Source organism: Streptomyces sp. AC1-42W, assembly GCF_003248355.1.
Taxonomy (GTDB): Bacteria; Actinomycetota; Actinomycetes; order Streptomycetales; family Streptomycetaceae; genus Streptomyces.
In genome coordinates, this window is the sequence record NZ_QKWY01000002.1 from 3,140,048 (window position 1) to 3,255,089 (window position 115,042).

101 protein-coding genes and 3 pseudogenes (2 of these 104 cut by a window edge) are annotated in these 115,042 nt (G+C 72.6%); 66 read left to right on the forward strand and 38 right to left on the reverse strand.

Translation table 11 applies throughout. The features are described 5' to 3' along the window. Positions 1-1,272: the 5' portion of an IS1182 family transposase gene (locus DNK56_RS31845; RefSeq protein WP_111335593.1), read on the reverse strand. 384 nt of this gene lie to the left of the window's left edge; 1,272 of the gene's 1,656 nt are visible here — the first part of the coding sequence; the start codon lies at positions 1,270-1,272; its stop codon lies off the left edge, out of view. Positions 1,273-1,380: 108 nt separating this feature from the next. On the opposite strand from DNK56_RS31845, the pseudogene DNK56_RS31850 reads away from it, so the two are divergent. Together DNK56_RS31850 and DNK56_RS31855 are read left to right on the forward strand one after the other, a co-directional pair. After that, positions 1,381-2,334: pseudogene (locus tag DNK56_RS31850) on the forward strand (TIM-barrel domain-containing protein); the annotation flags it as partial. Positions 2,335-2,445: 111 nt separating this feature from the next. Then, positions 2,446-3,015 carry a TetR/AcrR family transcriptional regulator gene (locus DNK56_RS31855; protein ID WP_111339219.1) on the forward strand — a complete coding sequence of 190 codons (570 nt, stop codon included), beginning with the start codon at positions 2,446-2,448 and terminating at the stop codon, positions 3,013-3,015. A gap of 133 nt (positions 3,016-3,148) precedes the next feature. On the opposite strand, the gene DNK56_RS31860 is transcribed toward DNK56_RS31855, so the two are convergent. The 3 genes from DNK56_RS31860 to xylB all read right to left on the reverse strand — a co-directional run bounded on the left by DNK56_RS31860 (position 3,149) and on the right by xylB (position 6,857). After that, the gene (locus tag DNK56_RS31860) at positions 3,149-3,982 is read right to left on the reverse strand and encodes a hypothetical protein (RefSeq protein ID WP_111339220.1); all 834 of its coding nucleotides are present in this window, start codon (positions 3,980-3,982) and stop codon (positions 3,149-3,151) included. After that, on the reverse strand, positions 3,982-5,247 hold the full coding sequence (locus DNK56_RS31865; protein ID WP_158558453.1) for a VWA domain-containing protein: 1,266 nt from the start codon (positions 5,245-5,247) through the stop codon (positions 3,982-3,984). The genes DNK56_RS31860 and DNK56_RS31865 overlap by 1 nt, the downstream gene beginning before the upstream one ends. Positions 5,248-5,366: 119 nt before the next feature. Next, entirely contained in the window at positions 5,367-6,857 is a 1,491-nt protein-coding gene (gene xylB, locus DNK56_RS31870) for a xylulokinase (protein WP_111339222.1), read from the reverse strand. Between the two features lie 229 nt (positions 6,858-7,086). Between xylB and xylA the strand changes: the two genes are divergently transcribed. Beyond that, positions 7,087-8,256 carry a xylose isomerase gene (gene xylA / locus DNK56_RS31875; protein ID WP_111339223.1) on the forward strand — a complete coding sequence of 390 codons (1,170 nt, stop codon included), beginning with the start codon at positions 7,087-7,089 and terminating at the stop codon, positions 8,254-8,256. A 67-nt stretch (positions 8,257-8,323) separates the two neighbouring features. Here the strand turns inward: xylA and DNK56_RS31880 are convergent, their stop codons facing one another. The 4 genes from DNK56_RS31880 to DNK56_RS31895 form a co-directional block, all read right to left on the reverse strand. Further along, on the reverse strand, positions 8,324-9,562 hold the full coding sequence (locus DNK56_RS31880; RefSeq protein WP_111339224.1) for an ROK family protein: 1,239 nt from the start codon (positions 9,560-9,562) through the stop codon (positions 8,324-8,326). A gap of 90 nt (positions 9,563-9,652) precedes the next feature. After that, a complete protein-coding gene (locus tag DNK56_RS31885; RefSeq protein WP_111339225.1) occupies positions 9,653-10,303 on the reverse strand; it encodes a DUF305 domain-containing protein in 651 nt (216 codons plus the stop codon). Further along, positions 10,300-10,950 carry a DUF3105 domain-containing protein gene (locus DNK56_RS31890; protein ID WP_111339226.1) on the reverse strand — a complete coding sequence of 217 codons (651 nt, stop codon included), beginning with the start codon at positions 10,948-10,950 and terminating at the stop codon, positions 10,300-10,302. The genes DNK56_RS31885 and DNK56_RS31890 overlap by 4 nt, the downstream gene beginning before the upstream one ends. A gap of 97 nt (positions 10,951-11,047) precedes the next feature. Then, complete coding sequence (locus tag DNK56_RS31895) at positions 11,048-11,464, reverse strand: hypothetical protein (protein WP_111339227.1); 417 nt, start codon at positions 11,462-11,464, stop codon at positions 11,048-11,050. 126 nt (positions 11,465-11,590) lie between these two features. On the opposite strand from DNK56_RS31895, the pseudogene DNK56_RS31900 reads away from it, so the two are divergent. From DNK56_RS31900 to DNK56_RS31940, 9 genes and pseudogenes are all read left to right on the forward strand, one after another. After that, positions 11,591-12,416 (forward strand): annotated as a pseudogene (locus DNK56_RS31900) (phospholipid scramblase-related protein). Positions 12,417-12,527: 111 nt separating this feature from the next. Further along, entirely contained in the window at positions 12,528-14,204 is a 1,677-nt protein-coding gene (locus DNK56_RS31905; RefSeq protein ID WP_111339228.1) for an FUSC family protein, read from the forward strand. Continuing rightward, the gene (locus tag DNK56_RS31910; RefSeq protein WP_111339229.1) at positions 14,201-14,707 is read left to right on the forward strand and encodes a MarR family winged helix-turn-helix transcriptional regulator; all 507 of its coding nucleotides are present in this window, start codon (positions 14,201-14,203) and stop codon (positions 14,705-14,707) included. Before DNK56_RS31905 ends, DNK56_RS31910 begins: the two co-directional genes overlap by 4 nt. Positions 14,708-15,050: 343 nt before the next feature. Continuing rightward, a complete protein-coding gene (locus DNK56_RS31915) occupies positions 15,051-16,673 on the forward strand; it encodes a sensor histidine kinase (protein WP_111339230.1) in 1,623 nt (540 codons plus the stop codon). Then, positions 16,670-17,077: a roadblock/LC7 domain-containing protein gene (locus DNK56_RS31920; RefSeq protein WP_111339231.1), complete on the forward strand. Its 408-nt coding sequence runs from the start codon at positions 16,670-16,672 to the stop codon at positions 17,075-17,077. The genes DNK56_RS31915 and DNK56_RS31920 overlap by 4 nt, the downstream gene beginning before the upstream one ends. After that, positions 17,074-17,445 (forward strand): DUF742 domain-containing protein, encoded by a 372-nt coding sequence (locus tag DNK56_RS31925; RefSeq protein WP_111339232.1) that lies wholly within the window; start codon positions 17,074-17,076, stop codon positions 17,443-17,445. The genes DNK56_RS31920 and DNK56_RS31925 overlap by 4 nt, the downstream gene beginning before the upstream one ends. Continuing rightward, entirely contained in the window at positions 17,426-18,040 is a 615-nt protein-coding gene (locus DNK56_RS31930; RefSeq protein ID WP_111339233.1) for a GTP-binding protein, read from the forward strand. The genes DNK56_RS31925 and DNK56_RS31930 overlap by 20 nt, the downstream gene beginning before the upstream one ends. A gap of 90 nt (positions 18,041-18,130) precedes the next feature. Continuing rightward, positions 18,131-19,711, forward strand: a complete 1,581-nt coding sequence (locus DNK56_RS31935; protein ID WP_111339234.1) for a cytochrome P450 — start codon at positions 18,131-18,133, stop codon at positions 19,709-19,711. Positions 19,712-19,806: 95 nt separating this feature from the next. Then, positions 19,807-21,147, forward strand: coding sequence for a 6-phospho-beta-glucosidase (locus tag DNK56_RS31940; protein ID WP_111339235.1), 1,341 nt, complete (start codon positions 19,807-19,809; stop codon positions 21,145-21,147). A gap of 8 nt (positions 21,148-21,155) precedes the next feature. Here the strand turns inward: DNK56_RS31940 and DNK56_RS31945 are convergent, their stop codons facing one another. From DNK56_RS31945 to DNK56_RS31965, 5 genes are read right to left on the reverse strand one after another with little or no spacing between them, the layout of a single operon-like run. After that, positions 21,156-23,282, reverse strand: a complete 2,127-nt coding sequence (locus tag DNK56_RS31945; protein WP_241990152.1) for a hypothetical protein — start codon at positions 23,280-23,282, stop codon at positions 21,156-21,158. Next, positions 23,279-24,448: a VWA domain-containing protein gene (locus DNK56_RS31950; RefSeq protein ID WP_111339236.1), complete on the reverse strand. Its 1,170-nt coding sequence runs from the start codon at positions 24,446-24,448 to the stop codon at positions 23,279-23,281. The genes DNK56_RS31945 and DNK56_RS31950 overlap by 4 nt, the downstream gene beginning before the upstream one ends. Next, on the reverse strand, positions 24,445-26,787 hold the full coding sequence (locus DNK56_RS31955; RefSeq protein WP_111339237.1) for a DUF5682 family protein: 2,343 nt from the start codon (positions 26,785-26,787) through the stop codon (positions 24,445-24,447). Before DNK56_RS31955 ends, DNK56_RS31950 begins: the two co-directional genes overlap by 4 nt. Further along, positions 26,787-27,911: an ATP-binding protein gene (locus DNK56_RS31960; protein ID WP_111339238.1), complete on the reverse strand. Its 1,125-nt coding sequence runs from the start codon at positions 27,909-27,911 to the stop codon at positions 26,787-26,789. The genes DNK56_RS31955 and DNK56_RS31960 overlap by 1 nt, the downstream gene beginning before the upstream one ends. Continuing rightward, the gene (locus DNK56_RS31965; RefSeq protein WP_111339239.1) at positions 27,908-31,288 is read right to left on the reverse strand and encodes a DUF4132 domain-containing protein; all 3,381 of its coding nucleotides are present in this window, start codon (positions 31,286-31,288) and stop codon (positions 27,908-27,910) included. Before DNK56_RS31965 ends, DNK56_RS31960 begins: the two co-directional genes overlap by 4 nt. A 300-nt stretch (positions 31,289-31,588) precedes the next feature. On the opposite strand from DNK56_RS31965, the gene DNK56_RS31970 reads away from it, so the two are divergent. Beyond that, positions 31,589-32,803, forward strand: a complete 1,215-nt coding sequence (locus DNK56_RS31970) for an IS110 family transposase (protein ID WP_111339642.1) — start codon at positions 31,589-31,591, stop codon at positions 32,801-32,803. Between the two features lie 41 nt (positions 32,804-32,844). Here the strand turns inward: DNK56_RS31970 and DNK56_RS31975 are convergent, their stop codons facing one another. Continuing rightward, positions 32,845-33,285: a hypothetical protein gene (locus DNK56_RS31975; RefSeq protein WP_111339240.1), complete on the reverse strand. Its 441-nt coding sequence runs from the start codon at positions 33,283-33,285 to the stop codon at positions 32,845-32,847. Next, a complete protein-coding gene (locus tag DNK56_RS31980) occupies positions 33,279-33,737 on the reverse strand; it encodes an ATP-binding protein (protein WP_111339241.1) in 459 nt (152 codons plus the stop codon). The genes DNK56_RS31975 and DNK56_RS31980 overlap by 7 nt, the downstream gene beginning before the upstream one ends. A 205-nt stretch (positions 33,738-33,942) precedes the next feature. Between DNK56_RS31980 and DNK56_RS31985 the strand changes: the two genes are divergently transcribed. Genes DNK56_RS31985 through DNK56_RS31995 form a run of 3 tightly spaced genes read left to right on the forward strand, consistent with a single transcriptional unit; the run spans position 33,943 to position 35,511 of the window. Then, positions 33,943-34,803: a helix-turn-helix domain-containing protein gene (locus tag DNK56_RS31985; RefSeq protein ID WP_111339242.1), complete on the forward strand. Its 861-nt coding sequence runs from the start codon at positions 33,943-33,945 to the stop codon at positions 34,801-34,803. Next, complete coding sequence (locus DNK56_RS31990; protein WP_111339243.1) at positions 34,803-35,039, forward strand: DUF397 domain-containing protein; 237 nt, start codon at positions 34,803-34,805, stop codon at positions 35,037-35,039. The genes DNK56_RS31985 and DNK56_RS31990 overlap by 1 nt, the downstream gene beginning before the upstream one ends. 16 nt (positions 35,040-35,055) lie before the next feature. Beyond that, complete coding sequence (locus DNK56_RS31995) at positions 35,056-35,511, forward strand: YchJ family protein (RefSeq protein WP_111339244.1); 456 nt, start codon at positions 35,056-35,058, stop codon at positions 35,509-35,511. Here the strand turns inward: DNK56_RS31995 and DNK56_RS32000 are convergent. The 6 genes from DNK56_RS32000 to DNK56_RS32025 all read right to left on the reverse strand — a co-directional run bounded on the left by DNK56_RS32000 (position 35,484) and on the right by DNK56_RS32025 (position 42,033). Next, entirely contained in the window at positions 35,484-37,574 is a 2,091-nt protein-coding gene (locus DNK56_RS32000; RefSeq protein ID WP_111339245.1) for an MDR family MFS transporter, read from the reverse strand. The genes DNK56_RS31995 and DNK56_RS32000 overlap by 28 nt on opposite strands. 55 nt (positions 37,575-37,629) lie before the next feature. Then, entirely contained in the window at positions 37,630-38,457 is an 828-nt protein-coding gene (locus tag DNK56_RS32005; RefSeq protein WP_111339246.1) for a hypothetical protein, read from the reverse strand. A gap of 83 nt (positions 38,458-38,540) precedes the next feature. Further along, the gene (locus DNK56_RS32010) at positions 38,541-39,755 is read right to left on the reverse strand and encodes an acyl-CoA dehydrogenase family protein (RefSeq protein ID WP_111339247.1); all 1,215 of its coding nucleotides are present in this window, start codon (positions 39,753-39,755) and stop codon (positions 38,541-38,543) included. Between the two features lie 4 nt (positions 39,756-39,759). Then, the gene (locus tag DNK56_RS32015) at positions 39,760-40,233 is read right to left on the reverse strand and encodes an SCP2 sterol-binding domain-containing protein (RefSeq protein ID WP_111339248.1); all 474 of its coding nucleotides are present in this window, start codon (positions 40,231-40,233) and stop codon (positions 39,760-39,762) included. A 104-nt stretch (positions 40,234-40,337) separates the two neighbouring features. Further along, positions 40,338-40,601, reverse strand: coding sequence for a hypothetical protein (locus DNK56_RS32020; protein ID WP_111339249.1), 264 nt, complete (start codon positions 40,599-40,601; stop codon positions 40,338-40,340). A 217-nt stretch (positions 40,602-40,818) separates the two neighbouring features. Next, on the reverse strand, positions 40,819-42,033 hold the full coding sequence (locus tag DNK56_RS32025; protein ID WP_111339250.1) for a PucR family transcriptional regulator: 1,215 nt from the start codon (positions 42,031-42,033) through the stop codon (positions 40,819-40,821). A 765-nt stretch (positions 42,034-42,798) separates the two neighbouring features. Here DNK56_RS32025 and DNK56_RS36330 point away from each other — a divergent pair. From DNK56_RS36330 to DNK56_RS32045, 3 genes are all read left to right on the forward strand, one after another. Continuing rightward, positions 42,799-43,416 carry a hypothetical protein gene (locus DNK56_RS36330; protein WP_241990153.1) on the forward strand — a complete coding sequence of 206 codons (618 nt, stop codon included), beginning with the start codon at positions 42,799-42,801 and terminating at the stop codon, positions 43,414-43,416. 112 nt (positions 43,417-43,528) lie between these two features. Next, positions 43,529-44,086, forward strand: a complete 558-nt coding sequence (locus DNK56_RS35135; RefSeq protein WP_158558452.1) for a hypothetical protein — start codon at positions 43,529-43,531, stop codon at positions 44,084-44,086. Positions 44,087-44,161: 75 nt separating this feature from the next. Continuing rightward, positions 44,162-45,676: a DUF6801 domain-containing protein gene (locus DNK56_RS32045; RefSeq protein WP_111339252.1), complete on the forward strand. Its 1,515-nt coding sequence runs from the start codon at positions 44,162-44,164 to the stop codon at positions 45,674-45,676. Between the two features lie 84 nt (positions 45,677-45,760). On the opposite strand, the gene DNK56_RS32050 is transcribed toward DNK56_RS32045, so the two are convergent. Next, the gene (locus DNK56_RS32050) at positions 45,761-46,699 is read right to left on the reverse strand and encodes a hypothetical protein (protein WP_199563559.1); all 939 of its coding nucleotides are present in this window, start codon (positions 46,697-46,699) and stop codon (positions 45,761-45,763) included. Between the two features lie 809 nt (positions 46,700-47,508). Between DNK56_RS32050 and DNK56_RS32055 the strand changes: the two genes are divergently transcribed. From DNK56_RS32055 to DNK56_RS32120, 14 genes are all read left to right on the forward strand, one after another. Beyond that, positions 47,509-48,504, forward strand: coding sequence for an ABC transporter ATP-binding protein (locus DNK56_RS32055; RefSeq protein ID WP_111339254.1), 996 nt, complete (start codon positions 47,509-47,511; stop codon positions 48,502-48,504). Then, positions 48,501-49,355: an MlaE family ABC transporter permease gene (locus DNK56_RS32060; RefSeq protein WP_111339255.1), complete on the forward strand. Its 855-nt coding sequence runs from the start codon at positions 48,501-48,503 to the stop codon at positions 49,353-49,355. Before DNK56_RS32055 ends, DNK56_RS32060 begins: the two co-directional genes overlap by 4 nt. A gap of 3 nt (positions 49,356-49,358) precedes the next feature. Then, the gene (locus DNK56_RS32065) at positions 49,359-50,162 is read left to right on the forward strand and encodes an MlaE family ABC transporter permease (RefSeq protein WP_111339256.1); all 804 of its coding nucleotides are present in this window, start codon (positions 49,359-49,361) and stop codon (positions 50,160-50,162) included. After that, positions 50,162-51,463, forward strand: coding sequence for an MCE family protein (locus tag DNK56_RS32070; protein WP_111339257.1), 1,302 nt, complete (start codon positions 50,162-50,164; stop codon positions 51,461-51,463). The genes DNK56_RS32065 and DNK56_RS32070 overlap by 1 nt, the downstream gene beginning before the upstream one ends. Further along, positions 51,460-52,491 carry an MCE family protein gene (locus DNK56_RS32075; protein ID WP_111339258.1) on the forward strand — a complete coding sequence of 344 codons (1,032 nt, stop codon included), beginning with the start codon at positions 51,460-51,462 and terminating at the stop codon, positions 52,489-52,491. Before DNK56_RS32070 ends, DNK56_RS32075 begins: the two co-directional genes overlap by 4 nt. After that, a complete protein-coding gene (locus DNK56_RS32080; RefSeq protein WP_111339259.1) occupies positions 52,488-53,507 on the forward strand; it encodes an MCE family protein in 1,020 nt (339 codons plus the stop codon). Before DNK56_RS32075 ends, DNK56_RS32080 begins: the two co-directional genes overlap by 4 nt. Before the next feature lies 1 nt (position 53,508). Continuing rightward, entirely contained in the window at positions 53,509-54,675 is a 1,167-nt protein-coding gene (locus DNK56_RS32085) for an MCE family protein (protein ID WP_111339260.1), read from the forward strand. Continuing rightward, entirely contained in the window at positions 54,672-55,844 is a 1,173-nt protein-coding gene (locus DNK56_RS32090; RefSeq protein ID WP_111339261.1) for an MCE family protein, read from the forward strand. The genes DNK56_RS32085 and DNK56_RS32090 overlap by 4 nt, the downstream gene beginning before the upstream one ends. Next, positions 55,844-57,106 carry an MCE family protein gene (locus DNK56_RS32095; RefSeq protein ID WP_111339262.1) on the forward strand — a complete coding sequence of 421 codons (1,263 nt, stop codon included), beginning with the start codon at positions 55,844-55,846 and terminating at the stop codon, positions 57,104-57,106. Before DNK56_RS32090 ends, DNK56_RS32095 begins: the two co-directional genes overlap by 1 nt. Beyond that, entirely contained in the window at positions 57,103-57,624 is a 522-nt protein-coding gene (locus DNK56_RS32100; protein ID WP_111339263.1) for a hypothetical protein, read from the forward strand. The genes DNK56_RS32095 and DNK56_RS32100 overlap by 4 nt, the downstream gene beginning before the upstream one ends. Then, positions 57,621-58,229 (forward strand): hypothetical protein, encoded by a 609-nt coding sequence (locus tag DNK56_RS32105; RefSeq protein ID WP_111339264.1) that lies wholly within the window; start codon positions 57,621-57,623, stop codon positions 58,227-58,229. The genes DNK56_RS32100 and DNK56_RS32105 overlap by 4 nt, the downstream gene beginning before the upstream one ends. Positions 58,230-58,304: 75 nt before the next feature. Continuing rightward, on the forward strand, positions 58,305-58,835 hold the full coding sequence (locus DNK56_RS32110) for a nuclear transport factor 2 family protein (protein ID WP_241990154.1): 531 nt from the start codon (positions 58,305-58,307) through the stop codon (positions 58,833-58,835). Positions 58,836-58,871: 36 nt separating this feature from the next. Continuing rightward, positions 58,872-59,636: a nuclear transport factor 2 family protein gene (locus DNK56_RS32115; RefSeq protein ID WP_111339266.1), complete on the forward strand. Its 765-nt coding sequence runs from the start codon at positions 58,872-58,874 to the stop codon at positions 59,634-59,636. A 34-nt stretch (positions 59,637-59,670) separates the two neighbouring features. Then, positions 59,671-60,885: a lytic transglycosylase domain-containing protein gene (locus DNK56_RS32120; RefSeq protein ID WP_111339267.1), complete on the forward strand. Its 1,215-nt coding sequence runs from the start codon at positions 59,671-59,673 to the stop codon at positions 60,883-60,885. Between the two features lie 31 nt (positions 60,886-60,916). Here DNK56_RS32120 and DNK56_RS32125 read toward each other — a convergent pair whose 3' ends face one another. Continuing rightward, positions 60,917-61,981, reverse strand: a complete 1,065-nt coding sequence (locus tag DNK56_RS32125) for an ATP-dependent DNA ligase (protein WP_111339268.1) — start codon at positions 61,979-61,981, stop codon at positions 60,917-60,919. A gap of 97 nt (positions 61,982-62,078) precedes the next feature. Between DNK56_RS32125 and ligD the strand changes: the two genes are divergently transcribed. The 5 genes from ligD to DNK56_RS32150 all read left to right on the forward strand — a co-directional run bounded on the left by ligD (position 62,079) and on the right by DNK56_RS32150 (position 67,309). After that, complete coding sequence (ligD, locus tag DNK56_RS32130) at positions 62,079-63,089, forward strand: non-homologous end-joining DNA ligase (RefSeq protein WP_111339269.1); 1,011 nt, start codon at positions 62,079-62,081, stop codon at positions 63,087-63,089. Then, positions 63,086-64,165, forward strand: coding sequence for an ABC transporter permease (locus DNK56_RS32135; RefSeq protein ID WP_111339270.1), 1,080 nt, complete (start codon positions 63,086-63,088; stop codon positions 64,163-64,165). The genes ligD and DNK56_RS32135 overlap by 4 nt, the downstream gene beginning before the upstream one ends. A gap of 165 nt (positions 64,166-64,330) precedes the next feature. Continuing rightward, positions 64,331-65,284, forward strand: coding sequence for a multicopper oxidase domain-containing protein (locus DNK56_RS32140; RefSeq protein ID WP_111339271.1), 954 nt, complete (start codon positions 64,331-64,333; stop codon positions 65,282-65,284). A 91-nt stretch (positions 65,285-65,375) separates the two neighbouring features. Beyond that, positions 65,376-65,630 (forward strand): WhiB family transcriptional regulator, encoded by a 255-nt coding sequence (locus DNK56_RS32145; RefSeq protein WP_111339272.1) that lies wholly within the window; start codon positions 65,376-65,378, stop codon positions 65,628-65,630. Between the two features lie 53 nt (positions 65,631-65,683). Next, positions 65,684-67,309: a GMC family oxidoreductase gene (locus DNK56_RS32150; RefSeq protein ID WP_111339273.1), complete on the forward strand. Its 1,626-nt coding sequence runs from the start codon at positions 65,684-65,686 to the stop codon at positions 67,307-67,309. 11 nt (positions 67,310-67,320) lie between these two features. Here the strand turns inward: DNK56_RS32150 and DNK56_RS32155 are convergent, their stop codons facing one another. From DNK56_RS32155 to DNK56_RS32175, 5 genes are all read right to left on the reverse strand, one after another. Then, entirely contained in the window at positions 67,321-68,235 is a 915-nt protein-coding gene (locus tag DNK56_RS32155) for a chitosanase (protein WP_111339274.1), read from the reverse strand. A gap of 83 nt (positions 68,236-68,318) precedes the next feature. Further along, positions 68,319-69,293, reverse strand: coding sequence for an acyl-ACP desaturase (locus DNK56_RS32160; RefSeq protein ID WP_111339275.1), 975 nt, complete (start codon positions 69,291-69,293; stop codon positions 68,319-68,321). A 161-nt stretch (positions 69,294-69,454) separates the two neighbouring features. Beyond that, positions 69,455-71,086 (reverse strand): ABC-F family ATP-binding cassette domain-containing protein, encoded by a 1,632-nt coding sequence (locus DNK56_RS32165; RefSeq protein WP_111339276.1) that lies wholly within the window; start codon positions 71,084-71,086, stop codon positions 69,455-69,457. Positions 71,087-71,428: 342 nt separating this feature from the next. Next, a complete protein-coding gene (locus tag DNK56_RS32170) occupies positions 71,429-71,842 on the reverse strand; it encodes an SsgA family sporulation/cell division regulator (RefSeq protein ID WP_111339277.1) in 414 nt (137 codons plus the stop codon). A 177-nt stretch (positions 71,843-72,019) separates the two neighbouring features. After that, positions 72,020-72,313 carry a YciI family protein gene (locus DNK56_RS32175; protein ID WP_111339278.1) on the reverse strand — a complete coding sequence of 98 codons (294 nt, stop codon included), beginning with the start codon at positions 72,311-72,313 and terminating at the stop codon, positions 72,020-72,022. Between the two features lie 273 nt (positions 72,314-72,586). On the opposite strand from DNK56_RS32175, the gene DNK56_RS32180 reads away from it, so the two are divergent. Continuing rightward, positions 72,587-73,249 (forward strand): endonuclease V, encoded by a 663-nt coding sequence (locus DNK56_RS32180; RefSeq protein ID WP_111339279.1) that lies wholly within the window; start codon positions 72,587-72,589, stop codon positions 73,247-73,249. 22 nt (positions 73,250-73,271) lie between these two features. On the opposite strand, the gene DNK56_RS32185 is transcribed toward DNK56_RS32180, so the two are convergent. Further along, a complete protein-coding gene (locus DNK56_RS32185; RefSeq protein WP_111339280.1) occupies positions 73,272-74,462 on the reverse strand; it encodes a saccharopine dehydrogenase family protein in 1,191 nt (396 codons plus the stop codon). 212 nt (positions 74,463-74,674) lie between these two features. On the opposite strand from DNK56_RS32185, the gene DNK56_RS32190 reads away from it, so the two are divergent. From DNK56_RS32190 to DNK56_RS32205, 4 genes are read left to right on the forward strand one after another with little or no spacing between them, the layout of a single operon-like run. Then, positions 74,675-75,826 carry a CaiB/BaiF CoA transferase family protein gene (locus DNK56_RS32190; RefSeq protein WP_111339281.1) on the forward strand — a complete coding sequence of 384 codons (1,152 nt, stop codon included), beginning with the start codon at positions 74,675-74,677 and terminating at the stop codon, positions 75,824-75,826. After that, on the forward strand, positions 75,826-76,968 hold the full coding sequence (locus tag DNK56_RS32195) for an acyl-CoA dehydrogenase family protein (RefSeq protein ID WP_111339282.1): 1,143 nt from the start codon (positions 75,826-75,828) through the stop codon (positions 76,966-76,968). The genes DNK56_RS32190 and DNK56_RS32195 overlap by 1 nt, the downstream gene beginning before the upstream one ends. A 39-nt stretch (positions 76,969-77,007) precedes the next feature. Continuing rightward, entirely contained in the window at positions 77,008-78,222 is a 1,215-nt protein-coding gene (locus DNK56_RS32200; protein ID WP_111339283.1) for an acetyl-CoA C-acetyltransferase, read from the forward strand. Positions 78,223-78,253: 31 nt separating this feature from the next. Beyond that, complete coding sequence (locus tag DNK56_RS32205; protein ID WP_111339284.1) at positions 78,254-80,425, forward strand: 3-hydroxyacyl-CoA dehydrogenase NAD-binding domain-containing protein; 2,172 nt, start codon at positions 78,254-78,256, stop codon at positions 80,423-80,425. 73 nt (positions 80,426-80,498) lie between these two features. On the opposite strand, the gene DNK56_RS32210 is transcribed toward DNK56_RS32205, so the two are convergent. Continuing rightward, a complete protein-coding gene (locus tag DNK56_RS32210; protein WP_111339285.1) occupies positions 80,499-81,230 on the reverse strand; it encodes a MerR family transcriptional regulator in 732 nt (243 codons plus the stop codon). A gap of 145 nt (positions 81,231-81,375) precedes the next feature. On the opposite strand from DNK56_RS32210, the gene DNK56_RS32215 reads away from it, so the two are divergent. Both DNK56_RS32215 and DNK56_RS32220 read left to right on the forward strand, forming a co-directional pair. Further along, positions 81,376-81,852 carry a macro domain-containing protein gene (locus tag DNK56_RS32215; protein ID WP_111339286.1) on the forward strand — a complete coding sequence of 159 codons (477 nt, stop codon included), beginning with the start codon at positions 81,376-81,378 and terminating at the stop codon, positions 81,850-81,852. A gap of 95 nt (positions 81,853-81,947) precedes the next feature. After that, positions 81,948-82,580 (forward strand): TetR/AcrR family transcriptional regulator, encoded by a 633-nt coding sequence (locus DNK56_RS32220; protein WP_111339287.1) that lies wholly within the window; start codon positions 81,948-81,950, stop codon positions 82,578-82,580. A 12-nt stretch (positions 82,581-82,592) separates the two neighbouring features. Here DNK56_RS32220 and DNK56_RS32225 read toward each other — a convergent pair whose 3' ends face one another. Together DNK56_RS32225 and DNK56_RS32230 are read right to left on the reverse strand one after the other, a co-directional pair. After that, entirely contained in the window at positions 82,593-83,471 is an 879-nt protein-coding gene (locus tag DNK56_RS32225) for an oxygenase MpaB family protein (RefSeq protein ID WP_111339288.1), read from the reverse strand. Between the two features lie 167 nt (positions 83,472-83,638). Beyond that, positions 83,639-84,679 carry a LacI family DNA-binding transcriptional regulator gene (locus DNK56_RS32230; protein WP_111339289.1) on the reverse strand — a complete coding sequence of 347 codons (1,041 nt, stop codon included), beginning with the start codon at positions 84,677-84,679 and terminating at the stop codon, positions 83,639-83,641. Positions 84,680-84,843: 164 nt separating this feature from the next. Here DNK56_RS32230 and DNK56_RS32235 point away from each other — a divergent pair. Then, a pseudogene (locus DNK56_RS32235) lies at positions 84,844-85,890 on the forward strand (M14 family metallopeptidase); the annotation flags it as partial. A 112-nt stretch (positions 85,891-86,002) separates the two neighbouring features. Beyond that, positions 86,003-87,742, forward strand: a complete 1,740-nt coding sequence (locus DNK56_RS32240) for a BCCT family transporter (RefSeq protein WP_199563558.1) — start codon at positions 86,003-86,005, stop codon at positions 87,740-87,742. A 40-nt stretch (positions 87,743-87,782) separates the two neighbouring features. Here the strand turns inward: DNK56_RS32240 and DNK56_RS32245 are convergent, their stop codons facing one another. Next, positions 87,783-88,706, reverse strand: coding sequence for an FAD-dependent oxidoreductase (locus DNK56_RS32245; protein ID WP_111339712.1), 924 nt, complete (start codon positions 88,704-88,706; stop codon positions 87,783-87,785). Between the two features lie 98 nt (positions 88,707-88,804). On the opposite strand from DNK56_RS32245, the gene DNK56_RS32250 reads away from it, so the two are divergent. The 3 genes from DNK56_RS32250 to DNK56_RS32260 all read left to right on the forward strand — a co-directional run bounded on the left by DNK56_RS32250 (position 88,805) and on the right by DNK56_RS32260 (position 92,496). Next, positions 88,805-90,442, forward strand: a complete 1,638-nt coding sequence (locus DNK56_RS32250) for an ABC-F family ATP-binding cassette domain-containing protein (protein ID WP_111339291.1) — start codon at positions 88,805-88,807, stop codon at positions 90,440-90,442. A gap of 111 nt (positions 90,443-90,553) precedes the next feature. After that, positions 90,554-91,225 carry a GntR family transcriptional regulator gene (locus DNK56_RS32255; RefSeq protein ID WP_111339292.1) on the forward strand — a complete coding sequence of 224 codons (672 nt, stop codon included), beginning with the start codon at positions 90,554-90,556 and terminating at the stop codon, positions 91,223-91,225. Between the two features lie 62 nt (positions 91,226-91,287). Next, positions 91,288-92,496 carry an amidohydrolase family protein gene (locus DNK56_RS32260; RefSeq protein WP_111339293.1) on the forward strand — a complete coding sequence of 403 codons (1,209 nt, stop codon included), beginning with the start codon at positions 91,288-91,290 and terminating at the stop codon, positions 92,494-92,496. A 24-nt stretch (positions 92,497-92,520) separates the two neighbouring features. Here the strand turns inward: DNK56_RS32260 and DNK56_RS32265 are convergent, their stop codons facing one another. Further along, positions 92,521-94,944 carry a Tex family protein gene (locus tag DNK56_RS32265; RefSeq protein WP_111339294.1) on the reverse strand — a complete coding sequence of 808 codons (2,424 nt, stop codon included), beginning with the start codon at positions 94,942-94,944 and terminating at the stop codon, positions 92,521-92,523. A gap of 156 nt (positions 94,945-95,100) precedes the next feature. After that, positions 95,101-95,958, reverse strand: coding sequence for an SCO6745 family protein (locus tag DNK56_RS32270; protein WP_111339295.1), 858 nt, complete (start codon positions 95,956-95,958; stop codon positions 95,101-95,103). A 135-nt stretch (positions 95,959-96,093) separates the two neighbouring features. Here DNK56_RS32270 and DNK56_RS32275 point away from each other — a divergent pair, with 135 nt between their 5' ends. Beyond that, entirely contained in the window at positions 96,094-97,059 is a 966-nt protein-coding gene (locus DNK56_RS32275; protein WP_111339296.1) for a GlxA family transcriptional regulator, read from the forward strand. Between the two features lie 23 nt (positions 97,060-97,082). Beyond that, entirely contained in the window at positions 97,083-97,718 is a 636-nt protein-coding gene (locus tag DNK56_RS32280; protein ID WP_111339297.1) for a DJ-1/PfpI family protein, read from the forward strand. Here the strand turns inward: DNK56_RS32280 and DNK56_RS32285 are convergent. Next, positions 97,705-98,493 (reverse strand): enoyl-CoA hydratase/isomerase family protein, encoded by a 789-nt coding sequence (locus DNK56_RS32285; protein ID WP_111339298.1) that lies wholly within the window; start codon positions 98,491-98,493, stop codon positions 97,705-97,707. The genes DNK56_RS32280 and DNK56_RS32285 overlap by 14 nt on opposite strands. A gap of 79 nt (positions 98,494-98,572) precedes the next feature. On the opposite strand from DNK56_RS32285, the gene DNK56_RS32290 reads away from it, so the two are divergent. Together DNK56_RS32290 and DNK56_RS32295 are read left to right on the forward strand one after the other, a co-directional pair. Then, positions 98,573-99,175, forward strand: a complete 603-nt coding sequence (locus DNK56_RS32290; RefSeq protein WP_111339299.1) for an HdeD family acid-resistance protein — start codon at positions 98,573-98,575, stop codon at positions 99,173-99,175. A gap of 133 nt (positions 99,176-99,308) precedes the next feature. After that, a complete protein-coding gene (locus DNK56_RS32295) occupies positions 99,309-99,761 on the forward strand; it encodes an ATP-binding protein (RefSeq protein ID WP_111339300.1) in 453 nt (150 codons plus the stop codon). A 58-nt stretch (positions 99,762-99,819) separates the two neighbouring features. On the opposite strand, the gene idi is transcribed toward DNK56_RS32295, so the two are convergent. Both idi and DNK56_RS32305 read right to left on the reverse strand, forming a co-directional pair. Continuing rightward, positions 99,820-100,413, reverse strand: a complete 594-nt coding sequence (gene idi, locus DNK56_RS32300; RefSeq protein WP_111339301.1) for an isopentenyl-diphosphate Delta-isomerase — start codon at positions 100,411-100,413, stop codon at positions 99,820-99,822. 231 nt (positions 100,414-100,644) lie between these two features. Further along, positions 100,645-101,586: a cation diffusion facilitator family transporter gene (locus DNK56_RS32305; RefSeq protein WP_111339302.1), complete on the reverse strand. Its 942-nt coding sequence runs from the start codon at positions 101,584-101,586 to the stop codon at positions 100,645-100,647. A gap of 391 nt (positions 101,587-101,977) precedes the next feature. On the opposite strand from DNK56_RS32305, the gene DNK56_RS32310 reads away from it, so the two are divergent. The 12 genes from DNK56_RS32310 to shc all read left to right on the forward strand — a co-directional run. Further along, positions 101,978-103,804 (forward strand): DUF5941 domain-containing protein, encoded by a 1,827-nt coding sequence (locus tag DNK56_RS32310; RefSeq protein ID WP_111339303.1) that lies wholly within the window; start codon positions 101,978-101,980, stop codon positions 103,802-103,804. Further along, positions 103,801-104,538, forward strand: coding sequence for a phosphocholine cytidylyltransferase family protein (locus DNK56_RS32315; RefSeq protein ID WP_111339304.1), 738 nt, complete (start codon positions 103,801-103,803; stop codon positions 104,536-104,538). Before DNK56_RS32310 ends, DNK56_RS32315 begins: the two co-directional genes overlap by 4 nt. Next, positions 104,526-105,587, forward strand: coding sequence for an iron-containing alcohol dehydrogenase family protein (locus tag DNK56_RS32320; protein WP_111339305.1), 1,062 nt, complete (start codon positions 104,526-104,528; stop codon positions 105,585-105,587). Before DNK56_RS32315 ends, DNK56_RS32320 begins: the two co-directional genes overlap by 13 nt. Then, positions 105,565-106,344: a CDP-alcohol phosphatidyltransferase family protein gene (locus DNK56_RS32325; protein ID WP_111339713.1), complete on the forward strand. Its 780-nt coding sequence runs from the start codon at positions 105,565-105,567 to the stop codon at positions 106,342-106,344. The genes DNK56_RS32320 and DNK56_RS32325 overlap by 23 nt, the downstream gene beginning before the upstream one ends. A gap of 8 nt (positions 106,345-106,352) precedes the next feature. Then, complete coding sequence (locus tag DNK56_RS32330) at positions 106,353-107,225, forward strand: glycosyltransferase family 2 protein (RefSeq protein ID WP_199563679.1); 873 nt, start codon at positions 106,353-106,355, stop codon at positions 107,223-107,225. Between the two features lie 106 nt (positions 107,226-107,331). Then, on the forward strand, positions 107,332-108,261 hold the full coding sequence (locus tag DNK56_RS32335) for an ABC transporter permease (RefSeq protein WP_111339307.1): 930 nt from the start codon (positions 107,332-107,334) through the stop codon (positions 108,259-108,261). After that, positions 108,254-109,039, forward strand: coding sequence for an ABC transporter ATP-binding protein (locus tag DNK56_RS32340; protein ID WP_111339308.1), 786 nt, complete (start codon positions 108,254-108,256; stop codon positions 109,037-109,039). The genes DNK56_RS32335 and DNK56_RS32340 overlap by 8 nt, the downstream gene beginning before the upstream one ends. Before the next feature lie 438 nt (positions 109,040-109,477). Then, on the forward strand, positions 109,478-110,398 hold the full coding sequence (hpnC, locus tag DNK56_RS32345) for a squalene synthase HpnC (RefSeq protein WP_111339309.1): 921 nt from the start codon (positions 109,478-109,480) through the stop codon (positions 110,396-110,398). A 29-nt stretch (positions 110,399-110,427) separates the two neighbouring features. Beyond that, on the forward strand, positions 110,428-111,348 hold the full coding sequence (gene hpnD / locus DNK56_RS32350) for a presqualene diphosphate synthase HpnD (protein ID WP_199563557.1): 921 nt from the start codon (positions 110,428-110,430) through the stop codon (positions 111,346-111,348). Between the two features lie 134 nt (positions 111,349-111,482). Then, the gene (gene hpnE, locus DNK56_RS32355) at positions 111,483-112,871 is read left to right on the forward strand and encodes a hydroxysqualene dehydroxylase HpnE (RefSeq protein WP_111339310.1); all 1,389 of its coding nucleotides are present in this window, start codon (positions 111,483-111,485) and stop codon (positions 112,869-112,871) included. Beyond that, complete coding sequence (locus tag DNK56_RS32360) at positions 112,868-113,968, forward strand: polyprenyl synthetase family protein (RefSeq protein ID WP_199563556.1); 1,101 nt, start codon at positions 112,868-112,870, stop codon at positions 113,966-113,968. The genes hpnE and DNK56_RS32360 overlap by 4 nt, the downstream gene beginning before the upstream one ends. Positions 113,969-114,075: 107 nt before the next feature. Further along, on the forward strand, positions 114,076-115,042 hold the beginning of the coding sequence (gene shc, locus DNK56_RS32365; protein ID WP_111339312.1) for a squalene--hopene cyclase. The gene runs 1,037 nt beyond the window's last position; only the first 967 of its 2,004 coding nucleotides appear in the window; the start codon lies at positions 114,076-114,078; its stop codon lies off the right edge, out of view.

Consider the following 115,042-nt stretch of genomic DNA (forward strand, 5'->3'; position numbering starts at 1 on the left):
CGAGACGGGTGTGCCGCTGCTCTTGCGCTGATCGGACCAGCTGGCACTGACCTTGCCCTGGGGGCAGACGGCCGTCTTGGCGTTCCAGTCGATGGTGAACGCGCTCTGTGTGAAGTGCTCGCCGTCATGGTTCTCGTGGCAGGTGTCCAGGCCGACCGGCCCCACCAGCTCGATCCCGTACTGGTCCCGGGCGGTGACGATGTGCGCGGCGGTGACATAGCCGGCGTCCACGTCGTGTTCGTCGGGAAGCAACTCCCGTTGTCCCAGGCCCTGGTGGACGGCCTCGGTGATCTCGGTGTCGGCGACGGTGGCGTCCGTGGTGCAGACATGGGTGATCAGGTGCGGGGCGTCGGGTTCGCAGGTCTCGCTCAGGTGGGTCTTGTAGCCGCACCAGCCCGATCCCCGCTTCACGCCGTAGCGGGCGTCGGGGTCGTAGGGCGAGGAGAGCCGACGTCTGGCCGGCGGGAGGTCCTTGCCCTCCCGCCAGTGCACCCCCTCGCTGTCGCGGTGGTACTGCTCGACCCAGGCCCGGCGCAGGACCTGGACGGCCGGGATCTGCCGCAGCCAGGAGGGGGCCCCGGGGGCATGGACGGCCTCAAGGACGGTGAAGCCGTCCCGGCCGACCTGCTCGGCCCACTGCGCGCGGACGTTCTCGCCCTTGGGGAACCGGTAGGAGTCGACCCGGGCGCCGTAGCGCTTGACCCAGTCGGCGGTGACCAACCCGCTCAGCCAGTCCGGGGCAGCCACGGCCAGCGCCTCCAGCGCGGCGCGCAGGGTCTCGCCGACGAACTCCATCCGGTTCAGTGTCCGCACCGCCGCCAGCACATGGGTGGAGTCGGTGCGCTGACGGCCCCCCGACCGCAGCAGCCCAAGCGCGGAGATCCGCTCCAGGACCAGGTCCAGGGCTTTCTCCTCCAGGCCGTGCTCGATCAGTCGGACGCGGAAGTCGCTCAGGACAGAGAAGTCGAACCCGGGGTCGTCCAGTTCCAGGCCGAGGAGGAACTTCCAGTCCATACGGGCCCGCACCTGGTCAGCGGCCTGCCGGTCGGTGAGCCCTTCTGCGTACTGCAGGACCGAGACCAGCGCCAGCGCGCCGGGCGAGACCGCCGGACGCCCCCGCTTCGCGAACGCCTCCGCGAAGGACCCGTCCTCGAACAGCGAGCCGAGAGCCTCGCGCACCCGCACCGCAAGCGTGCCCTTCGGGAACGCCGCCCGCACCACCCGAGCGGTCAGCTCCGGCACCCCACGGTCATCCCGGGACTCCAACGACACCCAGCCCACCCCTCGCTCCAACGAACAGAACGATCATGCCAACCACAACGAGTCGACGACGCCAGTTTCTGCATTCCCCAACGGAGTCGTTCACGAGGGAGTGAGCTTCAAAACCGCACGGTCTTCGAACTCCTGGAGAAGGAACGCGGCCACGGCGAGGCCGTCCTGTTCGCCCGCTCCGCCACGGCCGGCGGCCAGCAGTTCCCCGTCCACTGGGGCGGCGACTGCTTCGCCTCCTTCACCGCCATGGCCGAATCGCTGCGCGGCGGCCTGTCCCTGAGCCTGTCCGGCTTCGGGTTCTGGAGCCATGACATCGGCGGCTTCGAGGGCACCCCCGACCCGGCCGTCTTCAAGCGCTGGCTCGCCTTCGGACTGCTCTCCTCGCACAGCAGGCTGCACGGCAACGTGTCCTACCGGGTGCCGTGGGAGTTCGGCGAGGAAGCGGTGGACGTCGCCCGCACGTTCACCCTCCTCAAGCACCGCCTCATGCCCTACCTGTACGGGGCCGCCGTCGAGGCCCACCGCACCGGCGTCCCGGTCATGCGCCCCATGCTCCTCGAATTCCCCGGCGACCCGGCCACCCGCACCCTGGACCGGCAGTACATGCTCGGCCCGGACCTGCTGGTCGCCCCGGTCTTCAGCGAGGACGGCGAGGTCGAGTACTACGTCCCCGAAGGCAGCTGGACCCACCTGCTGACCGGCGAGACCGTCACCGGCCCCGCCTGGCGCCACGAGACCCACGGCTTCGACAGCCTCCCGGTCCTGGTCCGCCCCGGCGCGGTCCTGCCCTGGGGCGCCGACGACCAGCGCCCCGACGCCGACTGGCTCGACGGGCTCACGCTGCGCGTCTTCGGCGACGGCGCCGGCGCGGCCGGCGCTACCGTCACCGTGCCCGACCTGACGGGCGCCACCGCCGCCACCTTCCGGGTGACCCGCGACGGGGACACCCTGACCGTCGCCTCCGAGCGCATCGACCGCCCGTACCGCGTGGTCGCCGAGGCGACGGGCGCCACGGGCGAGGGCACGGGAACGGTGTCGGTGCCGCTGGGCCGACCCGCGTAGACCGGCGGGGCGGCGGGGAGGGGGTCCCCGGCCGCCCCGCTCCTCCCCGCAGGGTTTGGCCCGACCTCCCGGACGGGCGCATGATGGCCGTCACCGGACGAGGAGGCGACCATGGTGCGCGCGGGCCTGACCGCGGAACGTCTGACCAGGGCGGGCGCCGAACTGGCCGACGAGGTCGGCTTCGAACGGGTGACCGTCTCGGCGCTCGCCCGGCGGTTCGACGTCACGGTGGCGAGCCTCTACTCGCACCTGAAGAACTCCCGGGACCTGCGGACCAGGATCGCCCTGCTCGCCCTGGAGGAACTGGCCGACCGGTGCGCCGCCGCCCTCGCGGGCCGGGCCGGCAAGGACGCCCTGCGCGCCTTCGCCGACGTGTACCGGGACTACGCCCGCGAGCACCCCGGCCGCTACGCCGCGGCCCAGATCGAACTCGACCCGGAGGCGGCGGCCGCGAGCGCCGGCGGCCGGCACGCCCTCATGACCCGCGCCATCCTGCGCGGCTACCACCTGAGGGAACCGGACGAGACCCACGCCGTGCGGCTCCTGGGCAGCGTCTTCCACGGCTTCGTCAGCCTGGAGGCGCGGGGCGGGTTCAGTCACAGCGCCCCCGACTCGCAGGAGTCCTGGACCCGCTCCCTGGACGCCCTGGACGCCCTCCTGCGGAACTGGCCCGCCCCCTGACCCCGCGCGGTTCGCGGAGCGCCCCCGCAACGCGCCGGGGCCGGGCGGGTGCGGACCCGCCCGGCCCCGGCGCATCCGGTGCTCGCCGTGCCGGCCGTGCTCGTGGTGCCTGCCGTGCCGGCCGTGCTCGGCGTCAGACGCCCGGCGGCACGTGGGACGGGCGGCCCCGGCCACGGGTCAGCGAGTAGCCGAAGACGCCCGCCAGCGCGGCGAGCACCCCGCCGCCCGCCGTCCACAGCCAGCGGCTGGTCCACCAGCCCGACGACCAGCCGTCCTCCGGCTCCGCGGCCATCGCGGCCGGCCGGGGAGAGGCGTCCGTACCGTCGTCCGACGCCTGCCCGGCCGCGGAGACGCCGGGCACCAGCGGCTTAGACAGGCTGCCGTCCACATCGACGGAGCCGCCCTGGTCCTTGGAGTCGACCTCCACCTCGGTGCGCACCGGCAGACCCAGGTCCGCCTGGGGGAGCCCGACGACCGTGAGACGGACGTAGTAGCTGCCCGGCAGCGGGTCATTGGCCCACGGCTCCGCCAGGGCCCGGACGGTCCGCAGCACACAGGTCAGCTCGACCGTCGCGGCCTCGGCGGCGGCGGTGCCGGTCTGCTTGCCGTACATGCACGCCTGGCGGCGGCGCAGTCCGTCGTACACGTCGACCTGCCAGGTCTGCGCCCCGTGCCGGGTGGCGCTCTCGGGCAGGGTGACCTTCGCCTTCACCGTGGCGCGCTGCCCGGCGTCGGCCGGGAAGACCCAGTACAGGTAGTCGCCGGTGGAGGCGTCGGCGGTGGCGGTCTCGTCCTGCCGGATCGCCGTGGCGGTACGGAAGGTGGTGCCCGCCTCGGTGGGGCCGGACTCCTCGCCGGACGGGCTCGGGCTCGCCGTCGCGTCGTCGGCGGAGGCGGCCGACGCCCCGGTGAGCAGGGCCAGGCCGGTCAGCAGCGCGCCCGCGAGCACGCGTCTCGTACGGGACATCAGTTGGTCCTCCAGACAGCGATGCGCCAGCGCGAGATCCAGCCGAAGAGGAGACCCACGATCAGGCCGGTCAGGGTGAGCAGGCCCAGCAGCCACCAGCCGTGGCCCAGCCCGAAGGCGGCCACGTCCGAGGCCGTGTCGGGGCCGTCCACCAGGTCGACGGTCAGCTCGATCGGCATGCCGGGGGAGGTCTTCACCGAGGCGGGCGCCGAGAAGGAGTTGCTGACCTGGAGGCAGACGGTCTCGGGGGTCTGCTCGTCGTCGTCCAGTTCGGCCTTGGGGTAGCGCAGCCCGGAGGAGATGGCGTCGGTGCGCCCGGTCCCGGACTCGGAGCCCCGGACGATCTCCCGGCCGTGCACGGTCACCGCGCGCAGCAGCATCCCGTAGTCGTTGTTGACGGCGCGGTCGGCGAAGACGCTGACCGAGGCGCGCAGTTCCTGGCCGGGCAGCACCTCGACCTTGTACCAGCGGTGCTCGGCGAACTTCTCGCGGTCGGTGTAGAGGCCGGGCTTCAGCTTGGGCGCGTCCGTGCAGCTGTCGGCGCCCTTGGTGGCGACCGGGGTGACGACGGGCTCCGCCGCGCGGTCCACCAGCTGCTTGACGCGGCTGGAGAGTTCGTCGGTGTGCTGGACGGCCGTGTAGGTGCCGCCGGTGGCCTCGGCGATGCAGGTCAGCTGCTGGCGGATCTTCGCGTTGGGCACCAGGCCGAGGGTGTCGATGACCAGGTGGATGCCGCGTGCCGCGATGTCGCGGGCGACCTCGCAGGGGTCGAGCGGGCCGCAGGTGTCCTCGCCGTCGCTGATGAGGACGATCCGGCGGGTGGAGTCGCCGCCCTCCAGGTCGTCGGCGGCGCCGAGCAGCGCGGGGCCGATCGGGGTCCAGCCGGTCGGGGCGAGCGTCGCGACGGCGGTCTTCGCCTCGGTGCGGTCCAGCGGGCCGACCGGGTAGAGCTGCCGGGTGTCCTTGCAGCCCACCTTGCGGTCGTCGCCCGGATAGTCGGCGCCGAGGGTGCGGATGCCGAGCTGCACCTGCTCCGGCACCGCGTCCAGCACCTCGTTGAACGCCTGCTTCGCCGCGCTCATCCGGGACTTGCCGTCGATGTCGCGGGTCCGCATGGAGCCGCTGACGTCCAGGACCAGCTCGACCTTGGGCGAGGCATTCGTGGGGGTTTCGTCGGCCGCGGCGGGCAGCGCCGTGCCGAGCCCGGCGGTCAGGGTGGCGAGCAGAATGCCCACCCCGACCGTCAGCCTTCTTCTTATGATCATCGCCGGATAGTAGTGAACATCAGTTCGCTAACCAAAACGGCTGGTTGGCGCCCCGGCCCGGAACGGCCGGCGGCCGCCGTACGCGCTCCCGCCCGCGCACGGCGGCCCATGACGGCCGGTCAGCCGGTACGGTCCCCGCCGAGCAGCGGCCCGGCCGCCCGCTCCAGCACGGAGCCGATCCGGTCCCACGCCGTCAGATCCCGCTCCACGGCCTCCAGCAGGAGATCCGCGCCGGTGTCCCAGCCCGCCGCGACCGCCACCGCGTCCGCGCCGGTGGCCGCCGACGCCGCGAGCGCCGCGGCCCCGAGCGCCACCAGCTCCCCGGCACCCGGCACGATCACCGGCTGCCCGGAGAGCCGCCGTACGGTCTCCACCCAGACGCGGCCCTGTGCGCCGCCGCCGATCAGCCGCAGCGGCCGGCCCGCCACCTCCGGATCGGCCGGGTCGAGCCCGCAGGCCCGCAGCAGCTCGTCGAGCGCCCGCAGCACGGTCACCACCGCGCCCTCGTAGGCGGCCCCGAGCAGTTGCCGCGGGGTGGTGTCGTGCCGCAGCCCGGTGAGGAGACCGGCGGCGGTGGGCAGGTCCGGGGTGCGCTCGCCGTCCAGGTAGGGCAGCAGCACCGCCTCGCCGCCCGGCTCCGCGTCGTCGCGGTCCAGGCCGAGCAGGGCGGCGACCTTGTCCACGGCGAGCGTGCAGTTCAGGGTGCAGGCCAGCGGCAGATACGTACCGTCCGCCGCCGCGAACCCGGAGAGCGCGGCGGAGGCCGGGCGGGTCCGGGACGCGGCGAAGACCGTGCCCGAGGTGCCCAGGCTCAGCACCGGGTGGTCCAGCAGCCCGGCCCCGCCCAGGCCGAGCCCCACGGCGGCGCTCATGTTGTCCCCGGTGCCCGCCGCGACCGCGATCCCGGCGGGCAGCCCGAGCGCATCGGCGGCCCGCTCCGTCAGCTCGCCGACGCGGGCCGCGCCGCTCGGCGCCACCTCGGGCAGCAGCGCCGCGTCCAGCCCGATCAGCTCCAGCAGCCCGGGGTCGTAGGCGCCGGTCGCGGTGGAGTACCAGCAGGTGCCGGAGGCGTCGCCCGGGTCGGTGACGGCCCGGCCGGAGAGCCGCTCGGTCAGGAAGTCGTGGGGCAGGCGCACGGCGGCGGTCGCCCGCGCGGTCTCCGGCTCGTTCTCCCGCAGCCACTGCCACTTCGACGCGGTCATCGCGGCCACCGGGACGGACCCGGTGCGCGCCGTCCAGGCGTCGGCGCCGCCGAGCGCGGCGGTCAGGGCGGCGGCCTGCGGGGCGGACCGGGTGTCGTTCCACAGCAGGGCCGGGCGCAGCGGGCGGCCCCGCGCGTCCAGGACGACCAGGCCGTGCTGCTGGCCCGCGACCGCGATGCCCACCACATCGGCCGGGGCGGCACCGGACTCCTTCAGCCCGGCGGCGACCGCGTCGCACAGGGCCCGCCACCAGACCTCGGGGTCGCTCTCGCGCGCCCCGCCCTCGCCGGTGACCACGTGCGGGGCGCGGCCGACGGCGAGCAGCCGGCCGGTGGCGGTGTCGACGAACGCCGCCTTGGTGGACTGGGTGGAGCTGTCCACGCCGATGACGACGGTATGCGGCGGCATGGCTGACCTCATTCACTGGCGTATTTGATCGTGTGGAAAACAAATTACGTGATCGAACCGCTCCGGAACAGGGGAGGTTCCTCCTTCGTGCCCGGTGTGCGGGATGGTTCCGGGTCTCGGGGCTTTACGTCGCACGGGCTGTCCGTGCATGATTAGTCATGACAGTGAACAAATTGAGGTTCGGCCGCCCGACCGGCTGCGGACCCCTGGCCCCGAAGGCGGCACCACCATGACGGAACGCTTCGCACCGACCCCCGAGGACAAGTTCACCTTCGGTCTGTGGACCGTGGGCTGGCAGGGCCGCGACCCCTTCGGCGACGCCACGCGCACCGCGATCGACCCGGTCGACTCCGTCAAGCGCCTCGCCGAGCTCGGCGCGTACGGCGTGACCTTCCACGACGACGACCTGATCCCGTTCGGCTCCTCGGACACCGAGCGCGAGGCCGTCGTCAAGCGCTTCCGCCAGGCGCTCGACACGGCCGGACTGGACGTCCCCATGGCCACGACCAACCTCTTCACGCACCCCGTCTTCAAGGACGGCGCGTTCACCGCCAACGACCGGGACGTCCGCCGCTACGCCCTGCGCAAGACCATGCGCAACATCGACCTCGCCGTCGAGCTGGGCGCCACCACCTATGTCGCCTGGGGCGGCCGGGAAGGCTCCGAGTCCGGCGCCGCCAAGGACGTCCGGGTCGCGCTCGACCGCATGAAGGAGGCGTTCGACCTGCTGGGCGACTACGTCACCGAGCAGGGCTACGACCTGAAGTTCGCCATCGAGCCCAAGCCCAACGAGCCGCGCGGCGACATCCTCCTGCCCACCATCGGCCACGCCCTCGCCTTCATCGAGCGCCTGGAGCGCCCCGAGCTGGTCGGCGTCAACCCGGAGGTCGGGCACGAGCAGATGGCCGGCCTCAACTTCCCGCACGGCATCGCGCAGGCCCTGTGGGCGGGCAAGCTCTTCCACATCGACCTCAACGGCCAGTCCGGCATCAAGTACGACCAGGACCTGCGCTTCGGCGCCGGCGACCTGCGCCAGGCGTTCTGGCTGGTCGACCTGCTGGAGAGCTCCGACTACACCGGCCCGCGCCACTTCGACTTCAAGCCGCCGCGCACCGAGGACTACGACGGCGTCTGGGCCTCCGCCGCCGGCTGCATGCGCAACTACCTCATCCTCAAGGAGCGCGCCGCCGCCTTCCGCGCCGACCCGGCCGTCCGGGACGCCCTGCGCGCCGCCCGCCTCGACGAGCTGGCGCAGCGCACCGCCGAGGACGGCGTGGCCGGCCTGCTCGCCGACCGCTCCGCCTTCGAGGAGTTCGACGTGGACGCGGCCGCCGCGCGCGGCATGGCGTTCGAGGTCCTGGACCAGCTCGCGATGGACCACCTGCTCGGCGTCCGCTGACCCGGCGGCGCACCGGGGCAGGGGGCGGACGCACGACGCGTCCGCCCCCTCCCGTGTTCCCCAGCTCTCAGGCCATCGCCGGACGCGCGTACGCCACCGGGTCGGCCAGCACGTCCGTCATCACCAGCGCCGCCGCGCCCCGCGCCGCGTCCCCCGCCACCGACGACGCGCGCAGCCGGCCCCCGCCGGGCGACCAGAGCCCGGACACCACCCGGCCCAGCTCCTCACCGGCGGGCGGCGACAGCCACGGCATCAGGTTCCGGTAGATCCCGCCGAGCACCACCGCGTCCGGGTCCAGCAGATTGACCGCCCCCGACAGCACCCGGCCCAGCATCCGGCCGGCCTCCGAAACCGCCGCGACGGCCCGCTCGTCGCCCGCCCGGACCCGCTTCTCCAGCTCCGTGACCGCCAGACCGCCGGCCCCGTCGATCCCGGCCGCCCGCAGCAGCGCCGCCTGTCCCGCGTACTGCTCCAGGCAGCCGCGCGAACCGCACCGGCACCGGGGCCCCCGGGCGTCCACCACGACGTGCCCGATCTCACCCGCGAAGCCGTGCGCCCCGCGCAGCAGCTCGCCGTCGATGACGACCGCGCCGCCGACACCGATCTCGCCCGTCAGGTACAGGAAGGTGCGGATGCGCTCCAGGCCGCCGAACCACAGCTCGGCCAGGGCCGCCAGATTCGCCTCGTTCTCCGAGCGGACCGGCAGCGCCGGGTGGCCCGGATGCTCGGCGGTCAGCGCGGCGGCGAACAGCTCCTCGGCCGGCACCTGGTTCCAGCCCAGGTTCGGCGCCTGGCGGACCGCGCCCCCGGAGACCAGGCCCGGCAGTGCCAGGGCCACACCGACCGGGTACAGCTCCTGCTCCCGAGCCGAGTCCAGGGTGCGCGCGGCGATCCGGGCCGCCCGCGCCAGCACCTCGGCGGGCGGGGTGCCCCGGTTGTCCAGGTGTTCGGTGAGCCGGACCCGGCCGGTGCCGGCCAGGTCCACGACGCACACCGAGACGTAGTCGATGTTGACCTCGACCCCGAGCCCGGCCGGTCCGGTGCGGGCCGTCTTCAGCGCGGTGCCGGGACGGCCGGCCTGACCGCTGAACGTCTTGCCGGACTCGGTCAGGAAGCCGCTCTCCAGCAGCTGCTCGACCAGCGAGGACACGGCGGCACGGGTCAGCCCCACGCGTGCGGCGACCCCGGCCCGGGTCGCCTCCCCCTCGCCCTCGTCGCGGACGGCCCGCAGCACGAGGCTCAGATTGCTGCGCCGGACGGTGTCCTTGTCGGCCTTGGGCCCCAGCGGTGTGAGGTTGCTCTTCATATCGGTCCCGAGCCTATGCGATTCCGTACGTCAGTACGGTCCTGATCCGGGCAGACCGGGCCCCGCCGTGCGACGGGGCCCGGTCCCGTCTCAGGAGGCGGACGCCCCCCGCTCCTTGAGCATGTCCGCCATGAGGGCGATCTCCGACTGCTGGCCCCGGACCATGCCGTCGGCCAGGTTCCGGATCTCCTCGGTCCCCGCCGACGAGGCCGCCGCGGCGGCCATGTCGGCACCGGCCTTGTGGTGGGCGGTCATCAGCCGGAGGAAGAGCACCTCCGCCTTTCTGCCCTCGGCCTTGCGCAGGGCGTCCAGCTGGGCGTCGGTCGCCATGCCGGGCATCAGCGCCCCGTCACCGCCGGGGGTGAAGGTGTGCCCCATCCACGCCATCGGCGCTCCGGGGGAACTCTTGGCCCGCCCCCACATCTCCAGCCACCCGAGCAGCATGCCGCGCTGGTTGGCCTGGGTGTTGATGATGTCGAACGCGAGCCGGCGCACCGCCTCGTCCGAGGTGCGGTCCCGGACGATGAACGACATCTCGACCGCCTGCTGGTGGTGGACCGCCATGTCGCGCGCGAACCCCACATCGGCCGAGGACTCCGCCGGTGCGGACGCCGCGGCGGACGCGGCGGGCGCCGACGTCGAGGGCCGGGCGAGCGTCAGCGCGATCAGCACCAGCGCCAGCAGCAGTACGGCACCGCCGGCCAGCAGCAGGGGCCGCGAGGTGCGGGGGGCGGACGTCACTTGGCGATCCCTCCCGTGCAGGCGGCGCCCGGCTCGGGGGTCTGCGCGCCCTGCACGTACTTGGTGAAGAACTGCGCCACCCGCGGGTCGTCGGCGCTCTTGACGGTGAGCTGCTTGCCCCAGGCGCTGAGCATCAGCGGCGCCGCCTGGTCCTCGATCGGGCTCATCAGGGAGTAGGGCGTGGACGCGACCCGCTCGTTCAGCTTCTTCACATCGGCGGGCTTCGCCTTGCCGGTGTACGTCACCCAGACCGCGCCGTGCTCCAGCGAGTGGACGGCGTTCTCCTTCGGTATCGCCTCGGTGTACACATCACCGTTGCAGTTCATCCACACCGGGTTGTGGTCGCCGCCGACCGGCGGGTTCATCGGGTAGTCGACGGTCTTCTCGACATGGTTCTGGGTGAGCTCGTCCCAGGTCTTCTCGCCGTCCACGTCCGACGTCATCACGGCGGCCTCCTCCTTGTCCTGCTCGTCGGCGGCGTTCATCAGATAGCCGCCGCCGGCGACGAGGCCGGCGACCGCCAGGACGCTGACCGCGATGGTGAGGATGCGGGCGCGGCGCTCCCGGGTGCGCTCCTGGCGGCGGGCCTCCTCCAGCTTGGCGCGGCGGGCGGCGGCGTTGTTCTTCTTGTTCTCGGCGGAAGCCATGACAGGGTCCTTCGGTTCAGCGGATCGGTGGGGGCACTGCGTACGGCACGAGGGGAGCCGCCGCCCCGGAAACGGGTACGGGAGATCCCCGGCCGTCCTAGATCCGCTGAACCTGAAGGCGTAGGGGGTCCACCTCGCCGACCGCGTCGTTCGAGGGGCCCCGGATGGACCGGCCGCCGGTCAGCGGCTGGGCCGGAAGCGTCGCCACGGCGGCCGAGGGCACCCCTGCCGGGGCCGGCTGGCCGGGCAGCAGGACGGGCGCCGTGTGCTCCGAGGTGCCGCGGCAGGAGTCGCCCACGCCCCGGCCGCCGGGGGAGTCGGCCACCACGGCGCGCACCCCGGAGAAGTCCGCCGGCGCGGCGGCCGACCAGACCCTGGGCTCGGGGCCCGGGTGATGCCGGCCGGACTGCGGGGAGCAGCAGGCGGCGAGGGCCACCAGGATGAACAGCCAGGCGAGCGCGGCCGGCGCACCGGTGCCGCGCAGCCCCTTCGCTCCCGCGCTCAGCCTGCTCATGCCGCACATCGTACGTGGCGCGTTGAACTTTCAAGCAGTGCGGGAGGGGACGGGTGCGGGGCCGGTGAACCTGTGGATCGACGGACGGGAGGTGCGATTTCGGCCATGGCGAGATAGTGCGCCCCGGTGACCACGCACTCGAACGTATCTGCGGGCTGATATTCCGATCCGCACGGCGCCCCCCCAGCTGCTGCGCTACTGGGACGGCTCCCGGTGGACCGACCGCACGCACCCGGCCGAGGGCGGCGGGGTCCCCGCGCAGCCGCAGGCCCCCGCGCAGGGGCAGGTGCCGCAGCAGCCGGCCGCCGTCCCGCCGCAGAGCGCCCCGCACCCGCAGGGCGGCGCCCCCGGCGGCGCGCTCTTCGAACAGCAGGTCCTGGTCGTGAACCAGAAGGCCAAGCTGATCGAGCTGACGAACGAGTACAGCGTCTTCGACCAGCACGGCGCCACCATCGGGTCGGTCGTACAGGTCGGCCAGGGCGCCATGCGCAAGGTGCTGCGCTTCCTCACCAGCGTCGACCAGTACCTCACCCACCGCCTCGAGATCCGCGACGCCCACGGGCAGCCGCAGCTGCTGCTGACCCGGCCGGCGAAGTTCATCAAGTCCCGGGTCGTCGTGCAGCGCCCCGACGGGCAGCCGGTCGGCGAGATCGTCCAGCAGAACGCCATCGGCAAGATCAACTTCGCCATCATGGCCGGCGGGCAGCGGATCGGCGCCATCAAGGCCGAGAACTGGCGCGCCTGGAACTTCGCGATCGTGGACCACAACGACGCCGAGGTCGCCCGGATCGCCAAGACCTGGGAAGGGCTCGCCAAGACGCTGTTCACGACGGCGGACAACTACGTCCTCCAGATCCACTACCGGCTCCCCGAGCCGCTGCTGAGCCTGGTGGTGGCGGCCGCCCTGACCGTGGACACCGCGCTCAAGCAGGACGCCCGCGGCCTCGGCTGACCCGCTCCGGTCCCGCACCGGCACCAGCGCGGGACCGGCCCGGGCGGCCCGTCACGGGCGGCCCGTTCCGGGCAAATGTTTTACAGGTGTAATACCTGTTAACGTATATGGGTGAGTGAGACAACCGCCAGGTCCCGCAGGCCCGCCGTCCGCAAGCTGCCGCTGACCGGCCCGCTGCGCCTGGCCCGGCCCTCCGACATGTGGTTCAAGCCCGCCACCAGCGTGGTCGTGGCCACCGCGATACCCAACCTGGCGCTGCTCGCCGTCGACCGGCTCGACCTGGTGATGTACACGATGGCGGGCTCGCTCTGCGCGCTCTACGGCCACCACCTCCCCTACGCGCGCCGCGCCCGGACCGTCGCCGGTGTCGTCCTCGGCATGACCGCCGGGCTCGCCGCCGCCCTCGTCGTCGCCTCGCTCACCACGTCGACCGCCCTGCTCATCGCCGTCGGCGCGCTCCTGGCCGCCGGGCAGAAACTGCTCTGCGACGCGACCCGGACCGGCCCGCCCGGACCGGTGATCCTCACCTTCGTCAGCTCCGCCGCCCTCTTCTCCCCCCAGACGCTCGCCCGGGTCCCCGGCCACCTCGCCCTCACCCTCGGCGCCGGAGCGGTCGCCTGGCTCGTCGCCGTCGTCGCCCCCGCCCTCGTCCGCCGCGACGGCCCCGAACGCCGCGCCACCGCCCGCGCCCTGGACGCCGCCGCCGCGCACGCCGCCGCCCCCGGCCACGCCACCCGGCGCGCCGCCGTCACCGCCGTCCACGCCGCCTGGCAGACCCTCGTCGCGGCCGGCCGCCCCACCCCGGCCCGCCGCGCCCTGGAACGCCTGGTCGTCCACGCCGAGACCACCGCCCTGACCGCCGCGCCCGACCCCACCGACGCCGGCCGGCTGCGCGCCTTGGCCCGGCAGACCCGCGCCCGCGGCCCCGTGCCCACTCCGCCGGCCACCACCGGCACCACCGCCGAACTCCTCGGCCTCGACACCGAACGCGCCGCCCGCACCGGCCTCCCGCGCACCCTGACACGCGCCCTCGCCCCCGGCTCCCCGCTGCTCCCGGTCGCCGCCCGCACCCTCGTCGGCTGCGCCCTGGCCGGATACGTCTGCTCCGCCGCGGGCGTCGGCCGCCCCTACTGGGCGATCGTCACGGCCGCCTCGCTCTACCAGGCCAACGTCACGCTCTCCTGGAACCGCACGCTCCAGCGCACCCTCGGCAACCTCATCGGCGTGCTCGTCTTCGCGGCCGTCCTGCCGGCCGCCCGGACCGCCCCGCTCGCCCTCATCGGCTTCTGCCTCCTCTTCGGGTTCGCCGCCGAGGCGCTGATCACCCGCAACTACTGGCTCGGCTCCGTCGCCGTGACCCCGATGGCGCTGCTCGTCCTGGAGTACGCGGGCACCCACCCGGCCGGCGAACTGATCGGCGACCGGGTCCTGGACACCGTCATCGGCGCCGCGGTCGGCTTCCTCGCCGCCGTCCTGGTCACCAACCGCCGCGCCACCGGCCGCGTCGAGCGCGCCCTCGCCGCCGCCGAGCACGCCCGCGACCATGCCGCGCGGACCCTCGCCGCACCCGAACCCGCCCCCGCCGCGCTGGACGCCGCCCGCCGCCGGCTCACCGGCTCCCTGGTCGAACTGCGCGAGGCCGACGACACCGCGGCCGGGGAGTGGTGGCAGCCGGACCTGCCCCGGGAGGCGGTGCTCGCGGCCGAGCGGGACGGACACCGTACGCTCGCCGCGACAGCGAAACGGCAGGGGCTGCTCGTCCCCGCCCAGGAGAACGGAGCGGTGTGACCGACGACATCGTGGCCTCGGTGGTCCGGCAGTGGCGCGCCGTCAACCCGGAGCTGGACACCGGACCCATGGAGCTGATCGGCCGCATCAACCGGTGCTCCGCCCTCCTCCAGCAGGCCGAGGACGCCCCGCTGCGGGCGGCCGGGCTGAACCGCGCCGAGTTCGACCTGCTCGGGGCCGTACGCCGTACCGACCGTGAACTGACCCCCGGCGAACTGGCCAGGGAGACCTTCTCCTCCGGGGCCGCCGTCACCAAGCGGCTCAAGGTCCTCCAGGAACGCGGACTGCTCGCCCGGCGCGGCGACGAACGCGACCGCAGGGTGACGTACGTGGGCCTCACCGACGAGGGGCGCGCCCTGGTCGACGGGCTGCTGCCCCAGCAGCTCGCGTACGAGCGCGCGGTGCTCTCCGGCCTCGACGCCGAGTCCCGCGACCGGCTGAGCGCTCGGCTCAGCGAGCTGCTGGTGCAGCTGGAGGGACGCATCGGCGGCGCCCGCCGCTGACCCCGGCCGGGCGCCCGTCGTGGACGCCCGGCCCCTGCATCACCCGTAAGAGCCCCTTCGATCACATGTGCCCTTTGGTCGCGTCGCGGGGCGATTCTTCCGTGTTCTTCCGGGCCGTCACTCCCCGCACACGCGTGAAGGCGGTGCGTGTAAAAACTCGTGAGTGTATTACCGCTGGAGCGCTCGCGCAGGGGGTTGGAGGAATGTGCGAAAGCACTGATTCGATCTGACTAAGCTCACGCGCTGTGCAACCGAGTTGAGATGAATTCGCGTGCTTGTTCCCTTCATGCACACAAGCGCCGAATCTCCGGAATACAGCCCGAATCAACCGCCAGAGGTTCAGATGGCCCGTGTTGAATCACCGCCGGCCGGACGGGAAGCCCCCGTCGCCCGCGCCCTGTTGCTACCCGTCGTCGTGATGGCGGGAGCGACCACCGCCGCCGCGGCGCTGGTCGCCGAGCCCGCGCGGATACCAGTCGTCTGGTGCGGAGTCTTCGCCACCGTCGTCGTCGCCGCGCTCGCCGTGGAGATCGCCCGCCGGGGCCGCACGATCCGCCGCCGCAACGCCGAGTACCAGCGGCGTCTCACCGCCCTGGAACGGCGCATCGCCGACCACGACGAGGAGACCGTACGCATCAGCAAGGAGCTGCTGCCGGCCGCCATCCACCGTTTGCGCGTGGGCAACTCGCCCGACGAGGTGCTGCGCGACGTGGTCGACGCCGACCCGGTCTACCGCCACCTCTCCGACCCGCAGCGCTCCCTCGTCTACACGGTGCTCGACATCATCGACAACGAGGAGGCGACCCGCGACTCGGCGCAGCGCGCCTTCGTCAACGTCGCCCGCCGCGTCCAGGCGATCGTCAACCGGCAGGCCAGTGAGCTGCGGGAGATGGAGGAGTTTCACGGGCGCAACCCCGACGTCTTCGACGACCTGCTCCGCATCGACCACGGCACCGCGCTGATCGGCCGGCTCGCCGACTCCATCGCCGTGCTCGGCGGCGCCCGTCCCAGCCGCCAGTGGCCCAAGCCCGTACCGCTGTTCAGCGTGCTGCGCGGCGCCATGTCGCGCATCCTGGAGTACCCGCGCATCGATCTGCACTCGATCGCCAAGGTCGCCATCATCGGCACCGCGGTCGAACCGCTCATCCACGCCTGCGCCGAACTCCTCGACAACGCCACCCGCTACTCGCCGCCGCAGACCCGGGTGCACGTCACCGCGGTCGAGGTGCAGACCGGCATCGCCATCGAGATCGAGGACGGCGGCGTCAGCCTCAGCGAGGAGGCCCGGGCCCGCGCCGAGAACATGCTCGCCAGGGCCCAGGCCGGCTCCAGCATGAACGACCTCGGCGAGGCCCCGCGCCTCGGCATGGCCGTCGTCGGACGCCTCGCCCGGATGTACGACCTCCAGGTCTCGCTGCGCCAGTCCGCGTACGGCGGTGTCCGCGCGGTGCTCATCGTGCCCCGCGCCATGGTCACCACCGGCCCGGCGCCCGGCATCGCCCACGGCATCGGCGCCACCTCGCGGCCCACCAGCGACATCGACCTCTCCGACCTGCAGCACGTCGTGCCGCCGCGCGGCAAGCGGCGCAAGCCCAAGCCCGCGGTCGCCGCCCGCCCCGCCACCGGCCCGGTCGTCTCCGGCACCGGGCCGGCCGCCCCGGCCGCCGCCCTGGAGGACGACGTGCCCGTCGTCACCGAATGGACCGCGGGCGGCCTCCCGCAGCGCCGCAGCCGGGGCCGCGCCCCGCTGGGTTCGCACAACCTCCCCGCCCAGGCCGCCGACCCCATGGCCGGCCGCACCAACGGCCACGGCTACGGACACGGCCCCGCCCAGGGGGGCAACAGCACGGAACCGCCTCCCGGCATCTGGCTGGAGGCGTTCACCAAGGCCGCCAACGGCGTGCCCCAGGAGCCCGGGGCGGACGACGCCCCCGACGACGCGTGGGACAAGGGAGATCAGCAGTGATCCAGCAGCGCGGCAACATGGACTGGATGCTCAAGGAGCTCGCCGACGACGTCCCGGACATCCACCAGATCGTCGTCCTCTCGGCGGACGGCCTGCGCATCGCCCAGCACGGCGGCGACCCCGACGTCGCGGACCGGCTCGCGGCGGCGTGCGCCGGACTGCAGAGCCTGGCGGCGGCCGTCGCCACCGAGATCCCGTACAGCGACGGCCGGATGCGGCTCGTCGTCATCGAGGTCACCGGCGGCTTCTTCTACCTGATGGCCGCGGGCACCGGCGCCTACCTCGCGGTGCTCGCCGGGGAGACAGTGGACGCCGGACACGTAGGCGCGCGGATGCGCGACATGGTCGCCCGCATCGGCGGCCATCTCACGAGCCCACCCCGCCACGACGGGCAGGCCGGATGAAGTCTCCCCGAAGAGAACGCCGGAAGGCGGACCCGGCGCTGAGCGATCCGGAACGGCTCTACGTCATCACCGGCGATCCCGACGACGGGGAGCGGGCCGCGCTCGACCTGGTCACGATGATCGTCTCGAAGTCCGAGCCGTCCCCGACCGTCCAGCCCGAGCAGGCCGTGATCCTGCGGCTCTGCCAGGCCCCGTTATCCGTCGCGGAACTCTCCGCCTACCTCAGCCTCCCGTTCAGCGTGGTGACCTCGCTCCTCACCGAACTCCTCGCCACCGGACTGATCGAATCGCGCGCGCCGATCGTGCGCGCGACCCTCCCGGACCGGTCCCTCCTCGAAGCGGTGATGCATGGACTTCAGAAACTCTGACACGATCACGGGCCCCCGCAGCGAGGACGTCCTGCCCACCACGGCCACCGCCGCGGTGAAGGTCGTGATCGTCGGGGGGTTCGGGGCCGGCAAGACGACCATGGTCGGTTCGGTCAGCGAGATCCGGCCGCTGACCACCGAAGAGACCATGACCCAGGCCGGGATCGGCGTCGACGACAACTACGGGGTGGAGAGCAAGACCGCCACCACCGTCGCCATGGACTTCGGCCGGATCAGCATCAGCGACGAGCTGATCCTTTACCTCTTCGGCACCCCCGGCCAGGAGCGGTTCTGGTTCCTCTGGAACGGCCTGTTCGAGGGCGCCCTCGGCGCCGTCGTCCTCATCGACACCCGGCGGCTCGAAGTCAGCTTCGACGTCATCGGACGCCTGGAGGAGCGCGGCGTGCCGTTCGTCGTCGCCATCAACACCTTCCCCGACGCCCCGAAGCACCCCGTCGAAGCGCTGCGCAGTGCCCTGGACCTCCCGGACGAGGTCCCGATAATCGACTGCGACGCCCGGCTGCGCGTCTCCAGCCGCGATGTGCTGATGACCCTGATGCGCTACCTGCACAGTCTGGCCCTCCCACGCGCCTGACCCGCCCGCGCACCCTCCCGAACCCGACCCGCGCGTTCCCCCACCGCGCCCTTGACCGTCCGGCCCCGCGGCCGGACTCCTGGAGCGATCGTGACAAGCCCCTTCCCCTACGAGCACGGCCAGGACACCGCGCCGGTCCCGCCCCCCGAATGCCCGGCCCACGGCCTGGGCGTCGGCCCCGGCGGACTGCGCCGGATGTACGGCCCCGAGGCCGAACAGGACCCGCACGGCCTGTACGAGAAGCTGCGCGCCGAACACGGCACGGTGGCCCCCGTCCTGCTGCACGGCGACGTGCCCGCCTGGCTGGTCCTCGGCCACAGCGAGAACCTGCACATGACCCGTACGCCCTCGCAGTTCTCCCGTGACTCCCGCCACTGGTGGGCGCTGCAGGACGGCACCATCGCCCCCGACCACCCGCTGGCCCCGCAGGTCGCCTGGCAGCCGATCTGCGCCTTCGCGGACGGCGCCACCCACGAGCGCCAGCGCGGCGCCCTCACCGACTCCATCGCCCGCATCGACACCCGCGGCGTCCGGCGCCACATCAACCGCTACAGCAACCGGCTCGTCAACGGCTTCTGCCGGGAGGGCCGCACCGACCTCGTCGCCGAGTTCGCCGAACGGCTGCCCATGATGGTCATGTGCGCCATCCTCGGCATGCCGGAGGAGTCCAACGACCGGATGGTGCAGGCCGCCCGGGACATGATCAAGGGCACCGTCACCGCCGTCCAGAGCAACGCCTACATGGTGGACGTGCTGAGCCGCCTCGTGGAGCGGCGCCGCCGCGAGCCCGCCGACGACTTCGCCACCTGGCTCGTCGAACACCCCGCCGCCATGAACGACAAGGAAGTGGCCGAGCATCTGCGGCTCATGCTCATCGTCTCCTACGAGACGACCACCAACCTGATCGCCAACGTGCTGCGCATGGTCCTCACCGACCCCCGCTTCCGCTCCCGGCTCAGCGGCGGCCACATGACCGTGCCCGAGGCGGTCGAACAGACCCTGTGGGACGAGCCGCCATTCGCCGCGATCCTGGGCCGCTGGGCGGTCGGCGACACGGAGCTGGGCGGCCAGCACATCAAGGCGGGCGACGCGCTGATCGTCGGCATCACGGCGGCCAACACCGACCCGGTGGTACGCCCCGACCTCAAGGCCGACATGGCGGGCAACCGCGCCCACCTCGCGTTCAGCGGCGGCCCCCACGAGTGCCCCGGCCAGGACATCGGGCGCGCCATCGCCGACGTCGGCGTCGAGGCGCTGCTGATGCGCCTGCCCGACCTCGAACTCGCGGTCGAGGAGAGCGAACTGCGCTGGGTCGGCAACCTGGTCAGCCGTCACCTGGCCGAACTCCCCGCCGAATTCGCGCCCCGCGCCCCGCAGGACGACCGCCGGCCGCCGTCCATGGGCAAGCCCACCGCCGCCCGCCGGGACTGGGAGGTCCAGTCCGCCGTACGGCACGCCGCCCCGACCCCGGTCCGGGCCCACCTGCCCTCCGACCAGGCCCACGCCCCCGCCCGCTCCGGCCCGTCCGGCGCGACCGCCACCGCCGACGGCTCGGCGGACGTGACCGGCGCGGCGGGCGAGAACGCCGCCGGCCTGGTCCCGCGCCAGCGCAAGCCCGGCGCGCCCGCCCGGCTCTGGAGCGTCGTCTCCCGCTGGTGGAACGGCGACTGAGACCCGGCCGCACCTTCGGGGCGGCCCGGTGGACGGAGGCTCCGGCCCCTCGTCACCGGGCCGCCCCGCGCCCGTCCCACGTACCATGCGGAAGCGTGAAGCTGACAATTCTGGGCGGCGGCGGATTCCGGGTCCCTCTGGTGTACGGGGCGCTGCTCGCCGACCACGCCGAGGGCCGCGTGTCGGCCGTCACCCTCTACGACACGGACACCGACCGGCTCACCGCCGTCGCACGGGTCCTCGCCGAACAGGCCGTGGGCATCCCGGACGCGCCGGCCGTCCGCGCCACCACCGACCTGGACGAGGCCCTGCGCGGCGCCGACTTCGTCTTCTCCGCGATCCGCGTCGGCGGCCTCGCGGGCCGGGCCGCCGACGAACGGGTCGCCCTGGACGAGGGCGTACTCGGACAGGAGACGGTCGGCGCCGGCGGCATCGCGTACGGGCTGCGCACCGTGCCCGTCGCCGTCGACCTGGCGCGGCGCATCGCCCGGCTCGCCCCGGACGCCTGGGTCATCAACTTCACCAACCCGGCCGGACTGGTCACCGAGGCGATGTCCCGGCACCTCGGCGACCGCGTCATCGGCATCTGCGACTCACCGGTCGGCCTCGGCCGCCGCATCGCCCGCGTCCTGGGCGCCGACCCGGACCTGGCCCGGGTCGACTACATCGGCCTCAACCACCTCGGCTGGGTACGCGGGCTGTACGTCGCGGGCCGGGACGAACTCCCGCGCCTGCTCGCCGACCCCGGACTGCTGGGCTCCTTCGAGGAGGGCCGGCTGTTCGGCCCCGACTGGCTGCGCTCCCTGGGCTCGATCCCCAACGAATACCTGCACTACTACTACTTCAACCGCGAGGCCGTCCGCGCCTACCAGGAGGCCGCCCAGACCCGGGGCGCCTTCCTGCGCGAGCAGCAGGAGGGCTTCTACGGCCGGATGAAGGACCCCGCGACCCCCGCCCTGGCCACCTGGGACCGCACCCGCGCCGAACGCGAGGCCACCTACATGTCGGAGAACCGGGACGTGGCCGGCGCCGGCGCGCGCGAGAAGAGCGATCTGGACACCGGCGGCTACGAACAGGTCGCGCTCGCCCTGATGCGCGCGATCGCCCGCGACGAGCAGGCCACCCTGATCCTCAACGTCCGCAACCGCGCCACCCTGGCCGTGCTGGACGCGGACGCCGTGATCGAGGCGCCCTGCCTGGTGGACGCCAACGGCGCCCGGCCCCTCGCCGCGGACCCGCTGCCCTACCACGCGGTGGGCCTGGTCACCTCGGTGAAGGCCGTCGAACGCGCGGTGCTCGACGCGGCGGCGAGCGCGTCGCGCGCGGACGCCGTCCGGGCCTTCGCCCTGCACCCGCTGGTCGACTCGGTCACCGTCGCCCGCCGCCTGGTGGACGGCTACACGAAGGCGCATCCCGGACTGGCGTACCTGGCGTAGCGCCCGGGTCAGGGGAGCCGGGCCGGGTGTACGGGGTGGTGCCCGTCCGGTCCCGCCCCCGCTCCCGACCCTTCGGCGGCGAGGAGTTCGCCGGTCACCAGCAGATGCAGCTGCGCCTCCAGCCAGGCGGCGACCCGCGCCGACCCGTCCGCCGCGGCCGACCTGCCCGGTCCGTCCGCGCCGGCCGCGTCGGCCGCCGGGGCGAGCACCGTACGGAGCAGGGCCGCCGCCCGCCCGAGCCCCGTCCGGCGCAGCGCGGTGGCGGCGTCGCCTATCCGGGCCAGGACCGGCCCGGACGGACTGCGCAGGCCCCCGTGGGCCAGCGCGGCCAGCGCCGCCACCGCCTCCTCCAGCGCGGCCGTCAGCGGGTCCGCCGCCCGCCGCGCCACCGGGGCCAGGGCAGCCGCCCCGTCACCGGGCGCGAGATCGGGCACCGTCACCCCGCCCGGCGTCAGCACGGCGATCGGGTCGATCCGTATCCCGCCGCCCTCCCGGACCACCGCACCGCTCACATGCGTGGCCCCCTGCCGCAGCGCGTCGGCCAGCGCGTCCAGCGCGCCGGGGCACCCCGGCCGGTACTCCGAGGCCAGCAGCGCGCGGTTCCCCGCCGCGTCCCGCACCACCGCCTCCAGGCGCTGCTCGCCGGCGTCGTACCCGATGTCCTCGATCCGGCACAGGGCGACCACGCGGACCGCCCCGGCCGCCACCCGGGGCCGGATCAGCCGGGGCGGCCGGCCGTCCCAGGAGGCGATGAGCGCGGCCAGGTCCCCGACCAGCAGCGGGGGCGGCAGCCGGGTCCAGGAGCTGCCGACCGGGGTGACCCCCGTGGCGCCGAGCCGGCCCCGGGCGATCGTCAGGGTGCGCCCCGCGGTGCGCCGGACACTCTCGCTGACGAGGGTGCCGGTCGCGAGCGCGCCCAGTGTGGTGGACAGCAGCCGGCGCCGCGCGAGCGCGTGGCCGGTGAGGCGCTGGGGCCACTCCCTGCGGAGCACCAGGACGGTGCCGGCGTGGGGATGCGCGAAGTACACCTCGGCGACCGGGGTCTCGGCGGGGCCGGTGATCCGGCAGCCGAGCGCGGTGAGCCGGACCTGGCGCAGCGGCGTCTCCGCGGCCTCGTCCGTGCCCAGGACGCCGGGCACGGCGGCGGCCAGCCGCCGGGCGTGCACCTCGGTGAGCAGGGCCGCGACCAGCTCCGGGCGGTGGGCGGCGCCCCGGTCGGCGTAGGCGGTGAGCTGCCCGGCCAGCTCCGCCAGGGCCGCGCCGGGCCAGTGGTACGCGTCGCGCGCGAGCGCCCGGCCCGCCCGGTCCACGGCCCCGGCGAGCACGGGCCCCGCCTGGGCGACACCGTCGAGCAGCAACTCCTCGACGAGGGCGCCCGCGACGTCCAGGCTGCCCGCGCCGCCGGACGGTGCCCGCGGGGGCGCCGGGGACTCGGCGGGCGGGGGAGCCTGCGTCGTCGTACGGCCGGGCGCACCGGCCTCGGCGACCCGCTCGCCCCCCACCCGGACGGTGGCCGAGCGCTCCGCCGGCTCCGCCGCCTCCGCGTCGGCGGCGCGGAACGCCCAGACGGCGAGTGCGACGACCTCGGCGCGCAGCGCGGTGGTGGCGTCCGTGGTGGCGTAGCCGATCTCGCCGGGCACCGGGAACCGCACCGTGCACGCGGGCAGTTCCACCCAGGGCTCGGGGCGCCCGGCGGTGGGCCGGTGCACCACGGCCTCGTAGCCCCGCCGCAGGGTGCGCCGGGCGGCGGCGACCGGGCGGGCACCGAGCGCCCCGGTGAGCGTGTCGTCGTCGATCGTGCCCGGCGACCACTCGACGGGTGGCCGGGGCGCCGGGGACGGCGCGTCGGCGGCCAGGCGCCGGTAGGCGAGGACGAGCGCGATCAGATGGCGGCACACCCCGGTCGCGGCGCAGTCGCACCGGCCGTCGTCCAGACCGGTGCCGGCGGGCAGCACGGCGGCCGTGCCGTCGGGGAAGACCGCCCGCACCGAGGCGTCGTCGCCGGTCGTCAGCTCCGGAACCGTGCCCGCGTCCAGGTCCTTCGCGGCGCGCTTGACGAGCCCCCGGTTGGCGAGCGCGGCCAGCGCCTCGGGGGTGAGGGCCAGCAGGTCTGCCCTGGGGGCCGGCGCGGTCATCGGCCCAGCCTCTCCGCGACGAATTCCGCCAGCCGGCCGGGCGTCATCGCCCCGACGCGTGCACCGGCCTCGGCGAGCCGGCCGGCCAGCTCCCGGTCGTAGTCCGGGTTCGCGTCCTCGTCCAGGGCGGCCAGGCCGAGCACGGTGGTGCCCTGCTCCACGAGCCCGCGCACGGTGCGGCGCAGCCGGTGGGCGTCGCCGCCCTCGTAGAAGTCGGTGATCAGCGCGACGATCGCGCGGCGCGGGTTCTCCACCAGATCGGCCGCGTAGGCGACGGCCCGTGCGATGTCCGTACCGCCGCCGAGCTGTACCTTCATCAGCAGTTCCACCGGGTCCGTCACATCGGCCGTCAGGTCGACCACGTCGCTGTCGAACGCGACGAGATGCGTCTTCAGGCCGGGGAGGCCCCAGAGGCAGGCGGCCGTGACGGCGGAGTGGATCACGGAACCGGCCATCGAGCCGGACTGGTCGACCAGCAGGATGAGCTGCCACCGCGTCACCTGCCGCCGGGTGCGCGAGTGGAAGTGGGGCCGCTCGATGAGCAGGCGCCGCTCGTCCGGCCGGTAGTGCGCCAGATTGGCCCGTACGGTCCGCCGGAAGTCGAAGTTCCGGGCGAGCGCGGTACGGCTGGGGCGGCGTGAGCGGGTGCCGTGGAAGGCATGCCGGACCCCGGGGCGGAGCCGGGCGAGGAGCTGCGCGACGACGGACTCGACGATGCGCCGGGCCGCGTGCAGCACCTGCGGGTTCATCAGATGCTTGGTCCGCAGCACGGCGCGCAGCAGCGTGGCGCTCGGTTCGACCCGCTCCAGCACCTCCGGATCGGTGACGATCTCCTCGATGCCGTACCGCTCGACGGCGTCCCGCTCCAGCCGTTCGACGGTCTCCCGGGGAAACAGCCGGTGGATGTCGTCGAGCCAGTCCACGGCGGTCACCGGGGAGGGGCCGGAGCCGCTCGTACGCGGGGCGGCCGAACCGGAGCGGCGCACGCCCCGCCGGGCGAGGTCGGGATCGCGGCCGTACAGCCAGTCGAGCGCGGCGTCCTGCCCGGTCCGGCCGGGCCCGAGCGGGCCCGTGTGCCGTTCGGCGGGCGAGCCGAGCACGAGACGCCACCGTTCCAGGCCGGCGTCCTGCGGGGAGCCGGGGTCGGGGGTGAGGGGCCCGGTCATGAGGGGGTTCCTCCGAGTCCGTAGCGGGTGAGCAGGCCGGTCACGCGGTTCTCCAGGGCTCCGGCGCGGGCGATCAGCAAGGGGTCGGCGGTGGTCCGCAGCAGGGCGCGCGACGAGCCCCGCAGCCCGCGCCGGGCCAGCAGCCGCGCGGCGATCCGCTCCCGCTCCCGTGGCGGGAAGAACGCGAACGCCTGCCGCAACGCGGGCAGCCCGGCCAGGAACGCCTCCTCGGACAACTCGCACAGCACCTCGTCCAGCACCCCGACGAGCGACGCGCCCCCACGGCCCGGACCGTCCGCGTCGCCGCCGCTCGTCAACTCGTCGCGGGCCACCGCGAACAGGCCGGCGAGCCAGTCGCCCAGGGCGTCCGCACCCGACAGGGCCACCGCCCGCACCGCCTTCTCCGGGGCGTCCGCCTCCGCCGGCCCCTCCGCGAGCACCTGGTGCAGGCCGAACGCGGCGCCCCGGACATCGAGGGGCGCCGCCGCGTCCCGACCGATGCGGCGGGCGACCGCGGCCACCACGTCCCGGCCGGTGGCGAGCAGGTCCGGGGCGTGCAGCACCGCGTCCCGGACCGCGACCACGGCGCGCAGCCGGGGCAGGTCCACACCGCCCGCGCCCCGCACGCCCTCCAGGAGCCACAGCAGCCGGTCCGTGGACCCGCTGATCACCGCGGCCAGCAGGGGACCCCGGGCGACCCCGTAGATCCGGTCGTGGCGCCACAGGCCCAGCGCGGTGGCCAGGACGCTGCCGAGCGGGCCCGCGTGGACCAGCACGCGCACCCGGGCGCCCAGGTCGGCCAGCAGCCGCGCGGACAGGCCGCTCACCCCGCAGAGCACCGCGTCGAACAGCACGGCGGCCAGCGCCCCCGCCTCCTCCTCGCGCCGGACCCGCTCGGCGAGCGACGCGGCCGCCGCCTCCTCCAGGGTCGCGCCGTGGGCGCCCGCCTCCACCAGAGCCGCGTCGCGCCCGGCCGCGGAGCGGGGCTCCCAGCGCTCGGTGAACACCGGATCGACGCCGTGGACCGGGCCCGCCGTCCGCTCGTGGCCGGGAACGCCGAGGACCCGCAGCCCGTGGAGCGCCCGGCTGCGCTCCAGGTCCCGGGCGTCCGTGAGGTCCAGCTCCACGGTGCGCGGCGCGCCGGACAGGCCGAGCCGCTCCAGCCGGGCCGCCACGTCGTGGACGAGCGGCGGGGCCGGGGTGTCGGGATGCAGCCGGCCGACGCGCCCGCCGCCGCAGGCCGCGAGGATCTCGACGACCACGGGGTGGGTGCCCTCGCGGAGCGCGCCCCGGACCGTCCACGGCAGCGGGCCGTCCAGATCGTCGGTGATCAGGGCGCCCGCCAGACCGTCCAGCACGTCGATCCGCGCCGTCCGGGGGTGGCCGCGCAGCGCCGTCAGCCCCTCCGTCAGACTGCGGGCCGCGACGAGGTCCGCCGTCGAGACCGGCACCTTGCGCGCCCGCAGCCGCTCGACCACCGCCCGCAGCAGCCGGTCCGCCGCCTCCTGCGGGCCCCGCTCCCACACGTCCTGGTAGAAGCCGGGGGACGGCATCCCCGACTCGTACCCGGTGAACGCGTCCAGCCGGCGGAACGAGTACGGGACGAGGAAACTCCCCGCGTCCGCCCCGGCCGGCGGCCGCGGTACCAGCGGCCAGCCGTCCGCACCGCACTCCGCGTCGCCCTCCCCGGCCGGGCCGCCCGCGGCCGCGAGCCTGCGCAGCGCGGGCTGATGGAAGCCGCCGGTCACCACCAGGACGGGCCTGCCGCCCGCCGAGGCCACCGCCGCCCGCACCCAGGACGCCATGTACGCCTCGCGCGCCCGGTCCCCGGCGTCCGCCTCCGCGTCGCCGCGCACCAGCGCGAAGTAGGCGTCGAGCCGTTCCGCGACGTCCTCGTCCGGCCCGACCTCGAACAGCCGGTCCCACAGCGCGTCCGGCGAATCCACCGCGAACCGCCGGCACAGCCGCTCCGCGGCCTCGGCGTACCGGACCTCCGCGTCGGCGTACCGGTTACCGCGCTCCGCGAACGCCGGATGCCAGGCGGGCAGATCGATGAAGCGGACCTCCGCCCCCGCCGCCCGGCCCGCCCGCAGCGCCACCCACTCCGGGGAGTAGTCGCACAGCGGGGCCCAGGACGTGGCCGCGCGCCGCCCGTCGCGGTAGTGGCTGAACACCGCGACGGGCAGCTCGTGGCCGAGGAGCAGTTCGTCCAGCCGGGCGTTCATCTCCGCCGGCCCCTCGACCAGGACATGGGCGGGGCGCAGCCGCTCCACCGTGCGCTCGACGAGCCGGGCGCAGGCGGGGGAGTGGTGGCGCACGCCCAGGAACACGGCGGTCATCAGCCGTCCAGCAGATGGCGTGCGTCGTACAGGGCCTGCCACTGCGGGGTGCGCCGGCGCCCCGCCTGCTGCTCCAGATAGCGCCGCAGCCGGGCCAGGTCGTCCGGGCTGTCCTTGGCCGCCGTGCCCGCGAGGCAGGCGACGACATCGGCCGCGTTGCCCGGCTCGCCGCGCAGATACCAGCCGCGCACCCCCACCGCGTGGGCCACCGACACCGCCTCCGCCGTGCTCATCACCGCCGTGGGCCGGTCACCGCCCCCGCCGCGCCCGTCCTGCGCCCCGGCGCCCGCCCGCAGTTCGCGGAACGTGGCGACCAGGACCTCCAGCACGTCCCGGTCGGGCGGCGGCTCCACACCGGAGTTCGCCAGCAGCCGGGCCACCTCGGCCTCCACGAGCTCCAGTTCGGTGTCGAGGTCGGGGATCGGGAACACCGTCTCGAAGTTGAACCGGCGCTTGAGCGCCGCGCTCATCTCGTTGACGCCCCGGTCGCGGGTGTTGGCCGTCGCGATGACGTTGAACCCCTGCCGGGCGAAGACCATGCCGTCCGGGCCGGGCAGTTCGGGGATCGCCACGACCCGCTCCGAGAGCAGCGACAGCAGTGAGTCCTGCACCTCCAGCGGACAGCGGGTGATCTCCTCGAAGCGGACGAGGCGCCCCTCCGCCATGCCGCGCAGCATCGGCGCGGGCACCAGGGAGCGGGGCGAGGGCCCCTCGGCGACCAGCAGCGCGTAGTTCCAGCCGTACTTGATCTGGTCCTCGGTGGTGGCGGCCCCGCCCTGCACGGTGAGCGTCGAATCCCCGCTGACGGCGGCCGCGATCAGCTCGGACAGCAGCGACTTGGCCGTGCCCGGCTCGCCCACGAGCATCAGTCCCCGGCTGGTCGCCAGCGTCACCAGCGCCCGGTCCACGAGCGAGGGATTGCCGACGAACTTCCGGCCGATCCCCGCCTCCGGGTCCCCGACGACGAAGCGTCGCGCGGCGCGCAGGCTCAGCTCCCAGCCCGGTGGCCGGGGATCGCGGTCCGCCTCCCGCAGCGCGGCCAGCTCGGCCGCGTACCGCACCTCGGCCGGCGGCCGTTGCACCCGCACCGCCGCTTGCGTGGCGGCCTCCTCGCGCACCGTCATGACGCGACGCCCTCGGTGAGCGCGGTCAGGTCCGCCAGGAGCTCGGACGTCGTCACCGCGTCCAGCTCGCCGAACCGCACGTCGTGGGGGCGGCCGTGCCAGTAGTCGGACGGGTCCTCGGCCAGCCAGACGGTCTCCAGGACCTGCTCCGGGAACATGTCGACCATCCCGACGGCGATGCCCTCGTCCAGGGCGATCACCAGATGGCGGTGGTCCGCCAGCCGCTTGGAGATCCACCGCTCCACGCCGTTGTCCAGCGGCGTCCCGCGCCGCCAGCCGAACCGCTCCAGACCGAGGAGCCGGCCCGTGGGGACCTTGATGCCCTCGAAGCGGGTCAGCCGGTGGCCGGCCGCCTCCTCGTCGGCCAGCGCGAACACCGGGCGCCCGAGCTGCGGGAACGGCTGCAGGATCTCGTAGTCCGCGAACACCTCCGACCAGTCGGTCACCGCCCCGCCCAGGTCCAGCGGGTGGGCCAGCCGCACGGACGCCCCCTCCGGCAGCGCGAAGGTGTCGTCCTCGACGTCCGCGAACGTCCGGTCCTCCGCCACCCGGAACGCCGTGGCCGTTCCGTCCGCCTCGCTCAGCCACACCAGCCGGCGCACCAGATGCCACATCAGCGGATGGCCGACGAACAGCTCGGCGAACTCCTGCGCCGTCCAGGACCGGCCCGCCACCATGGCGGCCTCCAGCCGGCGCACCTGGTCCGACGCGATCGTCCGGACGTCCTTCTTCAGCGCCATGAACCGCTTGCGCTCGGCCGGCGCCAGTTCGGCGTCGTCCCGGGCGCCCGGCTTCGGGAGGTCCTTGCGGCGCTTGCCGTCACCGTCCAGGACGTAGGGCCGCAACTGCTCGTCGAAGCCCACCGTGAACGTACGGCCGCCGTAGTCGATGACGGTGGAACCGTCCGCGTCCAGGCCCAGATCGGGCACCAGCCGGTCCGAGAGCTGTTCGCCCGTCAGCCCCAGGCCTGCCGCCACCTCGGCGATCTTCTCCGCGGCCCGCACCTTGAGCGCCTTGAACTTCACCCGCTGGGAGATCCCGTGCAGATGGAGCAGCGCGGTGTCGCTGCCGATCGCCGCCAGGACGCTCAGCCCCTCCACCGCGCGGTGATGGGCGCTCTCACCGGGCCAGGCCCGGATCACCGGCGTCAGCCGGCGCACCGTGTCGTCGTCGCCCAGCACGCCCAGCGCGTACAGCGTCCAGGACTCCTTGGCGGGCAGGAGCGCGCCGCGCCACTGCTCGAACAGCGCCCAGGCGAACGCGGCGGCCGAGGCCGGGTCCACCGTGCGCAGCACATCGGCGAGCCCCGGATACGGCTCGCCCGGCTTGGACAGGGCCAGCATCGTCACGACATGGCGGACCGACTCGTCCGGCAGGGCTCCGCCCGACGCGACCTCGATCTGCGGCAGCAGCACCGGGTCCGCCCAGTCCGGCAGGGCCGGCATCGTGGCGGGCAGGGCCCGCTCCAGCGGATCGGCGGCCAGCAGCGCGCCCACCGCCTCCGCCGCCCGCTCCCCGTACCCCTCGGCGGCCGTGCGGACCACCGTGTCGCCGTGCGAGGCGGCGATCAGACGCAGCGCCTGCTCGGCGGCGCGCCGGGCGGCACCGGCCTTGCCGACGGCGTCGGGCACCAGCAGCGGCGCCGCCCGGACGCCGTGCCGCTCGAACCAGGAGCGGGCCACCACGGCGGCGGACTTGAGCCGCACCGACCAGTCGGCCATATGACGGGCGATCCGCGCGTCGACGAACGGCAGCAGCAGCGGGGCCAGCCCGCCGGGCTGACGCGGCACCGCGCGCAGCAGCAGGGGCAGGGCGCCCAGGCCGAAGCGGGCGGCCACCGGCTTGAGCGTGTCGAGGCCGTCCCACAGGTCGGTCGGGTCCCAGTCGGCGAGCAGCGGTGCGACGAGCTCCTCGGGTCCGTGGACGTAGATCCACGCGGAGCGCAGACTGGGCTCGCCCAGCCCGTAGCGGGCCGAGATCAGCACCCGCTCCCAGTTGACCACCGACTCCCGCCGGGTGTACCAGCTTCCGGTGGCCGCCCAGTCCTCCCGCTCGCCGGCCCGCCACAACACGGCGGGTTCGTCCGCGGCCGTCAGGCCGGTGACCGCCGCGGGCTTGGCCTTGCTCCGGGGCCGGGTCCACGGCGGGCTGGTCAGCACGGCCGGCAGGGCGTCGGCGGGGGCGTCCGCGATGCGGTCCGCCGGGTGCAGCAGGGGTTCGACGATCTCCGCCAGGCCGGCGTCCAGCGTCGGCAGCACCTCCGCCACCAGGTCGCGGTGGGCGCCGATGTGCACGGGGAGCAGCCCGGCCGACGCGGTCGCCGCAAGGTCCGCCCGGTCGCGGGCGTCGGCGGCGAGCAGCCGCAGCGCGCGGACCGGATAGCGGCGCATCGCCTCCAGCAGCGCCGGGCGGCAGCTCTTGTCGTCCGAGTGGTCGAGCAGGGCGGTGAACGCCTCGTCCGTGGGGAACTCGACGAGCGCGTCGGCGATATCCCTCATCCAGGTCCCGTAGAAGCGCCCGCCGCGCAACTCCGCGACCAGCATGGGGGCCAGCGCCGAGCCGATGCCCTCGGCGGCGGTGGCGATCACGCCGGCGGTCCGGTCGAAGCCCCTGGTGTGGGTGAAGTGGGCGGCCTGTTCCGGTGAGTTCAGCGAGCAGAGGACGAGGGAGAGCAGACCGGCGTCGGTCGTGCCGGCGATCTTCGGGTCCGTGCACAGCTCGGCGACCCAGCCGGACTCGCTCGGCGCCAGAAAGGCCGTGATCGCGTTGCGCGAGGAGTCGGTGCGGCAGGCGGCGAGCGCCTCGACGGTGGCCCGGTAGGTCTCGTCGTCGGCGGCGGCGATCAGGGCTCGCACGCGGTCGGCGGCCGCCCGGCAGGACTGGCCGGTCGGGGTCCTGTACGCCTCGGTCCGCGCCTCCAGCCACGGGTCGTGGCGGGCGCCGCCGGACTGCCGGTAGTGCGCCTCGGTCATGAACAGCTCCACCGCGGCGCGGGCGGCGAACGGCAGTCCGTGCAGCCGGACCCAGCTGTCGGCCCAGGCGCCCGGCGGAGGCGAGTACATCCCGATGATGGAGGCAACGGCCGCCGCGCCGGCGGGCGACGGATCGCCGTCCAGATGGCGGCGGACCTCGGCGACGAGGACCGGATCGCTGCCCGGCGCGTCCAGGAACTGCCCGATCCAGGCCCGCTCCTCGGCCGTCCGGGCCGCGATCGCGTCGAGCAGTTCCGGGTCCACCCGGGCGGGGGCCCGCTTGATGCCGCCGCGCCGGGGGATGACCAGGCGCCGCCAGCGGTCCGGGAAGACGAAGGTGTTCTCACCGGCCCCCGCCGCCCCGGCGCGCGACGCACCGTTCTCGACAGCATGCTCGGTACCCACAGGACCGCCCCCGTTTCTCCCTGTTGCACCCGTATGTCACGGGCTTCTCGATCAGTGGTTCCACAGTAGAACCGACCACTGACATTGATGCTGATACTCAGGTCCCGGTGGTCGTGGCTCGACCACTGACTGACGCCCTGCTGGGCTGTCTTCGTGTTGTTCTGTCCGGCTGCCGGGACCCGTTCTCATGGCTCCGGCCGGGCGGAACATGACCTGATAGGAGCTTGGTCAGAAGCCCCCTCAATGTCCTGTCTGCGCCACCCGGCCGGCGCCTACCTTCGGCTGGAAGGCAGCATCAGCATGACATCAGCGGTCGCGGACGACACCACGGACAAGGTCGTGTTCGGCGGGGTCGATTCCCACGCCGACACCGTTCACGTCGCGGTCATCAGCGACAACGGCGGTCACCTCGCGGACGCCGAGTTCGCCACCACCGCCGCCGGATACGCCGCGGCCCTGGCCTTCCTCGGCGCCCACGGCCACGTGAACGCGATCGGAGTGGAAGGCACCGCCTCCTACGGGGCCGGCTTCACCCGCGCCGCCCGCTCGGCGGGCCTTGACGTCGTCGAGGTCAACCGGCCCGACCGGGCAGAACGCCGCCGCATCGGCAAGTCCGACCCCATCGACGCCTACGCCGCCGCCCGCGCCGCCCTGTCCGGACGGGCCTCCAGCGCGCCGAAGGACGACACCGTCACCGGCATACGCGCCCTGCACAACGCCGCCCGCTCAGCCGTCAAGGCACGCACCGCCGCTCTCAACCAGATCACCCACATCCTCGTCACCGCACCCGAAAGCATCCGCGCCAGGTTCGGGCAGCTCAAGGGCGCCGACCGGACCGACGCCCTGGCCCGGCTGCGACCGGCCGGGGACGCGGTCCACGTCGCGGTCCTCACCGCGCTGAAGAGCCTCGCCCGACGCGTCAAGGAACTCACCGCCGAACACCATGCCCTGACCCGGGCCCTCGACAGTGAGGTCACCGCCCACAACCCCGGGCTGCGGGCCGCCTACGGCGTCGGCCCCGACACCGCCGCCCAGCTGCTGGTCACAGCCGGAGGCAATCCCGAACGCCTGCGGACCGAAGCGTCCTTCGCCGCCCTCTGCGGAGCCGCACCCGTCCCCGCCTCCAGCGGCCGCACGAACCGGCACCGCCTCTCACGAGGCGGCGACCGGGCAGCCAACGCCGCCCTCTACCGCATCGCCCTGGTCCGCATGTCCAGTGACCCCCGCACCCGCGACTACGTGGCACGACAGACGGCCGCCGGCCGGACCAAGAAAGAGATCATCCGGCTCCTGAAACGGGCCATCGTCCGGGAGATGTTCCGCTGCCTGACCACCACGGTCACCGTCCCAGGCATCGCCGACCTGCGGCCTCTTCGGCAGTCGAAGAACATCACCCTCACCGCAGCGGCCCGCCACTTCGGAGTCTGGCCCGCCACGATCTCCACCCTCGAACGCGGAATCCGCCGAGACGACGACCTCGCCAACACCTACCGCGACTGGCTCACCGCCGCTTGACAGCCAATAGGAGCATCAACGGAGGGTGACCGGGGGGCCGGTCAGGGGGCGGAGATCGCCGGGGGCCCGTACACCTGGGTCCAGGTCGGCGTCACGCCGGTCACCTGGCAGACCATCAGGAACAGGGGGATGGGCGGGGTGTACGGCGTCCGGCTGTCGGGCTGGTGGATCAGCCGGGGGCGTACCGCCGGTACACAGGCGCCGCGCGCGTACGCCGCCTGCTCGGGCCAGTCCAGGTCGAGGTCGGAGCCGGCCGGGACGATCCACCACCAGCGCTCGGCGTCCGCGAAGACACAGCCGGTACGGGGCAGGTGGGACATCAGCCGGAATCCGTAGCGCGCGGGCACCCCCACCGCGTCGTAGCCCAGGCTCGCCGACAGCGCCGTGGGCAGTGGGAGCTGGACCCGGCCGCCGCCCGACGGGCCCGCGGGCTCACGGGAGCGGCGCATCGCGAGGAAATGGTTCATGGCGTTCTTCAGCATGTGTGCTCCGAGCCGTGCGGCAGTTCTGCCCAGACGATGCGGCCCGAGCCGTCCCCGGCGTCGCGCGATCCCCAGGCGGCGGCCAGCGAGTCGACGAGCAGGAGGCCGCGGCCGTGCTCGTCGTCGGCACCTCTGCCCAGGCGGGGGCCGCCCGGCTGGTGCCCCTGGTCCTGCACGGAGACGCGCAGCCGGCCGTCCAGGCGGCGCAGTTCGCACAGGACCCGCGCGCTCGCCGTGTGCACCACCGCGTTGGTGACCAGTTCGGACACGATCAGGACCGCCGCCTCGCGGGTGTCGCCGTCCGTGCGCCACTCGCCGAGCCGGGACTTCGTCAGGCGCCGGGCGGTGGCGACCGATTCGGGGTGCGCGGGCAGCGCGAAGCAGTAACGGAGCGCTTCGGCCCCCGGACTGAGGTCCACGCGCCGGGGGATGAGCGCACTGCCAGGTGCCACGACCGAATCCTCACAGTGGGGGCTGCGTCACGCTTCGCGATCTTGGAGAAAGCCGCGGGCGCGACAGGTCAACTGATTTCGCACACCAACTCTCCCCCTGTAACGAACACTTGGCAAGAGGCACTGTGAAAATTCCAGAGTGGCTGTGTCCACGGCGGCATGCGCATGGCACACTGCACCCATACAGCGCATGGGGAGGTCTGAAGTGAGCGAACCGCGGTCCGCCCCGACCGTGGGCCAGGTCGTTCTCGGCAAGCGTCTGCAGGACCTGCGGGAGCGTGCCGGGATGAGCCGGGACCTGGCCGCGAAGGTGTTGCGCGTCGCCCCGGCGACGGTCCGCAGGATGGAGACGGCCGAGGTCGCCCTCAAGATCCCCTATGTGCAGGCGCTGCTGAAGGCCTACGGGGTCGGCGACGAGGAGTCGGACGCCTTCGTCGAACTCGCGGAGGAGGCCAACAAGCCGGGCTGGTGGCAGCGGTTCCACGACGTGCTGCCGGACTGGTTCAGCATGTACGTCAGCCTGGAGGGCGCGGCGAGCCTGCTGCGCATCTACGAGCCGCACTTCGTGTCCGGACTCCTCCAGACCGAGGACTACGCGCGCAGCGTGATGCGTACGTGTGCGGTCGGCCAGGTCAGGATCGAGGACATCGAGCGCCATGTGGCGCTGCGGATGGAACGACAGGAACTGCTCACCAAGCAGAACGCGCCCCGCCTGTGGGTGGTGATGGACGAGACCGTCCTGCGCCGCCCCGTCGGCAGCGCCGCCATCATGCGCGCCCAGGTGGACAAGCTGCTCGAAGCGACGTCGATGCCCAATGTGACACTGCAGATCGCGGAGTTCTCCACCGGTCACCACCCGGGGACGTACGGGGCGTTCGTGCTCTTCCGGTTCGCCGTCCCCGAACTGCCCGACATGGTCTACAGCGAATATCTGACCGGAGCCGTCTACTTCGACGCGCGCCAGGAGGTGGCCTCCTACCTCGAGGTCATGGACCGCATGGCGGCCCAGGCCGCGACTGCACAACGCACGAAGGAACTCCTCCGGGACTTCCGCAAGGAGCTGTGATGACACCCATATACAACGGCATGCCTGCCGCTGACCTCGGCTCCGAAGGCTGGTACAAGCCATGGAGCGGCGGCAACGGCGGTACCTGCGTCGAGGCCATGAAACTGGCTGACGGGAGAATCGCCATGCGCCAGTCGGCGGACCCGGACGGTCCGGCCCTCATCTACACCCACCACGAGATCGCCGCCTTCATCCAGGGCGCCAAGGCCGGCCAGGCGGACTTCCTGCTGACCTGACCGGCACAATGGACGCATGTCCCGACGCACCTCCCGCCCCCGGCGCCCGTCCGCCACGGGCGCCCGCACCACCCCGGCCCCCGAGATCGGCGCGGTTTCGCCGTGCCCCTGCGGGCTGCCCGCCGCGTACGCCGAGTGCTGCGGCCGGCTGCACGCGGGGGCCCCGGCGGCGACGTGCGAGGCGCTGATGCGCTCCCGTTACGCCGCCTTCGTCATCCGGGACGCCGGATATCTGCTGCGCACCTGGCACCCGGATCACCGGCCGGACGTCCTGGACCTCGACCCGGACCAGCGCTGGCAGGGGCTGGAGGTCCTGGAGACCACGGAGGGCAGCGCCTTCCACACCACCGGCACCGTCACCTTCCGCGCCCACTACGCGGTGGGCGGGCGCGCCGGATCGCTCCACGAGAAGAGCCGCTTCGTGCGCCACGCGGGCGCCTGGGTCTACGAGACCGCCGTCTTCGCCGACTGAGCGCCCGCCGGGGCGGCCGGGGCCAGCTCCTGCGTCAGGTCCTCCGCCAGCAGCCGCTTGGCGATCACATCGACGGCGGCGCGCAGCCTGGCGTCGTCCGGGCGCCCGCCGTCCGGGCCCAGCTGGTCGTTCAGCCAGCGCGCCCAGGCGTCGCCGATGGCTTGGGCCTCGCGGCGGCCGGCCGCGGTGTGCGTGAACAGATGACCGTCCCCGGTGAGGAAGCCCTCCTCGATCATCCGGTCGAAGACCGGCACCAGGACCTCCGGCGGAATCCGGTGCCGGGCGGCGATCAGCCGGAGCCCCGCATGGCCCACCATCCGGGTGAACAGGTCGACCTGCATCACCGCCCAGGCGCCCGCCATGTCCAGCCTGGTGTCCGAACCGGCCACGATCCGCCGCGCCGTCTCCGGGTCCACCCGCCGCAGCACCCTGGCCACCGAGAACTCCAGCAGCCGGGCCGGGTCCCCGGTGTTCGGCGAGGCGAACCCCTCGCCCATGTCCGTCGAGCCGGCCCGCACCGTGTCCCGCAGCCGCACCTGCTTCAGGAACAGCGCGACGACGAACCCGATGAGCGCCACGGGCACCGTCCACAGGAACACCGTGTGCAGGGTGTCCGCGTACGCCTGGGCCAGCGGCGCCGACTGGGCGGGGGGCAGCGCGTGCAGCCCCTCCGGGCTCTGCGACGCCTTCGCGAGCACGGCGGGATCGCCGCCCGCCCGCGCCGCCTCGGCGATCCCGTCCCTGAGATGGGGGCCGAGCCCGTTGGCGTAGATGGTCCCGAAGACGGCGGTGCCGAAGGAGCTGCCGAGCGTACGGAAGAAGGTCACGCCCGAGGTCGCCGTGCCCAGGTCCGCGTAGTCGACGGTGTTCTGCACCGCGATCGTCAGGACCTGCATGGACAGCCCGATTCCGATGCCCAGGATCAGCATGTACAGCGACTCCAGCCACACCCCGCTGTCCGGGCCCATCCGGGAGAGCAGGAAGAGACCGGCCGCCATGACGAGTGACCCGACGATGGGGAAGATCCGGTAGCGGCCGGTCTTGCTGACCACATTGCCGCTGAAGATCGACGCCGCGAGCAGACCGGCGACCATCGGCAGGGTCCGCACCCCCGACAGGGTCGCCGAGTCGCCGTCCACGTACTGGAGATACGTCGGCAGGAAAATCATCGCGCCGAGCATCGCGAACCCCACGATGAAGCTCAGCACCGAGCACACCGTGAAGACCGGGTTGCCGAAGAGCCGCATCGGCAGCATCGGCTCCTTCGCCCGGAACTCCACCAGGCAGAACAGCGCGAGCGCCACCACACCGAGCACGAACAGCCCGATGATGACCCCGGAGCCCCAGGCGTACTCGTTGCCGCCCCAGCTGGTGGCCAGGATCAGGGCGCTGGCCCCGACCGTGACCATGGCGATGCCCAGGTAGTCGATGACCGGCCGCCCGGCCGCCTTGACGGACGGGATCGTCCGGGCCGCCGCGACGACCACCACGATCGCGATCGGCACATTGACGTAGAACGCCCAGCGCCAGGTCAGATGGTCGGTGAACAGGCCGCCCAGCAGCGGCCCGATCACGGTCGAGACCCCGAACACGGCACCGATCGCGCCCTGGTACTTGCCCCGGTCGCGCAGCGGGATGACGTCCGCGATCAACGCCATCGAGGTGACCATCAGACCGCCGGCGCCGATGCCCTGGAGCCCGCGCCACACGATCAGCAGCGTCATGTTCGTCGCGAGCCCGCAGAGGAACGAACCGGTGATGAAGATGACGGCGGACACCTGGAAGACGATCTTCCGCCCGAACAGGTCGCCGAACTTGCCGACCAGGACCGTCGCCACCGTCTCCGCCAGCAGATAGGCGGTGACCACCCACGACATGTGCGCGGCGCCCCCGAGGTCCGAGACGATCGTGGGCAGCGCCGTGCCCACGATCGTCTGGTCCAGCGCGGCCAGCAGGATGCCCAGCACGATCGTGGTGAAGACGATGTTGCGGCGGCGCGGATCGAGCACGGGCGGCGCGGCGGCACTCCGCGTGACGGGTGCGGTCTCGCTGGCAGTGGTCACCCTTGCACCCTCACATCGCGCCGAATCACCCGCATGCGGGGAACGCCCGGACGTGTCAGCCGAGCAGATCCCGCAGCGACGCCGTCATCCGCGCGGCGAATGCCTCGCGCACGGGGGCGGAGACCCGGTCCAGCGACAGATACGGATTGAGGTCCTCCAGCTCCACCAGCAGCAGTTCGCCGTCCGCCGTCCGGCAGGCGTCCACGCGCTGGATGCCGTGCTCCAGTGTGTTCCACTCCACGAACGAGCGCGCGAACGCCAGGTCCGCCGCGCTCGCCGGGTACGGCTCCAGCACCCACCGCCGCTCCGGGTCCGGGGCGTGCAGCGCGTACTGGAAGTCGTGGTCCACGAAGTAGAAGGACACCTCGTAGCGGAAGTCGATCCGGGGCTGGACGAGCAGGGTGCCGTCCGCGCCGGGCTTCAGCTCGGGCGTCGCCACGAAGCGCAGCCCGACCGAGTCCGCGCCCAGCTTCGGCTTGACGACATAGCTCTCCGCCCGCGGCAGCAGCCCCAGATCCGCCGCCCGGTCCACGGTGGGTATCACCGGGTGCCCGGCGCGGCTGAGATCGACCAGATACTGCTTGCCCGCCATGTCCCCGCGCCCGTTCAGCGGGTTGTACACCCGGGTGCCCAGCTCCAGGGCCCGCGCCCGGAACGCCTCGTACGCCTCCCGGTAGTGCAGCACGGGACCGCTGTTGCGTACGACGACGGCGTCGAACCGGTCGAGCAGCGCGGCCGCGTCGCGCGGGTGGCAGAGCGCGATGTCGAAGTCGGCGCGCAGCCGCGCGGTCAGCGCGATGTCCTCGTCGCAGTAGTGCCGGCCGCGCGCCTCGTAGGCCAGGTCGGTGACGAAGAGGACGGACGGGCGCGGGACGGCGGGCATGGGCGCTCCTCCTGGGTGCGGTCGGTGGGCTGACGCGCCCATCCTCGCGGGCCCGCCCGCGCCCCGTACCGCCGCCCCCGCGCTCAGCGGATGTGCCGGCCGGAGATGGCCCGGGCGATGACCAGGCGCTGGATCTCGCTGGTGCCCTCGAAGATGGTGTAGATCTTCGCGTCGCGGTACATCCGCTCCACCGGGTGCTCCCGGCTGTATCCGGCGCCGCCGAGGATCTGGACGGCTTTCTCCGTCGCGGCCACCGCGAGTTCGCCCGCGCGCAGTTTGGCCATGGAGCCCTGACCGGCGTCGAAGGCGCGGTCGTTGCGGGCCATCCACGCGGCCTGCCGGATCAGCAGCCGTACGGCCTCGATCTCGGTACGCAGGTCGGCCAGCGCGAACGCGATCGACTGGTTCTCGATGACCGGCCGCCCGAACGCCTCGCGCTGCCCGGCGTACTCCAGCGCGTATTCGTACGCGGCGCGCGCGATGCCCAGCGCCTGGGCGCCGACCGTGGGGCGGCTGACCTCGAAGGTGGCCATCGCGGCCTGCCCCTTGGCGGTGCCGCCCTCGCGGGCGCGGGCCAGCCGGGCGTCCAGCCTCTCCCTGCCGCCGAGCAGGCAGTGGCCCGGCACCCGTACGTCGTCGAGGAAGACGTCCGCCGTGTGCGAGGCGCGCAGGCCCAGCTTCTTGATGGTGCGGCCGGCGGCCAGGCCCGCGGTGCCGGACGGCACGATGAACGCCGCCTGCCCGCGCGCGCCGAGCGCGGGGTCGACCGAGGCGACCACCACGTGCACCTCGGCGATGCCGCCGTTGGTGATCCACGCCTTCTGGCCGGAGATCACCCACTCGTCCCTCGCCTCGTCGTAGCGGGCCCGGGTGGTCATCGCGGAGACGTCGGAGCCGGCCTGCGGTTCGGACACGCAGAACGCCGCGACCTTCGGCTCGTCCGCGTCCCCGTAGCACTGGGGCACCCACTCGGCGAGCTGGTCCGGGGTGCCGGAGGCGAAGATCCCGGCGACGGCGAGCGAGGTGCCGAACAGGGCCATGCCGATGCCGGCGTCACCCCAGAACAGCTCCTCGTTGGCTATCTGGAGGGAGAGCCCCGACGGGTCGCCGTACATGTCGGCCAGCGACTCGAACCCGTAGAGCCCGATCCGGGCGGCCTCCTGGATGACCGGCCAGGGCGTCTCCTCGCGGGCGTCCCACTCGGCCGCCGCCGGGCGCACCACCTCGGCGGCGAAGCCGTGCACCCAGTCGCGCAGGTCCCGCTGCTCCTCGGTGAGCGCGAGGGAGAAGTGGCTCATCGGCTCACGCCTTCGGGATGTCGAAGTAGCGGGTCAGCCCGGAGGCCAGGCCCACGTCACCGGCCACCTTCAGCTTGCGCATCATGAACATGGTGATGGGGTTGCCGTTGCCGGAGACCAGCTTGAGGAACTCCGTGTCCGCCATGATCAGCGTGGTGCGCGGCTCCGCGTCGGAGCGGCCCTCGGTCACCGCGCAGGTGCCGTCCGCGAGGGCGGTCTCGTAGACCACCTCGGTGTCCCCGGTGATCTTCCAGCGGATCAGCGCCGTCAGCTCTCCCGCCGCCTCCGGGCGGAACTGCTGCCGCATCCGGCCGAAGACCTCACTGAGCACCCGTGTGCGCAGCTCGCCGCGCATGACCTCGGAGAGCTGCCGGGCGGACAGACCCTTCACGATCCGGGCGAACTCCTCGGGGGAGACGGCCGTGAAGTCGAGGGCGGCCAGTTCGCCGGTGACCTCGCCGCTGCTGTTGTCGGGCACGCCAACTCCTTACTCCGAAGTAAACTTACTTCTGAGTAAGGTAAGGGTGCGGCGGTCTCGCCGCAAGACGTTCCGGCGGGGGCGGCACGGGACGCCCCGCCCGGTCACCAGGCGGAGCCGGGGCGCACCACCAGCCGGGGGTGGTGCGTGGCGAGCACCTTGTTGGCGCGGGCCAGGTCCGCCAGGGCCTCCTCGCGGTCGGCCTGGTCCTCGATGCCGAGCCGGGGCCCCCGGAACCTGCGGACCTCGCGTGCGGCACACTCGGCGTCGAACTCCGCCCGGAGGACGTGCGCGGGTGTGCAGGCGCCGATGAGCGCGGCGATACGGTCCGGGATCGGGACGGGGACGAGCAGGTGCGGGGCGGTCATGGGGGTTTCCCTCTCGATGGTGGCCAGAAGGTCGGGCGGCGGGCCGCCGGGTGGGCGGCCGACACCTCTCCTCCATCTAACGAGACGCAGTTCCGGGTTTCTCGTTGCGTGCGTCTCCGTGTGGCAACCGTTTGGGAATGACCGGCTATTTCCCCTTACCAGCAAGTAGGTTGACTTCGCGTGAGATGCTCGTCCGTTCGCGGCCGCGTCGCGCTGTTCAGATGGGTGTGTCGTTGCTGCGGGCCCGCAGCCTCATGGCGCGAAGCACGGTCTCCGTGGAGAACCGCGCCTCCGGATCGACCAGTTGATCGCCGAAGATCGATTCCAGATTGCGCATCCGGTAGCGGACGGTCTGGGGGTGCACGTCGAGCAGCTCGCCCATCTGGGCCGCCGTGCCTCGGGTGTCGAGCCAGATCCGCAGCGTCTCGATGAGCCGTTCACGCCGGTTGGCGCTGATATTGGCCATCGGGGCGAGTTCGCGGCGCGCGAGCTGGTCCAGCAGGACCGGATCGGAGAGCAGCCACAGGGTGATGAGGTGGTCCTCGCAGCGGATGGCCGGCGCGTCGTCGATGACGCCGGCGTCCACGAGTTCCAGCACCCGCCGGGCCCAGCGGATCGAGTCCGAGGCCAGGGAGGCGGGGACGGTGAGACCGACGGCCGCGCGGACCCCGGGGAGCGCGTGTTCGAGCATGCGTCTGCGCATGTCGTCGAAGGGCCCCGGTATGAGTAAGTGCGGCTGGGGTTCGGTGAAGTCCACGAGCACGTCGCGGTCGATGGCCAGCCGGTCCAGATCGGGCGACGGCCGCACCGCCACGAGCGTCACCTCGTCCGGCAGTGTCCAGCCCGTCTGCTCGCACAGCTCGGCGATGGCCACCCGGGGCACCGGCCGCCCCGCCAGGATCAGGTGCAGCAGCCTGCGCCGCAGGGTGTCCGTGTGGTCGTCGGACGCCGACCGCACCTCCAGATACCCCTCGCGCGACAGGGCCTCCAGCTCGTCCACGTACGAGAAGAGCGCGTCCGCGAACGTCAGCATCATGGTGGGGGAGAGGTTGTAGCGCCTGCCGATCTTCTTCGCCCGCCGCAGCGCCACCCGCGCGCCCAGCCGGTACGCCCCCTGCAACTGGTCCAGGCCGCGCCCCTCGTACGCCTCGAACCTGCCGAACCTCCGGCACATCTCGTCGCGCAGCGCGGACGGGGCGCTGGGTTCGGCCACCTGGTCCACGAACACGGAGATGCTCTGCTCGACGCCCACCCGGATGCCCTGGCCGTACGGGCCGTCGAGAAGCCGCGCGTACTCGGGATAGGCGCGAGTGACCTCCAGGCCGATCTCCTTGATGAGACTCGGTAGTTCCGGCCGCACGATCGTGGCGAACTCCTGCGGCAGCGGTCCCAGTGGTTCTCCCAGCTCCGAGGGTTGCGCAACTCCCGGCATACCTTTCAACCCCTTGCTCTTCGGCGCCCGATGGGGGTGGACGGACGGGAGAGCGCTCCCATCCGTCGTCAGGTGCGTACCGACATCGGCTGTTGAAGATAGTCCACGTGTGTGGCCCTGAACACAGGCAGGACAAGACGAAATGCAGGGGGCACGTACCGGTTGTTTTCAGCCAACTGTCGCCTCGGTCGCCGCACTCGGGCCCGGCTCGCGGACCCCTTGTGCAGTGCCGATGCGGGGGCTTGGATTCCGGTAATGCGACGGTCGTTCCGGCCACTGATCCCGGCTCTTCGAACAATGCCGCCTTCGCATTTCGCGGTGAATTCCACCGGGCCGGCGACGGGAAGTCAAGAGGACCGCCGGCCGGTCGGCGCTCCGGGCGCGCCTTGCCGGGGAGGCCGTACGGCAGGGCTGTGACGTGGGGCGTTGGGCGGCGACGGGGGCTGTACCGTCATCAGGTGAGCAGAGCGGGCCGCCCGGAGCCCGGCGGGACTGCTCACTTCTCGATAAAAAATCCACCCGCGTTACTCGCCGCGCAGCAAATTCCCGCGCGGACGGGTCGATTGTGGAGATTCTTTGTTCCAGCGTGTTGCGGAGCGACATTACTCGCCCGTAGCGTCATGGCCGAACGCAAGAGGTCGAGCAGTCGGACACCCACGACTGCCACATTCCTGTCTCGTGACCCCCCGCTCCGGGAGCGCCGCTCACCCGGCCGGAAGTGGCCCCCCGGTGTAGGTCACACACCCTCGAAGGGAACCGGATTCCGTGAACACCCTTGCACGCAGAGCCGCATTCATCACCACCGCCGCCGCCGCTGCCCTCGGGATGGCGGTGACCACGGCCTCCGCCGGCACCACGTCCTCGTGGTCGGCGACGCCCAACGGCGCGTACACCGCCCACGCGGACTACCCGACGCTGGACGTCCCGCTCGCCAACCTGGTGTGCGACTCGTCCGACGTCAACACGGGCACCGTCAACGCCACCAGCGCCACCGGTGCCAACATGGCCAGCATCACCGACATCGTCTTCACCAACTGCACCGTCGGTGGACTCGGCTTCGACGTCACGATGACCGCGACCCCGTGGACGATCAACGTCACCGGTGTGGACCCCGCGAACGCCAACCGGGTCAAGGGCAACGTCACCGGCATCTCCGCCCACATCGAGGGCTTCGGCTGCTCGGCCGACTTCACCGGCAAGGTCTACGGGTACTACGACAACAGCTCCGGGGACCTGGTCATCGACGGGACCGGCACCGAACTGACGGCGTCCAACGCCGACTGCATGGGCCTGGTCAACGACAACGACGTGGCGATCTTCAACGCCTCGTACCACGTCGACATCAACTCCACCCACACGTCGCCGGTGATCACCACCCCGTAAGGCCGCTGGAACGCCACAGGTACGGGCCGGCCGCGGAGCCTCTCCGCGGCCGGCCCGGCCTTCTCGTTACGGGCGTCGCGCGAGACGCCCCGACCCGTGAGGATGTGAACGCGTGAAACGCCGTACGCGAAGATCCGCAGCCGTCGTGGCAGCCGCCCTCGCCGCCGCCCTGGGTACCGCCGTCGCTCCGGCCGCGGCCGGGACCGCGTCCGTCCGGACGTTGTCGCCGCCCGGACCGTACACCGCCCACTCCGACGACCTGACCGTGCAGATGCTGGGCGCGATGACGTGCGACTCCTCCGATGCGGGCGGCTGGCTCGCCCCCACCGGCCCGGTCGTCGCCGACGTCAGCTCCTTCATGGGCACCAACTGCGTGCTCGCCGGAATGAACGTCGATCTGGCGGTCACGTCGAGCCCCTGGCAGGTCGTCGCCCAGGGCCCGAGCACCTCGAACCCGAACGTGGACCTGGTCCTCATCCAGGGTGTCGCCGTCCACGTCGTGGGTTGGGGCTGCTCCGTCGACCTCACCGGCTCCCTCCACGGGGCCTTCGACACCACCACCGACGTCCTCACCATCGACGACCAGCTGACCGCGTCCGACGCCGATTGCCTCGGCCTCGTCGACGACAACGACCCGGTCCAGGTCACCGCCACGTACCAGGTCGTCTAGGGCGAGTTCCGAAACTCCCGCACACCGGCCCCGGTACGCACCACCCGCTCGCACCACGTGGAGGACACCCCCGATATGCACACCCAGATACCCGTGACCCGTGCGGGGCGTTCCGTGCGGGTCGCCTCCGTCGCCGGACTGGCCCTGCTCGCCGGGCTGTTGTCCGGCGCGGGCTCGGCCGCCGACGAGAACGCGGAGCCCGCCGGCCTCGCGGCCACCTGCGGAACCGAGGACGGCGGCGAGGCGGCCGCGGCGGCCTCGGTGGCCCTGTCGGTGGACGTACCGGCGACCGGCGAGGTCGACCGGCCCGTGCAGCCGGGGCCGGTGACCCTCACCCTGACGCTCGCGCGCTCCGATCTCGCCGGACTTCTGCCGGAGGGCACCGAAGCCGTCGTGAGCCGGGCGGCCCTCGCCGTGAAGGTCGCCCAGAACGGTGCGTCGGCCGAGGCGCCGTGGCAGCTGACCGCCCCCAGTACGCCCCTCGGGGCCGACGGCGACCTGGTGCTCGTACACACCGGTGAGGTCCCCCATGTGACCTTCGGGGCCGCGGGCGACGTCGACTTCTCCCTCGGGGAGTTCACCGTAGAACTGCTGTCGGCCGCGGCGACGACCGCCACGGAGGCCCCACCGGCCCTCGCCACCCTGACGTGCCGGCTCGACGACGGGCAGGACGGGCATCTCGCGACCACGCGGGTGACGGACGGCTCCGGCACCCGGCCGTCCGCCCCCGCGACGCCCACCGACCCGGCAGGCGGCGCGGGCCGGGCGGAGCGGCAGGACATCGCGGTGGAACGGCCGGCGGCCGCCGGCGACGAGGACCCCGATTTCTGCCCGGTGGAACGCCCCGTGGGCGAACTGGACGCGAGCGAGGCACCCCAGCCGCCACCGGGCGACCCCGTCCGCATCACGGTCATCCCCACCGGCGGAACGTTCAGCTGCGCCAACGCGCTGGGGCTGGCCAATGTGCGCAAGCTGAACGGGGCCATGATCATCAACAACCCCGACGCCCCGGCGCTCATCAGCGTGCTCGCGACGCAGCGGGTGGCGACACGCGCGACGAACGCCCAGGGCGGGCCGTACACCCGAATCGACTCGCTCGCGAACCTGGACCTGCCGGACGCCGAATCCACCTTCCTCACCTTCGGGTTCCAGCCGGTGACCGCGAAGGTGTCGTTCGAGAACGGGCCCATCACCATCTCGACCGGCAGCTACGGTGTCCCGCCCAACCGGGTGTCCTTCGCCACCGCCTACTTCAAGCAGTCCCTGCGGCTCCACGACGTCGAGGTCAACGGCACCCCGCTGGACGTGGGGAACGACTGCCGGACGTCGAAGCCGTTCAAGGTGGTGCTGAACGGCGGCGACGACTACACCAACGTGGCCCTGGGCGGCGTCCTGGAGGGCGAGGTCGACATCCCGGCCTTCACCGGCTGCGGCACGGGCGGCGAGGACCTCGACCCGCTCTTCACCGCCTCCATCTCGGGCCCCGGCAACCGGGTCTTCATGAACCAGGCACCCACCTGCATTCCGGCCAACCCCACCCGGTCGTACTGCCCGCCGCCGCTGCCCACGCTCCCCGGCTCCGAGTCCTGAGCGCCGGCCGCGAGCCCGGAACACACCGAAGGGGCCGCCTCCGCGAGGAGGCGGCCCCTTCGGGGCTCCCTGGTACGGGGGCGGCTACCGCACGGCCGAGTGCCAGTACTGCGACAGCAGCTTGCCCGCGTCGGGCGCGGTGTCACGCGGCTTGTTCAGCGTCGCCACGTACGTCTGGGCGCTGTCCAGCGTGACGTGGTTGTCGCCGGAGGCCGCGGGCAGGCCGGTCTTCAGGTTGACCGCCCAGTTGAGCGAGCCCAGCAGCCCGCAGCCGGTGGTGCCGGGGACCGCGTACGTCGTGTCGGTCTGGGTGGCGCCCAGGAGGTTGAGCCGGTTGAGCGGTCCGGCCGTGTCCGGGGTGCCGTCACCGGCGAACTTCTGGCTGCCGACGGCCGGCTGCGTCAGGTTCTGCGGCTTGAGCAGGATCGGGTTGGTGGAGGAGCCGATGTAGCACTTGTCACCGAGGAGCGGGTTCTCCAGGTGGATGCGGACGGGGAGGGTGAGGATCGGCTTGCCGGTCGTCGTCCCCGCCAGGAGCTGGAAGCCGGTCGGGTTGTCGACCGACTCGATGGTCGCCGTCACCCGGTTCAGGTTGACGTCGGTGAGCGTGTTGCAGATGCCCGTGATGACCGGGACGTCGTTCGGGCACATCAGCCCGAGCAGACCGCCCGGCACCTTCGCGGAGTCGGCGATGAGCGCGCCGCCCTTGGGGGAGATCACGGTGGACGTGCCGCCGGGGTGGTTGATCACACCGACCTGGAGGTCGCTGGCGCCGACCGGCACCTCGGTGTTGCCCAGCTTGATGGAGCCGCTCGCCGAGTGGGACGACACACAGATGGCGGTGTCCGTCGCCCCGTCCACCGCCAGCATGGCGGGGTCGTCCACCGGGCAGCGGCTGAAGGGCGCCCAGTTGCCGTTCAGCGTCGCGGTGGCGGCCGTGGCCGTGCCGATCGACGCGACGGCGGCGAGCGCGGTGAAGGAGGCCAGCAGCCCCACACGTACCCGGTTCGAGCCAGTTCTCATGTCTTCCCCTTATTTCCGATGGGAGGCGGCCGTCGTCGAGGCGGCCGGGCGAGCCCGGAGAGATACCCGGTGCGCAGCGAATTGAGCACGGAATGCGGAAAGCGGGTGCCGGGACGGCATCGGACAGTGCCGGTACGAAATCCCATTCACCGAGCCGTGAGGTTACTGGCGGGAAACACCGGGACACAATCCCGCTGTATGAGAATCTGCGGGCGGGGCGGTCATCTCCGTCAGGGATGAGTACGGGATTCGGCCTTCTTGTCACTTCGTGCGCAGGTCCCGCGGACCCGCCGGGGGTGCGGGCGGGCGATGAATCCGGAATGCCGCCCGCCGCTTGTGCATTCGAGCCGGTCTCCAGCGTCTCCCGGCCGCAGGTCCCTCGCCCCCGCGAAGGCCGGCCGGGCGCCGAACTTGTCATCCGGAGACAGTTTTTCCGGCCGCCCTGCTCAATCGGTGCGAAAGAACGGAGTGCTTTGTGCTCTCGCGCGAAAACTTGATGACCTGGTATTGCGGGTCAGGTTACTCACCCGTAGCGTCGCCTCCGTCAGCAACCCACCCGGCGCGTCCGGGGATTGCTCACCCGTCGGAGGGGGCCCCGGCACGTCTCCAGTGCCGGGGTTCCGGCCTGCACCGGAGGACGGCACTGCGCAGTAGTTCACAAGATCGGGACCGGGATTTGTCATCGGATGACAAGCCGACCGGATCTTTGTGAATGGGCTGTACAAGGGCTTGTCCTGGCGGTGCCGGTGAACTTAACGTGCGCCCCTCGGTGCACTTCTGTCACTTCGTGAGCGCATGCAGGAGGTGGGATGGGAATCGAAGTAGTCGTCGAAGGGCTCACCAAGTCATTCGGCAAGCAGAACATCTGGCAGGATGTGTCGCTCACGCTTCCCGCAGGCGAGGTCAGTGTCATGCTCGGCCCGTCCGGGACGGGAAAGACGGTCTTCCTCAAATCCATCATCGGCCTCCTCAAACCCGAACACGGACGCGTTCTCGTCAATGGCGTCGACATGGTGAACGGGTCCGAGCGGGACATCATGGAGACACGGAAGCTCTTCGGTCTCATGTTCCAGGACGGCGCCCTTTTCGGATCGATGTCGCTTTTCGACAACATCGCCTTCCCGCTCCGGGAGCACACCCGCAAGAAGGAATCCGAGATCCGCCGCATCGTCATGGAGCGCATCGACGTCGTCGGCCTCCTGGGCGCCGAGAACAAGCTCCCCGGCGAGATATCCGGCGGTATGCGCAAGCGGGCCGGCCTCGCCCGCGCCCTCGTCCTGGACCCGCAGATCATCCTCTGCGACGAGCCCGACTCCGGCCTCGACCCCGTCCGCACCGCGTACATCTCCCAGCTCCTCGTCGACCTGAACGCCCAGATCGACGCGACGATGCTCATCGTCACCCACAACCTCGACATCGCCTCCACGGTCCCGGACAACATGGGCATGCTCTTCCGCCGCAACCTGGTCACCTTCGGGCCGCGCGAGGTACTGCTCACCAGCGAACTGCCCGTCGTCTCGCAGTTCCTCGCCGGCCGCTGCGAGGGGCCCATCGGCATGTCCGAGGAGAAGGACGCGGCCACCCTCGCCGCCGAGGAGCTCAAGGGCTACGGCCAGGGCATCAGCTCGGCCAACGCCCCGCGCACCGTCGTCCCGCAACTGGAGCCCTCGCCCGGCCTGCCGGTGCGCCAGGGCGCCCTGCGCCGCCGGGAACGCGTCATGTCGATGCTCGGCGAGCTGCCGGAGGCGGCCCGTACCGCCATCCTGGACAGCTACAGCCCGGCCGCGGGCGGTGGACGCCGGTGACCGCCCCCATGCCCGTACGGCCCCCCGACGAACCGGTGGACCGCGCCCCGGAGCAGGCCGCGCCGCCCGAGGCCCCGCGCCCCAGCAGGCTCGCCGCCCCGCTGCGCGAGACCGGCCGGCTGTTCGCGCTGGCCGGGACCGTGACCCGCGAGACCTTCCGCCGGCCCTTCCAGGTACGCGAGTTCATCGAGCAGTTCTGGTTCGTCGCCAGCGTCACCATCCTGCCCGCCGCCCTCGTCTCCATCCCGTTCGGCGCGGTCATCGCCCTCCAGGTCGGCTCGCTCACCCAGCAGCTCGGCGCCCAGTCCTTCACCGGCGGCGCCAGCGTCCTCGCCGTCATCCAGCAGGCCAGCCCGATCATCGTGGCGCTGCTGGTGTCCGGGGCCGCCGGCTCCGCCATCTGCGCCGACCTCGGCTCCCGCAAGATCCGCGAGGAACTGGACGCCATGGAGGTCATGGGCGTCTCGCCCGTGCAGCGCCTGGTCGTCCCGCGCGTACTCGCCACCATGCTGGTCGCCGTCCTGCTCAACGGCCTCGTCTCGGTCGTCGGCACCCTCGGCGGCTACTTCTTCAACGTGATCATGCAGCACGGCACACCGGGCGCCTACCTCTCCAGCTTCTCCGCCCTCGCCCAGCTGCCCGACCTCTACGTCAGCGAGGTCAAGGCGCTGATCTTCGGCTTCATCGCCGGAATCGTCGCCGCCTACCGCGGCCTCAACCCGCGCGGCGGCCCGAAGGGGGTGGGCGACGCGGTCAACCAGTCCGTCGTCATCACCTTCATGCTGCTGTTCTTCGTGAACATGGTCCTCACGGCGATCTACCTGCAGATCGTCCCCGCGAAGGGGAGCTGACCCATGTCAATGCTCGGCTGGCTCGACAGATCCGGTGACCAACTCACCTTCTACGTACGGGCACTGATCTGGATACCCCGCACCCTGCGCCGCTACCTCAAGGAGGTCCAGCGCCTCCTCGCCGAGGTCGCCTTCGGCAGCGGCGGCCTCGGGGTCGTCGGCGGCACCATCGGCGTGATGATCGCGATGACCCTGGCGACCGGCACCGTCGTCGGCCTCCAGGGGTACGCGGCCCTCAACCAGATCGGCACCGCCGCCTTCACCGGATTCATCTCCGCCTACTTCAACACCCGCGAGATCGCCCCGCTCGTCGCCGGACTGGCCCTCTCCGCCACCGTGGGCGCCGGCTTCACCGCGCAGCTCGGCGCCATGCGCATCAACGAGGAGGTGGACGGCCTCGAATCGATGGGCGTGCGCTCCATGCCCTACCTCGTCACCACGCGCATCATCGCCGGCGTCGTCGCCATCATCCCGCTCTACGCGATCGGGCTGCTCTCCTCGTACGTCGCGTCCCGCTACGTCACCGTCCTGTTCAACGGCCAGTCGGCGGGCACGTACGACCACTACTTCAACCTCTTCCTCTCCCCGGCGGACGTCCTCCTGTCGGTGCTCAAGGTGCTGATCTTCAGCGTGATGGTGATCCTCGCCCACTGCTACTACGGCTTCCACGCCAGTGGCGGACCCGCCGGAGTGGGCGTCGCGGTCGGCCGGTCCGTGCGGAACGCGATCGTGCTGATCAGCGTGACCGACTTCTTCCTCTCGCTCGCGATCTGGGGCGCCACGACGACGGTGAAGGTGGCCGGCTGATGACTACCCGCGCCGCCCGCGCCACCGGCCGCAGAACCGCCGGAGTCGCCTTCTTCCTCGTACCCGCCGTCCTCATCTGGGTCTCGGTCTCGGTGTACGAGAAGGACTTCACCCACGACGCGACCGTCACCGTACGCACGTCGAGCGTGGGCAACGAGATGCACGAGAACGCCGATGTGAAACTGCGCGGCGTCGTCGTCGGCCAGGTACGCGACATCGCGGCCGACGGCGACGGGGCCCGGCTCACCCTCGCCATCCAGCCGGACAAGCTGGACCGCATCCCGGCGGACGTCACCGCCCAGATGCTGCCCACCACCCTCTTCGGCGAACGGTTCGTCGCCCTCGTACCGCCCCCCTCGCCCTCCGCGCGCACCCTCGGCGCCGGCGACGTCATCCCGCAGGACCGCTCCAGCAACGCCATCGAGCTGGAACAGGTCCTCGACAACGTCCTGCCGCTGCTGACCGCCGTCAAACCGGAGAAGCTGTCCGCCACCCTCAACGCGGTGTCCACCGCGCTCCGGGGCCGGGGCGAGAAGCTCGGCGACACCCTCGTCACGCTCGACGCCCACCTGAAGAAGTTCAACCCCCAACTCCCCACGCTCAACGAGGACATCAAGGAACTCGTCAAGGTGAGCCGGCTCTACGCGGACTCCGCCCCCGACGTCCTGGACGCCCTCACCGACTTCACCACCACCAGCACCACCCTCGCCGAACAGCGGGAGAACCTCGCCGACGTGTACGGCTCCACCACCGCCTCCGCCCGCGACGTCACCTCCTTCCTCCGGCGCAACAAGGACAACCTCATCCGGCTCGCCGCCAGTGGCAGGCCCACCCTGGAGACCCTCGCGAAGTACTCCTCCGAGTTCCCCTGCACCCTGCGCACCGTCGCCAACTTCGTCCCGGCGATGGACAAGGCGCTCGGCAAGGGCACCGACGAACCCGGACTGCACGTCACGCTCAAGACCGTGCCGTCCAAGGGGAAGTACGTCGCCGGCAAGGACACCCCGGTGTACAACGCCACCGGCGGACCGCACTGCTACTCCATCCCGTACGTCGGCACCACCGTGCCCACCGCCGACGCCCTGACCGCCCGAAGGGCCGCGGCCGACCCGGACACCGCCACTCCGGTCGAGGTCCCCGCCGCCGATCCCTCGCTCGGCATGCCCAACTCCCCGCAGGAGAGCCGGCTCGTCAACGAACTGGTCGCTCCCTCACTGAAAGTCCGGCCGCAGGCCCTGCCCGAGTGGAGCAGCGTGCTCATCGGCCCGGCCTTCCGCGGTGTGGAGGTGAAGCTCAAGTGAAGCGCCGCTCCATCGCGGGACCGCTCGCGAAATCGATCGTCTTCATCGTGGTGACGAGCCTGGCCACCACGGTCCTGGCCCTGTCCATCGCCAACACCGGGGTCGGCGAGACCCGTTCGTACAAGGCCCGGTTCACCGACGCGACCGGCCTCATCGTCGGGGACAGCGTCCGTGTCGCCGGCGTCAAGGTCGGCCAGGTCGAGTCCATCCGGGTCGCCGACCGCCGGGTCGCCGAGGTCCGCTTCAACGTCCGCAAGGGCAAGAGGCTGCCGGCCTCCGTGACCGCGTCCATCAAGTACCTCAACATGGTCGGCCAGCGCTACATCGACCTGGGCCAGGGCGCCGGACCCGTCGGCGAGAGCTTCGCGCCGGGCGCCACCATCCCGCTGTCGCGCACCACGCCCGCGCTCGACCTCACCCAGCTCTTCAACGGCTTCCAGCCCCTCTTCGAAGGGCTCTCGCCGCCCGACGTCAACGAACTGGCCGGCTCCATCGTGCAGGTGCTCCAGGGCGAGGGCGGCACCGTCGACAGCATCCTCCAGCACGTCGGCTCGCTGACCGGCACGGTCGCCGCCAAGGACAAGGTGATCGGCGAGGTGATCAAGAACCTCAACACGGTCCTGAAGACCGTCAACGACCGGGAGGACGGCTTCAACGACCTGGTCGACACCCTCCAGGCCCTCGTCACCGGCTTCGCGGGCGACCGCAAACCCCTCGGTGAGGCCGTCACCGCGATGGGCGCGCTCACCACGGTCACCGCGGACCTCTTCGAGGACGGCCGCAAACCCCTCAAGGAGGACATCAAGCAGCTCGGCAGGCTCTCCGGGAACCTGGCCGACAACACCCCGAAGATCGAGAACTTCCTGGAGAAGACCCCGGCCAAGATGGAGGCGATCGGCCGTCTCACGTCGTACGGCTCCTGGCTCAACCTCTACCTCTGCGAGGCGAAGGTCAGCGGCGTCACGACCCGCGACGGAAGCACCCCGCCGACCGGCATCGAGATCACCCAGCCGAGGTGCCAGTCATGAGAATCAAACCCCTGCGCCATCGCAACCCCGTCGCCGTCGGCATCGTCGGACTGCTGGTGCTCGCCCTCGTGGGATTCGGCGCCTACCGGGCCGACTCGCTCCCCTTCATCGGCGGCGGCACCACCTACAGCGCCGACTTCACCGAGTCCGCCGGACTCTCCGAGGGCGACGAGGTCCGCATCGCCGGTGTCAAGGTCGGCAAGGTCACCGGCGTCTCCCTGGACGGCGCCAAGGTGAAGGTCTCCTTCAAGGTCGAGGACGCCTGGATCGGCAACGCCAGCACCGTCGGCATCGCCATCAAGACCCTCCTCGGCGAGAAGTACCTCGCCGTCGACCCGCTGGGCGACGCCCCGCAGGACCCCGGCGAGCGCATCACCGCGTCCCGCACCACCTCCCCGTACGACGTCACCCAGGCGTTCAACGGACTGGGCGAGACCATCGGCGAGATCGACACCGAGCAGCTCGCCAAGAGCTTCGAGACGATCTCCGCCACCTTCGAGAACTCCCCGCCCGCCGTGAAGAACGCCGCCAAGGGCCTCTCCGCGCTGTCGAGGACCGTCTCCGAACGCGACGCCCAGCTGGCGACCCTGCTCAAGGGCAGTAAGCGGCTCACCAAGACCCTCGCCGGCAAGAAGAGCGGCTTCGAAACCCTCCTGGAGGACGGCAACCTCCTCCTCGGCGAGATCCAGGCCCGCCGCGACTCCATCCATCTGCTGCTCACCGGCACCCGCGACCTGGGCGTCCAGCTCAGCGGTCTCGTCGCCGACAACAACAAGCAGCTCAAGCCGACCCTCAAGGCGCTCGGCCGGGTCACCGCGGTGCTGAAGAAGAACCGCAAGAGCCTCGACAAGGTCCTCTCGCTCGCCGGCGGCTACAACCGGCTCGTCGGCAACACCCTCGGCAACGGCCGCTGGTTCGACAACTACGTCTGCGGCGTCGTCCCGAGGAACTACCTGCCCGCCGACACACCCCCCGCGACCGGATGCATGCCTCCCAAGCAGGAAGGCGGGCACTGAGATGAGACTCACCCGCGTCATCGGCATCGGCGCCGGCCTCGTCGTCGTGGCCGTCGCCGCCACCTCCGGGGTCATGGCCCTGGAGGAGCGGGGCGGCACCACCGTCACCGCCTACTTCGACCAGGTCACCGGTGTCTACGCCGGGTCCGACCTGCGCATCCTCGGGGTCCGCGTCGGCCGGGTCGAATCGGTGGAGCCGCGCGGCAAGGACGTCAAGGTCGTCCTGCGCATCGACGAGGGCGTCCAGGTCCCCGCGGACGCGCACGCCGTCGTCGTCGCCCCCAGCCTGGTCGCCGACCGGTACGTCCAGCTCGCCCCCGCCTACACCGGGGGAGCGGTCATGAAGGAGGGCGCCCAGCTGCCCGCCGCCCACAACGCCGTCCCGGTCGAGGTGGACCAGCTCTACGCCTCCATCACCGAACTCTCCACCGCGCTCGGCCCGGACGGGGCCAACGCCCGGGGCGCCTTCGCCGGACTCCTGGACACCGGGGCCAAGAACCTCAAGGGCAACGGCAAGGACATCGGCGACTCCATCGAGCAGTTCGGCAAGGCGACGAAGACCCTGGACAAGTCCAGCGGCAACCTCTTCGACACGCTGTCCTACCTGCAGTCCTTCACCACCATGCTGAAGGACAACGACGGCAACGTCCGGGCCGCCGAGACCCAGCTGAACTCCGTCACCGGATTCCTCGCCGACGACAAGAAGAACCTCGGCGCCGCCCTCAGAGAACTCGGCACCGCCCTCGCCCAGGTGAAGACCTTCATCAAGGACAACCGGGGCGAGCTGAAGAAGAACGTGGACGCCCTCGTGCCGATCACCCAGGCCCTCGTGGACCAGCGCGCCTCGCTCGCCGAGTCGATGGACGTCCTGCCGCTGTCGGCGGGCAACGTCCTGAACGCGTACGACCCCGAGCACCGCACCCTCAACGGACGGACCAACCTCAACGAGCTGAGCATGGGCGGCCCGCTCCTGGAATCCGCCCTCAGCCTCCAGGGCCTCGCCCCGGTGGACACCGCACGGCAGCAGGCCCTGCCCGCGCTGCCGCTGCCCGCCGTGGGCACGGTCTACGGCACCCCCGAGGACACCAAAAACGCCAAGGACACCAAGGACGCCGAGGACACCAAGGACGCCGAGGACACCAAGGACGCGAAGGGGGCGAACCGATGAACCGCCGACCACGCAGACCCGCGGCCCTCGGGACCACGAGCGGCACCGTACTGGTCGCCCTCGGCCTGTGCTGCACCCTCTTCGTCACCGGATGCGGAGTACCGGGCTTCTCCGGCATCGAGGACCTGCCGCTGCCCGGCGGCGCCGACCTCGGCGACCACCCGTACGAGATCACCGCGGACTTCGGGGACGTGCTCAGCCTCGCCCCGCAGTCCTCGGTCAAGGTCAACGACGTCGCCGTGGGCCGGGTCACCGGCATCGGGCTGGCTCCGGACGGCTGGCGGGCCCGCGTCACCATGAAAGTCAACGGCGCGATCGAACTGCCCGCCAACGCCTACGCCCATCTGGAGCAGTCCAGCCTGCTCGGCGAGAAGTACATCCAGCTCACCCCGCCCGCCAAGGGCAAGGAGAGGGGCACCCTCTCCGACGGCGACCGCATCCCGCTCGCCCGCACCAACCGCAACCCCGAGGTCGAAGAGGTCTTCGGCGCCCTGTCCATGCTCCTCAACGGCGGCGGTGTCCAGCAGCTCAAGACCATCACCACCGAGCTGAACAAGGCACTCGCCGGACAGGAACCCCAGGTCAAGTCGATGCTCCACCGGGTCGACACCCTCGTCACCGACCTGGACGACCACCGCGGCGACATCACCGCCGCCCTCGACGGCGTCAACCGCCTCTCCGCCACCCTCGCCGGCCGCAAGCAGCAGGTCGGCACCGTCCTCACCGGGCTCAGCCCCGGCATGAAGGTCCTGGAGAAGCAGCGCGGTTCGCTCATGACCATGCTCCGCTCCCTGGACACCCTCTCCGACGTCGCCGTCGGCACCATCAACCGGACCAAGGCGGACACCATCGCCGACCTCAAGGCCCTCGCCCCCACCCTGCGGGCCCTGGCCGACTCCGGCAACGACCTGCCCGACTCCCTCCAGGTCCTGCTCACCTACCCGTTCACGGACGAGGTGCTGCGCGGGGTGAAGGGCGACTACCTCAACGTCTACCTGGACCTGACGGCCGAACCCGGCACGCAGATCATTCCCGCCTACGAACCCGCCCCCGAGACCGGGACGGCCGGGCCGGCGAAGACGGTCGCCGGCGCCGGGCTGCCGCTGCCCCTGCCCGCGACCTCGGCGCCCACGACGAGCCGGCCCACGGCCTCGAAGGGGAGCAACTGATGATCACCCTCGCCATCCGGCTCAAGAACATCGCCTTCCTCATCATCTCCGTGCTCGTCCTCGGCTTCCTCGGCGTCCGCTACGCCGACCTCGGCCACTACGTCGGGCTGCGCGACTACTACACCGTCAAGGTCCAACTCCCGCGCACCGGCGGCCTCTTCACCCACTCCAACGTCACCTACCGGGGCGTCTCGGTGGGCCGGGTCGGGCCCATCGAACTCACCGACGACGGCGTCGAGGCGGAACTGCGGATCAAGAAGTCCGCCCCCCGCATCCCCGACGACCTCAAGGCGGTCGTGGCCAACCTCTCCGCCGTCGGCGAGCAGTACGTGGACCTGCGGCCCACCCGCACCGAGGGCCCCTACCTGGCCGACGGCTCCGTCATCGACCAGGCGTCGACCACCGTCCCGGCCCCCGTCACCGACGTCCTCACCAGCGTCAACGACCTCACCTCCTCCGTCGACACCGAATCGCTGCGCACCGTCGTGGACGAGTTCGGCACCGCGTTCAGCGGACGCGGCGACGACCTCCAGGTCCTCCTGGACACCGGCAGCGAGTTCGTCCAGGCCGCCGACGAGGCCCTGCCCGTCAACATCAGGCTCATGGAGGACGGCAAGACGGTCCTGCGCACCCAGGTCGAACAGGGCGAAGCCCTCAAGGGGTTCGCCTCCGGCGCCAAGGAACTCGCCGCCCAGCTCAAGAGCTCCGACACCGACCTGCGCGAGCTCATCGCCGCCGCCCCCGACGCCACCAGCCAGATCAGCGGACTGCTGCGCGACGTCGAACCCAGCTTCGGCGTCGTCGTCGCCAACCTCCTCACCACCTCCGACATCGCCGTCACCCGCCAGCGCGGCCTGGAGGAACTCCTCGTGAAACTCCCCGCCGTCGTCGCGGCCGGGGCCAGCGCGGTGGACGAGGACGGCGCCCGGTTCGGCATGTCGATCACCTTCTTCGAACCGCTGCCCTGCACCGCCGGCTACGAGGACACGACGTACCGCAACGGCCTCGACCTCTCACCCGCCCCCGCGCTCAACACCAAGGCCCGCTGCGCCGCCTCGCCCGGCACCGGCATCAACGTCCGGGGCAGCGCCAACGCCCCCAAGGGCGGCCCGCTCCCCGAACCGGCGAAGGCCGGCGCCCTGCACCTCGGCGACACCAAGGACGCGCGGCTGCCCGGCGCCCTCGGTGCCGCGGCCGACCGCGCACCGGCGGTCCGGGGCATGGCCGGACTGCTGGGCCTCGGACAGGAGGGCGGCGAGTGAACCCCCGTACCCGGACCCTCGGCGGATGGGCCGTCCTGCTGATCGCGGCGCTCGTATGCGCGCTCGGCGGCTGGTCCTACGCGCAGGCGCGCGGCGACGACGACCTGGCCTACGCCAAGAGCCGGGACGCCGCCCTCGCGGACGGTCGCCGGGCCCTCGCCAGGCTCAACACCATGGACGGCAAGGACGCGACGAGCGTGGACGCGGACCTGGCCGGCTGGCTGGACTCCGCCACAGGACCGCTCCACGACCAGCTGAAGCGCACCCGCAAGAAGGACGCCGCCGACCTGGCGAAGTCCGGCACCACCGCGCGCGGCAAGGTCACCGACGCCGCGCTCACCGAGCTGGACGACCGGACCGGCACCGCGCTGATGATCGCGACCGTCGACATCGAGGTCGCCCCCCGCACCGGCAAGGCCGGCACCGAACGCAAACGGTTCGAGGCCACGCTCGCGCGGACCGGGGACGGCTGGAAGATCAAGGCGCTCACGGCGCTCGGCATAGGGGGCGGCGCATGACCACAGACGTCGAGGACACCGACGAGATCGCCGAGATCGAGGACATCGAGGAGGCCGAGCACACCGAGGAGACCGACGCCGCCACGGCATCCGACGACCGTCCCGCCCGCCGTTGGCCGCGCGTCCTCGCCGGTGTCCTCGCCGTCGCGCTGCTCGCCGCCGGGGCCGTGATGTACGTGGCCGGCCGGCAGCTGCGGGACACCCCGGCCACCTCCAACCTGGCGCTCACCGACAGCGCGGCCACCGCCCAGGTCGCCGGCGAGGTCACCGACGCGCTCGGCAAGGTGTTCTCGTACAGCCCGGACGGCACCGCCGCCACCAAGGCGGCCGCCCAGAAGCTCCTCGCGGGCAAGGCGCTCCAGCAGTACGCGGCGCTCTTCGGCCAGGTCGAGAAGCAGTCGGCCGACCAGGAACTGACCCTCACCACCCATGTCGTGCGCGCCGGGGTGACCCGGCTGACGCCCGACAGCGCCCATCTGCTCGTCTTCCTGGACCAGGTCTACGAGCGCAGGGGCAAGGCCGCGAGCAAGGCGGCCGCACAGCTCTCCGTCACCGCCCGACTGCGCGAAGGGCACTGGACGATCGTGGAGATCACCTCCCGGTAGCCCGCCGATGACGACACCGCACCACCCAGCACGAACAGCACAGCGCGGCGGGAACGCCGGCAGGGAGAGGCAGCGATGGCACGGGTAGCGAAGACGAGGAATCCGCTGGTGGCGGCGGCGATCGCGCTGACGATCGCGGCGGCGGTCGCCGCGGGCTGGGGCGGGGTGTCCCGCTACCGGGCGGCGCACGACGGCTCGGCCGCCTACGCCCAGACCCGCGACGAGGTGCTGGCCGCGGGCGAGCAGGCCGTGCAGAACATGAACACGCTCGACCACGCGCAGGTCGAGAAGGGCCTGGACAGCTGGGAGGACTCCACCACCGGGGACCTGCACCGGCAACTCGTGGAAGGGCGCGCCGGGTTCGTGAAGCAGATCCAGGAGGCGAAGACCGTCAGCACCGCCAAGGTGCTGGCCGGTGCGGTCACCGAGCTGGACGACCGGGCCGGGAAGGCCGGGGTGATGGTGGCGCTCCGGGTGACCGTGACCGCGCCGAAGGGCAAGCCCGCGGTGAAGGAGAGCCGGATGCTCGGTCAGCTGACCCGTACGCCGGACGGGTGGAAGCTCAGCGCCCTCGGCCAGGCGCCCGTCGGCAACACCGCCGGCTGACACCCCCGCCCCCGTACCGAGAGGAACCCCCGGACCATGTCGACCACCCGCCACCTGGTCAACCGCCGGCGCCGCCTGGCCACCGTCGCCGCGGCGGAACGCACCACGACCACCGCCCCGCCCCGCCCGCGCCCCGGCCCCGACCCGGACCAACCTCCCGCGGACACGACGGACACGACGGACACGGCCGACACCGCAGACGACGCGGCCGACGCGGACCCGGAACCCGGCCCGGACGACGAGGGCGGCGCGCCGGAGACGAAGAAGGCCGTCCGGCGCCTGCCCCGGATGCGCCCCGGACTGCCCGCAGTCCTCTGCGTCCTCACCGTGCTCCTCGGCTCCTTCGCCGCCTGGTCGTTCACCTCGGCGGCGAGCCTGCGCGACGACCCCGCCCGACAGAACACCGCGCTCACCGACATCAGCCGCACCAGCGAGGTCAAGGGCCGGATCACCGAGGCGGTCGGCGCCGTCTTCTCGTACGACTACGCCTCACCCGCCAAGTCCGACACCGCGGTGACCACCTATCTGACCGGGAAGGCGGTCCAGCAGCACAAGGACATGCTCGCCGAGGTCCGGGCCCAGGCACCGAAGCAGAAGCTCGTGCTCACCACGACCGTCACCCACAGCGCCGTGGAAATGCTCGACGGCGACCGCGCCCGGCTGCTGATCTTCGCCGACCAGCGCAACACCCGTACCGGCAAGTCCGAGGAGACCACCTACGCCGCCGCCATGTTCAGCGTGGACGCCGTCCGCGAGGACGGCGACTGGCGGATATCCGCGATCGACACGTTCACCCGGTGACCCGCCGCAGGCGACCCGACCAAGGAGGGCACGCATGAGGTTCAACGGCAGCATGCGCCGCGGACTCGGCGGCACGGCGGCGGCCGTCGCCGCGATGGCCGCGCTCACGGCGTCCCAGGCACCCCAGCTCGCCGCGCACGAGGAGACCCCGAAACACCGCCAGGAGACGGACGACGTCACCTGGTCCGAGGTCCCCAACGACGACTCGTACCACACCGAACTCCCGCCGCTGAGAAGCCCGAAGCCGCCGAAGAAGGGCGAGAGGCAGAGCCCGGCCGCCCGGCAGTCGTGGGCCGAGGCGGGCATCCCCGCCACCGTGCTCGCCGCCTACCGCGAGGCTGCGGCCACGATGCGGCGCGGCGACCCCGGCTGCCGGCTGCCCTGGCAGTTACTGGCCGCCATCGGCAAGGTCGAGTCCGGGCACGCGGCCGGCGGCCGGGTCGACAAGCACGGCACCACCCTGTCGCCGATCCTGGGCCCGGTCCTCGACGGCGCCGGGTTCGCCCGCATCACCGACACCGACGGCGGCGCCTACGACGGGGACAAGACCTACGACCGGGCGGTCGGCCCGATGCAGTTCATCCCCTCGACCTGGGCGCGCTGGGGCCGCGACGGCAACGGCGACGGACGCCGCGACCCCAACAACGTGTACGACGCCGCGCTCGCCGCCGGGGCCTACCTGTGCGCCGGACCGCGCGACCTGTCGATCCCCTCCGACCTGAACCGGGCGATCCTCAGCTACAACCACTCGGAGACGTATCTGCGTACGGTGCTCTCCTGGTACGAGTTCTACCGCAAGGGCATCCACCCGGTCGCGGACGGCCGGGGCGTCGTCCCCAGGAGCCCCGGCGCCGGCGGCCCGAACGAGCCCGAGCGCCCCGTGGGCGGCTCCGGCACCGACAGCGGCGGCGGCATCGAGGTCGGCCCGCAGCCCAGCCCCCGCCCCACCGCACCCGGCACCACCGACCCGGAGCCCGGCACCAGCCCCACACCGGGCACCTCCGGCTCCCCGGACCCGACCGGCACCACCAGCCCCACGCCCGACCCCACGGACACCGGCTCCGCGACCCCGGACCCCACCACCACCCCGGACCCGGAGCCCACCACGACCGCACCGCAACCGGGCTGCACGACAACCCCTCCGGCGCCGGAGCCCGGCGACACCACCACGCCCACCGGCTCGCCCACCCCCTCGCCGGACCCCGCGGAGCCCTGCACCACACCCACGCTGCCGCCCGCGGCGAACTGAACCGGGCGGCGGGCGGGCGGTTCGACCCCGCTCAGCCGCCGCCCGCCAGCACCTCCGCGAGGTCGTAGCGCACGACCTCCTCCAACTGCGCGTACGTGCAGCTCTCCGGCGTACGGTCCGGCCGCCAGCGGCGCCACTGGGCCGTGTGCCGGAACCGGTCGCCCTCCATGTGGTCGTACGCCACCTCGCACACCCGCTCCGGCCGCAGCGGCACCCAGGACATGTCCTTCTTGCCCGACCAGCGGCTCGGAGCACCCGGCAGCCGGGCCCCCTCGTGCGCCTCCGCCTGCGCCCAGGCGTGCCACGGATGGCTCCCGGCGTCGGTCAGCAACGGCTCCAACTCGGTGACGAGCTCCGCGCGGCGCTTCATCGGGAAGGCCGCGCACACCCCGACGTGCTGCAGCGCGCCGCCCGCGTCGTACAGGCCGAGCAGCAGCGAGCCGACCACCGGGCCGCTCTTGTGGAAGCGGTAGCCGGCCACCACGCAGTCGGCGGTCCGCTCGTGCTTGATCTTGTACATCGCCCGCACGTCCGGCCGGTACGGCGCGTCCAGCGGCTTCGCCACGACCCCGTCCAGACCAGCCCCCTCGTACCGCTCGAACCACTCCCGGGCGCGGCCGGCATCGGTCGTCGAGGGGGCCGTGTACACCGGCGCCGACGCCCGAGCGAGCGCCGCCTCCAGGGCCGTGCGCCGGTCCGCCTGCGGGGTGCCGAGCAGCGACTCGTCACCGAGCGCCAGCAGATCGAAGGCGACCAGCGCGGCCGGGGTCCGCTCCGCCAGCAGCCGCACCCGTGAATCGGCGGGGTGGATGCGCTCGCTGAGCCGGTCGAAGTCCAGCCGTCCGCCGTGCACGACGACGATCTCGCCGTCCACCACACACCGCTCCGGCAGATTCTCCCGGACGGCGGTCACCAGTTCCGGAAAGTACCGGGTGAGCGGCTTGCCGGTCCGGCTGCCGATCACCACCTCGTCACCGTCCCGGTGCACGATCGCCCGGAAGCCGTCCCACTTGGCTTCGTATTGCATACCCGGCGGGATCTTCTTCACCGACTTGGCGAGCATCGGCTTCACGGGCGGCATCACCGGCAGGTCCATGGTCCGAGTGTGAACCGTACGGCCACCGGCGTCTCCCGATATGCGGCATATGTGTGCCCGGCCTACGGTGGCCGACATGGCAGCAGCGGGCACAGCGGTGGAGCTGGACGCGGCCGGACGGGCCGTCCGGCTGTCCAATCCGGACAAGGTCTACTTCCCGGAGAAGGGCTACACGAAGAGGGACGTCGCCGAGTACTTCCTCGCGGTCGGTCCCGGCATCCTGCGCGCCCTGCGCAACCGGCCCACCACGCTCCAGCGGTTCGTGGACGGTGTGGAGGGCGAGTTCTTCTACCAGAAGCGCGCCCCCAAGAACCTTCCCGACTGGATTCCCACCACCGAGATCGCCTTCCCGAGCGGCCGGTCCGCCCGCGAGATGTGCCCCACCGAGGTGGCCGCCGTCCTGTGGGCCGCCAACCTCGGCACGCTCACCTTCCACCCCTGGCCCGTCCGGGGCGGCGACACCGACCACCCCGACGAACTGCGCATCGACCTGGACCCGCAGCCCGGCACCGGCTACGCCGACGCCGTCCGCGCCGCCCGCGAACTGCGCGGCATCCTGGACGAGCACGGGCTGCGCGGCCGGCCCAAGACCTCCGGCGGGCGCGGCCTCCACGTCTTCGTGCCCATCGAGCCGCGCTGGACGTTCACCGAGGTCCGGCGCGCGGCCATCGCGGTGGGGCGCGAACTGGAGAGCCGGATGCCGGACCGGGTGACCACCGCCTGGTGGAAGGAGGAGCGCGGCGAGCGGATCTTCGTGGACTACAACCAGACCGCCCGCGACCGCACGATCGCCTCCGCCTACTCCGTACGGCCCTTCCCGCACGCCCCGGTCTCCGCCCCGCTGCGCTGGGAGGAGCTGGACGACGCCGAACCCCGCGACTTCGACATCCGGACCATGCCCCGCCGCTTCGCGGAACACGGCGACGTCCACGCCGGCATGGACGAGGAGGCGTTCCGGCTGGACTCCCTCCTCGAACTCGCCGACCGCCACGCGCGCGACGGCGGGCCCGGCGACCTGCCCTACCCGCCGGAGTACCCGAAGATGCCCGGCGAACCCAAGCGCGTGCAGCCGAGCCGGGCGCGCCGCGACAAGGACGGCGACGCGTGAGCGGTCCGGGCGCCGCGCCCGGCGAGCCGCACGGTGCGCACGGCCGCCCGCCCGCCCGGGGCCAGAAATGGGCCGCGTTCAAACGGTCGCCGTACTTCCCGGCGACCGTCCTGCTGTTCATCCTGTCGGCCGCCGCCGGACTGTTCGCCGGTTCCTACACGTACGCCATGGCCAACCCGACCCCGCACCGCATCCCGACCGCCGTGGTCAGCGAGCCGGACACCACGCGCGGCAAGGAGTTCGTCGCCGGGATGGACCGGGCCCTGGACGCCTCACTGGTCATCCACGTCTTCCCGACGCCCGCCGCCGCCCGCGAGGCGCTGGAGGAGCAGCAGGTCTTCGCGATCGTGCGCTCCGGCGAGCGGGGGGTCGCGCTCGACGTGGCCGCGGCCTCCGGGGCGGCCGTCGCCCAGCTGCTCGCCGAGACCGCCGTGAAGGTCGGGAACACGCTCGGCCTGCCGGTCGCCGTGCGGGACGTCAAACCGCTCCAGAAGGGCGACCCGCGCGGGCTCGCCCTGTTCTACATCTCGCTGGCCGCCGTGATCGTCGGCTTCGTGGGCTCCATCCAGCTCAGCGTGCACGCGAGCGGACTGATCCCGCTGGAGCGGATCGCGTTCACCGTCGCGTACGCGCTGCTCGGCGCGTTCGCCATCGCCGCCGTCGTGGACTGGCTGCTGGGGGCGGTCGATCTGCCCTTCGCGCAGTCGTGGCTGATCCTGGCGTTCACCATGTTCACCTCCGGCATGGTCTTCGCCATGTTCAACACCCTGATCGGCCGCTGGGCGATGCTGCCGACCTGGGGCGTGATGGTGCTCCTGGGCAACCCGTCGTCCGGCGGGGCCGTCTCCTGGCCGCTGCTGCCCTCGCTGCTCGGACACATCGGCCGCTGGCTGCCGCCCGGCGCCTCCGTCAACGCCCAGCACACCGCCGTCTACTACCAGGGCCATCAGCGCCTCTTCCCGTATCTGGTGCTGGCCGCCTGGGCGCTGGTGTCGGTCACCGTCTTCTGGGTGTGGCGCCACCGCCACCCCGGCGGCCGCGAGCACATGCCGCAGCACGCCGCCGCGCTCACCTGATCCGCCGAACGACCGGCGGTCCTCGAACTGCATTTCGCGACTCGCCCACGCTCCTGACGACCTCGCGGTCACCTTGTTCCTACTGTGGGTCAGCCACGTTCCCCGGGCTCGTCAGCGCCCGTCGCCACATTCCCGGCAGCACCCGTCAGCAGTGGGGAGTTCGACATGGACCGCAGAACCTTCAGCCGGCAGATGCTGGTCGGCGGCGGGGTCGCCGCCGCGGCGGTGGTGACATCGTTGTCCCTGCCCGCGCCGCTGGCCGCCGCGATGCCCGCCGCCGTCCGCACGGTCGGCGCCGGGGGAGCGGTCCGGCGCATCCGCATGTACGTGGAGCAGCTGCCGGACGGCCGGCTGGGCTACGGCCTGGAGAAGGGCAGGGCGACCGTGCCGGGCCCGCTGATCGAGCTGACCGAGGGCGACACCCTGCACATCGAGTTCGTCAACACCCTCGACGTACCGGCCGGGCTGCACGCGCACGGCGTCGACTACGACACCGCGAGCGACGGCACCCGGATGAACGGGAGCACCGTCGAACCGGGCGGCACCCGCACCTACGTCTGGCGCACCCACGCGCCGGGCCCGCGCCGCGACGGCACCTGGCGCTCCGGCAGTGCCGGCTACTGGCACTACCACGACCACGCCGTGGGCTCCGACCACGGCACCGGCGGCATCCGCAAGGGGCTCTACGGGCCGCTGGTCGTCCGCCGCCGGGGCGACGTCCTGCCGGACCGGACGATCGCCATCGTCTTCAACGACATGTCGATCAACAACACCCCGAAGGGGGAGAGCCCCGACTTCCAGGTCACGCTCGGCGACCGGCTGGAGGTCGTCATGATCACGCACGGCGACATGTACCACACGTTCCATGTGCACGGTCACCGCTGGGCCGACAACCGTACGGGCATGCTCACCGGACCCGACGACCCGACCCGGGTCGTGGACACCAAGATCGTCGGACCGGCGGACTCCTTCGGCTTCCAGGTCATCGCGGGCGAACACGTGGGACCCGGCGCCTGGATGTACCACTGCCATGTGCAGAGCCACGCGGACCGGGGCATGGGCGGGCTGCTGCTCGTCGCCGACCGGGACGGCACGGTCCCCGGCCACCACGACGGATGACATCGGCCGAAAACAGCCGACGGGGCGTGGGCGAGGCGGCATTGACGCGGCGTTGATCGGTCGTTTATCGCGGCAGTGCACTGTGGCAACCATGCTGATCAACACCACGACCGACCCCGCCTTCTCCTGGCAGGAGACCGCCCTGTGCGCCCAGGCGGGGCCCGAGTTCTTCTTCCCGGCTCCGGGCAGCTCCACCCGTGAGGCCAAGCAGCTGTGCAACGCGTGCGAGGGGCGGCAGGCATGCCTCGAGTACGCCCTCGACAACGACGAGCGCTTCGGCGTCTGGGGCGGACTGTCCGAGAAGGAGCGGGAGCGGCTGCGCAGAGTCGGCCGCACGTCGGCCTGAGCCGCTCCCGCGCGTGCGAGACTGCGGCCTTCCGCACTTCGTCACGCGGGCCCGTGCGCGTCGCGGAGCCGCGACGGCCAGGAGGAGAAGCCGAGTTCAGCGAGTACGACTACATCGTCGTCGGGGCGGGTTCGGCCGGCTGCGTGCTGGCCGCGCGGCTGTCCGAGGACCCCACCGTCCGGGTCGCGCTGGTCGAGTCGGGCGGACCGGACCGCAAGCGCGAGATCCGCGTCCCGGCCGCCTTCCCGCAGCTGTTCAAGACCCCGCTCGACTGGGACTTCAGCACCGTGGCGCAGCCGGAGCTCGGCGGCCGCGAGCTGTTCTGGCCGCGCGGCCACACGCTCGGCGGCTCCTCCTCGATCAACGCCATGATGTGGGTGCGCGGCCACCGCGACGACTACGACGCCTGGGCCGTCGCCGCCGGACCCGACTGGGGCCACGACGCGCTCGCGCCCTGCTTCCGCCGCGCCGAGCGGTGGACCGGCCCCACCCGGCCCGGCACCGTCCACGGCACCGAGGGCCCGCTGCACATCGCGCCGCCCCGCAGCCCGTCCCCGCTGACCGCCGACTTCGTCACCGCCTGCCGCGAGGACGGGCTGCCGTTCCTGGACGAGCTGAACGCCCCCGACCACAGCGGGGTCGCCATGACCCCCGTCAACCAGCGGCGCGGGCGGCGCTGGAGCGCGGCCGACGGCTACCTCCGCCCGGCCGCCCGGCGCGCCAACCTGGACATCCGCACCCACACCCGCGTCCGGGGCCTCACCTTCGACGGGAGCCGCGCCACCGGCGTGCGCACGGCGGACTCCGGCACGCTCGCCGCCCGCCGCGAGGCGATCCTCAGCGCCGGCGCCATCGGCTCCCCGCACCTGCTGCTGCGCTCCGGCATCGGCGACCCCGGCGACCTGCGCGCCGCCGGCATCGAGGTGCGGGCCGCCTCCCCGGACGTCGGCCGCAACCTCCAGGACCACCTCTCCTTCGCGGTGACCCTGCGCTGCCCCCGCCCGGTGACCATGACCGGCGCCGACACCCCGGCGAACATCGCCCGGTACCTGCTGGCCGGGCGCGGCCCGCTCAGCTCCAACCTGGCCGAGGCCGTCGCCTTCGTCCGCAGCGCCGCCGCCCCGGCCGCCCCGGACCTCGAACTGATCTTCGCCCCCGCGCCGTTCATCGACCACGGGCTGACCCCGCCCACGGAGCACGGCATCACCATCGGCGTGATCCTCCTCCAGCCCGAGAGCAGCGGACGCCTCACCCTGGACCCGGACCACCCGGACCCCGGCGCCGCGCTCCGGATCGATCCGGGCTACCTCACCGCCGGGGCCGATCTGCGCACCCTGATGGACGGCGTACGCCACGCCGAGCGCCTCTTCGCCTCCGCGTCCCTCGCCCCGCACACCGAGCGGCCCATGGGCCATTACCCGGGCCCGGTGGACGACGAGCGGCTGGCGGAGGCGATCAGGACCGGCGCGGAAACCCTCTACCACCCGGTGGGCACCTGCCGGATGGGCGAGGACCCCGGATCGGTCACCGACCCCCGGCTCCGGGTGCGCGGCGTCACGGGGCTGCGCGTCGTGGACGCCTCGGTCATGCCGCGCATCACCCGGGGCCACACCCACGCGCCCACGGTCGCCGTCGCCGAGAAGGCGGCCGAACTCATCCGGCAGGACGCCCGCGACTAGGGCCCTGCGGGCTACGGGATGTGGAAGGTCTCGCCGTACATCTTCCAGGTCAGCGGCAGCTCCAGGTCCATGTTCTCGTCCTCCAGGAAGACCCGCTGCGCGGTGTCGATGCGCGAGGTGTCGTGCCGCTGGTTCTTCTTCGACTTCATCACGGCCCGCGCCTTGTCCAGGAACATGTCCAGGTACTCCGACTCGTCACCGCCCTCGGCGACCGTGTCGACCTCGGCCAGCGTCGCCTGGCGGATGCCGTAGAAGGAGTCCGCCTCGTGCCCCGGGCCCTGGAGCACCATGGCGTCGAAGTAGATGAACTGGCCCAGCGCGCCCAGCCCGTCCAGCTTCGCCAGCCGTACCGCGGGCTCGAAGTACTGCTTGTCCCGGACCTCCTCCTGCGCCTTGCGGAACGCCGGGTCCTCGGCCGCCTTCTTCCACGCGGCCGGGTACCCGGGGTCGAGGCCCTCGTGCGACCCCGTCCCGTCCACCTTCCGCAGGGCGGGCAGGTAGGGGGCCAGCGGGTTGTCCGGGTGGTCCCGCGTGAACGCCTCGACGAACGTCAGCATGTCGTGCGTACCGGAGCAGAAGCCGACCAGGCCGGCGGCGTAGCCGGTGCCGTCGCCGCTGTCCTCGATCGCCCCGTACTGGGTGCGCCAGTCCAGCGTGGAGCCCTCCGCGCTGGCCAGCAGCTTCCAGGCGACCTCGCGCATCTCCGGCGTGGCCAGTCCGGCCGGGGCCTCGGCGACCCGCTCGTTCATCTCCTCGCGCTCCGCCTCGTCCGCCCCGGCGAACGGGTCCGGGTTGACCGGGCCGGTCGCCTTCGGAGCGGCGGCCGTGGGGGAGTGCGTGGGCAGCCCGGTGTCCTCGCCGCCGCTGTTCAGGACGAGCGAGACGGCTATCGCTATCGGCGCGGCGATGAGAGCAAAGCGGGTCACAGGTTTCACCGGGCCAGGGTACGGTCCCCGCCCGGCCGGAGAGGGCGCGCCCCCGCGGCGCCCCCACCGCGCTCCCGGTGCGGTCAGCCCTGGGCGCGGGCGGCCATCCGGGCCTTGCGCGCGGCCAGCTTCTCGTCGAACTTCGCCGCCTCGCTGTCCAGCCCGTGCATGTACAGGCCCAGCTCCTCCTGCGCCTTGAGCCCGTCCGGGCCGAGGCCGTCGATGTCGAGCACCTTGAGGTAGCGCAGGACCGGCTGGATGACGTCGTCGTGGTGGATGCGCATGTTGTAGATGCCGCCGATCGCCATCTGCGCGGCGGCCCGCTCGAAGCCGGGCATGCCGTGGCCCGGCATCCGGAAGTTGACGACGACGTCCCGCACGGACTGCATCGTCAGGTCCGGGGCCAGCTCGAAGGCCGCGCCCAGGAGGTTGCGGTAGAACACCATGTGCAGGTTCTCGTCGGTGGCGATGCGCGCCAGCATGCGGTCGCAGACCGGGTCGCCCGACTGGTGTCCGGTGTTGCGGTGCGAGACGCGGGTCGCCAGCTCCTGGAACGCCACGTACGCCACGGAGTGCAGCATCGAGTGCCGGTTGTCGGACTCGAAGCCCTCCGCCATGTGGGCCATCCGGAACTGCTCCAGCTTGTCCGGGTCGACGGCGCGCGAGGTGAGCAGGTAGTCGCGCATCACGATGCCGTGCCGGCCCTCCTCGGCGGTCCAGCGGTGCACCCAGGTGCCCCAGGCGCCGTCACGGCCGAAGAGGGTGGCGATCTCGTGGTGGTAGCTGGGGAGGTTGTCCTCGGTGAGGAGGTTGACCACGAGGGCGATCTTGCCGATGTCGGTGACCTTGGACTGGTCGGCCTGCCAGGCCTCGCCGTCCTCGAAGACGCCGGGGAAGTTGCGGCCGTCCGAGAACGGGACGTACTCGTGCGGCATCCAGTCCTTGGCGACCTTGAGGTGCCGGTTGAGTTCCTTCTCGACCACCTCTTCCAAGGCGAACAGGAGGTGGGCATCGGTCCACGCCTGTGAACTGCCGAGGTGGGGAGAGGTGATCGTCACGGGGGCTCCTGGGGACGGGAGAACTACCTACGGCTTCGTAGGTTACGAGACCGTAGGTTAAAGCGGCGGTAAGGCCGCAGCCAAGCCCGGACGGGCGACGGCCGCTCACCCTGCGTGACGATCGGGGCGGGGGCGGGCGCGGCGGCGCCCGCCCCGGTGCCTCAGAATCCGGCGCGCACCTCCTCCGCCGTCGTGTCGCGCAGTTCGCCGTCGAGCAGCAGCCAGCGGGTGATCCGCAGCGATTCCAGGAACGGGACGTCGTGGCTCGCCACCACCAGCGCCCCCTCGTACGCCTCCAGCGCGGCGGTCAGCCGGCGCGCACTCGCCAGGTCGAGGTTGTTCGTCGGCTCGTCCAGCAGCAGCAGCCGGGGCGCCGGCTCGGCCAGCAGCAGCGCGGCCAGCGCGGCCCGGAACCGCTCCCCGCCGGACAGGGTGCCCGCCGCCCGGTCCGCCCGCGCCCCCCTGAACAGGAAGTGCGCCAGCTTCGCCCGGATGTGGTTGTCGGTGGCGTCCGGCGCGAACCGGGCCACGTTCTCCACCACGCTCAGCCCGTCGTCGAGCACGTCGAGCCGCTGCGGCAGGAAGCGCGCCGGAACCTCGGTCACCGCCTCCCCCGACACGGGCGCCAGCTCACCGGCGAGCGTGCGCAGCAGCGTCGTCTTGCCCGCGTTGTTGCGCCCGACCAGCGCGATGCGCTCCGGACCGCGCACCTCGTACCGGCCGCGCACCCGTGCCCCGTAAGCGAGTTCGAGGTCGCGCAGGACCAGGACGCCCTGGCCCGGATGGACCCGGGTGCGCGGCAGCTCGACGCGGATCTCGTCGTCGTCGCGCACCGCCCCGACGGCCTCGTCCAGGCGCTCCTTCGCCCCGGCCAGCCGGCTCGTGTGCAGAAGTCGCTGCTTGCCCGCCGACTCCTGGGCGGACCGGGCCCGGGCGCTCGCCGCGATCTTCGGCACACTGCCCTGCTCGAACAGCTTCTGCCCGTACCGTCTGCGCCGGGCCGACTTGACCTGGGCCTCGGCCAGTTCGCGCTTCTGCCGCCGCACATCGGCCTCCGCGACGCGCACCATCCGCTCGGCCGCCTCCTGCTCGGCGGCCAGCGCCTCCTCGTACGCCGAGAGGTTGCCGCCGTACCAGGTCACGGCCGAGTCGCGCAGGTCCGCGATCCGGTCCACGCGCTCCAGGAGTTCCCGGTCGTGGCTGACGACGACGAGCACCCCGGGCCAGGCGTCCACGGCGGCGTAGAGGCGCTGCCGGGCGTACAGGTCCAGGTTGTTCGTCGGCTCGTCGAGCAGCAGCACGCCGGGCCGGGCCAGCAGCAGCGCGGCCAGCCCCAGCAGGACGCACTCGCCGCCCGACATCTCGCCGATCGTGCGGTCCAGCCCGATGTGGCCGAGCCCGAGGCCGTCGAGGGTGGCGCGGGCCCGCTCCTCCACGTCCCAGTCGTCGCCCACGGCGGCGAACCGCTCCTCGCAGGTGTCGCCCGCCTCGATGGCGTGCAGCGCCTCGCGGACGGTGTGGATGCCGAGCGCCGCGTCGACGCGCAGCCCGGTGTCCAGGACCAGGTTCTGCGGCAGATATCCGATGTCGCCGGTCACCCCGATCCGGCCCCCCGTGGGTTGGAGTTCCCCGGCGAGCAGCCGGAGCAGGGTCGATTTTCCGGCGCCGTTGAGGCCGATGAGCCCCGTGCGGCCGGGGCCCACGGAGAGGTGCAGGTCGTCCAGGACCCGGCTGCCGTCCGGCCAGGCGAAGGAGAGCGAGGAACAGGTGAGGCGGGCGGTGGGGGTGGACATGAGAGGACTCCCGGTTGCGAGGAAGGGCGAGGGCAACGGGGGGCGAGACACCGGCCACGGGCGTTCCACGAGAATTCCGGGATACCGGAAGGAAGGCCCTGGTCACGGAGGACGGCTCAAGGAGCTGAGGTCACACTCGGGCGGCGCGGTCCCGGCGGGAAGAAACCCGGACCCGGCGCGCGACGCGGTGTCTCACGACCTCAGATCTGCAACGTCCTGCTCCATTCGGCGACAACAAGGGCACCGCGAACGGTAGTCGGGGCCGAGGGAGGGGACAACCGGATTAACGGGCCCGCGCGGCCGTCCTCCCGCGCGGGCCCGGCTCCGTGACGTGTGTCGGGCTCAGCGCGGTCCGAACAGCTCGGTCAGGCCCCGGTCCAGGCCCAGGAAGCGGTGCTCGTCGCCGCACGGCACGAGTTCCTCCGCCCGCCGCAGGAACCGGCGCAGATCGTCCGTGTGGACGTGCACCATGGCGGTCCCCTCGCTGGCGTGGAACTCCAGCACCGTGCGGTCGTAGCCGAACGGCCGGACCCGTACGTCCCCGAGCCCGGACGGCACCTCCATTCCGGCGGCGAGCAGCTCCCGCGAGAACTGCCAGGCCACCTCGGTCCCCTCCAGCGTCGCCGGTGCCGGGAACACCATGCGTACGGCGAAGGGGTCCGCCCGGTCGTAGCTCAGGACGGCGGGCAGCGTCTCCATCTGCGGCGCGGACGCAACCATGCGGGCCTGTACGGACTGTTCGATGACCGTGGACACGAACCTGCTCCCTCTCGCGACCGGACGAACGGTTCCCGGCACCGGTAAAGACGGCCGGGGCCGCCGATCCGTGCACCGGGAGACGGGGTGAGCTGTGTCACCGCACACCGCTGCCCGTTCACGTGCCCCGTTCCGGCCGGAGCACCCCGCACGGAGGCGTCGCGGTGCGACGGGTTCTCAGAGGGCCTGGCGGTAGGCGGCCAGCTCGTCGACCGTCTTGGTGGCGATGAACTCGGTGATCCGGTACGCGCACACGCCCTCGACGACGAACGGGTCGGTCGCCGCCAGCCGTTCGATCGCCGCCCGGTCGTCGCCCACCGCGATGATCACCCCGCCCTCCCGCGGATTCTTGCGCCCGGAGGCGAGGAACACCCCGGCCGCGTACTGCTCCTCCAGCCAGACGACGTGATCCTTCAGCACCGCGTCGACGCGGTCCAGCGGGGCGGTGTAGGACAGCTCAAGTACGAACATGCGCCCAGGCTATCGCTCGTGAGTTCGCCGGAACGGCTAGGGCCTGTCGTCAAATTGCGGTCGTCGCCCGAAGGGCGGCCGGGCGGCGTCTGGTGCGTGCGATCGCAAGGCGCCGGAGAGTCCTTGGATGGGGCCTCCCCTGCTCGTCAAGAGCTTGGGGAAGGAGCTACCAGGGCTTTTCGGCAACGCCGCGAGCGTGCGTGCCAGGCGCCGCCCGGCAGACGGCAATTTGACGACAGGCCCTAGGGTGGGCGCACCATGACTGCTTTTCACATGCCCTTCGACGCGGCCGAGGCCCGTGCCGTCCAGGACGCCCTGCGCGCCCGGGTGATCCTCGACGAGCCGGGGCCGCCGCCCGGTCGCGGCCATGTGACCGGGGTGGACGTCGCCTACGACGACGACCGCGACCTCGTGGTGGCGGCGGCCGTCGTGCTCGACGCCGCGACGCTGGAGACGGTCGCCGAGGCCACCGCCGTGGGCCGGGTCGGCTTCCCGTACGTGCCGGGGCTGCTGGCCTTCCGCGAGATCCCGACCGTGCTGGCCGTCCTGGAGGAGCTGACCGCCGACCCCGGTCTCGTCGTCTGCGACGGCTACGGCAGGGCCCACCCGCGCCGCTTCGGCCTCGCCAGCCATCTCGGCGTGCTCACCGGACTCCCGGTCATCGGCGTCGCCAAGAACCCGTTCACCTTCACCCACGAGCCGCCGGGGCCCCGGCGCGGGGACCAGTCGCCGCTGCTGGACGACGGCGAGGAGGTCGGCCGGGCCCTGCGCACCAGGGACGCCACCAAGCCGGTGTACGTCTCGGTCGGCCACCGCACCGGCCTGGACAACGCCGTCGCACACACCCTCGCCCTCGCCCGCGGCTTCCGGCAGCCGGAGACGACGCGCAGGGCCGACGCACTGTGCCGCCGGGTCCTGCGCGAGGCGACCGGCTGACGTCCGGCCGGGGCCGCCGAACTCAGCTCTCCGCCGCCACCCGGAACCGCAGCCGCGCCGCGACCAGCCGCTCCAGCAGCGCGTCGCCCATCGCGGCGGCCGTCGTCACCTGCCCCGAGGTGGCCGGCAGCTCGTCCAGCGCCAGGCACAGCGCCGACTCCGCGAGCATCTTCGCCGTCTCGTCGTAGCCCGGATCGCCACCCGACACCTCCGTGAACACCCGCCGGCCGCCGCCCTCGCCGACGAACCGCACTGTGAACCAACTGCGCCGCCTGCGCTCCGCGTCGGGGCCCGCGCCGGACGCGTACCGCCCCATCAGCCACTCCCGCGCGGCCGGCACCTGCGCCGCGCCCAGCAGCGCCCCGAGCGCCGCCGTGCCCCCGAGGGCCACCGGCAGGTGCCGGACCGAGGCGAAGTGGCGGTAGCGGAAGTCGGGGCCGTAGCCCGGCAGCGCCCGCGCCGAGCGGGCGACGACCCGCGCGTCCAGCGTCGGCAGGGGCAGCGCCCAGGTGCCGGTCTGCGGGCTGAAGTGCGGCCGGCCCAGCGGGGCGCGGACCCGGCGCCCGGCCGGCCGGGGCTCGTACAGGCGGCGCTCCCGCGCGGCGCGGGCCGTCTGCCGGCCCCGGCCCATGGCGGTGAGCGCCGAGGCGAACGTGCCGCCGGAGAAGGCGGCGTCGCTGCGGACGAAGCCGTCGATGCGCAGCGGCACCCCGGCCGGGAGCCGCCCGACCGTGAAGTAGACGCCCAGGTCGTGCGGCACGGAGTCGAAACCGCAGGCGTGCACCAGCCGGGCACCGGTCTCGCGGGCCCGCGCGTCGTGCTCCACGTACATCCGGTCCACGAACTCCGGCTCGCCGGTGAGGTCCGCGTAGTCGGTCCCCGCCTCGGCGCAGGCGGCGACCAGGCCCTCGCCGTACGAGACGTAGGGGCCGACGGTCGTGGCCACCACGTGCGCGGACTCGGCCAGCGCGCGCAGCGAACCGGGGTCGGTGGCGTCCGCCTCCAGCAGCGGGAGGTCCGCGCAGCGCGGATCGAGGCCGGCCAGCCGGGCGCGCAGCTTCGCCGGCTTGGCGCGGTCGCGTCCGGCGAGGGCCCAGCGGCAGCCGTCCGGGGCATGCCGGGCGAGGTAGGCGGCGGTGAGCGCGCCCACGAAGCCGGTGGCGCCGAAAAGGACGATGTCGTAGGGGCGGGCCGCCCCGTTCTGCCTGTTCACGCAAGCCTCCGCGCAGGTGGCACCGGATGGGGCGGAGCAGAGGTTAGCGCGGCCGCCGTGGCGGACTGCGGGCGGGAGGGGGTCATGGGGGAGTATCCAGGAGTGTCCGGGAAAGAACTAAGCGCTTGCTCTGCCCAAGGGGTTGTGCGGAGCGCGGCGCGTTCCTAGCATCATCGGTGTTACATCAGTTGTGTCATACCGCTGGGGGCTCGATGGCAGCAGCAGAGAACGGTCCGCGCGGCCCCCTTGCCGGGCTGCGGGTGGTGGAACTGGCCGGCATCGGCCCCGGCCCCTTCGCCGCGATGCTCCTGGCCGATCTGGGCGCCGACGTGGTGCGGATCGACCGTCCGGGCGGCGCCGGACTCGGCATCGACCCGGCCCGCGACCTCACCAACCGCAACAAGCGCTCCGTGCTCGTCGACCTCAAGGACCCCGCGGGACCGGCCACCGTCCTGGACCTCGTCGAGCGCGCCGACGTCCTCGTCGAGGGCTACCGGCCGGGCGTCGCCGAACGCCTGGGCGTCGGCCCCGACGCCTGCCTCGCCCGCAACCCGAAGCTCGTCTACGGGCGGATGACCGGCTGGGGCCAGGACGGGCCGCTGGCCGCGCGCGCCGGGCACGACATCGCGTACATCGCGCTCACCGGCACCCTCTCCATGATCGGCGGCCCCGGCGAGCCGCCCACCGTCCCCGCCAACCTGGTCGGCGACTACGCGGGCGGCTCGCTGTACCTCGTCGTCGGCGTCCTCGCCGCCCTCCGGCACGCCCGCACCCCCGGCGGCACCGGACAGGTCGTGGACGCGGCGATCGTCGACGGCGCCGCCCACCTCGCCACGATGATCCACGGCATGCTCGCGGCCGGCAGCTGGCAGGACCGGCGCGGCTCCAACCTGCTGGACGGCGGCTGCCCCTTCTACGGCACCTACGCGACCGCGGACGGCCAGTACATGGCGGTCGGCCCGCTGGAGCAGCGGTTCTACGACGAGTTCGTCCGGCTCCTCGGCATCGCGGACACCGCCCCCGACCGGGGCGACCTCGCCCGCTGGGACGAGCTGCGCACCGCGGTCGCCGACCGGTTCCGCAGCCGGACCCGCGCCGAGTGGACCGCGGTCTTCGACGGGACGGACGCCTGCGTGGCCCCCGTCCTCTCGCTCCGCGAGGCCCCCCGCCACCCCCATCTGGCGGCCCGCGCCACCTTCGTCGAACACGGCGGGCTCACCCAGCCCGCGCCCGCGCCCCGCTTCACGGCCACGCCCACCTCCGTGCGCACCGGACCCGCCCTGCCGGGCGCGGACACCGAAGCCGTCGCCGCCGACTGGGACGTACCCGGCCTGCTCACCACCCGGAAGGACACCACCGACTGATGCAGCGGCAGATCTTCACCGGAGAGCACGACGCGTTCCGCGAGACCGTACGCACCTTCCTCGCCAAAGAGGTCCTTCCGCACTACGAGCAGTGGGAGAAGGACGGCATCGTCTCCCGCGACGCCTGGCGCGCCGCCGGCCGCCAGGGCCTCCTCGGCCTCGCCGTACCCGAGGAGTACGGGGGCGGCGGCAACCCCGACTTCCGCTACAGCGCCGTGCTCGCCGAGGAGTTCACCCGGGCCGGCACCCCCGGCCTCGCGCTCGGGCTGCACAACGACATCATCGGCCCCTACCTCACCGGCCTGGCCACCGAGGAGCAGAAGCGGCGCTGGCTGCCCGGCTTCTGCACCGGCGAGATCATCACCGCCATCGCCATGACCGAACCCGGCGCCGGCTCCGACCTCCAGGGCATCCGCACCACCGCCGAGGACAAGGGCGACCACTGGCTGCTCAACGGCTCCAAGACGTTCATCTCCAACGGCATCCTCGCCGACCTGGTGGTCGTCGTCGCGAAGACCACCCCGGAGGGCGGCGCCAAGGGCCTCTCGCTCATCGTCGTGGAACGCGGCGCCGAGGGCTTCGAACGGGGCCGCAACCTCGACAAGATCGGCCAGAAGTCCCAGGACACCGCCGAACTCTTCTTCAACGACGTACGCGTCCCCAAGGACAACCTCCTCGGTGAACGCGACGGCGCCTTCATCCACCTGATGACCAACCTCGCCCAGGAACGCATGGGCATAGCCGTCGCCGGGATCGCCGCCGCCGAACACCTCCTGGAGATCACCACCGCGTACGTCAAGGAGCGCGAGGCGTTCGGCCGGCCGCTCGCCAGACTCCAGCACATCCGCTTCGAGATCGCGGAGATGGCCACCGAGTGCGCCGTCACCCGCGCCTTCCTCGACCGGTGCGTCGTGGACCACTCCGAGGGCACCCTCGACGCCGTACACGCCTCCATGGCGAAGTGGTGGGCGACCGAACTGCAGAAGCGCGTCGCCGACCGCTGCCTCCAACTGCACGGCGGCTACGGGTACATGACGGAGTACCCGGTGGCCAGGGCGTTCACCGACGGCCGCATCCAGACCATCTACGGCGGCACGACCGAGATCATGAAGGAGATCATCGGCCGCTCGCTGCTCGGCTGACCCACCCTCCTCGCACCACCCGCCCGAAAGGCTGCTGACTTGAGCACCGAAGCGTACGTCTACGACGCGATCCGCACCCCGCGCGGCCGCGGCAAGGCCAACGGGGCCCTGCACGGCACCAAGCCGATCGACCTCGTCGTCGGCCTCATCCACGAGATCCGGAACCGCTTCCCGGGCCTGGACCCGGCCGCCGTGGACGACATCGTCCTCGGTGTGGTCAGCCCGCTCGGCGACCAGGGCTCCGACATCGCCCGGATCGCCGCCATCGCGGCCGGCCTGCCGGACACCGTCGCCGGCGTCCAGGAGAACCGCTTCTGCGCCTCCGGTCTGGAGGCCGTCAACCTGGCCGCCGCCAAGGTCCGCTCGGGCTGGGAGGACCTGATCCTGGCGGGCGGCGTCGAGTCGATGTCCCGGGTGCCGATGGGCTCGGACGGCGGTGCCTGGGCCATGGACCCGATGACCAACTACGAGACCGGCTTCGCCCCGCAGGGCATCGGCGCCGACCTCATCGCCACCATCGAGGGCTTCTCGCGCCGCGACGTGGACGAGTACGCCGCGCTCTCCCAGGAGCGGGCCGCCGAGGCGTGGAAGGACAACCGCTTCGCGCGGTCCGTCGTCCCCGTCAAGGACCGCAACGGCCTCGTCGTCCTCGACCACGACGAGCACATGCGCCCCGGCACCACCGCCGACTCCCTCGCCGCGCTCAAGCCCTCCTTCGCGACCATCGGCGAGATGGGCGGCTTCGACGCGGTGGCGCTCCAGAAGTACCACTGGGTCGAGAAGATCGACCACGTCCACCACGCGGGCAACTCCTCCGGCATCGTGGACGGCGCCTCCCTCGTCGCCATCGGCAACAAGGAGATCGGCGAGCGCTATGGCCTCACCCCGCGCGCCCGCATCGTCTCGGCCGCCGTCTCCGGTTCCGAGCCCACCATCATGCTCACCGGCCCCGCGCCCGCCACCCGCAAGGCGCTGGCCAAGGCCGGGCTCACCATCGACGACATCGACCTGGTCGAGATCAACGAGGCGTTCGCCGGGGTCGTCCTGCGCTTCGTCCGCGACATGGGGCTCTCCCTCGACAAGGTCAACGTCAACGGCGGCGCCATCGCACTCGGCCACCCGCTGGGCGCCACCGGCGCGATGATCCTCGGCACCCTCATCGACGAACTGGAACGCCGCGACCGGCGCTACGGCCTGGCCACCCTGTGCGTGGGCGGCGGCATGGGCATCGCCACCGTCGTCGAGCGTCTCTGACCGTCCCCCTTCCTACGGAGAAGACACACCCATGACCGAGAGCACGACCATCCGCTGGGAACAGGACGAGACCGGCGTCGTCACCCTCGTACTGGACGATCCCCACCAGTCCGCCAACACGATGAACCAGGCGTTCAAGGACTCCATCGCGGCCGTCGCCGACCGCGCCGAGGCCGAGAAGGACTCCATCCGGGGCATCATCTACACCTCCGCCAAGAAGACCTTCTTCGCGGGCGGCGACCTCAAGGAAATGATCCGGATCGGTCCTTCGAGCGCGCAGCTCGCGTTCGACACCGGCACCGCCATCAAGAACTCGCTGCGCCGCATCGAGACCCTCGGCAAGCCCGTCGTCGCCGCCATCAACGGCGCCGCGCTCGGCGGCGGCTACGAGATCGCGCTCGCCGCCCACCACCGCGTCGCCCTCGACGCCCCCGGCTCCCGCATCGGCCTGCCCGAGGTCACCCTGGGCCTGCTCCCCGCCGGCGGCGGCGTCACCCGCACCGTACGCCTCATGGGCATCGCCGACGCCCTGCTGAAGGTCCTCCTCCAGGGCACCCAGTACACCCCCCGGCGCGCCCTGGAGAACGGCCTCGTCCACGAGATCGCCGCCACGCCCGAGGAGATGCTCGACAAGGCCCGCGCCTTCATCGACGCCCACCCCGAGTCGCAGCAGCCCTGGGACGTCAAGGGCTACAAGATCCCCGGCGGCACCCCGTCGAACCCGAGGTTCGCCGCGAACCTGCCGGCCTTCCCGTCCAACCTCAAGAAGCAGATCGCCGGCGCCCCGATGCCCGCGCCGCGCAACATCCTGGCCGCCGCCGTCGAGGGCTCCCAGGTCGACTTCGAGACCGCGCTGACCATCGAGGCCCGGTACTTCACCGAGCTGGTCACCGGGCAGACCGCCAAGAACATGATCCAGGCGTTCTTCTTCGACCTCCAGGCCGTCAATTCCGGCGCCAGCCGCCCCAAGGGCATCGAGGAGCGCCCCGTCCGCAAGGTCGCCGTCCTCGGCGCCGGCATGATGGGCGCCGGCATCGCCTACTCCTGCGCCAGGGCCGGGATCGAGGTCGTCCTCAAGGACGTCTCCGCCGAGGCCGCCGCCAAGGGCAAGGCGTACAGCGAGAAGCTGCTCGCCAAGGCGCTCGCGCGGGGCCGCACGACGGAGGCGAAGCGCGACGAGCTGCTCGCCCGCATCACGCCGACCGGTGACGTGGCCGACCTCGCCGGCTGCGACGCCGTCATCGAGGCCGTCTTCGAGGACACCGCGCTCAAGCACCGGGTCTTCCAGGAGATCCAGGACGTCGTCGAGCCGGACGCGCTGCTGTGCTCCAACACCTCCACCCTGCCCATCACGGTGCTGGCCGAGGGCGTCGAGCGGCCCGCCGACTTCATCGGGCTGCACTTCTTCTCACCGGTCGACAAGATGCCGCTGGTCGAGATCATCAAGGGCGGGAAGACCGGGGACGAGGCGCTGGCCCGCGCCTTCGACCTGGTCCGCCGGATCAGGAAGACCCCGATCGTGGTCAACGACTCGCGCGGCTTCTTCACCTCGCGCGTCATCGGCCAGTTCATCAACGAGGGCGTCGCGATGGTCGGCGAGGGCGTCGAGCCCGCCTCCGTCGAGCAGGCCGCCGCCCAGGCCGGCTACCCGGCCAAGGTGCTCTCCCTGATGGACGAGCTGACCCTCACCCTGCCGCGCAAGATCCGCGACGAGACCCGCAGGGCCGTCGAGGAGGCCGGCGGCACCTGGCCCGGCCACCCGGCGGACGAGGTGATCGACCGCATGGTGGACGAGTTCGGCCGCCCCGGCCGCAGCGGCGGCGCCGGCTTCTACGAGTACGACGAGGCCGGCAAGCGCACCCGCCTGTGGCCGGGCCTGCGCGAGCACTTCGGGAAGCCGGACACGGACATCCCCTTCACGGACATGCGGGAGCGCATGCTCTTCTCCGAGGCGCTGGACAGCGTCCGCTGCCTGGAGGAGAACGTCCTGATCACCGTCGCCGACGCCAACATCGGCTCCATCATGGGCATCGGCTTCCCGCCGTGGACCGGCGGCGTCCTCCAGTACATCAACGGCTACGAGGGCGGCCTGCCCGGCTTCGTGGCCCGCGCGCGGGAACTCGCCGAGCGCTACGGCGACCGCTTCCTGCCGCCCGCGCTGCTGGTGGAGAAGGCGGAGAAGGGCGAGACCTTCCACGACTGACAGCCGGACCCGCTGTGCCGTACCGCCCCTCGCCGGAGGCGGTACGGCACACCCGTCTTCCGGCCCAGTCGGCTCAGTCGGCGGTGAACGCGGCCCGCAACTGCTCCTTGAGCGAGCGCTGGAACGCCGTCACCAGGGCCTGGAGCACCATCGGCTGCATGTGCGCGGAGAGCGACTTCATCGCCTTGACGTGCTCGGGGTCCGCCTCCCGCTCCCGGTACGGGCCCCAGACCTCGTCCCGGAACAGCCGGGTCAGCTCCTGCGCGGCCGCGCGCGTGTGCTCCACCAGGACCGTACGGGCGGCGAGGATCGTCTCGTGCGCGATCGGTACGTCGAGCAGCTCCACGCCCAGCCGCAGCAGCCCCGGATCGAGCCGGAACACCCCGTCCTCGGGCGCGGACCGCTCCAGCACGCCCATCGCCGCCAGCCGTTCGAGATCCTGCTCGCCGAGCGGCCGCCCGGCCCGCCGCTCCAGCTCCGCCCGCGAGGCGTCCTCCGGCGAGTCCGGCGCCCAGGACGCCACCAGAGCCCGGTGGATGGCCAGATCGTGGGCGCTCAGGTCGGGCGGCAGCTGCTCCAGGTACCGTTCGATCGCGGCGAGCGTCATGCCCTGGTGCTGGAGCTCCTCGATCAGCGCAAGCCGCGAGAGATGGCCGTGCCCGTAGTGCCCGACCCGGCGCGGCCCGATCACCGGGGGCGGCAGCAGCCCGCGCGTGCTGTAGAACCGCACCGTGCGCACGGTCACCCCGGCGCGAGCCGCCAGCTCGTCGACGGTGAGCTTGGGCTCCTCGGCCTCGGCCGCCATGGTCCGCTCCTCGTGTCCGGTGCCGCGAACGGGCCGCGACGCACCTGCCCGCCCGGTGCAACAGTATTGCTGTCTCACCAACGATGTGAAAGCCCTGCCCGGCGGTTGCCCGAGGGTTGTCAGTGCCGCCGCCTAGCCTGAACACATGTCCGAGATCAGTTACGTACAGGGGGACGCGACCTCGCCGCAGGGCAAGGGCGCCAAGATCATCGTGCATGTCTGCAACGATCTCGGCGGCTGGGGCAAGGGCTTCGTCCTCGCCCTCTCGCGCCGCTGGCCCGAACCCGAGGCCGCCTACCGCTCCTGGCACCGCGACCGCGCGCACAACGACTTCGGCCTCGGCGCCGTCCAGTTCGTCCGGGTCTCCCCGTTCGTCGAGGTGGCCAACCTGGTCGGCCAGCACGGCATGCGCCGGGGCGGCAAGGGCGTCCCCGTGCGCTACGAGGCGATCGACACGGGGCTGGCCACCGTCGCCGACCGCGCCCGGGAGCTGGGCGCCTCGGTCCACATGCCCCGGATCGGCTGCGGCCTCGCGGGCGGCACCTGGTCCCGGATCGAGCCCCTCATAGCGGCCCGGCTGACGGAGCGGGGCCTGCCGGTGACCGTGTACGACTTCGGCTGACGGGCCGGGCCCGGCCTGGATACGGGGGTACGTTGCATGTCACCCTGTTGCGGCCGCTCCGTCCGGGGCGAGCCGGTGCGGACGGGGGAGGGGCCATGACGGCACGTGGTGGCGAGGGGGCGGCCCCCGCCGGGGTGCTGGGCGGGGCGGTCGCGCCCACCGACGCGCTGGGCGAACAGATCCTGGACGCCGCGCGCGAGCAGTTCATGACCTTCGGGCTGCGCCGCTCGACCGTCGACGACGTCGCCAAGCGCGCCGGTGTCTCGCGCGTGACCGTGTACCGGCGGATCGGCAACAAGGACAGTCTGGTCTCGGCGTGCCTGCTGCGCGAGTACCGCCGGTTCGTCGTGGAGGTGGACGAGGCGGTCGCCGCGCTGCCCACACCGGAGGACCGGCTGGTCGAGGGCTTCGCCGCCGTGCTCCGGCACATCCGCGAGCACCCTCTCATCGGCGGCCTGCTGCGCCTGGAGCCGGAGACCATGCTGCCGTTCCTGACCGTGGAGAGCGGCCCCGCCCTTCTCGCCATCCGGGACTATCTGGCGGGCCGGCTGCGCGAGGCCCGGCGCCTGGAGGGCGGACCGGAGACCGACCCGACCCCCGTCGCCGAACTCATGGTCCGGATCACGGTCTCGTTCCTGCTCAACCCGGTCAGCTGCTTCGAACTGGACGACGACGCCCAGGTCCGCGACTTCGCCCGCCGCTGCCTGGTCCCCCTGCTCACCGCCTAGGACCTGTCCGGCTCAGGCCGCCTCGTCCGGCAGCGGCTCCAGCGGGCGGTTCCGTGCCCAGTGCGGGCCCAGGTCGTCCAGCCGCCAGCCGAACGGGTACGAGCGGGGCCGTGGCCGGGACGGGAAGCGGCGCGGCCGGGCCGGCATCCGGCGTACGCACCGCGCCCGCAGCCGCAGCGCCCCCGACGCCGCGTTCCGCACCCAGCGGGGCTGCGGCCCGAACCCCAGCGCCCGCAGCAGCGGCTCGTCCAGCAGCGCCAGCGAGAACCGGGCGACGAGCGGCCGCAGCGGTCGCGGATACCAGCTCGCCATCACCCGGAACGTTGCACTGGCCACCCGCCGGTTCGCCGGGTCGTACGCGAACATGCGCTCCTCGTACGCGTCCAGCAGCCGTTCGAACCCCTCGTACGTGTCGGGGACGTCCTCGATGCCCATCAGCGCGCCCGTCCTGCGCGCCGCCTCCGCCAGTGCCCGCACCTCCTGCGCGCACAGCGGGCGCCAGCCGTACCGGTCGATCCAGCGCTTGGGCCCCACCACCGTCGTCGCCAGGACATAGCGGAAGTCGTCGTTCGGGATGCGGTACCTGCCGTGGATGCGGTTGAGGTGGCGGGCCGCCGCCCGCCCCCGCTCCGAGTCGAACCCGTCGATCGCCATCTCGTACCCGATCAGCACGGTGTCGTCGTACCGCTTCTGCCCGTTGCGCTCGAACTCCTGGGTGCGGTCGAGGAGCACGGAGATCCTGGGCACCCCGTAATCGCGCAGGAACGCCACGCTCACGCCCTGCCGGTAGTCCCAGGGGAACTCGTACTGGGAGATCAGCCGGAGGATCTCGGCGTAGTCCCGCGACGGGTCCATCCGGCGGATCTCGCGCAGGCGGCTGTACCGGCCCATGGTGCGCCCTCCTGTCCGTTTCCGGGCTCCCCACCGCCGAACGGGCGTCACAACTGACCCGCCTTGTCACGCCATATGACGAGGCGCCGGGTGCGGAGAGTCAAAGATACAAATACTATTGACTTGTATCACCGGTCCCGTCAACACCGCCGCGGGGCGGGCCGCGGTCAGGCGGACGCGCGGCGTATCAGCCGGGTCGGCGTGATCACCGGCTTCGGGCCGGGCCCCCCGTCCTCCAGCCGCTCCATCAGCAGGCGCACCATCAACCGGCCCATGCCCACCACGTCCTGACGGATCGTCGTCAGCGGCGGGTCCGTCGTCTCGGCGACCGACTCCATGTCGTCGAACCCGACCAGCGCCACGTCCTGCGGCACCCGCCGCCCCCGCTCGCGCAGCACCCGCAGCGCCCCCGACGCCATCAGATCGTTCGCCGCGAACACCGCGTCCACCTCCGGCCGCCGGTCCAGCAGCTCCGCCATGGCACGGGCGCCGCCCTCCACCGTGAAGTCGCCGTCCACCAGCAGCGCCGGATCGGCGTCCGGCAGCACGTCCGCGTAGCCGTCGATCCGGTCCAGCGACGACGTCTGGTCGCGCGGGCCCGCGATGTGCGCGATGTGCCGGCGGCCGAGCCCGGCCAGATGGCGCACGGCCTCCCGGGCGCCGCCCCGGTTGTCGCAGTCCACGAACGGCACCTCGTCGGCCGGGACGCCCGGCCTGCCGGGCCTGCCCCCGTAGACGGCCGGGACGCGGAAGCGCCTCATGGCGGTGGACAGTTCGTCGTCCGTGTGCAGCGAGAACGCAAGCACCCCGTCCACATGGCCCCCGGCCAGATAGCGGCTGACCCGCTCGAAATCCCCGCGCCCCTCCACCAGAAGCAGCACCAACTGCGCGTCATGCGCGCCCAGTTCCCGGCTGATGCCCCGGATGTGCTGGGAGAAGAACGGGTCCGAGAAGATCCGCGCCTCCGGCTCGTCGATGATCACGGCCACCGCCCCGTTGCGCCGGGTCACCAGGGTCCGCGCGGCGTGGTTCGGGATGTAGCCCAGCTCCTCGACCGCCTTGCGCACCTGGTCCACCAGCGGCTGCCGGACGCCCGCGCCGCCGTTCACCACACGGGAGGCCGTCGCCCGCGACACTCCGGCACGGGCCGCCACCGCCTCCAGTGTGGGGCGCGCGTGGAGCGGGGCATCGGGGGTCGGACCGGGCAAGGGACGCTCCTCACGGCGCGGCGGGAGGCCGAGGCGGCCGGGCCGGCCGATCGGCGCGAACAACGGGCGTCAGCCTAACGGCCGCCACCCCGGCCCCCGTTCCCCGTGAACCGGGCCGTGCACGGGCCTGTCGCGGCGCCCGCCGGCCGCAGTATCTTCCGCCCATGCCGATCGCGCCGACAGGCGGCGGACCGCTGCCGCCCCGGCGCACCCGTGCCCGCACCCTCGCCCTGGTGGCCGCCTCCGCCGCCCTCAGCGTCCCCCTGCTGACCGTCCCCTCCGACGCGGCGCGCGCCCCCGTGCCCCGGACCGGCTTCGAACGGTCCGGCGGGGCGCGCTGGACCGGGCAGTCCGAGGAGGCGTCGCTGCTCGCGGCCCTCGCCCGGCGCGGCGACCGGGTCTCCGTGCGACGCGTCGGCACCACGGGCCAGGGGCGCGCCCTGCGCCTCGTGCGCATCGGCAGCACCGACCCGGCGGCGCTCACCGTCCTGCTGGTCTGCGGCCAGCACGGCGACGAACCCGGCCCCCGCGAGGCGTGCCTGAGCACGGTCCGCGACCTCGCCCGCGCCACCGACGCCCCGACCCGCGCCCTCCTCGCCCGGACCACCGTCCTCGTGCTGCCCACCGCCAACCCGGACGGCCTGGCCGCGGGCAGCCGGGGCAACGGGGACGGCGTGGACGTCAACCGGGACCATGTCGCCCTGCGCACCGCCGAGGCGCGGGCCGTCGCCGCCGTACTGGACGCCCGGCGCCCCGATGTCGTCGCCGACCTGCACGAGTACGGCGCCGTCTCGCCGTACTACGACAAGGACCTGCTCGTCCTGTGGCCCCGTAACCCCGGCGTCGACGGGCCGTTGCGCGAGGCGGCGCGCGATCTCGCCATGGACGGGGTGCGGTCGGCCGTGCGGGAGGCCGGGTTCGGCACCGGGGTGTACGGCGTCTGGACCGACCCGGTCACCGGGCAGCCGGTCCGGTGGGTCGGGGGAGACGGCCGGGCGGGCATCCTGCGCAACCGGGCGGGCCTCGCGCACGCGGTCGGACTGCTGGTCGAATCCCGTACGGACGCGCTCACCGAGCAGGAGCGCGCCGACCCGGCCCTCGCCGGCCGCCGCCGGGTCGCCGCCCAACTCGCCGCCATCCGGGGGCTCCTGCGGTACGCGGTCGAGCGGCGCACGTCCATCGCCGCCGCCACCGCGCACTCCCGGTCGGCCGCCGGCGTCCCGCCCCGCGGCTGATCCCGCTTGTTGCTACCAAAAGATATGTCTTTGATGTGGTACTGCCTACGGAGAGCGATTTGTCAGTTTTCCGTGAAAGGTGCCATTCGTGTCGCAGGACGATCAGAGAACGGGCGGCAGAGGGGAGCTGTCGGTGACGGCGGACCTCCCCGGCGACCCGGGACAGCACCGGCGCCCCGTCACCGACCGGGTGGTGTTCGGCGTGACGGCCGGCCTCACCCTGGCCTTCGTCATCTGGGGGGCCACCGCCACCGACTCGCTGGAGGACGTCTCCGACAAGGCCCTCAACGGGCTCATCCACAACGGCGGTTGGGCCTTCATGCTGGCCGCTTCCGGATTCGTCGTCTTCGCCCTGTGGCTCGCCATCAGCCGGTACGGAAACATCACCCTCGGCCAGGAGGACGAGGAGCCGGAATTCCGCACCGTCTCCTGGGTCGCCATGATGTTCAGCGCCGGCATGGGCATCGGCCTGATGTTCTACGGGGTCAGCGAACCGCTGGCCCACTTCACCGACCCGCCGCCCGGCACCCACCCCGCCGACGCGGCGGAGGCGATGCAGACGGCGATGGCCACCACCCTCTTCCACTGGACGCTGCACCCCTGGGCCATCTACGCGGTGGTCGGCCTGGGCATCGCGTACAGCACCTTCCGGCGCCGCAGGCGGCAGACCATCAGCGCCGTGTTCGAACCGCTCATCGGCCCCGACCGCGCCCACGGCGGCCTCGGCCGGTTCATCGACATCCTGGCCATCTTCGCCACCCTCTTCGGCTCGGCCGCCTCCCTGGGACTCGGCGCCCTCCAGATCGGCAGCGGCTTCCACGAACTGAACTGGATGGAGAAGACCGGCACCGGCCTGCTCGTCCTGATCATCGCCGTGCTGACCGCCGCGTTCATCGCCTCGGCGGTCTCCGGCGTGGAGAAGGGCATCCAGTGGCTGTCCAACATCAACATGGTGCTCGCCCTGGTCCTGGCCGTGTTCGTGTTCATCGCGGGCCCCACGATCATCGTGCTCGACCTGGTGCCCACCTCGATCGCCGCCTACTTCGGCGACCTGGCGCAGCTCGCCGGCCGCACCGAGGCCACCGGTGAGGGCGAGGTCGCGGACTGGCTGGGCAGCTGGACCGTCTTCTACTGGGCCTGGTGGATCTCCTGGACGCCCTTCGTCGGCATGTTCATCGCGCGCATCAGCCGGGGCCGCACCATCCGCCAGTTCATCGGCGGCGTCATCCTGGTGCCCAGCACCGTCAGCCTCATCTGGTTCGCCGTCTTCGGCGGCACCGCGATCAAGCTCCAGGAGGGCGGCAAGCTCGGCGGCGCCGACACCCAGGAGGCCCAGCTCTTCAGCGTGCTCCAGCAGTTCCCCATCGCCACCGTCATGAGCATCCTGGTGATGGTGCTCGTCGGCATCTTCTTCGTCTCGGGCGCCGACGCCGCCTCCATCGTCATGGGCACCCTCTCCCAGAAGGGCATCCTGGAACCCGCCCGCTGGGTCGTCGTGTTCTGGGGCGTCGTCACCGGGGCCGTCGCGGCCGTCATGCTGCTCATCGGCAACGGCAAGGGCGACGCCCTGGCGGGCCTCCAGAACCTGACCATCCTGGTGGCGGCGCCCTTCACGATCGTGATGGTCGCCATGTGCGTGGCCCTGATGCGGGACCTGCGCCAGGACCCGCTGATCGTCCGCCGCGAGTTCGGCGTGGAGGCCGTCGAGTCCGCGGTCATCGAGGGCCACGCCCGGTACGACGGCGACTTCGAAATCCGCATCGGCCCCGGCGACAGCCAGATCACCACCGAACGCCACGACGGACCGGGCGCCCCGCACCCGAAGTAGCGGGACCCGCCGGGGGCGCCGCCCGCGCCCCCGGCCGGGGTCAGCCCACCAGCTCCGCCGCCTCCAGCGCGCAGCCCAGCGCCACCGTGACGCCCGCGCCGCCGTGCCCGTAGTTGTGGATCAGACGGGCGCCCCCGGAAAGCGTCTCCGCCTCGATACGGACGCCCGCGTCGCGCGCCGGGCGCAGCCCCACCCGGTGACCGAGCACCCGCGCCCGCGCGATCTCCGGCCGCACCCGCGCACAGCGGGCCACGATGTCCTCCGCCGTACGGGGATCGGGCACCGCGGACCAGTCGTCGGCGACCGCCGTGCCGCCGAGCACCAGCCGGCCGGGCTGGGGGAAGAAGTACGTGGTTTCGCTCGACGCCGGATCGGCCTCGGTGAACCACTCCCGTATCCCCGGATTCTCCACGAGCACCAACTGCCCGCGTACCGGCCGCACCCCCGCGTCCGGCACCAGCTCGCGGGCACCGAGCCCGGCGCAGTCGACCACCGTGCCCGCCTCCGCGGCCGCCTCGTCGAACGAGGCGACCGCACGCCGCTCGACCGTGCCCCCGGCCGCCCGCACCCGCCCCTCCAGCCACGCCAGATGCACCGGCATGTCGATGAGCGGCAGCCGGCACCGCAGCCCCTCGGCGGTCTCCACCACCCGCGCCGACTCCCGCACCCACGAGCCCAGACCGGCCAGGCGCTCACCGCGGTGCAGCCCGTCCACCAGCCGTACGCCGGTCTCCTCCGGCCGCGCCGCCAGCTCCTCGTAACGCCGCAGCGTGGTCAGTGCCCAGTCGCCGACCCGGTCCAGCGGCTCGATCCGGTACGGCCACCACAGGGCCCCCGCCACCGCCGACGTCGTCTCGCCGGCCGGTTCACGGGACCACACCCGCACCCGGCGCCCCCGCTCGGCCAGCACCAGCGCGGTGGTCAGCCCACTGACCCCGCCCCCCACCACGACCACATCCGCCACGGCCACCCGCCTCCCACCGCCCGCCCGTTTCTCCTGGCCGGACTCTAGGCGCTCCGCCCGCTGTCTCCCAGACCGCGCCGACTAGGATCGGCACCCTGATGACTGCCACTCTCGTCGCCAAGGACCTCGCCGCCGGACACGGCGACCGCACGCTCTTCGCCGGGCTCGACCTCGTCGTCGCCCCCGGAGACGTGATCGGTCTCGTCGGAGTCAACGGCGCGGGAAAATCGTCGCTGCTGCGGCTGCTCGCCGGGCTGGACCAGCCGGAGGAGGGCGAGCTGCGGCTCTCCCCGCCCACCGCAACGGTCGGCCATCTGCCGCAGGAACCCGAGCGGCGCCCCGGCGAGACCGTACGGGAGTTCCTTGGCCGCCGCACCGGGGTCGCCGAGGCGCAGGCCGCGATGGACGCCGCCACACAGGCCCTGGTGGACGGCGAGCCCGGCGCGGACGACGCCTACTCGGAGTCCCTGGAGCGCTGGCTCTCCCTCGGCGGCGCGGACCTGGACGAGCGGGCCGAGGAGACCGCCGCCGAACTCGGCCTCACCGTCGGCCTCGACCTGCCGATGACCGCCCTCTCCGGCGGCCAGGCGGCCCGCGCCGGACTCGCCTCGCTGCTGCTCTCGCGCTACGACGTCTTCCTGCTCGACGAGCCCACCAACGACCTCGACCTGGACGGCCTCGAACGCCTGGAGAAGTACGTCTCCGGGCTCCGGGCCGGCACCGTCCTCATCAGCCACGACCGCGAATTCCTCATGCGCACGGTGACCAAGGTCCTCGAACTCGACCTGGCCCAGCAGCAGATCAACCTCTACGGCGGCGGCTACGCGGCCTACCTGGAGGAACGCGAACGCGCCCGCCGGCACGCCCGCGAGGAGTACGAGGAGTACGCCGACAAGCGCTCGGCGCTGGAGAGCCGCGCCCTGATGCAGCGCTCCTGGATGGACAAGGGCGTCAAGAACGCCCGCCGCAAGGCCACCGACTCCGACAAGATCGGCCGCAAGTTCCGCAGCGAGTCCAGCGAGAAGCAGGCCGCGAAGGCCCGGCAGACCCAGCGCATGATCGAACGCCTCGACGTGGTGGACGAGCCGCGCAAGGAGTGGGAGCTGCGCATGGAGATCGCCTCCGCGCCCCGCTCCGGATCGGTCGTCGCCACCCTGCGCGAAGCCCGCCTGGTACGCGGCGACTTCGTCTTCGGCCCCGCCTCCCTCCAGATCGACTGGGCGGACCGGGTCGCCATCACGGGCGCCAACGGCTCCGGCAAGTCCACCCTGCTGGCCGCCCTGCTCGGCCGCCTCCCGCTGGACTCGGGGCACGCGAGCCTGGGCTCCGGCGTGGTCGTCGGCGAGGTGGACCAGGCGCGGAAGCTGTTCCACGGCTCGGAGAGCCTGCTGGAGGCGTTCTGCGCGGCGGTGCCCGAGACGGAGCCCGCCGACGTACGCACCCTGCTCGCCAAGTTCGGGCTGCGCGCCGACCATGTGATGCGCCCGGCGACCACGCTCTCGCCGGGCGAGCGCACCCGCTCGGCACTCGCCCTCCTCCAGGGCCGGGGCGTCAACCTGCTGGTGCTGGACGAGCCGACGAACCACCTGGACCTGCCCGCGATCGAGCAGCTGGAGTCGGCGCTCGACTCGTACACCGGCACCCTGCTCCTGGTGACGCACGACCGCCGGATGCTGGAGGCGGTGCGCACCACGCGCCGGATCAAGGTGGCGGAGGGCCGCGTAACGGAGGCCTGACCGGCATCTGGCATACCAAACGCCGAACCGGGGCCGGTCACACCTGAATATTCCGGCTTTCACCCGTGTGGCCGTGCCGCTTGGCATACCAAGTGTTACGGTCGGCGGGTGATGAATCGAGCGAGCGACGACCCCGGCGCCTCGCACGCCGACCGCGCCGAGCGGACGATCCGCGCGGGCATCCTGTCCGGCACGTACCCGCCGGGCTCCCGGCTGCGCGAACGCGACCTCTCCGAGAGCCTGGGCTTCTCCCGCATCCCGGTCCGCGAGGCGCTCACCAGGCTGACCGGCGAGGGCCTGGTCGTCCTCGAACCCCGCCGGGGCGCCTCCGTACGCGACCTCTCGCTGCGGGACGTCGCCGAACTCTTCGACCTCCGCCTCAGCCTGGAGGTCTTCGCCGCCCGCCGGGCCGCCGAGGCGTGCGCGGCCGGGGGAGACGGCGAACGGCTGCGGACCCTGATGGAGGCGGCCGAGGAGGCCACCCGGCGCGGCGACGCCGAACAGATCCCGGCGGCCAACACCGCCCTGCACGCGGAAATCGTCGCGATGACCGGGAACCGGCTGCTCCGGGACGCCCTGCACCCCTCACTCGGCCTGGTCCAGTGGCTGTTCACCCTCACCGGAGGCCGCGACCCGCGCGTCCAGTGCGCCGAGCACCGGGACATCTGCGCCGCGATCCACGCGGGCAAACCCGAACTGGCCGGGGCCCTGGCGTACGCCCACATCGAGCGCGGCCGCGAACCCTCGCTGGCCGCCCTGGCCGGTGTACTCCCGGCCGGATAGCACCGCGTACGGCCGCAGCGCCCACCACCCACCACCCCCACACCGGACAGGAGAAGCGCCGCATGCTGATCACCGACGTACGCCCCTGGGGCGGAGCGCCCAGCGACCTCACCGTCGAGAACGGGGTGATCACCGCGATCACCCCGCACGACCCGGCCCGCGCCGGCACGGGCGACACCGTGGCCGACCGGGGCCGGCTCGCCCTGCCGTCCTTCTCGGACGTCCACTGCCACCTCGACTCCACCCGCATGGGCCTGCCCTTCCGCCCGCACACGGGCGAGCCCGGCGTCTGGGGCATGGTGATGAACGACCGCGCGCACTGGCGCGAGGACGAGTGGGACGTCGCCCGGCGGGCCACGTACACCCTGGCCCGCATGATCGAGCGCGGCACCACCCGCGTACGCAGCTACGCCCAGATCGACGCGGACTGCGGCCTGGAGCGCTTCGAGGGCGTCCTCGCCGCCCGTGAGGCGCACGCCGGCCGCTGCGAGGTCGAGATCATCGCGTTCCCGCAGGCGGGCCTCGTCCGGGAGAAGGGCGTGCCGGAACTCATCGACCGGGCCCTGTCCTCGGGCGCCGCCGTGGTCGGCGGCATCGACCCGTGCACCCTGGACCGCGACCCCGTACGCCACCTCGACATCCTGTTCGACCTCGCGGAGCGCCATCAGGCCCCGGTCGACATCCACCTCCACGAGCCGGGCCAACTCGGCGTGTTCAGCGTCGACCTGATCCTGGAGCGGGTGCGGGCCCTGGACATGGCCGGCCGGGTGTCCCTCTCGCACGCCTACGACCTGGGCGGCGTCGACGAGGCGACGACGCGCCGGCTCATCGAGGAGTTCGCCGAGCTGGACATCGCGATGGCGACGGTAGCCCCGGCCCGCCACCGCTCCCTGCCGCTCACCGGGCTGACCGCCGCCGGCGTCCGGGTGGGCCTCGGCGAGGACGGCCAGCGCGACTTCTGGTCCCCGTACGGCAACGGCGACATGCTGGACCGCACCTGGCAGCTCGCCTTCACCAACGGGTACAGCGCGGACGCCCTGATCGAGCACTGCGTGGCGGTCGCCACGACCGGCGGCGCCTCCCTCCTGCGGACGGGCCCCGCCCGTCTGACCTCCACGACGGACCGCCCCGGCGTCACGGTGGGCGCCGCGGCGGACCTGCTCCTGCTGGAGGGAGAGACGGTCACCGCCGCGGTCATGGACCGCAGCGGTGACCGAACGGTGCTGCACGGGGGCCGGGTGGTGGCGGACGCCCTCACGCTCGTGGACTGACCCGCCCCCTTCGCCGGCCCGGTCCTACTCGCCCTTCAGCAGCCCGGCCCGCCGCAGCGCGTCGGCCATCGCCCCGTTGGCCGGCGCGCCACCGGCCGCCGGCCGGCCGCCGTTCCCACGCCCGCCGGAGGAGCGTCCGCCGGAGGAGCGGTCGCCGGACGAACGCCCGCCGGAGGAGCGGTCACCGCCGCCCTGCCGGGGCCGGGGCGGTCGGCCGCCGCCCCGCTCGCCCGAGGACGCGCGGCCCCCGGCCGCCCCCGACCCGGCCGCGGACCCCACCTCGTCGTCCAGCCGCAACGACAGCGAGATCCGCTTGCGCGGGATGTCGACCTCCATCACCTTCACTCGGACCACATCACCCGGCTTCACCACATCGCGCGGGTCCTTCACGAAGGACCGCGACATCGCGGAGACGTGGACGAGCCCGTCCTGATGCACCCCGACGTCCACGAACGCCCCGAACGCGGCGACGTTCGTGACGACGCCCTCCAGCACCATCCCGGACACCAGGTCGCCGATCTTCTCGACGCCCTCCTTGAAGGTGGCCGTCTTGAAGGCGGGCCGCGGGTCGCGGCCCGGCTTCTCCAGCTCCCTGATGATGTCCGTGACCGTCGGCAGCCCGAACTTCTCGGACACGAACTCGTCCGCCCGCAGCGACCGCAGCACATCCGTGTTGCCGATCAGCGCGGCGACGTCCCCGCCCGTCTTCTTCACCATCGCCCGTACCACCGGATACGCCTCCGGGTGCACGCTCGACGCGTCGAGCGGGTCGTCGCCCCGGATACGGAGGAAGCCCGCGCACTGCTCGTACGCCTTCGGCCCCAGCCGGGCCACGTCCTTGAGGCTCCTGCGCGAGCGGAACGGCCCGTTGGCGTCGCGGTGCGCCACGATGTTCTCGGCGAGCCCCGCCCCGATGCCGGAGACCCGCGAGAGCAGCGGCGCGGACGCGGTGTTGACGTCCACGCCGACACCGTTCACACAGTCCTCGACGACCGCGTCCAGCGACCGCGACAGCTTCACCTCGGACAGGTCGTGCTGGTACTGCCCGACACCGATCGACTTCGGGTCGATCTTCACCAGCTCGGCCAGCGGGTCCTGGAGCCGGCGCGCGATCGAGACGGCGCCGCGCAGCGACACGTCCATGTCGGGCAGCTCCTGCGAGGCGAACGCGGACGCCGAGTACACCGAGGCACCGGCCTCCGAGACCATCACCTTGGTGAGCTTCAGCTCCGGATGCCGCGCGCACAGCTCACCGGCGAGCTTGTCGGTCTCGCGCGACGCGGTGCCGTTGCCGATGGCGATCAGATCGACGTGGTGCTCGCGGGCCAGCCGCTCCAGCGTCGCCAGCGCCTGGTCCCACTTGTTGGCCGGGACGTGCGGATGGATGACGTCGGTCGCGACGACCTTGCCCGTCGCGTCCACGACCGCGACCTTCACGCCGGTACGGAAGCCGGGGTCGAGCCCCAGCGTGGCGCGCGTGCCGGCGGGCGCGGCGAGCAGCAGATCGCGCAGGTTCGACGCGAACACGCGCACCGCCTCGTCCTCCGCAGCCGTACGCAGCCGCAGCCGCAGGTCGATGCCGAGGTGCACCAGAATCCTGGTCCGCCAGGCCCACCGCACCGTGTCCGCCAGCCACTTGTCCCCGGGACGCCCCCGGCCGGCCACGCCGAAGCGCCGGGCCACCATGTTCTCGTACGAGGAGGGGCCGGGCTCGTCGGACGGCTCCTCCGGCTCCAGGACCAGGTCGAGTACGTCCTCCTTCTCGCCCCGGAGCATCGCCAGCACCCGGTGCGAGGGCAGCGCCGTGAACGGCTCGGCGAAGTCGAAGTAGTCCGCGAACTTGGCGCCCGCCTCCACCTTGCCCTCCCGGACCCGCGCCACCAGCCGCCCGCGCGTCCACATGCGCTCGCGCAGCTCACCGATCAGGTCGGCGTCCTCCGAGAAGCGCTCGGTCAGGATGGCGCGGGCACCCTCCAGGGCCGCCGCCGCGTCCGCCACGCCCTTGTCCGCGTCCACGAAGGCCGCCGCCGCCGCGAGCGGCTCCACCGAAGGGTCGTCGAGCAGCCCGGAGGCGAGCGGTTCGAGACCGGCCTCCCGCGCGATCTGCGCCTTCGTCCGCCGCTTCGGCTTGAACGGGAGGTAGATGTCCTCCAGCCGCGCCTTGGTGTCGGCGGCCCGGATGCGCGCCTCCAGCTCCGCGTCGAGCTTGCCCTGCTCCCGTACGGATTCGAGGACCGCCGTCCGGCGCTCCTCCAGCTCCCGCAGATACCGCAGCCGCTCCTCGAGCGTGCGCAGCTGCGCGTCGTCGAGCATCTCGGTCGCTTCCTTGCGGTAGCGCGCGATGAACGGCACGGTGGACCCGCCGTCGAGCAGCTCGACGGCCGCCTTCACCTGTCGCTCGCGTACGCCGAGCTCCTCGGCGATCCTGCCTTCGATGGACGTCGTCACGGTTCTACCGACTCGCCTTCTCCTGCTGGCTGTGCTGGTCGGGCCCCGGACCGCCGCCGGGGCGGACCGGAGTCACACGCCTGCATTCTGCCGGGTGGCCGGGCGCCGTGTCGCCGGACCACCCCAGCGGACGGCCGGTGGATTTCCCGCGCCGGGTCAGCCGGTCGCGCTCGACGGGAAGGCGCCCGCCGCCGCGGCCGTGGCGAGGAAGCCGCGCCCCAGCTCCGTCAGCCGGGCCACACCCGGCCCGCCCAGGTGCTCGTACGGGCCCAGGTCCATCCGGTCCGTGTCCCGCTCCAGCCCCTCGCGCAGCGCGGCGCCCTCGTCGGTCAGCGCGCCCTCCGCCGTGAGCAGCCCGCGCTCCCGCAGCCGCTGCGACGCCGCCTCCCAGTCGGCGCGCCGCCAGCCCCGGGTGGACAGCAGCCAGCCGATCGCCATGCCCTTGCCGGTCGCGGTGTGGCTGACCAGGGCCTCGACCGGGTCGAGCCCTGCGGCGAGGAGCGCGGCGAGATGGGCGTCGCCCCGGTGCTCGCGCAGCAGCCCCGCCGCGTGCCAGTACACCAGGTGCGGTTCGTCCGGGACCGGCAGACCGGCGTGGGCGGCGTACAGCGGCCGGGCGTGCCGGGTGCAGCCCTCGGTGGCGCGCAGGGCCAGCGACGCGGCCTCGGCCATCTCGGGCGAGGCGATGATCTCGTCGCCGAGCAGCCGGCGCAGCGTCGCGTCGGCGGCCCGCAGCCGCGCGTCCAGGACCGCGGCGGGCGAGGCGATGTCCCAGAGGGCGGGCACGTGCTGGGAGACCAGCGCGTGGTTGAAGTTGTAGAACGTCGCGGTCACCGTCCCCGCGCCGACCGCGCCCATCGCGGCCGCGCGGGTGGCGAAGTAGACGGCGGTGGGGTCGACGATTCCCAGCCCGCCGAACTCCTTGCCGAGGTCGGGGGAGAAGTAGAGCGAGGAGTGCAGCGGGTTGAGGGCGTTGTGGCAGCGCCGGCCGGCACGGGGCGGGAGAGTACTCATGACCGGAACGTTACCGACTGGTTGGTACGAGCGGGAAGTCCCGTGTGTACGTGAGCTCCGCCGCAGCCGTGATGGCGGGAAAGGTGGGAAATCCGTCATTGCGGCCCTGTGACGGGCCCGCCCAGGATGGGGGCCATGAAGCAGCGATCCGTGCTCGTCGTCCTGTTCGACGGCGTCCAGAGCCTCGACGTCACCGGCCCCATGGAGGTGTTCGCCGGTGCCTCGAAGTTCCCCGGCGTGCGGTACGAGCTGCGCACCGCATCGCTGGACGGCGCCCCGGTCCGCACCTCCTGCGGACTCACGCTCGTCCCGGACGGCAGCCTCCCCGGCGCCCCGGCCCCCGACACGCTGCTGGTCCCCGGCGGCGCCGGCACCCGGGCCCCCGACCCGGCGCTGGTGGACTGGCTGCGCGTGAACGCCCCGCTGCCCGAACGGCTGGTCTCGGTGTGCAGCGGGGCGCTGCTGCTGGCCGCGGCCGGACAGCTGGACGGCCACCGGGTGACGACCCACTGGAACGTGTGCGACACGCTGGCCCGCGCCCATCCCGCCGTGCGGGTCGATCCCGAACCGATCTTCGTACGGGACGGCAGGATCGCCACCTCCGCCGGAGTCACCGCGGGCATCGACCTCGCGCTGGCCCTGGTCGAGGAGGACCACGGCCGGGACGTCGCCCTGACGATCGCGCGGCACCTGGTCGTCTTCCTGCGCAGGCCGGGCGGCCAGTCCCAGTTCAGCGCCCAGCTCAGGGCCCAGACGGCGCGCCGCGAACCGCTGCGCGAGGTGCAGCACTGGATCACCGAGCACCCCGGCGCCGACCTCTCCGTGGACGCCCTGGCCGCCCGCGCCCGGCTCTCGCCCCGCCACTTCGCCCGCGCCTTCCACGCGGAGACCGGGACCACGCCCGGCCGGTACGTCGACCGGGTCCGCCTCGAACACGCCCGCAGGCTCCTGGAGGACACCGCCGACGGCGTCGCCGGAATCGCCCGCAGCTGCGGCTACGGCACCCCGGAGGCGATGCGCCGGGCCTTCGTCAAGGCGCTGGGCACCGGCCCCGCCGAATACCGCCGCCGCTTCGGCTCCCACACCGCGGACCACTCCTGACCCACCCGAGAGACAGGAAGACCATGCAGATCGCCATCGCCCTCTTCGACCGCTTCACCGCCCTGGACGCCGTGGGCCCCTACGAGATCCTGTCCCGCGTCCCCGGCGCCGAGACGGTCTTCGTCGCCGAGCGCACGGGCACGGTACGCAACGACAACGGCGGCCTCGGCCTGGTCGCGCAGCGCACCTTCGACGAGGTCCCCGCCCCGGACCTGCTGATCGTCCCCGGCGGCCCCGGACAGCACCACCAGATGGACAACGAGCACCTCCTCAACTGGCTGCGCCGCGCGGACGGGGCCACCACCTGGACGACCTCCGTGTGCACCGGCTCGCTGCTCCTCGGGGCCGCCGGGCTCCTGCGGGGGCGGCGCGCCACCTCGCACTGGCTCGCCCTGGACACGCTCCGGGAGCACGGGGCCGCGCCCACCGGCGAACGCGTGGTCTTCGACGGCAAGTACGTCACCGCGGCCGGTGTCTCGTCCGGCATCGACATGGGCCTCGCCCTGCTGGGCCGCATCGCCGGCGACCGCGCCGCCCAATCCGTACAGCTCCTCACCGAGTACGACCCCCGGCCGCCCTACGACGCGGGCTCGCCGGACAAGGCCCCCGCCGACCTGGTCGAGGAGTGGCGCGGCAGGAGCCGGTTCATCCTCCGGTAGCCGCCGCCCCGGCCCCCGGCGCCTGCGCCCGCCAGGTGAACCGGGGCGCCCGGCGCTCCAGGAACGCGGCGACACCCTCCGCCGTGTCCCCGCTCCCTCGCGCCTGACCGGCCCAGTGCCCGTCCCGGTCCGTGCGCCCGGCCGCGAACTCCTTGGCCGCGGCCTGGGTCAGCCGCGACCGGGACACCAGGGTCCGTACGTACGCGCCGACCCGCTCGTCCAGCCCGCCGGCCGGCAGGACCTCGTCCACCAGACCGGTCCGCAGCGCCCGCCCGGCGTCGATCAGCTCACCGGAGAACAGCAGGTGCTTGGCCGTCGCCGGGCCCGTGAGGGCGACCAGCCTGCGGGTGGACGAGGAGGGGTAGACGATGCCCAGCTTGGCCGGGGTGACCCCGAACCGCGCCCCCTCGGCCGCGAACCGCAGATCGCAGGCGGCGGCGAGCTGGCTCCCGCCGCCCACGCAGTAGCCGCGCACCGCCGCGAGCGTCGGCAGCGGGAACGCGGCCAGCGCCTCCTCGGCGGCCACGGCCAGCCCCTGCGGGTCGTGCGCCGGGTCCCGGAGCGAGGAGATGTCGGCGCCCGCGCAGAAGGTGTCGCCCGCGCCCGTCAAAACCAGGGCGCCCACGGACGGATCGGCCGCCAGCTCCGCCAGCAGCACCGGCAGCGCCCGCCACATCGCGGCCGTCATCGCGTTGCGCTTGGCGGGATTGCTGATGACGACGGTGGCCACGCCGTCCGCGACGGTGTGCTCCAGCCGGGGTTCCGTACGGTCCATGGCCGGATGCTATCCGTGCCGCCCGAACCTATGATCAAGAAGGGGTCGCGAAGCCGGTACGCACCCCGAGGAGCCCGATGTGGACGGTCCCGAACGCGAAGGCAGGAGGCTCAGCCGCAGCTTCGGCGGGCTGGCCCTGCTCGGCATTCTGCTCGTCGTCGCCGGCCTGGTCGGCCTCGTCTACACCGGGGTGGCGACGCTCACCTCGATGATCCTGTTCGGCTGGCTGCTGCTCATCGGCGGCCTGGTCGGACTGGTGCACGCCGTCCAGTCGCGCGGCACCAGCTACTTCTGGCTGGGCGTGGTCGTGGCGGCGCTCAACATCGCCGCCGGCGTCGTCGTCATCCGCCATCCGCACGGCACCGCCGAAGCGCTGACCATGTTCGCGGCGCTGCTCTTCCTGACCGGCGGGGTGTTCCGGCTCGTCGGCAGCGTCGTGGTGCGCGGGTCGCAGTTCGGCTGGACCCTGCTCCAGGGTGCCTTCGGACTGCTCCTCGGCCTGCTCGTGCTGTTCGACTGGCCGCACAGCAGCCTCTACGTCCTCGGCTGCTTCTTCTCGCTCGCCCTGCTCTTCGACGGACTCGGGCTCATCGCCGTCGGCATCGGCGGCCGGCGGATCGTCTCCATGGTCTCCGGAACCGACCCGCTCAGCAAAGACAGTCGGAAGCAGTCCGAAAGTTGACGCATATGCGCAAATCAAGTCGAGTTCGGTCAATCAGAATCGACTTATAGTCAGTTGCGCGGACCGAAGCAACCCGGAGCGCCACTCTGTACTCGACGTGCAGTCACTTCGAGTGGAGAGCGGGTACCGGACTATGGAGAGCCGCGGGAGTGTCCCCGCCCGGCCCGTGCCGTACGAAGGGGTGTGGCGGTTCACCGCCCCGGCAGCGGACGTCTCCGTACCGCAGGCCAGGCACGCCGTGCGCGACCTGCTGAGGCGCCAGAACGTGCCGATCGGCGACGACCTCACCCAGGGCCTGCTGCTCATCGTCTCCGAGCTGGTCACCAACGCCGTCAAGCACGCGGCGCTGCTCTCGCCGGAGCTGGCCGTCGAGGTGGCCGTGGGCGAGGCATGGGTCAGGGTGTCCGTCGAGGACAACCACCCCTACCGGCCCACCGCGCTGGAGACCGACCACGCGCAGACCGGCGGACGGGGCCTGCTGCTGGTCCGCGAGATCACCCGCGAGGCGGGCGGCGGCTGCGACGTCGAGCACACCGCGGGCGGCGGCAAGGTCATCTGGGCGACCCTGCCGCTCGGGGGCGTCTGACGCATCCCCCGAACCCCCGCGGCACCACCCACCGACCGCGCAGACCGCGCGCAGGCGCCTACCAGCCGGCCGCGTCCCCGGTCAGCTCGCGGATCGCCGGCCGGGCGGCGTCCAGCACGGTCATGAACCACGCGGAGAACGGGTCACGGGCATGCCGCTCGGCCAGCTCCGCCGCCGTCACGAACGCCGTGTCGCCGACCTCCTCCGCGTCGGGCTCCGGCCGCTCCTGCGCCATGCCCACGAAGAGGTGGTTGAACTCCTGCTCCACCAGGCCCGACGCCGGGTCCGGGTGGTTGTAGCGGACGGTGCCCGCCTCGGCCAGCAGCGAGGGCGAGATGCCCAGCTCCTCGTACGTACGCCGGGCGGCGGCGGCGAAGGGCGCCTCGCCCGGGTAGGGGTGGCCGCAGCAGGTGTTGGACCAGACACCGGGGGAGTGGTACTTGCCGAGGGCGCGCTGCTGGAGCAGCAGCCGGCCCTGCTCGTCGAAAAGGAACACGGAGAACGCGCGGTGCAGCTGACCGGGCGACCGGTGGGCGGCGAGCTTCTCCGCCGTGCCGATGGTGGTGCCGTTCTCGTCGACCAGTTCGAGCATGATCGCTTCCGCTGTGCCGTTCGACGAGGCGTTCGCCGCGGTGACTGGTGTGGTCGGCATACCCATCCTTCGCTGTGGTTCCGGCCCCGAGCGCCGGTCCCGTCGAGTCTGCTCAAGTCTGCCGTACAAAAGCGGCTTGTCCGTACTTCGGCCCTGGCATGTCCGGTCCGGTTCGTACCCATCCGCGACCCTACACCGCGTGTCCCGGCGCCCACCGGCCAACGGGCGAACGGGCCCGCGTCCGGCGGCTGGACGGGAGCGGCCGACGGCTCGACGGGAGTGGGCGGCCGGTCAGCGGCAGAGCCTGGCCTCGTGCTCCGCGTGCCCGCTCGGCTCCAGCTGGAAGGTGCAGTGCTCCACGTCGAAGTGGTGGCCGAGGCAGCCCTGGAGCTCGTGGAGCAGCTTCTCGTGCCCGATCGAGTCGAGCAGGTCCTGCCGCACCACCACATGTGCCGAGAGCACCGGCATCCCCGATGTGATCGTCCACGCGTGCAGATCGTGCACGTCCAGCACGCCGGGCAGGGCCGTGATGTGGTCGCGGACCTCGCTCATGTCCACGCCGGGCGGCGCCGCCTCCAGGAGGACGTTCAGCGTCTCGCGCAGCAGCCGCACCGTACGCGGCACGATCATCAGACCGATCACCAGCGAGGCGATCGGGTCCGCCGCCTGCCAGCCCGTCGCCATCACGATGCCCGCCGACACCAGCACCGTCACCGAACCCAGCGTGTCCGCCAGCACCTCCAGATAGGCGCCGCGCACATTCAGGCTCTCCTGCTGCCCGCGCGTCAGCAGCGACAGCGACACCACGTTCGCGACCAGACCCACCAGCGCGAAGACGATCGTCAGCCCGCCCCTCGTCTCCGTCGGCTCGATGAACCGCTGCACCGCCTCGAAGAGGAGGTAGCCGCCCACCCCGAGCAGCAGACAGCAGTTGGCGAGCGCCGCCAGGATCTCCGCACGGGCGTAGCCGAAGGTGCGGTTCGGGCCGGCCGGCCGGTTGGCGAAGTGGATGGCCAGCAGCGCCAGCGCCAGCCCCAGCGAGTCGGTCGCCATGTGCGCCGCGTCGGCGATCAGCGCGAGCGACCCGGACAGCACACCGCCGACGATCTCCATGACCGTCACGCCCAGCGTGATGCCCAGCGCCATCCGCAGCCGCCCCTTGTGCGCGGCGGCCGCCGTACCGGTGGGCGCCGGCCCGCCGTGCGCATGTCCGTGATCGTGCCCTGCCCCCATGAGGACGCCTCCCGGTCGTCTCGCGGACCCGGACTTCCCCGGCCCGGACCACGCCAGTCAACTACGGGTGGGGGGTATAGGGCAACACGGCACTGAACACCGTTGTCATTGGCCCTCACCTGCGGAAACACCCGCAGGTGAGGGCGGTGGAGCAGGCGCCGCCGGGCGCGGCGGGACCGGATCGCGCGGACCCGCTTTTTGTCAGGCGAGGCGGCCATCCACCATGATGATCGCGGACGGCGCGCACGATCCGGCTCCGCCCGGAACGGAGCGCAAACGGGCAGTGAACTCGCGCTTCCGTCCATCCGATAGCCTCAGCCGACACGCCGCCGGCCGTCTCGGGCCGCACAGTCGCGTGCCGATCCGTGCCAGCACCAAGGAGTGAGTTCGTCTGTCGACCGCCATTCTCACCGGTGCTCCACTGCCCGGATCGTCCCTGGAGAACGATCTGCGCTCGCTGGGCTTCGACGTCCGCACGGCCAACGACGTCACCGAAGCGGCCGGACTGCTGTCCGCCGTCCCGCCGGCCCAGCGCGTCGCCCTCGTCGACCCGCGCTTCGTCGGCCACCGGCACGCCCTCCGGCTCGCCCTGACCGACCCCCGCTTCCCGGCCGCCGCCGTGCCCGGCGCGCTCACCGCCCAGGCCGAGGCGCGCCCCGCCCTGATCGGCGCCCTGCGCACCACCACCGACGCGGTCGGCGCCGGAGTGCCCGCCGCCGGCACCACCGCCACCGTCACGGACCGCACCGTGCCCGGCAGGATCGCCGCCGTCATGGCGGCCCGGGGCACCGAGGTGCAGCGTCCCGAGCTGGGCTCCCTCGTCGCCACCGTGCCCACCGACGAGACCGCCCGCGCCGCCGCCCTGGCCGGCGTCGAGGCCGTGGACGACGAGGCCGTCCGGCTGCGCAGCGCGGTCAAGGCCCGCGACGGCTTCTTCACCACCCACTGCATCAGCCCGTACTCGCGCTACATCGCCCGCTGGTGCGCGCGCCGGGGGCTCACCCCGAACCAGGTCACCACCGCGTCCCTGCTCACCGCGCTCATAGCGGCCGGCTGCGCGGCCACCGGCACCCGCGGCGGCTACATCGCGGCGGGCATCCTGCTCCTGCTCTCCTTCGTCCTGGACTGCACCGACGGACAGCTCGCCCGCTACTCCCTGCAGTACTCCACGATGGGCGCCTGGCTGGACGCCACCTTCGACCGCGCGAAGGAGTACGCCTACTACGCGGGCCTCGCCCTCGGCGCCGCCCGCAACGGCGACGACGTCTGGGCGCTGGCGCTCGGCGCGATGGTCCTCCAGTCCTGCCGCCACATCATCGACTTCTCGTTCAACGAGGCCAACCACGACGCGGAGGCCAACTCCAGCCCCACGGCCGCCCTCTCCGACAAGCTCGACAGCGTCGGCTGGACGGTCTGGCTGCGGCGGATGATCGTGCTCCCGATCGGCGAGCGCTGGGCCATGATCGCCGTGCTCACCGCCGTCACCACGCCGCGCATCGTCTTCTACGCCCTGCTCATCGGCTGCGCCTTCGCCGCCTGCTACACCACCGCCGGCCGCCTCCTGCGCTCCCTGACCCGCAAGGCGCGCCGCACCGACCGCGCCGCCCGGGCACTCGCCGACCTCGCCGACTCCGGGCCCGTCGCCGAACTCGTCGCCGCCCGCGGCCCCCGCATCGCCGGCGCCTGGACCGCCCCCGCGCTCGCCCTCGTCGGCACCGGGGCACTGATCGCCGCCGCGCTCCAGCAGCCCTTCGGCAGCCGGCAGACGATCATCGCCGCCGCCTTCTACGCGGTCTGCTCCGGCCTCGCCGTCGCCCGGCCGCTCAAGGGCGCCCTGGACTGGCTCGTCCCGCCGTTCTTCCGCGCCGCCGAGTACTGCGTGATCCTCGTCCTGACCGCCCGCAGCGAGGTGGACGGAGCCCTTCCGGCGGCCTTCGGGCTGGTCGCGGCGGTCGCCTACCATCACTACGACACGGTCTACCGCATCCGGGGCGGCACCGGCGCCCCGCCCCACTGGCTGGTGCGCACGATCGGCGGGCACGAGGGCCGGACCCTGGTCGTGACCGTGCTGGCCGCCCTCCTCACCGGGGCCTCCGGCTTCGCCACGGCGCTCACCGTGTTCGCCGCCGCCGTCGCACTGGTCGTACTGGTGGAATCCGTCCGCTTCTGGGTGTCCTCCGGGGCGCCCGCCGTTCACGACGAAGGAGAACCCGCATGATCGGCCTCGTACTGGCTGCCGGCGCAGGACGGCGTCTGCGCCCCTACACCGACACGCTGCCCAAGGCGCTCGTGCCGGTGGACGGCGCCACGACGATCCTCGATCTCACGCTGGCCAACTTCGCCGAGATCGGGCTCACCGAGGCGGTGATCGTCGTCGGCTACCGCAAGGAGGTCGTCCACGAGCGCAAGGCGGCGCTGGAGGCCAAGTACGGTCTCGCGCTGACCCTGGTGGACAACGACAAGGCCGAGGAGTGGAACAACGCCTACTCGCTGTGGTGCGCCCGTGAGGTGCTCAAGCGCGGCGTGCTCCTCGCCAACGGCGACACCGTCCACCCGGTCTCCGTGGAGAAGACGCTGCTGGCCGCGCGCGGCGACGGCAAGAAGATCATCCTCGCCCTCGACACGGTGAAGCGGCTCGCCGACGAGGAGATGAAGGTCGTCGTGGACCCCGCCGAGGGCGTCCGGCGCATCACCAAGCTCATGGACCCGGCCGAGGCCACCGGCGAGTACATCGGCGTCACCCTCATCGAGGCCGAGGCCGCCGAGGCGCTGGCCGACGCGCTGAAGACCACCTTCGAGCGCGACCCGGACCTCTACTACGAGGACGGCTACCAGGAACTCGTCAACCGGGGCGTCACCGTGGACGTCGCCCCCATCGGTGACGTGAGCTGGGTCGAGATCGACAACCACGACGACCTCGCCAAGGGCAGGGAGATCGCGTGCCGGTACTGACCCGACTCATCCCGTCCCCCGTCTTCGTCGACATCAGCCGGGGCGCCATGCACGACCTGGCCGGCCTCCTCGCCGACCAGCGGATCTCGGCCTCCGGCAAGCTGGCCGTCGCCATCAGCGGCGGCTCCGGCCTGGCCCTGCGCGAGAAGCTGGCCCCGGCCCTGCCCGGCGCCGACTGGTACTGCGTCCCCGGCGGCAACATCGACGCCGCCGTGCAGCTCGCCGACGACATCAAGGGCAAGCGCTACGACGCCGTGGTCGGCCTCGGCGGCGGCAAGATCATCGACGTGGCGAAGTACGCCGCGGCGCGGGTCGGCCTGCCGCTGGTCTCGGTCGCCACCAACCTCGCGCACGACGGCCTGTGCTCGCCCGTCGCCACCCTGGACAACGACAACGGCCGGGGCTCCTACGGCGTGCCCATGCCCATCGCCATGGTGATCGACCTGTCGGTGATCCGCACCGCCCCCGACCGCTTCGTACGGTCCGGCATCGGCGACGCGATCTCCAACATCTCCGCCATCGCCGACTGGGAGCTGTCGCACCAGGTCAACGGCGAGCAGATCGACGGACTCGCCGCCGCCATGGCCCGTACCGCCGGCGAAGCCGTCCTGCGCCACCCCGGCAACGTCGCCGACGACGAGTTCCTCACCGTCCTCGCCGAATCGCTGGTGCTCTCCGGCATCGCCATCTCGATCAGCGGCGACACCCGGCCCTCGTCCGGCGCCTGCCACGAGATCAGCCACGCCTTCGACCTGCTCTTCCCCAAGCGGGCCGCCAGCCACGGCGAACAGGTCGGCCTCGGGGCCGCCTTCGCCATGCATCTGCGCGGCGCCGCGGAGGAGTCCGGACTCTTCGCCGAGGTGCTGCGCAGGCACGGCCTGCCGGTCACCCCCGAGGAGATCGGCTTCACCGCCGACGAGTTCGTCCAGGCCGTCGAGTACGCGCCCCAGACCCGTCCGGGACGCTTCACGGTCCTGGAACACCTCAGCCTCTCCACCGATCAGATCAGGGACGCGTACGCCGACTATGCCAAGACCATCAGTAGCTGAACTCCGCCCCGTCGTTCACCCGCCGGGGGTCAAGGACCGGCGCAGCGGTGAACACTGGGCGGGCCGGATATACATGCGCGAGATCTCGCTGCGCATCGACCGGTACCTGGTGAACTCCAGGGTCACGCCCAACCAGCTGACCTATCTGATGACCGTCGCCGGTGTGCTCGCCGCCCCGGCGCTGCTCGTGCCCGGCATCTGGGGCGCGGTGCTCGGCGTCGTCATGGTCCAGCTGTACCTGCTGCTCGACTGCGTGGACGGCGAGATCGCGCGCTGGAAGAAGCAGTTCTCGCTCGGCGGCGTCTATCTGGACCGGGTCGGCGCCTATCTGTGCGACGCCGCCGTCCTCGTCGGCTTCGGCCTGCGCGCCGCCGACCTGTGGGGCCCCGGCCGCATCGACTGGCTGTGGGCGTTCCTCGGCACGCTCGCCGCGCTCGGCGCGATCCTGATCAAGGCCGAGACGGACCTGGTCGGCGTCGCCCGGCACCAGGGCGGGCTGCCGCCGGTCAAGGAGTCCGCGTCCGAGCCGCGCTCCTCCGGCATGGCGTTCGCCCGCCGGGCGGCCGGCGCGCTCAAGTTCCACCGGCTCATCCTGTGCGTCGAGGCGTCGCTGGTCATCCTGGTCGCGGCCGTGCTGGACGCGGTGCGGGACGACTTCTTCTTCAGCCGTCTCGCGGTCGCGGTCCTGGCGGGCATCGCCCTGCTGCAGACGCTGCTGCACCTCGTGTCGGTCCTGGCATCGAGCAGGCTGAAGTGAGCACACCCATGAAACTCGGCGCGGTCATCATCACCATGGGCAACCGCCCGGCCGAGCTGCGCGCCCTGCTCGATTCGGTCGCCGCCCAGGAGGGCGACCGGATCGAGGTGGTCGTCGTCGGCAACGGCTCACCCGTGCCCGACGTGCCGCCGGGCGTGCGCACCGTCGAGCTGCCCGAGAACCTGGGCATCCCCGGCGGCCGGAACGTCGGCATCGAGGCGTTCGGGCCCTCCGGCGCCGATGTGGACGCCCTGCTCTTCCTCGACGACGACGGGCGGCTGCCCCTCACCGACACCGCGGAACTGTGCCGGAAGGCGTTCGCCGAGGACCCCCGGCTGGGCATCATCAGCTTCCGCATCGCGGACCCGGAGACCGGGGTCACCCAGCGCCGGCACGTGCCGAGGCTGCGCGCCGCCGACCCGATGCGCTCGTCCCGCGTGACGACGTTCCTGGGCGGCGCCAACGCGGTGCGCACCAGGGTGCTGGCCGAGGTCGGTCCGCTGCCGGGCGACTTCTTCTACGCGCACGAGGAGACGGACCTGGCCTGGCGGGCGCTGGACGCCGGCTGGCTGATCGACTACCGCGCGGACATGGTGCTGCACCACCCCACCACGGCCCCGTCCCGCCACGCGGTCTACCACCGCATGGTGGCCCGCAACCGGGTCTGGCTGGCCCGGCGGAACCTCCCGGCGCCCCTCGTCCCGGTGTACCTCGGGGTGTGGATGCTGCTGACGCTGCTGCGCCGGCCGTCCGGCGAGGCGCTCAAGGCCTGGTTCGGCGGCTTCCGGGAGGGCTGGCGGACCCCGTGCGGACCCCGCCGCCCGATGAAGTGGCGTACGGTGTGGCGACTGACCAGGCTGGGCCGCCCTCCGGTCATCTGAGAAGCTCCCCTCTGGGAGCATGAGGCGTATTTTTCTTGTCGGGACCTGTCCGCCCTGAGCCGCGCCCGCGACTGGCTGCGCATTTTGAATACGAGAGTTTCTTCTGGTGAGTGACACAACCCACGGCGGCGCGGTTGCCCTGAGCAGCCCGCCATCGGCCGACGACGGTCTGAGCGCGGCCGAACTGGCCGCGAAGTACGGCCTGACGGTCAGCGGTGCCCGGCCCGGCCTCCTGGAGTACGTGCGCCAGCTCCGAGGGCGGCGCCACTTCATCCTGGCGTTCTCCCGGGCCAAGCTGACCGCCCAGTACAGCCAGGCCAAGCTCGGCCAGCTGTGGCAGGTGGCGACCCCGCTGCTGAACGCCGCGGTCTACTTCCTCATCTTCGGGCTGATCCTCGGCACGAAGAAGGGCATCCCGCAGGAGGTGTTCATCCCGTTCCTGGTGACCGGGGTGTTCGTCTTCACCTTCACCCAGAGTTCCGTGATGGCCGGCGTACGGGCCATCTCCGGCAACCTGGGCCTGGTCCGGGCGCTGCACTTCCCGCGGGCCTCGCTGCCCATCTCCTTCTCGCTCCAGCAGCTCCAGCAACTGCTGTACTCGATGATCGTGCTCATCGCGGTGACGGTGGGCTTCGGCAGCTACCCCCGGCTGTCCTGGCTCCTGGTGATTCCGGCCCTGGCGCTGCAGTTCTTCTTCAACACCGGCCTCGCGCTCGCCATGGCGCGGATGGGGGCCAAGACCCCGGACCTGGCACAGCTGATGCCGTTCGTCATGCGGACCTGGCTGTACGCCTCCGGCGTCATGTTCTCCATCCCGGTGATGCTGGAGGACAAGCCGGCCTGGATCACCGATGTGCTGCAGTACAACCCGGCGGCCATCTACATGGACCTGGTCAGGTTCGCCCTGATCGACGGATACGGCTCCGAGAACCTGCCCGACCACGTCTGGGCGGTCGGCCTCGCCTGGTCCGTCGTGGTGGGCATCGCGGGCTTCGTGTACTTCTGGAAGGCAGAGGAACGGTACGGCCGTGGCTGACGACAACACCGCGGGGCGCGTCCCCACCGTGATCGCCGACGACGTGCACATCGTGTACCGGGTCAACGGCGGCGGCGGTGGCCGGGGCAGCGCCACCGCCGCGCTGAGCCGCATCCTGCGCCGCGGGAAGGGCGAGGAGCGCGGGGTACGCAAGGTGCACGCCGTACGCGGTGTCACCTTCACCGCCTACCGGGGCGAGGCGATCGGCCTCATCGGCACCAACGGCTCCGGCAAGTCCACCCTGCTTCGGGCCATCGCCGGACTGCTGCCCGCCGAGAGCGGCAGCGTCTACACGGACGGCCAGCCCTCGCTGCTCGGCGTCAACGCGGCGCTGATGAGCGACCTGACCGGCGAGCGCAACGTGGTGCTCGGCGGGCTCGCGATGGGCATGAGCCGCGAGGAGATCCGCGAGCGCTACGACGAGATCGTCGAGTTCTCGGGCATCAACGAGAAGGGCGACTTCATCACGCTGCCCATGCGTACGTACTCCTCCGGCATGGCGGCCCGCCTCCGCTTCTCCATCGCGGCCGCCAAGAACCACGACGTCCTCATGATCGACGAGGCGCTGGCCACCGGTGACCGCAAGTTCCAGATCCGCTCCGAGGCGCGGATCAGGGAGCTGCGCAAGGAAGCCGGCACCGTCTTCCTGGTGAGCCACAGCAACAAGTCGATCCGGGACACCTGCAACCGGGTGCTGTGGCTGGAGAAGGGCGAGCTGCTGATGGACGGCCCGACCGAGGAGGTCCTGCGGGCCTACGAGCGGGAGACCGGCAAGTAGCGCGCCGCGCCACGCACCGGGCGGCCTCCGCCGGACCCTTCCGGCGGGGGCCGCGCCATGTCCGCATGGTGGACCGGAGCCCGGACGTCCGCGCCTCGTCGTACGGCACCCGCCGCGATCTCCTACCGCCGGATGACGTGAACGGCGCCCGGCCGGGGGAGAGTTGACGCGGGTCACGGGTCCGGCGCCGCAGGGCACGGACCCCGGCGTTCCGATGAACGTTGTACAACGTAAGCTGTACCGGTGCTGATTCGCCGCAAGTGGGGCGATACCGCCCGAGTGGGCGGCCCGGAGCCGTCCCCGGCACTGGGGAGGGCGGGCGGCGTGTCCGGAATGGGGTATTTTGGGTCAGCAGTGTAGAACGGGAGATGTGACGGCTATGACGGAAGATCTCCAGCTCCGAGGTGCTCACGCCGTCCCCGCGCAGGGCGGTCCGCGGTGACCCCTACCCGGCAGGCGCGGCTCGACACCGCCGCATCCGGAACCCTCGACAAGGCAGCGCACGAGAACTTTCCGGTCGCCCCCTTCTTCCTGCCGCGCGCCTGGCGCGACGACCTGATGGCCGTCTACGGCTTCGCCCGGCTCGTCGACGACATCGGTGACGGCGACCTCGCCCCCGGCGGCGCCGACGCCGTCCACCTCGGCCTCGAACCGGACCGGTCGGACGACCGGCTCGCGATGCTCGACGCCCTGGAGCGCGACCTGCGCCGCGTCTTCGCCGCCACCGGAGAGACCCCGCACCACCCGCTGCTGCGGGCCCTGCGCCCCACCGCCCGCCGCCGCTCGCTGACCCCCGAACCCTTCCTCGGGCTCATCGAGGCCAACCGGCAGGACCAGAAGGTCCGCCGCTACGGCACGTACGGGGAACTCCTCGCCTACTGCGAACTCTCCGCCAACCCGGTCGGCCGCCTGGTCCTCCAGCTCACCGGCACCGCCAGCCCCGAACGGCTGCGCCGCTCCGACGCCGTGTGCACCGCGCTGCAGATCGTCGAGCACCTCCAGGACGTCGCCGAGGACCTGGGCCGCGACCGCGTCTACCTGCCCGCCACCGACATGGCCCGGTTCCACGTCGGCGAGGCCGACCTCGCCGCACCCACCGCCAACGCGTCGGTGCGCTCCCTGATCGCGTACGAGGCCGAACGCGCCCGTGATCTGCTGAATGAAGGCACCCCCCTGGTGGGTAGCGTCCACGGCAGGCTCCGGCTGCTCCTCGCCGGGTTCGTGGGAGGAGGACGTGCCGCCCTCTCCGCGATCGCGGCCGCCGGCTTCGACGTACTGCCCGGACCACCCGGACCCACCAAGCCCAGCCTGCTGCGCGAAGTGGGAGTTGTCCTGCGAGAAGCGCGTAGAGAGAGGTGAGCCGGACCGTGGAGGGTCAGACGACCTACATGTCCGCACCGGTACAGGCCGCATACAGTTACTGCGAGGCGGTCACCGGACAGCAGGCGCGTAACTTCGCGTACGGCATCAGGCTGCTGCCGGCCGAGAAGCGGCAGGCCATGTCGGCCCTGTACGCCTTCTCCCGCCGCGTCGACGACATCGGCGACGGCGAACTGGCCCCGGAGACCAAGCGCGTCCGCCTGGAGACCACCCGTACCCTCCTCGACCGCGTCCGGACCGGCGCGGTGGACGAGGACGACACCGACCCGGTGGCCGTCGCGCTCGCCGACGCCGCCCGCCGGTTCCCGCTGCCCCTCGAAGGGCTCGATGAACTCATCGACGGCGTCCTGATGGACGTGCACGGCGCCGCCTACGAGACCTGGGACGACCTCAAGGTGTACTGCCGGTGCGTCGCGGGCGCCATCGGCCGGCTCAGCCTCGGCGTCTTCGGCACCGAACCCGGCGCCCCCGGCACCGAACGCGCCCCGGAGTACGCCGACACGCTCGGCCTCGCCCTCCAGCTGACGAACATCCTGCGCGACGTCCGCGAGGACGCGGGCAACGGCCGCACCTACCTCCCGGCCGACGACCTCGCCAAGTTCGGCTGCTCCGCCGGGTTCCACCGCGCGACCCCGCCCCCCGGCTCCGACTTCGCGGGCCTCGTCCACTTCGAGGTCCGGCGCGCCCGCGCCCTGTTCGCCGAGGGCTACCGGCTGCTGCCCATGCTCGACCGGCGCAGCGGGGCCTGCGTGGCGGCCATGGCCGGGATCTACCGCCGGCTCCTGGACCGCATCGAGCGCGACCCCGAGGCGGTGCTGCGCGGCCGGGTCTCGCTGCCCGGCCACGAGAAGGCGTACGTCGCCGTGCGCGGTCTGTCCGGATTCGACGCCCGCCACATCTCCCGGCGCACGGCCCGAGGGCGTGTCTGAATGCGTCTCAGGCACATCTCGCGCACCATGTGCATCAAGGATGAACGGAACGAACGGCGGGCAACCCCCGGCACTGCGGCCGCGTCCCTGACCGAGCAGGCCCGACGGGAAAGCCGCCGCCGAGAGGGGGACTCATGAGTGACGACGCCCTGCGCACGTCCCGCGCCGTCGTGGTGGGCGGCGGGCTCGCCGGCACCACCGCGGCCCTGCGCCTGGCCGACGCCGGGCTTGACGTGACCCTGCTCGAAGGACGGCCCCGGCTCGGCGGACTCGCCTTCTCCTTCCGCCGCGGCGAACTGACCGTCGACAACGGACAGCACGTCTACCTGCGCTGCTGCACCGCCTACCGATGGTTCCTCGACCGGATCGACGCCGTCGGCCTCGCCCCGCTGCAAAACCGTTTGGACGTGCCCGTTCTCGACGTCGGCCGGCCCGCCGGGCCCCGGCTGGGACGGCTGCGCCGCAACGGGCTCCCGGTCCCGCTGCACCTTGCCGCCGGCCTCGCCGGCTACCCGCACCTCTCGCTCGCCGAACGCGCCGGCGTCGCACGCGCCGCGCTCGCCCTCGGCCGGCTCGACCCGGACGACCCCGCCCTGGACGCCGAGGACTTCGGCAGCTGGCTCACCCGGCACGGCCAGTCGCCCCGCACCATCGAGGCGCTCTGGGACCTCGTCGGCGTCGCCACCCTCAACGCCACCGCGCCCAACTCGTCGCTGGCGCTCGCCGCCAAGGTCTTCAAGACCGGACTGCTCTCCGACCCCGGCGCCGCCGACATCGGCTGGGCCTCCGTACCCCTCGGCGACATCCACGACACCCTGTGCCGCAAGGCCCTGGACTCCGCCGGCGTACGCACCGAACTGCGCACCAAGGCCACCGCCCTCACCCGCACCGACGAGGGCGGCTGGCTGGTGGACACCGGCGCCGAGCGGATCGAGGCGGACACCGTCGTGCTGGCCGTGCCGCAGCGCGAGACCCACGCCCTGCTGCCCGAGGGCGCGCTCGACGAGCCGGACCGGCTCCTGGACATCGGCACCTCGCCGATCCTCAACGTGCACGTCGTCTACGACCGCAAGGTGCTGAAGCGGCCCTTCTTCACCGCGCTCGGCTCGCCCGTCCAATGGGTCTTCGACCGCACCGAGGCGTCCGGCCTCACCGGCCCCGGCCAGTACCTCGCGGTCTCCCAGTCCGCGGCCGGCGAGGAGATCGACCTGCCCGTCGCCGAACTGCGCGCCCGCTACCTCCCCGAGCTGGAACGGCTGCTGCCGGCCGCACGGGGCGCCGGCATCCGGGACTTCTTCGTCACCCGCGAGCGCACCGCGACCTTCGCACCCGCGCCCGGCGTCGGCCGGCTGCGTCCCGGAACCCTCACCCGCGCACCCGGTCTCTTCCTGGCAGGTGCCTGGACCGCCACCGGCTGGCCCGCCACGATGGAGGGTGCGGTCCGCAGCGGTGCGGGCGCCGCGGACGCCGCGCTCCTGGCGCTCGGCCGCCCCCACGAACATCCGCTGCAGGAGGCGGCATGAGCAGTACCACCGGAACAAGAGGAGAGTCAGTGACCCCGGCGAATCCGGCTTCCGACACCGTGGACACCACGGACGTCACCGCGCTTCTGGAGCGCGGACGGGCCCTTTCCGCGCCGGTGCTCCGGGCCGCCGTCGACCGGCTCGCACCGCCCATGGACACCGTGGCCGCCTACCACTTCGGCTGGATCGATGCCCAGGGCAGGCCCGCCGACGGCGACGGCGGCAAGGCCGTCCGCCCGGCGCTGGCCCTGCTGTCCGCCGAGGCGGCCGGCGCCGCCGCCGAGGCCGGCGTGCCCGGCGCGGTCGCGGTCGAACTCGTGCACAACTTCTCGCTGCTGCACGACGACCTGATGGACGGCGACGAGCAGCGGCGCCACCGCGACACCGTATGGAAGGTGCACGGCCCCGCGCAGGCGATCCTGGTCGGCGACGCCCTGTTCGCCCTGGCCAACGAGGTCGTGCTGGAACTGGGCACGGTGGAGGCGCTGCGGGCCGCCCGGCGGCTGACCGCGGCCACCCGCAAGCTCATCGACGGCCAGGCCCAGGACATCTCCTACGAGCACCGCGAGCGCGTCACGGTCGAGGAGTGCCTGGAGATGGAGGGCAACAAGACCGGCGCCCTCCTCGCCTGCGCCTGCTCCATCGGCGCGGTGCTCGGCGGCGCCGACGACCGCACCGCCGACGTGCTGGAGGCATACGGCCACCACCTCGGGCTCGCCTTCCAGGCGGTCGACGACCTGCTCGGCATCTGGGGCGACCCCGAGTCCACCGGCAAGCAGACGTGGAGCGATCTGCGACAGCGCAAGAAGTCCCTGCCGGTCGTCGCCGCGCTCGCCGCGGGCGGACCGGCCTCCGAGCGGCTCGGCGAACTGCTCGCCGCCGACGCCAAGAGCAGCGACTTCGACAGCTTCTCCGAGGAGGAGTTCGCCGCCCGCGCGGCGCTCATCGAGGAGGCGGGCGGTCGCGAGTGGACCGCCCAGGAGGCACGCCGTCAGCACGCGGTCGCCATAGAGGCGCTGCACGCCGTCGACATGCCGCACACCGTGCGGGCGCAGCTCACGGCGCTCGCGGACTTCGTCGTCGTACGAAAGAGATGATCACCATCTGGTCCATATGAACTCGCAGTCGCCGGCCGGCGCCCCCACGGGCGCCGGCCGACGGAGACCCCAGCACAGCAGAGGACCGACTGCACGAAGGGGAAGCCATGACAGCGACGACCGACGGAAGCACCGGGGCCGTTGACCCCCGCGCAGCCTCGGCCAGCACCATCACCACTCAACCAACGATCGCCGCCGACGCCGCCCTGGCCGCCGCGCGGCAGGCCGCGGAACGCTCCGTGGAGCATCTCCTCGGCAGGCAGGACGAGCAGGGCTGGTGGAAGGGCGACCTCGCCACCAACGTCACCATGGACGCCGAGGACCTCCTGCTCCGGCAGTTCCTCGGCATCCAGGACCCCGCCACGCTCCACGCGGCCGCCGGCTTCATCCGGGGCGAACAGCTCGGCGACGGAACCTGGGCGACCTTCCACGGTGGCCCCGCCGACCTCTCCGCCACCATCGAGGCGTACGTCGCGCTGCGGCTCGCCGGCGACCGGCCCGACGACCCCCACATGCGCCGGGCCGCCGGCTGGGTCCGGGACCAGGGCGGCATCGCCGCGAGCCGCGTCTTCACCCGCATCTGGCTGGCCCTCTTCGGCTGGTGGAAGTGGGACGACCTGCCCGAACTCCCGCCCGAGCTGATGTTCTTCCCCAAGTGGGTCCCGCTCAACATCTACGACTTCGGCTGCTGGGCCCGCCAGACCATCGTGCCGCTCACCATCGTCTCCGCGAAGCGGCCGGTGCGGCCCGCCCCCTTCGCGCTGGACGAGCTGCACACCGACCCGGACCACCCCGACCCGCCCCGGCGCGCCGCGCCGGTGGGGAGCTGGGACGGCCTCTTCCAGCGCCTCGACAAGGCACTGCACGTCTACCACCGGTTCGCGCCGCGCCCGCTGCGCCGCGTCGCGATGAACACCGCCGCCCGCTGGATCATCGAACGGCAGGAGAACGACGGCTGCTGGGGCGGCATCCAGCCGCCCGCCGTCTACTCCGTCATCGCCCTGCACCTCCTCGGCTACGACCTCGACCACCCGGTGATGCGGGCCGGCCTCGAATCGCTCGACCGCTTCGCCG

What these genes read in the sequence shown, in the direction of transcription:
- DNK56_RS32175 (WP_111339278.1), bottom strand. Translation starts at nt 72,313, where the DNA reads ATGTTCGTACTTGAGCTGTCCTACACCGCCCCGCTGGACCGCGTCGAC.
- DNK56_RS32145 (WP_111339272.1), top strand. Translation starts at nt 65,376, where the DNA reads ATGCTGATCAACACCACGACCGACCCCGCCTTCTCCTGGCAGGAGACC.
- DNK56_RS31970 (WP_111339642.1), top strand. Translation starts at nt 31,589, where the DNA reads ATGACATCAGCGGTCGCGGACGACACCACGGACAAGGTCGTGTTCGGC.
- DNK56_RS32115 (WP_111339266.1), top strand. Translation starts at nt 58,872, where the DNA reads ATGTCGACCACCCGCCACCTGGTCAACCGCCGGCGCCGCCTGGCCACC.
- DNK56_RS32090 (WP_111339261.1), top strand. Translation starts at nt 54,672, where the DNA reads ATGAACCGCCGACCACGCAGACCCGCGGCCCTCGGGACCACGAGCGGC.
- DNK56_RS31915 (WP_111339230.1), top strand. Translation starts at nt 15,051, where the DNA reads ATGGCCCGTGTTGAATCACCGCCGGCCGGACGGGAAGCCCCCGTCGCC.
- DNK56_RS32105 (WP_111339264.1), top strand. Translation starts at nt 57,621, where the DNA reads ATGACCACAGACGTCGAGGACACCGACGAGATCGCCGAGATCGAGGAC.
- DNK56_RS32095 (WP_111339262.1), top strand. Translation starts at nt 55,844, where the DNA reads ATGATCACCCTCGCCATCCGGCTCAAGAACATCGCCTTCCTCATCATC.
- DNK56_RS32025 (WP_111339250.1), bottom strand. Translation starts at nt 42,033, where the DNA reads ATGCCGGGAGTTGCGCAACCCTCGGAGCTGGGAGAACCACTGGGACCG.
- DNK56_RS32220 (WP_111339287.1), top strand. Translation starts at nt 81,948, where the DNA reads ATGACGGCACGTGGTGGCGAGGGGGCGGCCCCCGCCGGGGTGCTGGGC.
- DNK56_RS32295 (WP_111339300.1), top strand. Translation starts at nt 99,309, where the DNA reads ATGGAGAGCCGCGGGAGTGTCCCCGCCCGGCCCGTGCCGTACGAAGGG.
- DNK56_RS31880 (WP_111339224.1), bottom strand. Translation starts at nt 9,562, where the DNA reads ATGAAGAGCAACCTCACACCGCTGGGGCCCAAGGCCGACAAGGACACC.
- DNK56_RS31990 (WP_111339243.1), top strand. Translation starts at nt 34,803, where the DNA reads ATGACACCCATATACAACGGCATGCCTGCCGCTGACCTCGGCTCCGAA.
- DNK56_RS31950 (WP_111339236.1), bottom strand. Translation starts at nt 24,448, where the DNA reads ATGACCGGGCCCCTCACCCCCGACCCCGGCTCCCCGCAGGACGCCGGC.
- DNK56_RS32250 (WP_111339291.1), top strand. Translation starts at nt 88,805, where the DNA reads ATGACTGCCACTCTCGTCGCCAAGGACCTCGCCGCCGGACACGGCGAC.
- DNK56_RS32055 (WP_111339254.1), top strand. Translation starts at nt 47,509, where the DNA reads ATGGGAATCGAAGTAGTCGTCGAAGGGCTCACCAAGTCATTCGGCAAG.
- DNK56_RS32215 (WP_111339286.1), top strand. Translation starts at nt 81,376, where the DNA reads ATGTCCGAGATCAGTTACGTACAGGGGGACGCGACCTCGCCGCAGGGC.
- DNK56_RS32120 (WP_111339267.1), top strand. Translation starts at nt 59,671, where the DNA reads ATGAGGTTCAACGGCAGCATGCGCCGCGGACTCGGCGGCACGGCGGCG.
- hpnD (WP_199563557.1), top strand. Translation starts at nt 110,428, where the DNA reads ATGTCCGCACCGGTACAGGCCGCATACAGTTACTGCGAGGCGGTCACC.
- DNK56_RS32165 (WP_111339276.1), bottom strand. Translation starts at nt 71,086, where the DNA reads ATGTCCACCCCCACCGCCCGCCTCACCTGTTCCTCGCTCTCCTTCGCC.
- DNK56_RS31975 (WP_111339240.1), bottom strand. Translation starts at nt 33,285, where the DNA reads ATGCTGAAGAACGCCATGAACCATTTCCTCGCGATGCGCCGCTCCCGT.
- DNK56_RS31860 (WP_111339220.1), bottom strand. Translation starts at nt 3,982, where the DNA reads ATGTCCCGTACGAGACGCGTGCTCGCGGGCGCGCTGCTGACCGGCCTG.
- DNK56_RS31865 (WP_158558453.1), bottom strand. Translation starts at nt 5,247, where the DNA reads ATGATCATAAGAAGAAGGCTGACGGTCGGGGTGGGCATTCTGCTCGCC.
- DNK56_RS32195 (WP_111339282.1), top strand. Translation starts at nt 75,826, where the DNA reads ATGCAGCGGCAGATCTTCACCGGAGAGCACGACGCGTTCCGCGAGACC.
- DNK56_RS32255 (WP_111339292.1), top strand. Translation starts at nt 90,554, where the DNA reads ATGAATCGAGCGAGCGACGACCCCGGCGCCTCGCACGCCGACCGCGCC.
- DNK56_RS32010 (WP_111339247.1), bottom strand. Translation starts at nt 39,755, where the DNA reads ATGAGCCACTTCTCCCTCGCGCTCACCGAGGAGCAGCGGGACCTGCGC.
- DNK56_RS31960 (WP_111339238.1), bottom strand. Translation starts at nt 27,911, where the DNA reads ATGACGGTGCGCGAGGAGGCCGCCACGCAAGCGGCGGTGCGGGTGCAA.
- DNK56_RS32285 (WP_111339298.1), bottom strand. Translation starts at nt 98,493, where the DNA reads ATGGACCGTACGGAACCCCGGCTGGAGCACACCGTCGCGGACGGCGTG.
- DNK56_RS32070 (WP_111339257.1), top strand. Translation starts at nt 50,162, where the DNA reads ATGACTACCCGCGCCGCCCGCGCCACCGGCCGCAGAACCGCCGGAGTC.
- DNK56_RS32270 (WP_111339295.1), bottom strand. Translation starts at nt 95,958, where the DNA reads ATGAGTACTCTCCCGCCCCGTGCCGGCCGGCGCTGCCACAACGCCCTC.
- DNK56_RS32140 (WP_111339271.1), top strand. Translation starts at nt 64,331, where the DNA reads ATGGACCGCAGAACCTTCAGCCGGCAGATGCTGGTCGGCGGCGGGGTC.
- DNK56_RS32020 (WP_111339249.1), bottom strand. Translation starts at nt 40,601, where the DNA reads ATGACCGCCCCGCACCTGCTCGTCCCCGTCCCGATCCCGGACCGTATC.
- DNK56_RS32210 (WP_111339285.1), bottom strand. Translation starts at nt 81,230, where the DNA reads ATGGCGGCCGAGGCCGAGGAGCCCAAGCTCACCGTCGACGAGCTGGCG.
- DNK56_RS32360 (WP_199563556.1), top strand. Translation starts at nt 112,868, where the DNA reads ATGAGCAGTACCACCGGAACAAGAGGAGAGTCAGTGACCCCGGCGAAT.
- DNK56_RS32085 (WP_111339260.1), top strand. Translation starts at nt 53,509, where the DNA reads ATGAGACTCACCCGCGTCATCGGCATCGGCGCCGGCCTCGTCGTCGTG.
- DNK56_RS32080 (WP_111339259.1), top strand. Translation starts at nt 52,488, where the DNA reads ATGAGAATCAAACCCCTGCGCCATCGCAACCCCGTCGCCGTCGGCATC.
- DNK56_RS32045 (WP_111339252.1), top strand. Translation starts at nt 44,162, where the DNA reads ATGCACACCCAGATACCCGTGACCCGTGCGGGGCGTTCCGTGCGGGTC.
- DNK56_RS32325 (WP_111339713.1), top strand. Translation starts at nt 105,565, where the DNA reads ATGCCAAGACCATCAGTAGCTGAACTCCGCCCCGTCGTTCACCCGCCG.
- DNK56_RS32110 (WP_241990154.1), top strand. Translation starts at nt 58,305, where the DNA reads ATGGCACGGGTAGCGAAGACGAGGAATCCGCTGGTGGCGGCGGCGATC.
- xylB (WP_111339222.1), bottom strand. Translation starts at nt 6,857, where the DNA reads ATGCCGCCGCATACCGTCGTCATCGGCGTGGACAGCTCCACCCAGTCC.
- DNK56_RS32330 (WP_199563679.1), top strand. Translation starts at nt 106,353, where the DNA reads ATGAAACTCGGCGCGGTCATCATCACCATGGGCAACCGCCCGGCCGAG.
- DNK56_RS32125 (WP_111339268.1), bottom strand. Translation starts at nt 61,981, where the DNA reads ATGGACCTGCCGGTGATGCCGCCCGTGAAGCCGATGCTCGCCAAGTCG.
- DNK56_RS32005 (WP_111339246.1), bottom strand. Translation starts at nt 38,457, where the DNA reads ATGCCCGCCGTCCCGCGCCCGTCCGTCCTCTTCGTCACCGACCTGGCC.
- DNK56_RS32275 (WP_111339296.1), top strand. Translation starts at nt 96,094, where the DNA reads ATGAAGCAGCGATCCGTGCTCGTCGTCCTGTTCGACGGCGTCCAGAGC.
- DNK56_RS32305 (WP_111339302.1), bottom strand. Translation starts at nt 101,586, where the DNA reads ATGGGGGCAGGGCACGATCACGGACATGCGCACGGCGGGCCGGCGCCC.
- DNK56_RS32205 (WP_111339284.1), top strand. Translation starts at nt 78,254, where the DNA reads ATGACCGAGAGCACGACCATCCGCTGGGAACAGGACGAGACCGGCGTC.
- DNK56_RS31945 (WP_241990152.1), bottom strand. Translation starts at nt 23,282, where the DNA reads ATGACCGCGCCGGCCCCCAGGGCAGACCTGCTGGCCCTCACCCCCGAG.
- DNK56_RS31890 (WP_111339226.1), bottom strand. Translation starts at nt 10,950, where the DNA reads ATGGCTTCCGCCGAGAACAAGAAGAACAACGCCGCCGCCCGCCGCGCC.
- DNK56_RS32180 (WP_111339279.1), top strand. Translation starts at nt 72,587, where the DNA reads ATGCCCTTCGACGCGGCCGAGGCCCGTGCCGTCCAGGACGCCCTGCGC.
- DNK56_RS31925 (WP_111339232.1), top strand. Translation starts at nt 17,074, where the DNA reads ATGAAGTCTCCCCGAAGAGAACGCCGGAAGGCGGACCCGGCGCTGAGC.
- DNK56_RS31930 (WP_111339233.1), top strand. Translation starts at nt 17,426, where the DNA reads ATGGACTTCAGAAACTCTGACACGATCACGGGCCCCCGCAGCGAGGAC.
- hpnE (WP_111339310.1), top strand. Translation starts at nt 111,483, where the DNA reads ATGAGTGACGACGCCCTGCGCACGTCCCGCGCCGTCGTGGTGGGCGGC.
- DNK56_RS31855 (WP_111339219.1), top strand. Translation starts at nt 2,446, where the DNA reads ATGGTGCGCGCGGGCCTGACCGCGGAACGTCTGACCAGGGCGGGCGCC.
- DNK56_RS31955 (WP_111339237.1), bottom strand. Translation starts at nt 26,787, where the DNA reads ATGACCGCCGTGTTCCTGGGCGTGCGCCACCACTCCCCCGCCTGCGCC.
- DNK56_RS32260 (WP_111339293.1), top strand. Translation starts at nt 91,288, where the DNA reads ATGCTGATCACCGACGTACGCCCCTGGGGCGGAGCGCCCAGCGACCTC.
- DNK56_RS32315 (WP_111339304.1), top strand. Translation starts at nt 103,801, where the DNA reads ATGATCGGCCTCGTACTGGCTGCCGGCGCAGGACGGCGTCTGCGCCCC.
- idi (WP_111339301.1), bottom strand. Translation starts at nt 100,413, where the DNA reads ATGCCGACCACACCAGTCACCGCGGCGAACGCCTCGTCGAACGGCACA.
- DNK56_RS31895 (WP_111339227.1), bottom strand. Translation starts at nt 11,464, where the DNA reads ATGAGCAGGCTGAGCGCGGGAGCGAAGGGGCTGCGCGGCACCGGTGCG.
- DNK56_RS32190 (WP_111339281.1), top strand. Translation starts at nt 74,675, where the DNA reads ATGGCAGCAGCAGAGAACGGTCCGCGCGGCCCCCTTGCCGGGCTGCGG.
- xylA (WP_111339223.1), top strand. Translation starts at nt 7,087, where the DNA reads ATGACGGAACGCTTCGCACCGACCCCCGAGGACAAGTTCACCTTCGGT.
- DNK56_RS32065 (WP_111339256.1), top strand. Translation starts at nt 49,359, where the DNA reads ATGTCAATGCTCGGCTGGCTCGACAGATCCGGTGACCAACTCACCTTC.
- DNK56_RS32050 (WP_199563559.1), bottom strand. Translation starts at nt 46,699, where the DNA reads ATGAGAACTGGCTCGAACCGGGTACGTGTGGGGCTGCTGGCCTCCTTC.
- DNK56_RS32225 (WP_111339288.1), bottom strand. Translation starts at nt 83,471, where the DNA reads ATGGGCCGGTACAGCCGCCTGCGCGAGATCCGCCGGATGGACCCGTCG.
- DNK56_RS32280 (WP_111339297.1), top strand. Translation starts at nt 97,083, where the DNA reads ATGCAGATCGCCATCGCCCTCTTCGACCGCTTCACCGCCCTGGACGCC.
- DNK56_RS31995 (WP_111339244.1), top strand. Translation starts at nt 35,056, where the DNA reads ATGTCCCGACGCACCTCCCGCCCCCGGCGCCCGTCCGCCACGGGCGCC.